This window comes from Burkholderia sp. Bp9015 (assembly GCF_003853505.1).
GTDB lineage: Bacteria > Pseudomonadota > Gammaproteobacteria > Burkholderiales > Burkholderiaceae > Burkholderia.
Genome location: NZ_QTPZ01000018.1, coordinates 1 through 115,343, shown reverse-complemented (window position 1 = coordinate 115,343; position 115,343 = coordinate 1). Strand labels below are relative to the sequence as shown.

The 115,343-nt window shown below is 64.3% G+C and carries 100 protein-coding genes, 5 pseudogenes and 1 riboswitch (1 of these 106 running past the window's edge); of the genes and pseudogenes, 62 read left to right on the top strand and 43 right to left on the bottom strand.

What is annotated here, in order from left to right:
- The 4 genes from DIE12_RS20375 to DIE12_RS20360 form a co-directional block, all read left to right on the top strand.
- On the top strand, window positions 1-80 hold the 3' portion of the coding sequence (locus tag DIE12_RS20375; protein WP_409364392.1) for an NAD-binding protein. The gene continues 1,339 nt to the left of window position 1, outside the view; 80 of the gene's 1,419 nt are visible here — the last part of the coding sequence; its start codon lies beyond the left edge, outside the window; the stop codon is at window positions 78-80.
- A gap of 110 nt (window positions 81-190) precedes the next feature.
- On the top strand, window positions 191-652 hold the full coding sequence (locus DIE12_RS20370; RefSeq protein WP_409364393.1) for a (2Fe-2S)-binding protein: 462 nt from the start codon (window positions 191-193) through the stop codon (window positions 650-652).
- Between the two features lie 2 nt (window positions 653-654).
- Window positions 655-2,910, top strand: coding sequence for a xanthine dehydrogenase family protein molybdopterin-binding subunit (locus tag DIE12_RS20365; RefSeq protein ID WP_185641029.1), 2,256 nt, complete (start codon window positions 655-657; stop codon window positions 2,908-2,910).
- Window positions 2,911-2,993: 83 nt separating this feature from the next.
- Window positions 2,994-4,181, top strand: coding sequence for an arabinose transporter (locus tag DIE12_RS20360; protein ID WP_124523571.1), 1,188 nt, complete (start codon window positions 2,994-2,996; stop codon window positions 4,179-4,181).
- A 141-nt stretch (window positions 4,182-4,322) separates the two neighbouring features.
- On the opposite strand, the gene tcuB is transcribed toward DIE12_RS20360, so the two are convergent.
- From tcuB to DIE12_RS20335, 5 genes are all read right to left on the bottom strand, one after another.
- Window positions 4,323-5,495, bottom strand: coding sequence for a tricarballylate utilization 4Fe-4S protein TcuB (tcuB, locus tag DIE12_RS20355; RefSeq protein ID WP_124523079.1), 1,173 nt, complete (start codon window positions 5,493-5,495; stop codon window positions 4,323-4,325).
- Window positions 5,482-6,894, bottom strand: coding sequence for an FAD-dependent tricarballylate dehydrogenase TcuA (gene tcuA, locus DIE12_RS20350; RefSeq protein ID WP_124523077.1), 1,413 nt, complete (start codon window positions 6,892-6,894; stop codon window positions 5,482-5,484). Before tcuA ends, tcuB begins: the two co-directional genes overlap by 14 nt.
- An 81-nt stretch (window positions 6,895-6,975) precedes the next feature.
- The gene (locus DIE12_RS20345) at window positions 6,976-7,926 is read right to left on the bottom strand and encodes a LysR substrate-binding domain-containing protein (protein WP_124523075.1); all 951 of its coding nucleotides are present in this window, start codon (window positions 7,924-7,926) and stop codon (window positions 6,976-6,978) included.
- A gap of 140 nt (window positions 7,927-8,066) precedes the next feature.
- Window positions 8,067-8,285, bottom strand: a complete 219-nt coding sequence (locus tag DIE12_RS20340; protein WP_124523574.1) for a hypothetical protein — start codon at window positions 8,283-8,285, stop codon at window positions 8,067-8,069.
- Window positions 8,286-8,487: 202 nt separating this feature from the next.
- Window positions 8,488-8,754 carry a DUF4148 domain-containing protein gene (locus DIE12_RS20335; protein WP_124523073.1) on the bottom strand — a complete coding sequence of 89 codons (267 nt, stop codon included), beginning with the start codon at window positions 8,752-8,754 and terminating at the stop codon, window positions 8,488-8,490.
- Window positions 8,755-9,115: 361 nt separating this feature from the next.
- Here DIE12_RS20335 and DIE12_RS20330 point away from each other — a divergent pair, with 361 nt between their 5' ends.
- From DIE12_RS20330 to DIE12_RS39075, 10 genes are all read left to right on the top strand, one after another.
- Entirely contained in the window at window positions 9,116-10,009 is an 894-nt protein-coding gene (locus tag DIE12_RS20330; protein ID WP_124523576.1) for a LysR family transcriptional regulator, read from the top strand.
- 430 nt (window positions 10,010-10,439) lie between these two features.
- Complete coding sequence (locus DIE12_RS20325) at window positions 10,440-11,465, top strand: alpha/beta hydrolase (protein WP_124523069.1); 1,026 nt, start codon at window positions 10,440-10,442, stop codon at window positions 11,463-11,465.
- Window positions 11,466-11,966: 501 nt separating this feature from the next.
- Window positions 11,967-13,151 (top strand): MFS transporter, encoded by a 1,185-nt coding sequence (locus tag DIE12_RS20320; RefSeq protein WP_124523067.1) that lies wholly within the window; start codon window positions 11,967-11,969, stop codon window positions 13,149-13,151.
- 134 nt (window positions 13,152-13,285) lie between these two features.
- A complete protein-coding gene (locus DIE12_RS20315) occupies window positions 13,286-14,449 on the top strand; it encodes an MBL fold metallo-hydrolase (RefSeq protein WP_124523579.1) in 1,164 nt (387 codons plus the stop codon).
- Between the two features lie 98 nt (window positions 14,450-14,547).
- Window positions 14,548-15,291, top strand: coding sequence for an SDR family oxidoreductase (locus DIE12_RS20310; RefSeq protein WP_124523581.1), 744 nt, complete (start codon window positions 14,548-14,550; stop codon window positions 15,289-15,291).
- Window positions 15,292-15,757: 466 nt separating this feature from the next.
- On the top strand, window positions 15,758-16,150 hold the full coding sequence (locus DIE12_RS20305; RefSeq protein ID WP_124523063.1) for a nuclear transport factor 2 family protein: 393 nt from the start codon (window positions 15,758-15,760) through the stop codon (window positions 16,148-16,150).
- A 90-nt stretch (window positions 16,151-16,240) separates the two neighbouring features.
- Entirely contained in the window at window positions 16,241-16,645 is a 405-nt protein-coding gene (locus DIE12_RS38400; protein ID WP_196484206.1) for an alcohol dehydrogenase catalytic domain-containing protein, read from the top strand.
- Window positions 16,633-17,040 carry a zinc-binding dehydrogenase gene (locus DIE12_RS38395; RefSeq protein WP_311766862.1) on the top strand — a complete coding sequence of 136 codons (408 nt, stop codon included), beginning with the start codon at window positions 16,633-16,635 and terminating at the stop codon, window positions 17,038-17,040. The genes DIE12_RS38400 and DIE12_RS38395 overlap by 13 nt, the downstream gene beginning before the upstream one ends.
- A 15-nt stretch (window positions 17,041-17,055) precedes the next feature.
- Window positions 17,056-17,160 carry a zinc-binding dehydrogenase gene (locus DIE12_RS39080; protein WP_196484209.1) on the top strand — a complete coding sequence of 35 codons (105 nt, stop codon included), beginning with the start codon at window positions 17,056-17,058 and terminating at the stop codon, window positions 17,158-17,160.
- A gap of 110 nt (window positions 17,161-17,270) precedes the next feature.
- A complete protein-coding gene (locus tag DIE12_RS39075; RefSeq protein ID WP_409364374.1) occupies window positions 17,271-17,558 on the top strand; it encodes a MoaF-related domain-containing protein in 288 nt (95 codons plus the stop codon).
- A gap of 368 nt (window positions 17,559-17,926) precedes the next feature.
- On the opposite strand, the pseudogene DIE12_RS20295 reads toward DIE12_RS39075, so the two are convergent.
- The 4 genes and pseudogenes from DIE12_RS20295 to DIE12_RS20280 all read right to left on the bottom strand — a co-directional run.
- Window positions 17,927-18,289, bottom strand: a pseudogene (locus DIE12_RS20295) (SDR family oxidoreductase); the annotation flags it as partial.
- A 25-nt stretch (window positions 18,290-18,314) separates the two neighbouring features.
- Entirely contained in the window at window positions 18,315-19,016 is a 702-nt protein-coding gene (locus DIE12_RS20290) for a carboxymuconolactone decarboxylase family protein (RefSeq protein ID WP_409364553.1), read from the bottom strand.
- A gap of 91 nt (window positions 19,017-19,107) precedes the next feature.
- The gene (locus tag DIE12_RS20285) at window positions 19,108-19,587 is read right to left on the bottom strand and encodes a cupin domain-containing protein (protein ID WP_185641030.1); all 480 of its coding nucleotides are present in this window, start codon (window positions 19,585-19,587) and stop codon (window positions 19,108-19,110) included.
- On the bottom strand, window positions 19,587-19,994 hold the full coding sequence (locus DIE12_RS20280; protein WP_059541789.1) for a cupin domain-containing protein: 408 nt from the start codon (window positions 19,992-19,994) through the stop codon (window positions 19,587-19,589). Before DIE12_RS20280 ends, DIE12_RS20285 begins: the two co-directional genes overlap by 1 nt.
- A gap of 130 nt (window positions 19,995-20,124) precedes the next feature.
- On the opposite strand from DIE12_RS20280, the gene DIE12_RS20275 reads away from it, so the two are divergent.
- Window positions 20,125-21,027: a LysR family transcriptional regulator gene (locus DIE12_RS20275; RefSeq protein WP_124523583.1), complete on the top strand. Its 903-nt coding sequence runs from the start codon at window positions 20,125-20,127 to the stop codon at window positions 21,025-21,027.
- A gap of 347 nt (window positions 21,028-21,374) precedes the next feature.
- Here the strand turns inward: DIE12_RS20275 and DIE12_RS20270 are convergent, their stop codons facing one another.
- From DIE12_RS20270 to DIE12_RS20255, 4 genes are all read right to left on the bottom strand, one after another.
- The gene (locus tag DIE12_RS20270; protein ID WP_059497474.1) at window positions 21,375-22,661 is read right to left on the bottom strand and encodes an MFS transporter; all 1,287 of its coding nucleotides are present in this window, start codon (window positions 22,659-22,661) and stop codon (window positions 21,375-21,377) included.
- 118 nt (window positions 22,662-22,779) lie between these two features.
- Window positions 22,780-23,925 carry a mandelate racemase/muconate lactonizing enzyme family protein gene (locus DIE12_RS20265; protein WP_059541863.1) on the bottom strand — a complete coding sequence of 382 codons (1,146 nt, stop codon included), beginning with the start codon at window positions 23,923-23,925 and terminating at the stop codon, window positions 22,780-22,782.
- Between the two features lie 319 nt (window positions 23,926-24,244).
- A complete protein-coding gene (locus DIE12_RS20260) occupies window positions 24,245-25,342 on the bottom strand; it encodes a beta-propeller fold lactonase family protein (RefSeq protein ID WP_059497476.1) in 1,098 nt (365 codons plus the stop codon).
- A 32-nt stretch (window positions 25,343-25,374) separates the two neighbouring features.
- Window positions 25,375-26,931 (bottom strand): methyl-accepting chemotaxis protein, encoded by a 1,557-nt coding sequence (locus DIE12_RS20255; RefSeq protein ID WP_124523153.1) that lies wholly within the window; start codon window positions 26,929-26,931, stop codon window positions 25,375-25,377.
- Window positions 26,932-27,458: 527 nt separating this feature from the next.
- Here DIE12_RS20255 and DIE12_RS20250 point away from each other — a divergent pair.
- Entirely contained in the window at window positions 27,459-29,357 is a 1,899-nt protein-coding gene (locus DIE12_RS20250) for a glycoside hydrolase family 28 protein (protein ID WP_230941574.1), read from the top strand.
- 26 nt (window positions 29,358-29,383) lie between these two features.
- On the opposite strand, the gene DIE12_RS20245 is transcribed toward DIE12_RS20250, so the two are convergent.
- A complete protein-coding gene (locus tag DIE12_RS20245; protein ID WP_104767689.1) occupies window positions 29,384-29,686 on the bottom strand; it encodes a hypothetical protein in 303 nt (100 codons plus the stop codon).
- Between the two features lie 128 nt (window positions 29,687-29,814).
- A complete protein-coding gene (gene garD / locus DIE12_RS20240; protein WP_124523900.1) occupies window positions 29,815-31,404 on the bottom strand; it encodes a galactarate dehydratase in 1,590 nt (529 codons plus the stop codon).
- Window positions 31,405-31,611: 207 nt separating this feature from the next.
- On the opposite strand from garD, the gene kdgD reads away from it, so the two are divergent.
- From kdgD to DIE12_RS38955, 4 genes and pseudogenes are all read left to right on the top strand, one after another.
- On the top strand, window positions 31,612-32,529 hold the full coding sequence (gene kdgD, locus DIE12_RS20235) for a 5-dehydro-4-deoxyglucarate dehydratase (protein ID WP_027791957.1): 918 nt from the start codon (window positions 31,612-31,614) through the stop codon (window positions 32,527-32,529).
- A 92-nt stretch (window positions 32,530-32,621) separates the two neighbouring features.
- Window positions 32,622-33,974 carry an MFS transporter gene (locus DIE12_RS20230; protein ID WP_059541780.1) on the top strand — a complete coding sequence of 451 codons (1,353 nt, stop codon included), beginning with the start codon at window positions 32,622-32,624 and terminating at the stop codon, window positions 33,972-33,974.
- A gap of 10 nt (window positions 33,975-33,984) precedes the next feature.
- Window positions 33,985-34,361: pseudogene (locus DIE12_RS20225) on the top strand (ATP-binding protein); the annotation flags it as partial.
- A gap of 317 nt (window positions 34,362-34,678) precedes the next feature.
- Window positions 34,679-34,783: pseudogene (locus DIE12_RS38955) on the top strand (gamma carboxymuconolactone decarboxylase); the annotation flags it as partial.
- 70 nt (window positions 34,784-34,853) lie between these two features.
- Here DIE12_RS38955 and DIE12_RS20215 read toward each other — a convergent pair.
- The gene (locus tag DIE12_RS20215; RefSeq protein WP_059541777.1) at window positions 34,854-35,816 is read right to left on the bottom strand and encodes a D-glycerate dehydrogenase; all 963 of its coding nucleotides are present in this window, start codon (window positions 35,814-35,816) and stop codon (window positions 34,854-34,856) included.
- Window positions 35,817-36,129: 313 nt separating this feature from the next.
- Here DIE12_RS20215 and DIE12_RS20210 point away from each other — a divergent pair, with 313 nt between their 5' ends.
- The 4 genes from DIE12_RS20210 (at window position 36,130) to DIE12_RS20195 (ending at window position 40,017) form a co-directional block, all read left to right on the top strand.
- Window positions 36,130-36,888: an SDR family oxidoreductase gene (locus DIE12_RS20210; protein ID WP_059542991.1), complete on the top strand. Its 759-nt coding sequence runs from the start codon at window positions 36,130-36,132 to the stop codon at window positions 36,886-36,888.
- A 94-nt stretch (window positions 36,889-36,982) separates the two neighbouring features.
- Entirely contained in the window at window positions 36,983-38,269 is a 1,287-nt protein-coding gene (locus DIE12_RS20205; protein ID WP_062911590.1) for an MFS transporter, read from the top strand.
- A gap of 47 nt (window positions 38,270-38,316) precedes the next feature.
- A complete protein-coding gene (locus tag DIE12_RS20200; RefSeq protein WP_124523898.1) occupies window positions 38,317-38,709 on the top strand; it encodes a VOC family protein in 393 nt (130 codons plus the stop codon).
- Between the two features lie 60 nt (window positions 38,710-38,769).
- Window positions 38,770-40,017, top strand: coding sequence for a citrate/2-methylcitrate synthase (locus DIE12_RS20195; RefSeq protein WP_124523897.1), 1,248 nt, complete (start codon window positions 38,770-38,772; stop codon window positions 40,015-40,017).
- 650 nt (window positions 40,018-40,667) lie between these two features.
- Here DIE12_RS20195 and DIE12_RS20185 read toward each other — a convergent pair.
- Window positions 40,668-40,904, bottom strand: a complete 237-nt coding sequence (locus DIE12_RS20185; protein ID WP_124523895.1) for a hypothetical protein — start codon at window positions 40,902-40,904, stop codon at window positions 40,668-40,670.
- A gap of 161 nt (window positions 40,905-41,065) precedes the next feature.
- Here DIE12_RS20185 and dapA point away from each other — a divergent pair, with 161 nt between their 5' ends.
- The 8 genes from dapA to DIE12_RS20145 all read left to right on the top strand — a co-directional run bounded on the left by dapA (window position 41,066) and on the right by DIE12_RS20145 (window position 49,829).
- On the top strand, window positions 41,066-41,962 hold the full coding sequence (gene dapA / locus DIE12_RS20180; RefSeq protein WP_124523893.1) for a 4-hydroxy-tetrahydrodipicolinate synthase: 897 nt from the start codon (window positions 41,066-41,068) through the stop codon (window positions 41,960-41,962).
- A 16-nt stretch (window positions 41,963-41,978) separates the two neighbouring features.
- Entirely contained in the window at window positions 41,979-43,145 is a 1,167-nt protein-coding gene (locus tag DIE12_RS20175; protein WP_124523891.1) for an iron-containing alcohol dehydrogenase, read from the top strand.
- Entirely contained in the window at window positions 43,142-44,425 is a 1,284-nt protein-coding gene (locus DIE12_RS20170) for a four-carbon acid sugar kinase family protein (protein WP_124523889.1), read from the top strand. The genes DIE12_RS20175 and DIE12_RS20170 overlap by 4 nt, the downstream gene beginning before the upstream one ends.
- Window positions 44,426-44,436: 11 nt before the next feature.
- Window positions 44,437-45,462 (top strand): 4-hydroxythreonine-4-phosphate dehydrogenase PdxA, encoded by a 1,026-nt coding sequence (gene pdxA, locus DIE12_RS20165; protein WP_124523887.1) that lies wholly within the window; start codon window positions 44,437-44,439, stop codon window positions 45,460-45,462.
- A 110-nt stretch (window positions 45,463-45,572) separates the two neighbouring features.
- Window positions 45,573-46,991: a sodium:solute symporter family protein gene (locus tag DIE12_RS20160; RefSeq protein WP_062885868.1), complete on the top strand. Its 1,419-nt coding sequence runs from the start codon at window positions 45,573-45,575 to the stop codon at window positions 46,989-46,991.
- A 23-nt stretch (window positions 46,992-47,014) separates the two neighbouring features.
- Entirely contained in the window at window positions 47,015-48,202 is a 1,188-nt protein-coding gene (locus DIE12_RS20155; protein WP_124523885.1) for an exo-alpha-sialidase, read from the top strand.
- A 104-nt stretch (window positions 48,203-48,306) separates the two neighbouring features.
- On the top strand, window positions 48,307-49,113 hold the full coding sequence (locus tag DIE12_RS20150; protein ID WP_062886107.1) for a DeoR/GlpR family DNA-binding transcription regulator: 807 nt from the start codon (window positions 48,307-48,309) through the stop codon (window positions 49,111-49,113).
- Window positions 49,114-49,124: 11 nt separating this feature from the next.
- Window positions 49,125-49,829 carry an SDR family NAD(P)-dependent oxidoreductase gene (locus DIE12_RS20145; protein ID WP_059853878.1) on the top strand — a complete coding sequence of 235 codons (705 nt, stop codon included), beginning with the start codon at window positions 49,125-49,127 and terminating at the stop codon, window positions 49,827-49,829.
- Between the two features lie 124 nt (window positions 49,830-49,953).
- On the opposite strand, the gene DIE12_RS20140 is transcribed toward DIE12_RS20145, so the two are convergent.
- Window positions 49,954-51,200 (bottom strand): IS3 family transposase gene (locus tag DIE12_RS20140; RefSeq protein WP_260429032.1). Its coding sequence is split into 2 segments (ribosomal slippage): window positions 49,954-50,900 and window positions 50,900-51,200, totalling 1,248 coding nucleotides; the frame shifts between segments, so codons are not numbered across the junction.
- Between the two features lie 681 nt (window positions 51,201-51,881).
- Between DIE12_RS20140 and DIE12_RS20130 the strand changes: the two genes are divergently transcribed.
- Window positions 51,882-52,208 carry a DUF4148 domain-containing protein gene (locus tag DIE12_RS20130; protein WP_185641036.1) on the top strand — a complete coding sequence of 109 codons (327 nt, stop codon included), beginning with the start codon at window positions 51,882-51,884 and terminating at the stop codon, window positions 52,206-52,208.
- Between the two features lie 139 nt (window positions 52,209-52,347).
- Here the strand turns inward: DIE12_RS20130 and DIE12_RS20125 are convergent, their stop codons facing one another.
- The 6 genes from DIE12_RS20125 to DIE12_RS20100 form a co-directional block, all read right to left on the bottom strand.
- Window positions 52,348-53,088, bottom strand: a complete 741-nt coding sequence (locus DIE12_RS20125; RefSeq protein WP_185641035.1) for an enoyl-CoA hydratase-related protein — start codon at window positions 53,086-53,088, stop codon at window positions 52,348-52,350.
- A 236-nt stretch (window positions 53,089-53,324) separates the two neighbouring features.
- Window positions 53,325-54,113, bottom strand: a complete 789-nt coding sequence (locus DIE12_RS20120; protein ID WP_124523657.1) for a flavin reductase family protein — start codon at window positions 54,111-54,113, stop codon at window positions 53,325-53,327.
- Between the two features lie 325 nt (window positions 54,114-54,438).
- Window positions 54,439-55,653, bottom strand: coding sequence for a CaiB/BaiF CoA-transferase family protein (locus DIE12_RS20115; protein WP_124523656.1), 1,215 nt, complete (start codon window positions 55,651-55,653; stop codon window positions 54,439-54,441).
- A 121-nt stretch (window positions 55,654-55,774) separates the two neighbouring features.
- Window positions 55,775-56,851, bottom strand: a complete 1,077-nt coding sequence (locus DIE12_RS20110) for an alcohol dehydrogenase (RefSeq protein WP_124523654.1) — start codon at window positions 56,849-56,851, stop codon at window positions 55,775-55,777.
- A gap of 67 nt (window positions 56,852-56,918) precedes the next feature.
- Window positions 56,919-58,109 (bottom strand): porin, encoded by a 1,191-nt coding sequence (locus tag DIE12_RS20105; RefSeq protein WP_124523652.1) that lies wholly within the window; start codon window positions 58,107-58,109, stop codon window positions 56,919-56,921.
- Window positions 58,110-58,396: 287 nt separating this feature from the next.
- Window positions 58,397-59,458, bottom strand: a complete 1,062-nt coding sequence (locus DIE12_RS20100) for an LLM class flavin-dependent oxidoreductase (RefSeq protein WP_124523650.1) — start codon at window positions 59,456-59,458, stop codon at window positions 58,397-58,399.
- A 431-nt stretch (window positions 59,459-59,889) separates the two neighbouring features.
- Here DIE12_RS20100 and DIE12_RS20095 point away from each other — a divergent pair, with 431 nt between their 5' ends.
- The 14 genes from DIE12_RS20095 (at window position 59,890) to DIE12_RS20035 (ending at window position 75,781) form a co-directional block, all read left to right on the top strand.
- Window positions 59,890-61,545: a long-chain fatty acid--CoA ligase gene (locus tag DIE12_RS20095; protein WP_124523648.1), complete on the top strand. Its 1,656-nt coding sequence runs from the start codon at window positions 59,890-59,892 to the stop codon at window positions 61,543-61,545.
- A gap of 4 nt (window positions 61,546-61,549) precedes the next feature.
- Window positions 61,550-62,761: an SDR family NAD(P)-dependent oxidoreductase gene (locus tag DIE12_RS20090; protein ID WP_124523646.1), complete on the top strand. Its 1,212-nt coding sequence runs from the start codon at window positions 61,550-61,552 to the stop codon at window positions 62,759-62,761.
- Between the two features lie 32 nt (window positions 62,762-62,793).
- A complete protein-coding gene (locus DIE12_RS38140; RefSeq protein WP_185641034.1) occupies window positions 62,794-62,952 on the top strand; it encodes a hypothetical protein in 159 nt (52 codons plus the stop codon).
- Window positions 62,945-63,757, top strand: coding sequence for an SDR family NAD(P)-dependent oxidoreductase (locus tag DIE12_RS20085; protein ID WP_124523644.1), 813 nt, complete (start codon window positions 62,945-62,947; stop codon window positions 63,755-63,757). The genes DIE12_RS38140 and DIE12_RS20085 overlap by 8 nt, the downstream gene beginning before the upstream one ends.
- 45 nt (window positions 63,758-63,802) lie before the next feature.
- Window positions 63,803-64,576, top strand: a complete 774-nt coding sequence (locus DIE12_RS20080; RefSeq protein WP_124523642.1) for an enoyl-CoA hydratase/isomerase family protein — start codon at window positions 63,803-63,805, stop codon at window positions 64,574-64,576.
- Window positions 64,577-64,654: 78 nt separating this feature from the next.
- Window positions 64,655-66,952: an acyl-CoA dehydrogenase family protein gene (locus DIE12_RS20075; protein ID WP_124523640.1), complete on the top strand. Its 2,298-nt coding sequence runs from the start codon at window positions 64,655-64,657 to the stop codon at window positions 66,950-66,952.
- A gap of 43 nt (window positions 66,953-66,995) precedes the next feature.
- Window positions 66,996-69,080: an acetate--CoA ligase family protein gene (locus DIE12_RS20070; RefSeq protein WP_124523638.1), complete on the top strand. Its 2,085-nt coding sequence runs from the start codon at window positions 66,996-66,998 to the stop codon at window positions 69,078-69,080.
- A gap of 49 nt (window positions 69,081-69,129) precedes the next feature.
- Window positions 69,130-69,717 (top strand): nuclear transport factor 2 family protein, encoded by a 588-nt coding sequence (locus DIE12_RS20065; protein ID WP_124523636.1) that lies wholly within the window; start codon window positions 69,130-69,132, stop codon window positions 69,715-69,717.
- Window positions 69,714-70,595, top strand: coding sequence for an SMP-30/gluconolactonase/LRE family protein (locus DIE12_RS20060; protein ID WP_124523634.1), 882 nt, complete (start codon window positions 69,714-69,716; stop codon window positions 70,593-70,595). The genes DIE12_RS20065 and DIE12_RS20060 overlap by 4 nt, the downstream gene beginning before the upstream one ends.
- Window positions 70,522-71,376, top strand: coding sequence for an SDR family NAD(P)-dependent oxidoreductase (locus tag DIE12_RS20055; protein WP_260429031.1), 855 nt, complete (start codon window positions 70,522-70,524; stop codon window positions 71,374-71,376). Before DIE12_RS20060 ends, DIE12_RS20055 begins: the two co-directional genes overlap by 74 nt.
- Window positions 71,377-71,509: 133 nt before the next feature.
- Window positions 71,510-72,871: an MFS transporter gene (locus DIE12_RS20050; RefSeq protein ID WP_124523632.1), complete on the top strand. Its 1,362-nt coding sequence runs from the start codon at window positions 71,510-71,512 to the stop codon at window positions 72,869-72,871.
- A 129-nt stretch (window positions 72,872-73,000) separates the two neighbouring features.
- Window positions 73,001-73,930 carry a LysR family transcriptional regulator gene (locus DIE12_RS20045; protein WP_124523630.1) on the top strand — a complete coding sequence of 310 codons (930 nt, stop codon included), beginning with the start codon at window positions 73,001-73,003 and terminating at the stop codon, window positions 73,928-73,930.
- A 170-nt stretch (window positions 73,931-74,100) separates the two neighbouring features.
- Window positions 74,101-74,892: an enoyl-CoA hydratase/isomerase family protein gene (locus tag DIE12_RS20040; protein ID WP_124523628.1), complete on the top strand. Its 792-nt coding sequence runs from the start codon at window positions 74,101-74,103 to the stop codon at window positions 74,890-74,892.
- 136 nt (window positions 74,893-75,028) lie between these two features.
- Window positions 75,029-75,781, top strand: a complete 753-nt coding sequence (locus DIE12_RS20035; RefSeq protein WP_185641033.1) for an SDR family NAD(P)-dependent oxidoreductase — start codon at window positions 75,029-75,031, stop codon at window positions 75,779-75,781.
- 138 nt (window positions 75,782-75,919) lie between these two features.
- On the opposite strand, the pseudogene DIE12_RS39070 reads toward DIE12_RS20035, so the two are convergent.
- Window positions 75,920-76,048: pseudogene (locus tag DIE12_RS39070) on the bottom strand (IS3 family transposase); the annotation flags it as partial.
- 86 nt (window positions 76,049-76,134) lie between these two features.
- Here DIE12_RS39070 and DIE12_RS20030 point away from each other — a divergent pair.
- A pseudogene (locus DIE12_RS20030) lies at window positions 76,135-77,270 on the top strand (IS3 family transposase).
- Window positions 77,271-77,444: 174 nt separating this feature from the next.
- Here DIE12_RS20030 and DIE12_RS20025 read toward each other — a convergent pair.
- The 5 genes from DIE12_RS20025 to DIE12_RS20005 form a co-directional block, all read right to left on the bottom strand.
- Window positions 77,445-78,026: a DUF1016 N-terminal domain-containing protein gene (locus DIE12_RS20025; RefSeq protein WP_260429030.1), complete on the bottom strand. Its 582-nt coding sequence runs from the start codon at window positions 78,024-78,026 to the stop codon at window positions 77,445-77,447.
- Window positions 78,023-78,301 (bottom strand): HU family DNA-binding protein, encoded by a 279-nt coding sequence (locus DIE12_RS20020; RefSeq protein WP_059448531.1) that lies wholly within the window; start codon window positions 78,299-78,301, stop codon window positions 78,023-78,025. Before DIE12_RS20020 ends, DIE12_RS20025 begins: the two co-directional genes overlap by 4 nt.
- 689 nt (window positions 78,302-78,990) lie before the next feature.
- Window positions 78,991-79,350, bottom strand: a complete 360-nt coding sequence (locus DIE12_RS20015) for a helix-turn-helix domain-containing protein (RefSeq protein ID WP_124523626.1) — start codon at window positions 79,348-79,350, stop codon at window positions 78,991-78,993.
- Window positions 79,351-79,478: 128 nt separating this feature from the next.
- Window positions 79,479-80,336, bottom strand: coding sequence for a hypothetical protein (locus DIE12_RS20010; RefSeq protein WP_062885880.1), 858 nt, complete (start codon window positions 80,334-80,336; stop codon window positions 79,479-79,481).
- 182 nt (window positions 80,337-80,518) lie between these two features.
- Window positions 80,519-81,886, bottom strand: coding sequence for a site-specific integrase (locus tag DIE12_RS20005; protein ID WP_059677999.1), 1,368 nt, complete (start codon window positions 81,884-81,886; stop codon window positions 80,519-80,521).
- Window positions 81,887-82,186: 300 nt separating this feature from the next.
- On the opposite strand from DIE12_RS20005, the gene msrB reads away from it, so the two are divergent.
- The 4 genes from msrB to DIE12_RS19985 all read left to right on the top strand — a co-directional run bounded on the left by msrB (window position 82,187) and on the right by DIE12_RS19985 (window position 86,805).
- Window positions 82,187-82,717 (top strand): peptide-methionine (R)-S-oxide reductase MsrB, encoded by a 531-nt coding sequence (gene msrB / locus DIE12_RS20000; protein WP_124523624.1) that lies wholly within the window; start codon window positions 82,187-82,189, stop codon window positions 82,715-82,717.
- Window positions 82,718-82,754: 37 nt separating this feature from the next.
- Entirely contained in the window at window positions 82,755-84,626 is a 1,872-nt protein-coding gene (locus DIE12_RS19995; RefSeq protein WP_124523622.1) for a cytochrome c biogenesis protein DipZ, read from the top strand.
- Window positions 84,627-84,718: 92 nt separating this feature from the next.
- Window positions 84,719-85,462, top strand: a complete 744-nt coding sequence (gene msrA, locus DIE12_RS19990) for a peptide-methionine (S)-S-oxide reductase MsrA (protein ID WP_124523620.1) — start codon at window positions 84,719-84,721, stop codon at window positions 85,460-85,462.
- 221 nt (window positions 85,463-85,683) lie between these two features.
- The gene (locus DIE12_RS19985) at window positions 85,684-86,805 is read left to right on the top strand and encodes an aromatic ring-hydroxylating dioxygenase subunit alpha (protein ID WP_124523618.1); all 1,122 of its coding nucleotides are present in this window, start codon (window positions 85,684-85,686) and stop codon (window positions 86,803-86,805) included.
- Window positions 86,806-86,870: 65 nt separating this feature from the next.
- Here the strand turns inward: DIE12_RS19985 and hydA are convergent, their stop codons facing one another.
- From hydA to DIE12_RS19960, 5 genes are all read right to left on the bottom strand, one after another.
- Entirely contained in the window at window positions 86,871-88,328 is a 1,458-nt protein-coding gene (gene hydA, locus DIE12_RS19980; protein ID WP_124488511.1) for a dihydropyrimidinase, read from the bottom strand.
- A 46-nt stretch (window positions 88,329-88,374) separates the two neighbouring features.
- Window positions 88,375-89,883 carry an NCS1 family nucleobase:cation symporter-1 gene (locus DIE12_RS19975; protein ID WP_124523616.1) on the bottom strand — a complete coding sequence of 503 codons (1,509 nt, stop codon included), beginning with the start codon at window positions 89,881-89,883 and terminating at the stop codon, window positions 88,375-88,377.
- Window positions 89,884-89,982: 99 nt separating this feature from the next.
- Window positions 89,983-91,299, bottom strand: coding sequence for an NAD-dependent dihydropyrimidine dehydrogenase subunit PreA (gene preA / locus DIE12_RS19970; RefSeq protein ID WP_124488510.1), 1,317 nt, complete (start codon window positions 91,297-91,299; stop codon window positions 89,983-89,985).
- A 73-nt stretch (window positions 91,300-91,372) separates the two neighbouring features.
- Window positions 91,373-92,710, bottom strand: coding sequence for an NAD(P)-dependent oxidoreductase (locus DIE12_RS19965; protein ID WP_124523614.1), 1,338 nt, complete (start codon window positions 92,708-92,710; stop codon window positions 91,373-91,375).
- A gap of 129 nt (window positions 92,711-92,839) precedes the next feature.
- On the bottom strand, window positions 92,840-94,120 hold the full coding sequence (locus DIE12_RS19960) for a Zn-dependent hydrolase (protein ID WP_044847208.1): 1,281 nt from the start codon (window positions 94,118-94,120) through the stop codon (window positions 92,840-92,842).
- Here DIE12_RS19960 and DIE12_RS38135 point away from each other — a divergent pair.
- Both DIE12_RS38135 and DIE12_RS19950 read left to right on the top strand, forming a co-directional pair.
- Window positions 94,113-94,352 (top strand): hypothetical protein, encoded by a 240-nt coding sequence (locus tag DIE12_RS38135; protein WP_185641032.1) that lies wholly within the window; start codon window positions 94,113-94,115, stop codon window positions 94,350-94,352. The two genes, DIE12_RS19960 and DIE12_RS38135, sit on opposite strands and share 8 nt — an antisense overlap.
- A 131-nt stretch (window positions 94,353-94,483) precedes the next feature.
- Window positions 94,484-95,182: a TetR/AcrR family transcriptional regulator gene (locus tag DIE12_RS19950; protein ID WP_124488508.1), complete on the top strand. Its 699-nt coding sequence runs from the start codon at window positions 94,484-94,486 to the stop codon at window positions 95,180-95,182.
- Between the two features lie 35 nt (window positions 95,183-95,217).
- Here DIE12_RS19950 and betA read toward each other — a convergent pair whose 3' ends face one another.
- The 5 genes from betA to DIE12_RS38680 form a co-directional block, all read right to left on the bottom strand.
- The gene (gene betA, locus DIE12_RS19945; RefSeq protein ID WP_124488507.1) at window positions 95,218-96,903 is read right to left on the bottom strand and encodes a choline dehydrogenase; all 1,686 of its coding nucleotides are present in this window, start codon (window positions 96,901-96,903) and stop codon (window positions 95,218-95,220) included.
- Window positions 96,904-96,943: 40 nt separating this feature from the next.
- Window positions 96,944-98,449 (bottom strand): cytosine permease, encoded by a 1,506-nt coding sequence (locus tag DIE12_RS19940; protein ID WP_221622576.1) that lies wholly within the window; start codon window positions 98,447-98,449, stop codon window positions 96,944-96,946.
- 160 nt (window positions 98,450-98,609) lie between these two features.
- Entirely contained in the window at window positions 98,610-100,118 is a 1,509-nt protein-coding gene (locus tag DIE12_RS19935) for an aldehyde dehydrogenase (RefSeq protein WP_124488505.1), read from the bottom strand.
- 113 nt (window positions 100,119-100,231) lie between these two features.
- Complete coding sequence (gene speB, locus DIE12_RS19930; RefSeq protein ID WP_124488504.1) at window positions 100,232-101,209, bottom strand: agmatinase; 978 nt, start codon at window positions 101,207-101,209, stop codon at window positions 100,232-100,234.
- A complete protein-coding gene (locus tag DIE12_RS38680; protein WP_260427325.1) occupies window positions 101,190-101,318 on the bottom strand; it encodes a hypothetical protein in 129 nt (42 codons plus the stop codon). Before DIE12_RS38680 ends, speB begins: the two co-directional genes overlap by 20 nt.
- A 50-nt stretch (window positions 101,319-101,368) precedes the next feature.
- On the opposite strand from DIE12_RS38680, the gene DIE12_RS19925 reads away from it, so the two are divergent.
- From DIE12_RS19925 to lipA, 6 genes are all read left to right on the top strand, one after another.
- On the top strand, window positions 101,369-102,292 hold the full coding sequence (locus DIE12_RS19925; RefSeq protein ID WP_059534474.1) for a LysR family transcriptional regulator: 924 nt from the start codon (window positions 101,369-101,371) through the stop codon (window positions 102,290-102,292).
- 192 nt (window positions 102,293-102,484) lie between these two features.
- Window positions 102,485-102,571: riboswitch (glycine riboswitch) on the top strand.
- Window positions 102,572-102,800: 229 nt separating this feature from the next.
- On the top strand, window positions 102,801-103,175 hold the full coding sequence (gene gcvH, locus DIE12_RS19920; RefSeq protein WP_124488503.1) for a glycine cleavage system protein GcvH: 375 nt from the start codon (window positions 102,801-102,803) through the stop codon (window positions 103,173-103,175).
- The gene (gcvP, locus tag DIE12_RS19915) at window positions 103,172-106,051 is read left to right on the top strand and encodes an aminomethyl-transferring glycine dehydrogenase (RefSeq protein WP_221623067.1); all 2,880 of its coding nucleotides are present in this window, start codon (window positions 103,172-103,174) and stop codon (window positions 106,049-106,051) included. Before gcvH ends, gcvP begins: the two co-directional genes overlap by 4 nt.
- Window positions 106,052-106,144: 93 nt before the next feature.
- Window positions 106,145-107,401: a serine hydroxymethyltransferase gene (glyA, locus tag DIE12_RS19910; protein WP_124488501.1), complete on the top strand. Its 1,257-nt coding sequence runs from the start codon at window positions 106,145-106,147 to the stop codon at window positions 107,399-107,401.
- Window positions 107,402-107,563: 162 nt separating this feature from the next.
- Window positions 107,564-108,682 carry a glycine cleavage system aminomethyltransferase GcvT gene (gcvT, locus tag DIE12_RS19905; protein ID WP_124523610.1) on the top strand — a complete coding sequence of 373 codons (1,119 nt, stop codon included), beginning with the start codon at window positions 107,564-107,566 and terminating at the stop codon, window positions 108,680-108,682.
- Window positions 108,683-108,685: 3 nt separating this feature from the next.
- Window positions 108,686-109,660 carry a lipoyl synthase gene (gene lipA / locus DIE12_RS19900; protein WP_124488499.1) on the top strand — a complete coding sequence of 325 codons (975 nt, stop codon included), beginning with the start codon at window positions 108,686-108,688 and terminating at the stop codon, window positions 109,658-109,660.
- An 88-nt stretch (window positions 109,661-109,748) separates the two neighbouring features.
- Here the strand turns inward: lipA and DIE12_RS19895 are convergent, their stop codons facing one another.
- Genes DIE12_RS19895 through DIE12_RS19885 form a run of 3 tightly spaced genes read right to left on the bottom strand, consistent with a single transcriptional unit; the run spans window position 109,749 to window position 113,426 of the window.
- The gene (locus tag DIE12_RS19895; protein WP_124523171.1) at window positions 109,749-110,939 is read right to left on the bottom strand and encodes an acetyl-CoA C-acetyltransferase; all 1,191 of its coding nucleotides are present in this window, start codon (window positions 110,937-110,939) and stop codon (window positions 109,749-109,751) included.
- Between the two features lie 18 nt (window positions 110,940-110,957).
- On the bottom strand, window positions 110,958-111,725 hold the full coding sequence (locus tag DIE12_RS19890) for a 3-hydroxyacyl-CoA dehydrogenase (RefSeq protein ID WP_124488497.1): 768 nt from the start codon (window positions 111,723-111,725) through the stop codon (window positions 110,958-110,960).
- A gap of 27 nt (window positions 111,726-111,752) precedes the next feature.
- Complete coding sequence (locus DIE12_RS19885) at window positions 111,753-113,426, bottom strand: acyl-CoA synthetase (RefSeq protein WP_124523608.1); 1,674 nt, start codon at window positions 113,424-113,426, stop codon at window positions 111,753-111,755.
- Between the two features lie 135 nt (window positions 113,427-113,561).
- Here DIE12_RS19885 and DIE12_RS19875 point away from each other — a divergent pair, with 135 nt between their 5' ends.
- Both DIE12_RS19875 and DIE12_RS19870 read left to right on the top strand, forming a co-directional pair.
- Window positions 113,562-114,566, top strand: a complete 1,005-nt coding sequence (locus tag DIE12_RS19875) for an AraC family transcriptional regulator (protein ID WP_124488495.1) — start codon at window positions 113,562-113,564, stop codon at window positions 114,564-114,566.
- 230 nt (window positions 114,567-114,796) lie between these two features.
- Window positions 114,797-115,168 carry a nuclear transport factor 2 family protein gene (locus tag DIE12_RS19870; protein WP_124488494.1) on the top strand — a complete coding sequence of 124 codons (372 nt, stop codon included), beginning with the start codon at window positions 114,797-114,799 and terminating at the stop codon, window positions 115,166-115,168.
- The last annotated feature ends 175 nt before the right edge of the window (window positions 115,169-115,343 follow it).

Here is a 115,343-nt window from a genome sequence, read left to right as displayed (position 1 = left end):
TGGCGAATGTTCGGCTGACGCCCTCGCATCAAACTGCGTCCGCCCCCGCGCGGCAATTTCGCCCGGCCATCCATTATTGACGCCGCAGCGATCCGGGTTTTTGCCGGGGCCCCAGGCAGGCTCGTGACATCGCGGCCGCCTCGGCCGAACCCGGATCACACGCATTCAGCTATCCGGAACATCCATGGCAATCGACCTTGTCGTCAATGGCGAATCGAAGACGCTGGATCTCGATCCCGACACACCGCTCCTCTGGGTACTGCGCGATCACCTGAGCATGACCGGAACAAAGTTCGGATGTGGCATCGCTCAATGCGGCGCCTGCACGGTTCATGTCGACCGGGCTCCCGTGCGTTCCTGCCAGTTCCCGCTGCAGGCCGCCGCCGGAAGGCATGTCACGACGATCGAGGGATTATCGAATGGCGGTACTCACCTGCTGCAGACAATCTGGATCGAGCGCAACGTCGCACAGTGCGGATACTGCCAATCAGGCATGCTCATGGCAGCTGCCGCCCTGCTCCAAACGAATGACAACCCGAGTGACGCAGACATCGATGCTCAGATAACGAACATCTGCCGATGCGGCACCTATCCCCGCGTACGCGCCGCGATACACGAAGCCGCACGACGCTTCAAGAAGGCAAAGGCTTGACGATGAATCTCCATCGCAGAGAATTCCTGATCAGGGCATCCGTCGTGGCGGGCAGCTTGGTGCTGGGCGTTGCCCGCTCCAGCAACGCCGACGCGTTCGCGTCTCCGCGCCCTTGGGACGACCCCGCGCCGCCGGCCGGTGCGGAGTTTACGCCGTGGATCGTGGTCAGGCGAGACAACGTCGTGACAGTCAGGGTCGCCACGCCCGATATCGGCAACGGTGTCATGACGCAGGCGCTGATGACCGTCACCGAAGAACTGCACTGCGACTGGAACCAGTTGATCGGCGAGTATGCGTCGCCGCATCGCAACTACGTCGAGAACAATGTCTATGCCCAGGGCATGGGTTACAACGGCTTCTTCGCCCGTTCGACGTTGCCTCACCGCATGGAACTGCTCCTGCAGGCCGGTGCCAGCGCGCGAGAAAGACTGAAGGAAGCCGCCGCTCGTACCTGGAACGTACCGCGAAGCGAAATCGACGCAAAAGACAGCATACTGATTCACGGGCGAACCGGCAGACGCCTGACTTACGGCGACGTCGCTGAACTGGCCGGTTCGATATCGCTCGACGCAGAACCTGCTCCCAAGCCGCAACATGATTGGTGGTTTCTGGGCAAGGCAAGCCCGTCGCGGGTCCAGCAACCGCTGATCGCGCACGGCACGGCCGTCTATGGCATAGACGTGAAGTTGCCCGGCATGGTTCACGCTGCGCTCATGCAGGCGCCGGTACACGGTGGAAAACTCGTACGCTACGACTTCGAAAAAGTTCGCACAATGCCAGGCGTGCTCGGTGTAGCGGTTGTCGACCCATCCGAACCACGCGACGCGATCGATCCCAACCGCGTCCCATTTCCGATTGCATTAAGCGCGCCGCAAAGCGGGATCGCTGTCATCGCCGAACACTACTGGCAGGCCAGAAAGGCATTGGAGGCGATGCCGGTCGAGTGGTCCGATGGCCCTGGCGCTCAGTGGAAGACGCATGAACAGATCACCGCCGCGTGTCGAGGCGCCGTCCAGCGCGCAGGCGACAGGATCCTGCTCAAACGCGGGAATGCCGCGGAAGTCCTTGCGTCATCCGGCACCATCGTCGAGGCGGAGTACCACGCGCCGTTTGCGGAACACGCGGCCATGGAGCCGCTCAACGGTACGGCACTGGTCACGGCCGAACGTGTAGATGTGTGGCATCCGTCGCAACAGGCGCAGCAGGCACACATCGTCGCCGCCCAGGAGGCTGGCCTGTCGCCGGACAAGGTCTACTTCCACCAAACCTATGTGGGCGGCGGGTTCGGCCGACGCGGCACCGGCAACGACGTGCGCATGGTGGTCGCCGTCGCAAAGCGGTATCCAGGGCGTCCGGTAAAAGTCATCTGGTCACGCGAGGAGACCATGCGGCAAGGGCGCTACAGGTCGATCGAATCCGTCCGGCTCCGCGCCGCGCTCGATGTGGACGGCATGCCTGTCGCATTCCATGCCCGCGCCGCCGGCGCGCCCGATTTCTTCACGAACTACCTGCACGACGGCCCGCTGAGCGCCGGTATCGTCGACCATGTACTGGTCGAATCGAGCACCGTGCCGCTTCACGTGCTGACAGGCTCTTACCGAGGACCGGGATACAACGCTCACGCAACGTTCATCGAAACGTTCGTCGACGAATGTGCGCATGCCGCAGGCATCGATCCTCTGGCATACCGGCTCAAGCTTTACTCGAGATGGCCCGACCCCGCATGGGTCCGGTGTCTGACCGAGGTGGCGGACAAGGCACACTGGGGCCGCGCTTTGCCAAAGGGGTGGGGCCAAGGCATCGCGATCGCAAACTACGGCATGAACGGCAAGCCCGAGGCCGGCACGACCGTCGCGGCAATCGTCACGGTCGAGGTGACCCGCGACGGCGACGTCCGGGTCGAATCCGTCGACATCGCATTCGATCCCGGGCATGTCGGCTATCCGGACGGGCTCGTGTCCCAGATGGAAGGCGGGTCCATCTTTGCGCTGAATTCGGCTCTCAACGAGCAGATCACGGTTGCGAACGGGAAAGTCGTCGAGAGCAACTTCCACAACTATCCGATGATGCGAATAGGCGATGCGCCGAAGCGCATCAGCGTCCATTTTGGTGGCGTCTCCGGTCACCCGCGCATGGCATGGGTCGGCGAATCGCCGATGGGCCCGGTGGCTGCGGCGCTCGGCAATGCACTATTCACCGCCACCGGCAAACGATTGAGATCGATGCCCTACCGACTCCATGACCTGAGCTGGACGTAATCCTCGCATCGCCCCCGTCGGCGTTCACCTCGCCGACTCCGTCCACCGCGATCGTATCCGCCCGATCAGACATTCCTTCTGCAATGACAACTCCATCCTCGACCATCTCGAACCAGCGCACGGTATCGGCACTCGCACCGCTGATGGCGGTCGTGCTCGTCGCATTCCTGATCATCGGCATTGCGCTGCCGGTGCTGCCGCTTCACGTGCACGACGACCTGAAACTCGGCACGTTCTTCGTCGGTCTGGTGACCGGTAGCCAGTTCGCCGCCTCGCTGTTCTCACGCGTCTGGGCCGGCCACTTCGCCGACAAATCGGGCGCGAAACTCGCCGTGATCGTCGGCATGGCGTCGGCTTCGGTGGCGGGCCTCATTTACTTGTCGTCGCTCGTCGTCGCGTCGATGCCGCTCGTATCGGTGACCATCCTGATCGTCGGCCGCGCAGTTCTGGGCGCCGCCGAGAGCTTCATCATCACCGGCGCATTGAGTTGGGGGTTGGCGCGTGTCCACGCCGGCGTCTCCGGCAAAGTCATAGCGTGGATCGGGATGGCGATGTATGCCGCTTTTGCCCTCGGCGCACCGCTCGGCACGGTGCTGTATGCGAAGTACGGATTTTCGGCCATTGCATTCGCGACCGTGCTGATGCCGCTCGCCACCTTGACGCTGGTGCTGCCGATGAATGCGATCGCCCCGCTGTCACGAAGTGGTCCGTCGATAACGAAAGTCATCCGCGCTGTCGCTGCACCGGGAGTCGGCCTCGCGATGAGCAGCATCGGCTTCGGCTCGATCATGGCCTTCGTTTCGCTGCTGTTCGTCGAGCGAGGCTGGCAGCCAGCATGGCTGTCTTTTACCGTTTTCGCGATCTCGTTCATCGCCGCGCGCGTCGTATTCGGCCATCTTCCCGACAAATTGGGGGGCGCCAAGGTCGCGCTCATCTTCGTGCTGATCGAAGCCGCCGGACAGGCACTCATCTGGGCGGCGACCAGCTCTGCACCGGCACTGCTCGGCGCGGCAATGACCGGCATAGGTTATTCGCTCGTGTATCCCGCGCTAGGCGTCGAAGCCGTTCACCGCGTTCCCCCGCAGAATCGCGGGCTCGCGATGGGCGCCTATACGGCATTCCTCGATCTCGCGTTGGGAATCGCGAGCCCCGTGCTCGGGCTGCTCGCACACTGGGCCGGCCTGCGCATGGTGTTTCTCGTCGCAGCAATGATCGCATGCGGATCCGCCGGCGTGTCTGTCGCGCTAATGAGGGCAGCCGGTCGTCGTTGACGTAGCTCCAGATCCCGGCATCGCGGTGCCGGGATCCGTTACGGCAATCACCGACAGACGCAGCGCTTTGCGTCCATCGTGACCGCCAATCGCAGACCCACACCGCGCAGCGCATCGACGGCCGCGCGTTCGCCGACCTGGTTACTCTTCGACGAGCAACGTCGACGGCCGGCGCTTCTCGATTGCCCATTTCAGGAGCGCCGCGGAACGATAGATCCCGTGCGCGAACTTGCCGTAAGGCAGTGTCGCGAACAGCGCCATCACGATCCCGAGGTGAACGGCCAGCAGCGTTGGCATCAGATTCGTGCTACGCAGTGCAAGAAGTGCAAGCCCGGAAGCGGCGGTCAGGATCAGGAGCAGGACAAATCCGCGGTCCATCGGCTTCTGGGCCGGGGCGCCATGAAGCGGGTGGCGCCTGATGTTAAGCCACAGGAGCCCACAGGTGCCGACAAGCAGGCTCACGCCACCGACCGTACCAAGCACAACCGGCAAGCTCGCATAATCGTACGGCGCCTCGAGATGGAACGCGTAGTGATACAGCGTGGCCACGCAGGTCGACGCGAAACACAGCAGGAACCCGTAGAACGTCAGGTGATGGAACCGTCGACGGAGAAGCGAGAAGGCGTCGTCGTCGTTATTGCAGCCGTCGCCGTGACCGCCTCCGAGATATCGAAGCGTCAACACGCTCTTCGTCGCCTCCAATGCGGCATCGATTGACGCGTCACCCGGATCCTCGTTGCGCCAGAACCGTAGCACGCCGATCCCAAGTGCCAGCGCCGAAAATAGGAAAACGGCACCGAACACGATCGCAAGGAAGTTGTGCGGAAAAATCGCGTAGAAATTGGATCCGGCAATATCGGCAGCCGACCGTGCGCCTCGCCCCGCCAGCATCAAAAAAGCCGTCAGCCCGGCAGCTAGCGCTACGGCGAGCGTCATTCCGTTTCGCTTGTAGAGAGACCCCAACGCCGGCGGCCATGCGTATTCCGTATAGGTGCTCACGCGTACCTCTGCCATGGCGCGCGGTACGTTGACCGCGAATTCATGCGGCGGCGCATACTGACACGAATGAAGGCAGGCGCCGCAGTTGTGACAGAGATTGGCGAGAAGATGAATGTCGGCACGCCCGAATTCGAGGCGGCGCGTCATCGCCGGGAAAACGGCACAGAATCCTTCGCAATAGCGACACGCATTGCAGATCTGCATGATTCGACTGACCTCGCGTTCGCCGTCCGACAGAAGGACGCCACGCACCGTGGTCGGGGGAGTCTCCGCGAGCGCGTTCGCCTCGCGAGCAAGCGCTTCAAGCGACTGCATGATCGGTTTCCTTTTCATTGATTCGTTGGGCGGCACGTGCCGCCTCGACACCGGCAATGCGGCCAAATGCCGTGCCGATCGCCATGCCGATACCGGCCGTATAGCCCTTTCCGAGGACGTTTCCTGCCATCATTTCTCCGGCGACGAACAGGTTCGGCGACGGCTTTCCACCGAAGTGCACGGCCGCATGTTCGTTGGTTTTCAGGCCGAGATACGTGAATGTGATGCCGGGACGCAGCGCATACGCATAAAACGGTGGTCTGTCGATCGGCTGGGCCCAGTGCGTTTTGGGCGGCCTGAGACCGTCGGTCCGGCAGTCGTCGAGCACGGCATGATTGAACGTGCCCGGGCGGCACGCAGCGTTGTACGCCTCGATCGTATTGACGAAACTCTGCTCGTTCAAACCCGTCGCGCGTGCCAGTTCGGCGAGTGACCCAGCGCGGATTCCCGGAAATACGGGTGGCATGAAGCGTCCGACGGCTTTCGAATCGATGATCGAGTAGGCGATCTGACCTGGCTGGAAAGCGACAAGGCGTCCCCAGATCGCGTATCGCTTTGGCCAGAAGTCCTCGCCCTCATCGTAGAACCGCTCTGCATTGCGGTTCAGCACGACACCGAGGGAAACACAGTCGACGCGCGTACATATTCCGCCATCGTAAAGCGGCGCGCGGGCATCGATCGCGACACAGTGCGATTGCGACGGATCGCCGATTGCGTCGGCACCGGCGTCGATCATGTACTTGAGCACGACGCCTTCGTTGAAGCGCGTTCCGCGGATGAGGAAATTGTCGGCGACCCACTCCCCGTTGACCTCGCCCCATGCTTCTCGCAACCACTCGCGATTCGACTCGAAGCCACCCGCCGCCAGCACGCACGCTCGGGCCTCGATGCGTTCTCCGCGCACCCGTGCCGCAACGAAACGCCCGTCCTTGATCTCGATCGCGTCGACCGGCGCGTCATAGCGCACGCTCACCCCAAGTGCCTTTGCGCTTCGATAGTATGCGTTGACCAGTGCCTTCCCGCCTCCCATGAAAAATGCATTGGTCCGGGCGACATGCAATGCGCCCGACAGCGGCGGCTGAAATCGGACTCCGTGCCTGCGCATCCAGTCCCGACAGTTCGATGACGCGCGTATCGCGATCCGTGCAAGCCGCTCGTCCGTCAATCCGCCCGTCACCTTCATCAGGTCGTCGAAGTATTCGCTTTCCGGATACGCATCAACGAGCACATCTTGCGGCGCGTCGTGCATGCAGCGCAGGTTGCGAGTGTGCGACGAATTTCCGCCGCGCCATTCGCGCGGCGCGGCTTCCAGCATCAGCACCGATGCACCGGCTTCACGTGCCATCAGCGCCGCGCATAGCGCCGCGTTACCGCCTCCTATTACCAGTACGTCCAGCATCAGCACCTCTTTCCCTTGATTGTCCCGGGCAGTGTAGGTGACACCTGGAATAGCGGACAGCAGCGCGCGGCGAAGACGTGTTCACGAAAATTGGAGACCGCCGGCTTCCGGATCGACGAGCGTTGCGCCCGTCCACTTTCCGCTTATCACGAGCTCACGTGCGACATCGAGGAGAACCACGCGCGCGGCGAGTCCAGGTGGGGACAGTTCATCGTCACACAGACTCGCAAGTTGGTTGAGCCGAGTCAGGTGGGCACTCTGAATCGGCACGACGCTGAAAGTCGTAGCGTCACATCGAGCCAATGCAGCGCCGGGCTGAATCGTCACGCCGAGACCGGCGCCCACGGCCTCCATCAGCGTTGCCAGACCATCGATCTCGGCGACGACGTTCATCTGGCGATTCGCTTTGGTGAAGGCCGCGTTGACGAGCATGCGCAGGCCGTGACTGTCGCTCGGGAGCACCAGCGGATAGGCGGCGAGTTCGCTAACGGATAGGCCCTTGATGTCGGACGGCAACGTCAGGGTGGTGGACGATATCGCAAATAGCCGCTCGTCCAGAAGCGGCACGGCACTGAATCGCTTGCCGGGATAACTGCCGAACAGGATCGCGAGGTCGATCTGCCGGGCGATGAGCATCGACTCAAGGTTTCCGGACAGATTCTCGACGACCCGCAAGTTGATGTCCGGATACCGTGCGCGCATCGCACGAATGAACGGTAGCGCGACAACCCCCGACGTGCTCGGCGCGAACCCGACGGTGACCTGGCCAGCAAGCCGCCCCGTCTTCGCCGCACTGGCCGCATCATCTGCGTGGCGCAGCACCAGTTGCGCCTGATGCCAGAACGCAAGGCCGGCATTTGTGGGCTGAATTCCGGTTTTCGTCCGCTTCAGAAGACGGACCGACAGTTCGCTTTCCAGCCGACTGATCTGCTGGCTCAGCGTGGACGTCACCACGTCCAACTCCAACGCAGCACGGCCCATGCTGCCGCATTCGACAACACGGACGAAATAGCGAAGCTGCCGAAGTTCCAAGAAATGCCTCTTTGACGGATAGCCTGGCGCGGGAAATCGCAATACTGCAGCGCAATACAATGCGTGCGATTCCCGCATGCGTCAATCCGAACTGCCCCTCGCGGCCCCGATAGGGAAGCAATCGGCGATGCCGGACGGGATCAGGCAGACAGTGAATCTGGCAAAGCATCGCGCAGATGCGTAGGTCCTATGCCGTCGTCGCGGACGCGTCGTGCAGCCCTGCGCTTCGCACGGCTTTGCAGCACGGGCACATCGCGGCGAATCGCGGTCATTTCCGCGACGATTGCCACGGTTACTTCCGGCGGCTTCTGCGCACCGATGTGCAGTCGCGCTATCTGATCAGCAACAGGTGCGAACAATCCTAGACGCTCCGTCGCCGGGTGCAGTTCATACGCGAACCGATTGCGCCAACGTAGCTGTGCGCCACCAATCCAGTGCTGCCGTCAATACTTCAACGTCAACGCTATCCATGTGCTCATCCGAGCGACGTTGCAAGTTCGACGGAATACGTCGCGACCTCGGCTTCCGGCTGTCCGCGCCATCCGGCGGCAGTCGGCTCGGTCAATTGCACTGCGACGACGAACCGTTCTCCGCGAGTTGCGGGTGCGCCGAATTGCGTGCGCTCGCAACCTTGGCCGACGCGGCCTGCGCATCGTTGACCCACGTGCCGGGGTTGGCGCGCGCAGGGTTGAAGCCAGCCGCCTTGTACTGGATCATTTCGTTGCGAACCTGCTCGCGCGTAAGGCCCTGGGTGGCGGATTGCGCAGATGCCAGCAACGGGCTGGAAATGGCAAGGGTGGCAATGAGAAGACGATGGCTGAATTTCATGTTGTTCACTCCAGAAAGACGAATAGAGACTTGCCGAATGCGCGCCGGCGAAACGACGTGATGCCGGTGCCGGCACCGTCGTTGCTTGATCGCTCATCGTGATTTCGCGTCAGTCAGCGAAACCCTTCGGCAAGTACGACGTCTCCACACGATGTGTGTCCTTCTGAGCCGCGTTTTAATTATGATCAAGGTCGAATGCGCGCGGCACGGTATCGACCTACAAGTATGAAGTGTACGGTTTGCCGTTGCTTCGATTAAGTGGCCAATCCCACTAGAACCTATTAATATGGCTCATGAATCAATGACGGCACTCCGTCGCTTCGGTGCTAGGATTCCAACCCTTCTATAGGGGTAATACCGGATGGCTCGAGAGAACTTCAATGACCTTCTCGTGTTTCTCGCCGTGGCGCGAGAACGAAGCTTCACGCGCGCGGCAGCGAAACTCGGCGTGTCCCAGTCCGCGCTTAGTCACACGATTCGTGACCTCGAGGCCCGCCTGGGTGTTCGTCTACTTACGCGCACGACGCGGAGCGTGTCGACAACCGACGCGGGAGAGGAACTCCTGAACACCGCCGCGCCTCGTATCGAGGAAATCGAGGCAAAACTGGCTTCCCTGTCCGATTTCCGCGACAAGCCCGCCGGCGTGGTCAGGATTACGGCCACAGATCATGCAATCGATTCCATCGTCTGGCCCAAACTGACGAACGTCCTGCGCGAGTATCCGGATATTCGACTGGAACTGACGGTCGACTACGGGCTCGCGAACATTGTCGAGGACCGCTACGACATCGGAATCCGGTTCGGAGATCAGGTTGCAAAAGACATGATCGCGGTACGCATCAGCCCTGATATCCCTATGGCCGTCGTCGGCGCGCCCTCGTATCTCGAGGGCAAGTCACTGCCCAAGTCACCCGAAGACCTGCTCAGCCACGACTGCGTGACATTGCGACTCACGACCACGAAAGGTGTATACGCGTGGGAACTGAAGAAGGGGAAGCGGGAGATCCAGGCGCGCGTGAACGGTCAATTGACGTTCAACACCCAGCAGCAGATGCTGCAAGCCGCGGTGGACGGCTTCGGTCTCGCCTTTCTGCCCGAAGACGCCGTGCGCCCCTATATCGATCGCGGTGAGTTGCAAAGCGTCCTCAAGGACTGGTGCCCGGCGTTTCCCGGCTATCACGCGTACTACCCAAGCCGCCGGCAAGCATCCCGGGCGTTCTCGGTCGTAATCGATGCATTGAAATATCGGCACTAATGCCAACCTTGCCGGTATGGCAGCGAAGCCGTCGTTCGAATGACACTCACCCCGATCCGTCGGCCGCGAGCCGGAGCGGTACGAGCGGGAGTACAGATCGTGGCAGCGCGCGTGAAGCGCCCGATTTCCGCGCCGCAGCCGAAGCCGAAGGCTTCACGGCAACTCCGGCGAGGCACCGCCGGCACTGCCCGTTGCCTCACATGTGCCAGCTCCCATCCCCGAATGGATTCATGAACGCTACTCATGGCTTCAATCACGCCTTCCGGTGCAATTAATTACATTCCTTTCATTATCATGTGAGTCGATATTGCGACGATGATCGCCCTTCCTTTGCGCGACCCGCTCGTTGCAGATTCGACGCCGACGATCGCCACCCGCGGCAGCCGGCTCATTCGTATCCCTGATCAACTGGCAATCGAAGGAATTCCCAATGAGAAAGATCCTCATTTTATTCGGATTTCTTATCACCTCATTTTCTGCGACGGCTGCCGACATGTCCGCTGGCGCCGACAACTTTTATCGTAGCGACCGCGTGATTGCGCAGAAGGTCAAATTCTCCAACCAGTACAGGATGAACGTCGTCGGCAATCTCTTCATCCCCAAGAACCTGGACCGAAATCAGAAGCATCCGGCAATCATCGTCGGTCATCCAATGGGCGCCGTGAAGGAGCAAAGTGCGAATCTGTATGCACAAAAGCTAGCCGATCAAGGCTTCGTCACGTTGTCGCTGGACCTATCATTCTGGGGTGAAAGCGACGGGCAACCTCGCAATGCCGTCTCGCCCGACATCTATGCGGAAGACTTCAGCGCAGCGGTTGATTTTCTGGGCACCCGACCATTCGTCGATAGAAGCCGGATCGGCGTGCTCGGCATCTGCGGCAGTGGAAGTTTCGTCATCAGCGCAGCCAAGATCGATCCGCGCATGAAGGCGATCGCGACGGTCAGCATGTACGACATGGGCGCCGCGAACCGTAACGGGCTGCGGCACGGGCAAACGCTCGAACAACGCAAGCAGATCATTGCCGCGGCGGCCGAGCGGCGCGATGTCGAGTTTTCGGGCGGTCAAATCCAGTACACGAGCGGAACCGTGCATCAACTGAAGGACGACACGCCTGCAATTCAGCGGGAATTCTTCGACTTCTATCGCACACCGCGCGGCGAGTACACGCCGAAGCGCTCGTCACCGGAACACACGACACACCCGACGCTGACCAGCAATGTCAAGTTCATGAACTTCTACCCGTTCAACGACATCGAGACGATCTCACCTCGCCCGATGCTCTTCATCACCGGCGAAAACGCTCACTCGCGGGAATTCAGCGAGGAGGCCTATCGTCTTGCCGGCCAGCCAAAGGAATTGGTTGTCGTGCCGGGCGCGGGGCACGTGGATCTTTACGATCGCGTCAACCTGATCCCGTTCGACAAGCTGACTGCATTCTTCCGCGGTAATCTGTAATATCGCGCCGCTGCGTCTTGTAACATCGCTCGAGGTCCGACGCCACCGCCAATGTCGACGCTGCCGCACGCTGGCAAAACAGCGTGTGGCGCGTTTCCAGCCAGTAATGCTGCCGGGCGGTGCGGTCGAACGTACTCAGTGCACCGCGACCAAACGCTCCACGACCACAATTGATGAGGCACGCTCATCAGTCCAATCACTCCAGCGGCCTTTATCGATCCCGCGCATCACGGTCTAATGGAGGCATGAAGGCTTATCGCCTCGTTCATGCTCGGTCGTCGTTCGGTACATCCTCTTTGTGACGGCTCGCGCATTCCGGCGAGATGCTGCGCGGCTCCGTGCTGCTTATGTCCAGCACTGGACAACGACCACCCCCTACCCTCGATGGCCCTTCCGACGGGCCTCCTACTGCACTGAAAGGCGCAGCGGCGAACCATTGCCGTGCGCTTTCAACAGTTCGCGCGTTCCCGTTGCGGTTCGCGCGAACCCATGAGGAACGCTATGTCGACATTGACAGCACCGCCGCAAACTACGCGGCGAAACATATGGAGCGCGGTCGGCTCGATGGCGATGTGCGCCGCGATGCTGATCGCTTCCGAATTCATGCCCGTGAGTTTGCTCACGCCGATCGCAAGCGACCTTCATGCAACGGTCGGCATGGCAGGACAGGCGATCTCGATCTCGGGGCTGTTTGCCGTGGTGACCAGCCTGCTGATTCCATCGGTCACCGGCCGCTTCGACAGGCGGCACGTGCTGACCGCACTGGCAGCACTAATGCTGGTCTCGCTGGTACTGATCGCCGAAGCGCGGGATTTCACCATGCTGATGATCGCACGCGCATTGCTCGGCGTCGTGATCGGCGGCTTCTGGTCGCTCGCAACAGCGACCATCATGCGCCTCGTCCCGGAACAAGCCATCCCGAAGGCGCTAGGCGTACTGTTCACGGGTAATGCCGTAGCTACGGCCTTTGCCGCTCCCATCGGCAGCTACGTCGGCGGGATGATCGGCTGGCGCGGCGTGTTCTGGGCGCTCGCACCCATCGTTATCGTCAACACGATCTGGCTATGGTCGAGCATCCCCTCGATGCCGGCCCAAGGCAGTCATCCCGTCGGCAAGGTCATCGGCCTGCTCAAGCGACCCAACGTGGCATTCGGGATGCTGGCGGTCATGTTGACCTTCGGCGGCGCGTTCGCGATTTTCACGTACCTTCGCCCCTTTCTCGAGTCGTACACGCACGTTGACGTACCCCAACTGTCGATGCTGTTGCTGGGCCTCGGGCTTGCGGGCTTTGTGGGAACATACGGTGCGAGCGCATTGATTGCCAAACGCCTGTATTTCCTGCTCATGATCCTGCCGCTCGCACTGGGTGCCGTGACAGTCGGCATGCTGTCGGTCGGCCACCTGCTGTGGGCGGTCGCCCTCGCGATGATCGCGTGGGGCACAGTGAACTCAGCCATTCCGGTTGCATGGTCGACGTGGCTGACGCAAGGCGTCAAGGACGAACCTGAAAGCGGCGGCGGCCTGATGGTAGCGGCAATCCAACTGTCGATCATGGTCGGCGCGGAATTCGGCGGGATCCTGCTCGATCATGTGTCGATCGCGGCGACGCTCGTCGGGGGGACCGCACTGCTCGTGCTTTCCGCGGTGATCGTCGGTAACGGTACACGACTGCAGCCGAGGAAATAGCCCGTTTCCGGCCATCGGGAGACTCGGATCCAGTATGCCAGCACGCGCTCGCGCCAACCAATTTCGCGTGAATTGCCGCGCGGTATCTGCGTGATGCGTGCTTTCGCGACCCATACACGAAACCAGCGGTCTTGATGAAAAGACTCTACCTACGCGTGCTCAAGGTCTGTGCCGGCATCGTCCTGCTCGGTGCAATCGGTGCAGTTGCCTGCCTGCAGCATCCGTTGTTCGGTGCACTCCCGCAGGGCGAGCGCCTCGCGCGCATCCTGCGCTCGCCCAACTATGCCGGCGGCGCTTTTCGCAACCAGATCGACTCGCCGATGCTGACGACGAATCAGCCCGAATGGGAGATGTGGATGGAGACCGTCTTTGGACGAGGGAAAGGTCAGCCCCGGCCGCCCGGCACCATCCCCGCGATCAGGACGAATCTCATGGCGCTCGACCCGGCGCAGGATCTGGTGGTCTGGCTCGGTCACTCGTCCTATTTCGTGCAGTTGGGCGGAAAGCGCATTCTGATCGACCCGGTCTTCAGCACCAACGCAGCCCCTGTGCCTCGCACGAACACGGCGTTCGACGGCACCAGCATCTATGCGGCGGAAGACATGCCGGGGATCGATGCGCTATTGATCACCCACGACCACTACGATCACCTGGACTATCGGACCATTCAAGCGCTCAGACCCAAAGTGAAGCGTGTTGTCACGGGCCTGGGCGTAGGGGCGCATTTCGAAGCCTGGGGTTATGACATGTCCATCGTGCGCGAGGTGGATTGGAACGACGTCGTCGAACTGACGCCGGCACTGCACGTCCACGTCACCCCAGCGCGGCATTTCTCTGGGCGTGGCCTGACGCGGAACCAGTCGCTGTGGGCCGGTTTCGCGATCATTTCCCCGAACCGTCGGATTTTCTTCAGCGGCGATTCGGGCTACGCCCCCCATTTCAGAGAGATCGGCCGGCCGCTTGGTCCATTCGACTGGGTGGCCCTCGATACCGGACAGTACGACCCCCGCTGGGCGAACGTCCACATGAATCCCGAGCAGGCCGCGCGGGCGGCCGAGGACCTGCGTGCCCGCGTGCTCACGCCGGCGCACGTGGGTCGCTTCTCCATTGCACCGCACGACTGGGACGACCCGTTCAGGCGCATCACCGTAGCCAGCGAAAAGCGCGATTATGCGCTGTGGACCCCGAAAATCGGCCATCCCATGTACCTGGACGACCGGATGCAAAAATTTTCGCCCTGGTGGGAGGAGGTCGAGCCCGATCGTCCACGGAAAGGTGTCGATGACCATGCGTCCTAGCTCACCGCCCGCAGCCAACCGGATTACTGCAGTCGCATTCCGACCCGACAACAATGTCGCAAGCAAGCAGCCCCCTTCAACAACAGCAGGGAACGATCATGATCAAAGACAAAGTTGTAATCATCACCGGAGCGTCTTCCGGCATCGGCGAGGCAACCGCAAAGTTGCTGGCAAGCAAGGGCGCCAAAGTCGTACTCGGTGCCCGACGCGAGGAACAGCTGAAGCGAATCGCAAACGAGATCAAGCAAAGCGGTGGCCATGCCGTCTACCAAGAACTGGACGTGACCAGACAACCGGACAACGACGGGATCGTCAAACTGGCTAAAGCCGAATTCGGCCGCGTCGACGTCATGTTCCTGAATGCCGGCCTCATGCCGAATTCGCCGCTTTCCGCGCTCAAGATCGACGACTGGCATCAAATGGTCGATGTCAACGTCAAGGGTGTTCTGAATGGCGTCGCGGCAGTACTGCCGACATTCATCGAACAGAAAGCCGGCCACGTCATTGCAACCTCTTCGGTAGCGGGCCTCAAAGCCTACCCGGGGGGTGCCGTCTACGGCGGGACAAAGTGGTTCGTACGTGACTTCATGGAAGTCTTGCGCATGGAGTCCGCCATGGAAGGGACCAATATCCGGACGGCGACGATCTATCCGGCCGCCATCAATACGGAACTGCTGGCGACGATCAGCGAGAAGGAGACGCTCGGCCAGATGCAGGGCATCTACGACAAGTACGGGATCTCTCCGGACCGAATTGCCAGCGTAGTTGCCTTCGCTATCGATCAGCCCGACGATACAACGATCAACGAGTTCACGGTCGGCCCGGCCAATCAGCCCTGGTAAGCCGACAGCAAGCTCCGGGGCGAGCATCGGCATGATCGCTCGGGATCGAAATGGGGCGCCCCGCAAGTGGCGCCGCTGCGAACGATGCGATCGCTCGATCCAGTAGCAAATGCCCGGCGCTGCCGGCAGGCGTCGGGCAAGCCGCATCGGCGATACACGACACACTCCAACTTCAGGTTGACAGTCAATCAACCTTCGATCCTCTTCTGATTCCCGGGAATGACGAGCACCATGCCGACGGCGCTCCGTCATTCGCGGTATCACGGCAATCGACGAATTGCTCCGATTTTTCCCTCACGCGGGGCGCCAGGACCAACGACGATGCGAGCGCGATCCGGCAGACCACTGAAGCCGGCGCGCATGGTCACGAGAGCGACGTCGAGTATCGGTTCGCGGTCGGCATGCTGTGACGCGATGCATCTCGCTCCAGTCAACTCAACATCGTCCAACACAAATGGATAACGCAATGTCCAAGAATGAAAACATCGACCTCGTCCGAAGAATCTACGGCTCAGGTGCGGCGCCGGAAGTCACTCGCGAGCTCATGGCCCCCGATCTCGTCTGGGATATCACCCCGGGCTTCCCGCTCGGCGGCGTGTATCACGGCTACGAAAAAACGGTGACGGATTTCTTCGGCCGGCTCATTCCACTGTTTGCGTCCTGGAGCACGGACGCGCAAACGTACTACGGGGACGACGACAACCACGTCTTTGTGGTCGGCGAGTATCACGGCGTCACCAAGACGGGCCATAGCGCCGACGTTCGTTTCATTCATGTGTGGACTGTGCGTGACGGTAAGCTCGCCGCGTTGAAGCAAGTCGCCGACAGCCATGTCGTCCAGCGCGCACTGGGCAACTAAAGGGTCAGTGCCAATTCTCGACCCGACCGCGCCCCCCTTCCGCAAACATTCGAACCCACATAATCTGGAGTCTTCACGAGAGCTGTCGGATTGACCGAGTTCGGCGGACCGGAGATACTGCGCCCCTTGAGTCTGTCGACACCGGTGACCCATGCCGGCGAGATTCGGATCCGCGTCACGGCTGCCACCGTCAACCCGGTCGACACGATGGTCCGCCGGGGGCTGGCGTTTGTCTCCGATGCAGCGCCACCTTACGTTCCAGGGATGGAAGCAGCAGGTGTGGTCGAGCAGATCGGGAAAGGAACCGAGACGAATCTGCGCGTCGGCGACCGTGTCGTCGCGATCGTTGTCGTGTCGGGAACGCGCGGCGCGTATGCCGAACAGCTCGTCGTTCCAGCAGAGTCCGTGGTCCGTGCTCCCGTCGGGACGACCGACGCAGAAGCCGCTACGCTTCCGATGAACGGACTGACAGCACGGATGGCCTGGACATCCTGAAGCTGCCGGCGGGCGGCACCATCGCAGTCATCGGTGCAGCAGGTGCGGTCGGTGGTTACACCGTACAGTTGGCAAAGGCCGAAGGATTCCGTGTCATTGCCGACGCCTCGCCCAAAGACATTCAGCTTGTCGAAGCGCTCGGAGCCGATGTCGTCCTGCGGCGGGGAAGCGATTTCCCGGATCTGGTACGCAACGAAGTGCCAGACGGCGTAGACGGATTGATCGACACCGCAGGCGTCGGGTTGCCGGCCGCCCGTGCAGTGCGCAACGGCGGTCGGATAACGACATCGGCTCCTGGCACGCCGCTATTGACCGAGCGAGATATCGTCCCCGAGCGCACCTTCGTTCCGAAGTATGCGCTGAATCATTCCGCCCTTAAACAACCCCGTCAGTGAGTCAAGCAGGACCGCATCACCCTTCGAGTCGCCCGCACCTTGCCCGTCGAACACGCCGCCGACGCTCATCGCCTTCTGGAGGCCGGCGGTCTGCGAGGACGGGTGGTCCTCACTTTATGAACGGACCGCGACCACCAATGATCCAACGTTCCAACGACGTCGGGAATACGACTATGCCTATCGACACCCATGCCACGCTTCCCTCGGTGGGCCAGACCTAGCTTGCCGATCTGGGTCCGAACACACCACTGGGTCACTTCGCGGTGGAAATGACGTTTGAATCGCCCACTCGCGTCAGCTTCCTCGTAACACGCGGAGCCATCAAGGGCAGATCCCAGAACATGGTCTACACATCGGCCAAGCTTCGCGATGGCCTTTATGTGGTGCGCTGGACCGAACCCGATTCGCACGACTTCGTCACGCACATAGAGGACTACACGGCACGCGTCTGTATGGCCAGTTCAGTCGTCGGTGGCAAGTTCATCCAACTCGCGGGGACGTGGACCCGCGTACGCTGAACGGCTTCCGTATCGCTCAATTTAGGGAGCCGAAGCACGCCGCCATTATGATATGCGCTCGCGCCGGGAGCGGGCGCGTTGCGAGGCATCGCCTGCGTCGGCCAAAACAAAGTCGTCACTGCGCGGGGCGCGGCGAAGGTCGGTGTCAACTGCTCATACCCCTGTCGCGGCGATCGCATCCGTGGTCACGTGTTGTTCAACTCTTTAGTTTGATCGCAGGACCGTGCTGTAGTGTAAAGGAGGCTTATCTCCTTGTTATGCTGATCGGCCTTGCCGCGCGCAACACTGAGCGGCCGTTGTGGAGCCGCCCGAACGGTTCTTTGGACCGTCAGCCGCCGGGTTGAATCTGCAAGGCAGAGCTGACGGCTGCCGTACAGCACGCCCTTGGTGTTGACGTCGATCATCCGGTCCCACTCGTCCACGTGCAGGCGTTCGAGCATCGGGCTCGGCATCAGCCCCGCGTTGTTCAGCATCACGTCGATGCGGCTGTGCATGTCGACCGCGCGATCGACCAGGCGCTCGACTGCGTCGCGGTCGGTAACGTCCGTTTCGAGAACTGCTTGCCGCCCGGCGCCGATTTCGTCGGCGAGCCGCTCCACCCGGTCCACGCGGCGTGCGCCGAGCACCAGCTGCGCACCGCGTTTCGCGAGATGCCGCGCAGTTTCTTCGCCGAGGCCGCTGCTCGCGCTGGTAATGACGACGACTTTGCCATCGATGTTTTCGGTAACGATGCTCCTCTCTTCAGTTGCGCGCGCGTCAAGCCGCGCGCCGTGAAAATACGTCCTTGAACGCAGGCATCGCCGAAAAGACGTTCGGCCATCCCGCGTAGAACGCCAGTTGCGTCAACGTCTCGGACGCTTCGGCCTGCGTGAGCCCGTTGTCCATCGCGCGGTTCAGGTGATACGGGATCTGCGCCACCTGGCCGTTGGCGACGAGCGCACTCACCGTCACCAGGCTGCGGTCGCGCGGCGCGAGCCCCGGGCGAAGCCACAAGTCGCGAAACAGCGCATCGGTCGTGTACGCGACCACGCCCGGCGCGACGGCGCCGAAGTTTTCCGCGACCGTCCGTGCGCGCTGCGCCTCGGCCGCCTCGTTCAGCGGCAGCGGCGCAACGTCCGCCGGCGCGAGTTGATTGGGCCCGATGCCGCGTTCGTCATAGACGTGCTTGACGACAATCGATGCGGCGCTCGCGTTGGCCCATCCCGCGTAAAAGGCCAGGTGCGCGATCATTTCCGATATTTCCGCGGGCTTCACGCCGTGATCCAGCGCGAGGCGGACATGCAGCGGCATCTCGCCGGTCGGGCCGCGAGCGATCAGCACCGACAGCGTCACGATGCTGCGATCACGCGGCGATAGTTGCGGCCGCTTCCACAGGCCGTCGAACACGATGTGCGTCGTGTATCGCTCGAAGGCCGGGGCAACGGCTTTCAAATCGGTGGAAGACAAGGTTTCCTGCATGATGTCGGTCCTTTGCATGTGGGTGCACGCGGCGGTAAGCAGGGCCAGGCCCGTCGCGGCGACGAGCCGCAACGGGCAGCGCGTACGCTCGTCACCGCGCGCCGTATTGCGCATCGGTGACGTGTTCGAGCCAGTTGACGTTGCTGCCATCGAGCGCCTCCTGAAGCGCGATATGCGTGACGCCCGTCGTGGCGGACGCCCCGTGCCAGTGCTTGACGCCGGCAGGAATCGACACAACGTCGCCCGCGACGATCGGCTGTCGTTCCCGGCCCCATTCCTGAACCCAGCCGCGTCCCGACGTCACGACCAGCGTCTGGCCGAGCGGATGCGTGTGCCACGCGGTGTGAGCGCGGGGCGCGAACGTGACCAGACCGCCCGACAGGCGCAAAGGCGGGTTCGCCTGAAAGAGCGGATCGATGCGCACTTGGCCCGTGAAGCGCTGCGGCGCGCCCGGCTCGGAAGATCGCGTGCCGCTGTGCGCAACCGCGATGCCCGTGCTTACGGCCTCGTCGGCCGATGCGGCGAATGAGGCGCAGGCGAGCATCAAGACCAAGGCAGCGGGCGCGTTCATTACGGTTCGTCGCTGCCGAAGTATTGCTCGTCCGTCACCTTGTCCAGCCAGTGGACGTTCTTGCCATCGAGCGCCTCCTGAATCGCGATATGCGTCATCGCGGTGGTCGACGTCGCACCGTGCCAGTGCTTGTGACCCGGCGGGCACCAGATCACGTCGCCCGCACGGATCTCGACGCGCGGCTCGCCGTCGCATTGCGTCCAGCCACAGCCGGCAGTCACGAGCAGGGTCTGGCCGAGCGGATGCGTATGCCATGCGGTGCGTGCGCCCGGCTCGAACGTCACGCTGGCGCACGACACGCGCGCCGGCGGCGGCGGTGCGTTCAGCGGGTCGATCCGGACCGTGCCGGTGAACCATTCTGCGGGGCCTTTGATCGAGGCCTGCGAGCCCGCGCGCTTCAGTTCCATGATGTCGTCCTCTTCCGAAAAGGGTGCCGCATGGATCGTTCCAGCGGTCAGCCATCGCACTTTAACGACTCGCGATTCACGCGACTAGATGGCAAAATCGGCATAGGCCTATGCTGTGGTGCATAAATCAATGGAAGACTTCAACGATCTGGTCGCATTCATGACCGTCGCGCGCGAGCGCAATTTCACGCGGGCTGCCGCGCAGCTCGGCGTGTCTCAATCGGCGTTGAGCCGAACGGTGCGCGCGCTCGAGGGGCGAATGGGCATTCCGTTGCTGACGCGCACGACCCGCAGCGTGTCGCCGACCGAGGCCGGCGAACGGTTGCTGGAATCGATCGCTCCCCGCTTTCAGGAAATCGAGGCGGAACTGGAATCGCTACGCGCAATGACGGACATGCCGACCGGCAACGTCCGGATCACCGCGACCGACTATGCGGCGAACGAGTACGTGTGGCAGCGGCTGCAACCGCTGCTGCGTCAGTATCCCGCGCTCAGGGTCGAGTTGGTGAACGACTATGGTCTGACCGACCTGGTCGCCGGCCGCTACGACATCGGCGTACGGCTCGGCGACCAGGTCGCCAAGGACATGATCGCGCAGCGTATCGCGCCGGACATGACGATGTCGATCGTCGGTTCTCCCGGTTATCTGTCGTCCCGACCGGTGCCAACGACGCCGCACGAACTGACCCAGCACAACTGCATCAACCTTAGATTACCGACGAGAAACGCGCTGCTATCGTGGGAGTTGAGCAAGGGGCGACGCGAGTTGCAGGTCCGCGTCGAAGGACAGTTGACATTCAACAACGTCTATCAGATGGTCGACGCGGCCCTCGCTGGTTTCGGGCTCGCCTATGTGCCGAAAGATCTGGTCACGCATCATGTTGAAGAAGGACGGCTCAGCTGGGTGCTGGAGGATTGGTTTCCGACGTTCGTCGGGCACCACGTCTATTACCCGAGCCGGCGCAAGTCGTCGCGATCGGTGGAGCTGGTGGTCGACGCGCTTAGGGCTGGGTATGTGGGCAATGCACGTTAAGCATGGGACACGTTTCGTCATCAAGCGCCGAGCTCGCTTTCGCCCCGAGTGTAGAGAGCGGCACAACCTCGTCAGTGTCAGGTCTACCTAATGCACCTGGAATACAGTCTTTGCAATGTCGATTCCAACTGGTGTCAGATTCATCGCTAGCCTCCGCTTCGCCGTGAAGATCCAAGTGGTCTTGCGCTATGCGTTCGCTCATATCAAAAGCCCGCGCCTCGCGAGGCTGGAGGGAGGCCTCCATACCATTTCCCAAGAGTTGGAGCCTCCACAAAACTCGGAGCGGCTCATGATGATTGAACAACGTCACACTCACTCCAGCGTTGCCAATTCAACGGATTACTTCGTCAGGCGGACCGGCGCATCTGCGAAACGGCCCGCACGCGCACCGCGAACGTCAGGATAACCGCACCGGCGAGCGCCGACGCGCCCGCAAGCACGAATGCACTTGCATACCCACCGCCATACTGGACGAGCCAGCCGGTCAAGCTTGGCGACAGGATGCCTGCGAGATTCGCGAGCAGATGAACGAACCCGCCGGCCGAGCCGACACGTTCCCGCGGCACGATTTCCTGCAGAAGCGACCAGCAAGCCTGGGGTGCCATGAACGCGAAAAGGCTTGCGATTGCGATCAGCGTGACGGCCGCGCCGAGCGAGCTCACCCGTGACGCCAGCAGCACGCAAGCCGCCGCGACCGCGAGCCCGACGACGATCACGATCTTGCGCGCGAACAGCACGTCGCCGGTGCGGCGGTAGATGCGATCCGACACGGTGCCGCCGGCCACGAACCCGACGGTCGCGCCGAGCCAGGGCAGAATCCCGACGACACTCATCTGCTTGATGTTTAGATGCTGGTAGTCGGTCAGGTAGCTCGGCAGCCATGACAGGAAAAAATACAGCACGTAGTTGAAGCTGAAGAACGCGAGCGCGACGCCGAGCACCGGCCGCGACAACAGATCGCGCAGCAACGGACGCGCGGCGCGATCGTCCGCATGCGCATCCAGTGAGACGCCGACCGTCCGGTCGGATGCGATCTCACGCACTTCTTCCGGAGACACGCGCGGGTGGCTCGCCGGATCGTCGCGGAACAACGCCCACCACGCGGCCAGCCACACGAAGCCGAGCGTGGCGATCACAACGAACGAAACGCGCCAGCCAAACTGCAGCGCAACCAGGCCGACGATCGGCGCCGCGATGGCCGCACCGAGCGGCTGCCCCGCGTTGGTCCAGCCGACCGCACGTCCCGCTTCGCGGCGCGGGAACCAGTTCGAGATCGCCTTGTTGGTGGTCGTCCCCATCGGCCCTTCGCCGATCCCGAACGCGACGCGTACGATCAGTAGGTGCGCGAACGACCCGGCGAGCGCGGTCGCGCCGCAGAACAGAGACCACACGCCGGCCGCGCACGCGAACACTCGACGCGGCCCGAATCGGTCCGCGGCCCAGCCGCCGACGAAGCAGAATACGCAGTAGCCGATGAAGAAGCTGCTGAACAGGATACCCATCTGCGCGTCGTCGATGCCGAGTTCGCGCTTGATGATCGGCGCGACGACGGACAGCGCCGCGCGATCGAGATAATTCAGCATACCGGCGCCGAACAGCAGCGCGCCGATCCACCAGCGGTAACGCGTTTTCATGTTGTCTCCTGTCGAGCCGGGCACGTGCCTGCGCATCCACCCGGCTTCCTGATTTCCGATTGCGCCGCCAAACCGGCAACGGCTTCGCGTGCGTGCGCCGAGCGCACCGTTCCTGCGTTCAACCGATCGTCGCGTGCGCGATCGTGTTGCGTGCCAGCACTGCTTCGTCCGGCAAGAAGCCAAGCCCGGGCACATCGGGCAAGCGCAGCCGCGCCCCGGGCCGCTGCGCGTCATGCAGCCGCTCGGGCCAGTCGAGATAGGGAATTTCGAGCGCGACGTCGTCCGGTAGCGTCGCGACCACGTGCGCGGTCGCCAGCAGCCCCGCTCCGTAATAGAAACAGTGCGGCATGACCCGCACGCCGTGCTCCGCCGCGAGCGCGATCACTTCCGCGATGCCGGTCGGTCCACCGATCTTCGCAATGCTAGGCTGCGCGACGTCGAGCGCGCCGTGTTCGAACAGGTCGCGAAAGCCCGCGACGCCCGACGAGTTCTCACCCGCCGCGATCGGCACGCCGACGCCGCGCACACGCGCGATGCCGTCCGCGTCGTCGCAAGGCCAAACCGGTTCCTCGATCCAGCCGAGCCGCAGGTCGGCCAGCTCGCTCACATGCCGCAGCGCGTCGCTCGCCGTCCACGGGCAGTTCACGTCGACCATCAGCTCGCTGCCGGCCGGCAGTGCCGCACGCGCGGCCGCGATGGCCGCACGTTGCGTCTCGTGCAGCTTGATGCGCCCGAACCCTTCGTCCGACGCCCGCCGCACGTGGCGCGCGACTTCGTCGGGGTCGTTGTCGTAGCTGACCAGGCTCGCATACACGTCTATCTCGTCGCGGTGGCCGCCGAGCCACCGATACAACGGCACGCCGGCCGCCTGCGCGGCGAGGTCGTGCAGCGCCGTGTCGATCGCGGACAATGCGTACAGCACCGGTCCGGTGCGGCCGAACGCATGCAGCGCGCGATCGGCCGCGTCACGCAATGTGGCGATCCCGTGCCGCGTCGGCTCGAATTCGGCGCCCTTGAACCAACGGCCAACCGGGCCTTCGAGCGCGGCGAACGTGACGGGATTGATCAGATGACCGAATGCTTCGCCCCAGCCAACGCGCCCTGCGTCATCGGTGAGCCTGACTAGCAGCGACTCCATGCGACGCAGCGAGCGGTCTGCGGCGTTATACGTATCGGCGACGGTCGGTTCAACAGCGGCGACGGGACGGCGGCCCGCATCGAATGCGAGCGAGATGCGAATGACTTCGATGGTGACGATTTTCACGAACAGATTCCCGGTGCGGCGGGTCGGTGGCATGGAAGCGGCCGACGGCAGAAAGTGCAATGCAATGGCAGCTTTGCGAGGTCGTTCGATTGCGTCACGTCGGCTCCCATAGCAGTCTGTCATCGTACAACTTACGTGATCCGACGGCAATATATCCAGACCTCTTCCCCTTATAGGTGGGATGATTTATACATGGGTTTGTCATGCGACATCTTATGACTGTTACAGGCGGAAGAAATGGAACCGCGGGCGCCGGGCCGATGGTGAACGGGACCCGGGTCGGCATCGCCTGCCTCGATGGCCAGCCAGCCTGGATCGGTCAGCGATTCGATCCGTCGAAGTTCACCAGTTCGACCCAGTTCGCGCCCTTGCCGACCGGATATTGGCCGAGCGTGGCAAGCCCGCCCGTTTTCGCGTCGATGCGATAGAGGCTCAACGTCGGCGACAGCTGCCCCACCGCGAGCAGATACCGTCCCGACGGATCGATGTTGAAGCCGCGAGGCTGCTTTTCGGTCGCGTACGTGCCGATCCGCACCAGCTTGCCCGTGGCCGTATTCACGCTATAGGCGCCCAGCGTGCTTGAGGTTCGTTCGGAGATGAACAGGAAGCGGCTGTCCGGTGTGAGATGCAGATCGGCTCCCCACGGCTTGTCACCCTTGAAGTCGGGCGGCAAGATCGAAATCGTCTGGACCGGCCTAATGGTGTCGTTGGCCCGATTGAAGGCAAGCACGTGCAGCTTGCCGTCGAGCTCGTCGATCAGGTAGACGAAGCGATTATCAGCGGAAAACACGAAATGGCGCGGGCCCGAATCCTTCGGCAGAGAATACGCGGGCTGCGCGTCCTCGGTGAGCGTGCCGGTGCTGGCGTCGAACTTGAGACGCAACCACGCGTCGGCGCCCAGCACTGATGCGAACGCATAGCGGTTGTCCGCCGACACGCGGATAGCATGCGCCATTGGCCCGGTCTTGACGGTCTGCTGCACGTTAGCTGCCACCCCATCCGAGTCGATGCGGTTCACCGCCAGGAGGTTGCCGCCGTACGATGCCGACATCAGATAGCGGCCGGTCATGTCGGTCGACAGGTATGCCATGCTTTCCGCGAGCGGCGCACGACCCAGTTCAACAAGGTGGCCGTCGAGCGGATCGATGGCGAAACTCACGACACTGTAGGGCTTGGAGCGCAGCCCCGCATACAGACGACGATGGTCGGGCGAGAGTGCCATCGGCATAACGGTACCGTTCACGGGCACGGTTTCGACCGCGGCGAGCGTGCCGGCCCGTGCGTCGAGGCGGAACACCGAGATGTCCTGGCTGTCGGCGTTCGAAACGTAGGCGTATGTCGCCGCGTGCACGGCGAAAGATGCGGCCAGGCCCGAGAACGCCAGCGCCACGCGGCGCAACTTCATCGTCGTTTTCATTTCGTCCTTTTTTCTATTGTTGGTGAAAGCCGTCAAGCTTCGCCGAGACGGAATACCGCCACGGCGTCCTTCATCGATTGCGCCTGATGCTCCAGCGCATCCGCGGCGGCGGCGGCCTGCTCGACGAGCGCCGCATTCTGCTGCGTGACTTGATCCATCTGGCTCACGGCGACGCCCACCTGCTGTATGCCGGCGCTCTGCTCGCTCGTCGCCGACGACATTTCCACCAAGATGGTCGCCACGTTGCGCACGGCGCCCACGATCTCCTCCATCGCCGCGCCCGCTTCGGCCGCGAACGCGTTGCCGTTTCGCACCTCGTTCATCGAGGCGCCGATCAGTTCCTTGATCTCGCGCGCCGCGCTGGTGCTGCGCTGCGCGAGCGTTCGCACCTCGCCCGCGACGACCGCGAAGCCACGCCCCTGTTCGCCCGCGCGCGCCGATTCGACGGCCGCATTCAGCGCGAGAATGTTGGTCTGGAACGCGATGCTGTCGATCATGTTCGTTATCTCGGCGATCTTGAGCGCGCTTGCACTGATATCCTGCATTGTCCGGACCACGCGGCCGACCACGTCACCGCCCCGGCGCGCGAGGTCCGCCGTGCCGCTCGCGAGCGTGCTCGCCTCGGTGGCGTTCGCCGCGTTCTGCCTGACCGTCGAGGTCAGTTCCTCCATGCTCGCGGCGGTTTCCTCGAGCGACGCCGATTGCTGCTCCGTGCGGCTCGACAGGTCGAGATTGCCGGCGGCGATCTCGCGTGCAGCCGTGTGGATCGCGTCGCAGCTGTCTCGCACGCCGCTCACGGTGCGCGAGAGTCCGTCGCGCATCCGCCGCATGGCCGCAAAAAGCAGGCCGAATTCGTTGCGGCCCGCCTCGGGCACGCGCACGGTCAGATCGTTCGACGCGACGCGGTCGAGCACCGCCACCGCTTCGCCGAGCGGGCGCGTCACGATGCGCGTGAGCGCGACGTGCGTGACGACCATCAGCGCAAGCGCCAGCCCGACGCCCACCACCACGAAGCCCAGGATCCACCGGTAGCGCGCGTTGCCGTCGTTGAGCGCCTGTTCGGTCAGGGTGTTCGCGAGTGTCTGCAGCTTCTCGACGTTTTCCGAGTACACCATGCCCGCGCGGGTGACATCGCGGTCGTTGATGGTCACGTAGCCGGCAGTGTCGTTATTGCGCAGCGCGTCGGCCGCGCGCGCGAGCAGGGCCGCAAGCCGGTCCGACGACGCCACGAGTTGTCGTTTGAGCTCCGAATCCATGCCGTCGAATGCACTTGCGTCGCGATATGCGCTGGTTTCGCTCGCGGAGCGTTCGAAGGTGCGATTCGCGCTCTGCAAGGCCGAATCGCGCGCCGCCGTGTCGTTGCGCTCTTTCAGCGCGCTATAGGCGCGCACCAGCGCCGAACGCGTGCGGGTGCTGTCCTTGTATGCGTCGTTGACGAGGATGGTTTGGCGCGAAATCTCATGCAGGCGCTGCGCGTTCGCATCGGCCATTCGCAGCGACACGATGCCGGCGATGCCGCCAATCACGATCACCACCCCAAACATCGTCAGTGCCGCGAGCAGGCTGGCTCGCACCGTCATGTTGCGCATCTTGGTTCCTGTCTCTGCTTGGTCATCAGCCGCGGTGACGGCACGTGGGACGTCCCGGGCATCAGCCACGCACGTTCTGGCATTGTTGGGTGGATTGCGGGGTGCGTTACGTGGTGACCCGCGTATGGGTCGCGAATTTTGATATGTGACATCGTACTTCTTATACACGATTTTCGAGCTGTGCCACAGGAAACCTCTCCCCCTTTTGAGGTTGACCGAAATCCGCCTAAACCCCAGTGAACCTCATATGCCGCATGGGGGGGGGGGGCAATAATAACGCGCAATCTGACGGCTTGTTCTTAGGGTAGACACGGACGGGAGCGTTGGTGCATTCATCGATAATATCATCGTGTCATCGTATGACAATGGCCCTGGCGACGGTATCGCCTCATCGACAAGATCACAAGAAAAAGACGGAGACAGCAGTGACCGACAACGACTTCGATCCACAACCCGACGGCACCGTTCGGCATCCCTCCATACCCAGGATCACTCGACGCCATTTCCTCGGCTACAGCGGTGCCCTGATGGGCAGCGCCCTGCTCGGCGCTTGCGGTGGTACCGACAACACCCCGCCCCCCGCCAGCGTGCCTGCGGAGGATCCGATCTGGGGGCCGAGTGGCCTGGCGACCAACATCATCGCCTCGCTGAATGGCATCGCGCAGTCGTCGTTCCCTGCCCTAGATTTCCAGGTTGAGGCCTACGGCGCCCAGCCGTGTTCGGTCGTTGCGCAAACCAGCCCGTATACAGACGCCGCCAAATCGCCGCTCAGCCCCGGCGCCGGCGCCACCCCAGGCGCTGGAGCGGTGGATTCGCGTCCAGCCTTCCTGGCTGCGATCGCAGCCTGCTCGGCAGCGGGCGGCGGACGCGTGGTAGTGCCGGCCGGCGCTTGGTACTGCGCGGGGCCGATCGTGCTGCAGAGCAACGTCAACTTTCACCTGAGCGCGAACTGCACGATCTTCTTCAGCCCAAACCCGGCCGACTACGCCAAGGACGGCCCCGTCGACTGCGGCGCAAACGGCAAGCTGTTCTACAGCCGCTGGCAGGCCAACGACTGCTTGAACTTCGGCGCGCCAGTGTACGCACGCAACGCCAGCCATATCGCGCTTACCGGCGAAGGCACCACCTCGATCCTAAACGGGCAGGCGATGACGCCGTTCGCCGGCTCGGGCAACACTGCCACCTGCTGGTGGACCTACAAAGGCAACACGGGTGTCTACGGTTGCGCTGGCTCCTCCACGCCGTCGCAGGCCTATACGAACCCGAACAACGTCGACCTGAAAACGGCCGCGCCCGGTATTCCGGACGCTTTGTATACGCTGCTGACCAATCCGGCCACGCCGTGGCAGCAGGATCAGAACTACCTGCCCGCGCTGTCCGAGGCCGGTGTGCCGGTAGCGCAGCGCATCTTCGGGCTGGGCCATTACCTGCGGCCCTGCATGGTGGAATTCATCGGGTGCACCGACGTCCTAATGGAGAACTATCACACCCAAAACACGCCATTCTGGCAGCACCATCCGACCGACTGCACAAACGTGGTGATTCGCGGCGTGATGGCCGACAGCATCGGCCCGAACAACGACGGCTTCGATCCCGATGCCTGCACTAACGTGCTGTGCGACGGTATGATCTTCAACACTGGTGACGATTGCATCGCGATCAAGTCGGGCAAGGATCTCGATACGCAATACGGCGCGGCACGGAACCACGTGGTGCAGAACTGCACCATGAATAGCGGCCACGGCGGCATCACACTCGGCAGCGAGATGGGCGGCGGCATCGAGAACGTTTACGCGCGCAACCTGACGATGCTGAACCAGCACTGGGCGACCAATTCGCTGAACATTGCTATCCGCATCAAGACCAACATGAATCGCGGCGGTTTCGTGCGCAACTTCTATGTGAACGGCGTGACACTGCCGAACGGCGTGAGCCTGACGGGCGGCGGCTACGGCAGCAAGATGCTGGCCGGCAGCCCGATCAACAGCACCGTGCCGCTCGGCGTGGCAACCTTGGCGTCGGGCAATCCGTCGGCATCGCAGGGCGGCCTGATCACATTCGATTGCGATTACCAACCCGCCGGCGATGCGATCCGGACGCGCCCGGCGCTCGTGCAGAACGTCAACATCACTAACGTGAATGCCACCAACGTCACGCTCGGCAGCGCGACCGGCTCGTGTTTCCAGGCGATCGTCGCGCAAGGCCCGGTGGCGTTCGACTACAACGGTCCGGCGCCGACCCCGACGATTCCCGCCATCACCGGTGTAACCATCTCGAACTGCGACTTCGGCTCGCCCACCGCAACGGGGCCGGCCAGCACCACCACGCCGGGTCCGATCTATGCGTGGAACGTGAACGGCATTAGCCTGCAGAACGTGTTGATCGCGGGGCAACTCTACAACACCACGATCACCGACCTACGCTGATCCTCACGGAACCGCGCACGTGGATCTCACGCGGAAGTACCCGGGGGCCGGGCCGGCCCCCGGACGACGTTCAGCAGGCAGCCTTCCAACGATTCTCCGGTCGCCTGTTGCCGCGCGCCACCAGTCAATCGGCCATGCCTGCAATGACTGAACGCGACCAAAAGTTGGACGACGAGCCCTGAGGCCAGACGCTGACGCAACCCTACGCGCTGCTGCATGACATGCTGTACGTGGCAACGAGGCAGGGGCAGGGTGACTTGCTCGACTGCTTCGATCTTGAACTCATCCGTGTACCGCTTGCCGCTCATATCGACCTCCTCGGTTGCCATAAATTATGGCTCGAAGATGTCTACGAAAGGCTAGCCGGTCCAGGCGCGAGTCGCCTGTCCATATCTCATTGGTTTTTATCGGCCGGTACGTTGCCGGCGATGTCCAACAACAGCGCAGCGAGCGGCGATCAGGTCACCGGCGCAGGATTGAAGAGAACCAGAGCGTTATGGAGCTTCAGTTTTTCAGCGCACGTCTGTTTGCGTCCGCTCGCGACGTCGAGCAGCAGCTTGAACAACTCCCAGCCCACATCTTCGATCGTTGCAGTACCGGTCGCGATCGTGCCTGCGTTCACGTCCATCAGGTCGTGCCAGCGACGTGCCAGGTCCGAACGGGTTGCGACCTTGACGACGGGAACCTCGGCGAGGCTATACGGCGTACCCCGGCCTGTTGTGAAAACGTGCAGATTGATCCCGGCTGCCACCTGCAACGTGCCGCAAATAAAATCGCTCGCGGGTGTCGCAGCGTAGATCAGCCCTTTTTGCCTGACCTTTTCGCCCGGCGCGAGTACGCCAGATATCTGCGAATTGCCGGACTTGATGATCGAGCCCATCGCCTTTTCGACAATGTTCGACAGCCCGCCCTTCTTGTTCCCCGGCGTCGTGTTGGCGCTACGATCCGCTCCGCCGCGCTTCAGATAGTTGTCGTACCAGTCCATCTCCCGAATGATCGCAGCGGCAACTTCGGGATTAGCGGCGCGCCCTGTGAGCTGACCGACACCATCGCGCACCTCGGTCACCTCCGAGAACATGACCGTGGCACCCGCGCGCACGAGAAGATCGGTGGCGAAACCAACTGCCGGGTTTGCGGTCAGGCCAGAAAAGGCATCGCTGCCACCGCACTGAACGCCCAATACCAGGTCTGAAGCCGGACAGGTTTCCCGGCGCCGGCTATTCAGCCGGATCAGGTGACCTTCAGCCATCCGAATGATCGATTCGATCATTGAGTCAAAACCGACATGGGCGTCGTCCTGCAGCACCACGACGTCACCATTCACGTCCGAAGGCAGGTCACCGACGTCCGCGACGTCATCCGCTTCCGTAACAGTCGCAATAGGAATCGTCCCGGGAGGCATCAGACGCTCGGGCTGCAGTTTCTCGCAACCAAGGCTCACCATCATGACTTCTCCGCCGAAGTTCGGATTGAGCGCGATGTTGCGTACTGTACGGATCGGCACCATTGCATCGGGAGCGTCAATCGCAACCCCGCATCCATATGTGTGCCCGAGGCTGACCACGTCATCGACGTTCGGATATTTCGGCAACAGCTCGCTCTTGATCCGGGTCACGGCATGCTGAACGACGTCTGCAACACACTGAACAGTCGTAGTAATCGCAAGAATGTTGCGTGTACCGACCGAACCGTCGCTATTGCGGTAGCCCTCGAACGTGTAACCCTCCAGAGGCGGCATAACCGGCGCCTTGATGGTCGCGATCGGAAGATCGTCGAGGCCGGGAGGGGTTGGAATCCGAATGACGTGCTCGTTCACCCAGCTTCCCTTGGGCAGCGCCTGGCTCGCATACCCGATTACAACGTTGTACCGGACGACCTCATCGCCCTCAGCGAAATCCTTCAGCGCGACCTTGTGGCCTTGCGGCACCCGTTCGCGAAGTGCCAGACCATCTGGGAAAGTCGCTCCCTCCCCCAGTCCCCCGTCATTGACAACGATCGCGACGTTGTCATTGGGGTGCACGCGAATATAAAGCGGTGTCTGTTCCATTTGCATCTTCCTCTGAGCGGCGAGGTTCGCCCAATGACCCTGCTTAGTTTTACGTCATCATACAACGTACAACCTCTTTTTGGATACCTATTTACCCTGGGAAATCTCTGAAAACCGCCATCTCCCGTTGCTCAGCCGAAAGCCTAGTTGTACGATAACATATAAGAAGTAACCGAAACCGAACCGAATTTCTTGGAACGCCCCATCATGACCACTCCGCAAGAACTCAAGCAAATCGTCTCCGACGGCCTCCTCTCCTTCCCGGTCACGGACTTTGACCAACAGGGCAATTTCCGCGCCGATACGTACGCAAGCCGCCTCGACTGGCTCGCGCCTTACGGCGCAACGGCACTGTTCGTAGCGGGCGGCACGGGCGAATTCTTCTCACTTACGCGCGATGACTACACAGCCGTCGTCCGTACGGCGACCGAAGTCTGCAAGGGCAAGGTGCCAATCCTCGCAGGGGCGGGTGGTCCGACGCGCGTTGCCATCGAGTACGCGAAAGAAGCGGAGCGCAATGGCGCGCAGGGCATCCTCCTGATGCCGCATTACCTGACGGAGGCCTCGCTCGACGGGATCGCAGCGCATGCTGAGGAAGTGTGCAAGGCAGTGCCCAATCTGGGCGTGATCATCTATAACCGGGCCAATTCGAAGCTGAACGCTGACATGCTCGAGCGCCTCGCCGATCGCTGTCCGAATCTGATCGGGTTTAAGGACGGTGTCGGCGACATCGAAAACATGGTGACGATCCGTCGCCGCCTGGGTGAGCGGTTTTCCTATCTCGGCGGCCTGCCGACGGCTGAAGTTTATGCAGCCGCGTATAAGGCCCTCGGCGTTCCGGTCTACTCGTCCGCCGTCTTCAACTTTATTCCGAAGACCGCCATGGACTTCTATCGTGCAATCGCATCGGACGATCACGCAACGATTGGAAAGCTGATTGACGACTTCTTCCTTCCTTACCTCGCAATCCGTAATCGCCGTGCGGGTTACGCAGTCAGCATCGTCAAGGCGGGCGCAAAGCTCGTTGGCCACGATGCCGGCCCGGTTCGCGCTCCGCTCACGGACCTCAACGACGAAGAACTGAGCCAGCTCGACGCTTTGATCAAAAAGCTCGGCGCGCAGTAAGCACGCCACGAGGAGACAGGCGGGGCTAGCCGCGCAGTTATGCCCAACAGCGACACAGGCACCCCGCTCGCTTTAAACAGAGGAAGATCGTCATGGAAATGAGCCGCACGGCAAATCCCGCGGACGCACTCAAGCGTACGAAGGTCCGCTACGTCATTCTGGCCCTTATTTTTGTCATCACGACATTGAACTACGCAGATCGCGCGACCTTGTCGGTCACCGGATCTGCAATGCGGGGAGAGTTCGGCTTCGATGCGGTCAAGATGGGATACATCTTTTCCGCATTTAGCTGGGCCTATGTTCTCTGTCAGATTCCAGCCGGCTGGCTGCTCGATCGCTTCGGAGCACGCCGAGTGTATGCCGCGAGCATCTTCCTCTGGTCTCTCTTTACATTGCTTCAAAGCTCGATCGGCCTGGCAGGGAGCGCCGCAGCAGCGGTAACCACGCTATTCATGTTGCGCTTTGTCATGGGGGCCGCTGAGGCGCCGGCGTTCCCTGCAAATGCCAAGGTCGTAGCGAGCTGGTTTCCTACAAAGGAACGCGGTACTGCCTCCGCTATCTTCAATTCGGCGCAATATTTCGCAGCTGTCGTGTTTACTCCGCTGATGGCGTGGATTACCCACGCCTTCGGCTGGCATTACGTCTACGTCGTCATGGGCTTTGCCGGACTGCTGCTGGCAATAACGTGGCTCAAGGTCATGAAAAACCCGGTGAACCATCCGGGCGTCAATAAACCGGAGCTCGAGTATATTGACCAGGGCGGTGGCCTCATTCACGGCCGAAAACTAGCCGACGCCGGTTCGCGCAGTCATCGCGGTGGCTGGGGCGTTGTGCGGCAACTGCTGGGCAATCGCATGCTGCTCGGCGTGTATCTCGCACAATTCTGCATTAACGTGCTTACCTATTTCTTCCTGACGTGGTTTCCGATCTACCTCGTTCAGGCCCGGCACATGACTATCCTCCAGGCAGGGCTCATCGCTTCCCTGCCGGCCATCTGCGGGTTCGGTGGCGGCGTTCTCGGTGGCGTGTTGTCGGACACACTTATACGACATGGTCGCTCGCTCACCGTCGCACGAAAGACGCCGATCGTTGGCGGCATGCTGCTGTCGTGCTGCATCGTCGGATGCAACTACGTCAATACCGATTGGGTCGTCGTTGCCCTTATGTCGCTTGCCTTCTTCGGGAAGGGTCTGGGTGCACTTGGATGGGCTGTGGTCGCAGACACCTCACCCAAGGAAGCGATTGGCCTGTCTGGATCGATCTTCAACATGTTTGGCAACGTTGCCGGTATCGTCACCCCCATTGTGATCGGGTATCTCGTCGCACAGTCTGGTGGCTCGTTTAACGGCGCCCTGGCTTTTGTAGGTGCCAATGCGCTGATTACAGTGTTCTGTTATCTCGTCATCGTTAAAGAGATCAAGCGCGTAGAGCTTAGTCACGACTAGTCCAAAGTTACTGGAGCAGGAGAAGTCCATCGGCAAACAAGGCGAGATCGCCCATAAGCTAATGTACGTCGACCTGGTGATCCTCGACGAACTGGGCTACCTGCCGTTCAGCCAAACCGGTGGCGCATTGCTGTTCCACTTGCTCTCGAAGCTGTATGAACACACGAGTGTCGCGATCACCACCAACCTCAGCTTCGGTGAGTGGGTGACCGTGTTCGGGGACGCAAAGATGACGACGGCGCTGCGGGACCGCGTCACCCATCACTGCCACATCGTCGAAACAGGCAATGAATCCTGGCGCTTCAAGTCCAGTCCTGCCAAGGCGAAGGCAACCAGAAAGAGAGCAGCAAAGCAGCAGGCAGTGAGGAGTTATCCACACCGGAATAGATGTACTACGCTGTCTCGGGGTGGGTCAAAGTTCAGTGGAAATCAACACGCCAGCGTCGCGGCGTTGATGGCTTCGGCCGTCATCGGACCGTTGCCGAACTGCTCGAGCAACTCGGCCGGAATCGCCGGCAGAGCCGCCGGCTGGGCTTTCAGTTTGCGAGGCATAAACTCTCCTTGGGAGCATGTTATGCCTTAAACACAAAATTCCTGACAGGCCCGAGCGGCGGCATGGTTTGGCGCATCAGCGCGAGACCAAGGCGGAAGCCCTATCGCAACTCGACGTTAGGGCGTCCGTCGTCACCCCCCTGGACGTAACAAAAACGACCCTGCTGCATGCGACCGCCTATTCGGGTATTCCGCATCGTCTCAGCGCGTTCAAGGCCGCGCATGAGGTGCTGGTGGCGGAGGGGGTGTTGAAGTAACGACGCGGTTGAAGCCGGGGGTTCCGTCATCGGACACCCCGGCATGGGCGAGCGCTCGCGCCCGCCGGCATCACAGCGCGTTCGGCGCCCCCTTCCCGTCAAGCACCGCCGCGACGTTGTCGAGCGCGGTAAACCCCATCTGGTCGCGCGTCTCGACGGTCGCGCTCGCCATGTGCGGCGACAGAAACACATTGTCGAGCGCGGCAAAGCGCGGATCGATGTTGGGTTCGTTCCGGTAAACGTCGAGCCCCGCGGCGAACAGCCGATGCGAGGTCAACGCGTCGTACAGCGCATCCTCGTCGACGAGACTGCCGCGTGCCGCATTCACGAACACGGCACCGTCGCGCAGTAAGCCGAATTCGCGGCGGGTCATCAACGGCGTGCCGCCGCCGGGCACGTGCAGCGTGAGGATGTCGCACTGCGGGAGCAGCGTGTCGAGATCCGCGCAATAGCGCGCGCCGGCCTCGATCTCGGGCGGTGCGGGACGTCGGTCGGTATAGACGATCTTCATCCCGAAGCCGCGCGCGCGCTGCGCGACCGCACGGCCGATCCGCCCGAAACCGACGATTCCGAGCGTCTTGCCGTTCACGCGCGTGCCGAGCATGTCGGTCATGCCGAACGACTTTCCCCACCCCGCGCGCACGATACGCTCGTACTCCGATGCACGCCGGCACGCGGCCAGCACCAGCAGCATCGTGAAATCGGCCGTGCAGTCGGTCAGCGCATCGGGGGCGTTGCTGACCGCGATTCCGCGTGCGCGTGCGGCGGCGACGTCCATGTGGTCGTACCCGGCGCTCGCGTTCGCGATGATCTTCACGCTCGGTGGCAATGCTGCGATGTGCTCGGCCTGCAGCCCGGATTTCTTGCCGATCAGCACCGCCGGCGTCTCGTAGCGATTGCAGAACTCGACGACGGACGACGCGTCCATGTCGGCGTCCGTTACATACGCGTTGAATTCGGATTCTGCGCGTGCGGCGACTGCGGCGGGAACGCGTCGCGCAACCAACAGGCGGGTGCGATTGTTGTCAGGCATGGTCTCGTCCTTGGGTCGGAAAACGGAACACAGCCTACGAAGCGCAGTCGGCGCAGGTCAATATTGATTGGTTCGATCAACATGTCCGCGCGGCATTGAGCGACCGGATAATCGACCGATTCCGATCATGTCCTCTGCTATACGCGATGCCGTGCCGGCGCGCGAACGGCGCAGTCGCGAGCTCAGGAAAACCCTGACGCCAGCCCGTCGGGACGGGGCGGTTGATGTTGATTGAAAGAATCAAGATTGCTGCGAAATCGTCGCCGCGCAATGCTTTTTGCATGTTCAACGGACTGAAGACGAGGGCGTGAAAATGCAGGCAGAGAAAAGAATCGCGGCAGTGACGGGCGCCGGCACCGGAATCGGACAGGCAGCGGCGGTAGCGCTCGCGCAAGCCGGTTTCAGCGTCGCGCTGCTCGGCCGGCGCATTGATCCACTACTCGCGACGCAGGAGATCGTCGAGCGGGCAGGCGGCGTGGCCGCGGTCATTCCGACCGACGTTTCCGACGAGGCATCGGTCGATGCGAGCTTCACGCGGATTGCGCATGACTTCGGCCGCCTCGACGTGCTGTTCAACAACGCGGGCCGCAACGCGGGCGCCGTGCCGCTCGACGATTATTCGCTTGAGTTCTGGAACGACGTGGTCGCCACCAACCTGACCGGCGTGTTCCTGTGCGCCCGCGCCGCGTGGCGCCAGATGAAGCGCCAGACGCCGCAAGGCGGCCGCATCATCAACAACGGTTCGATCTCCGCGCACACGCCGCGCCCGAACACGATCGCGTACACGGCCACGAAGCACGCGGTCCTCGGCATCACGCGTTCGCTTGCCCTCGACGGTCGACCGTTCAACATCGCCTGCGGCCAGATCGATATCGGCAACGCCGCGACCTCGCTCACGGAGCGCATGGACAGCGGCGTGCTGCAGGCTGACGGCCGCATCGCGCCCGAGCCGCGCGTCGACGTCGTGCATGTCGCGAGCGCGATCGTGCAGATGGCGAGCCTGCCGCTCGAAGCGAACATTCTGAACATGACGATCATGGCAAGCGCAATGCCCTTCGTCGGACGCGGCTGACCGGACGCGCGCCGGCGCACACGACAGGTTCACCAGCACAACCATCACAAAACAGGAGACGACATTGAAAACCGCTGAAGAACAGGTTTCGGTCATGCGCGAGTTCGACGCGCACGCAGGCGCCGCCAGGCGATCGCGGGTGCGCTACGGCGTGCTGTCGATGCTGCTGGTGGCCACCGTCCTCAACTACGTCGATCGCTCGGCGCTCGGTATCGTCGCGCCGGCGTTGTCGAAGGATCTCGCGCTTACCCGCGTGCAGATGGGCGAGCTGTTCGCCGTGTTCGGCCTCGCCTACTCGATCGCGCTGCTGCCGGCTGGCGCTCTCGCCGACCTGCTCGGCTCGCGCGTCGCGTATGCGCTATCGCTCGTCGGTTGGTCGCTGGCCACGCTGACGCAAGGGCTCGCGCATGGCTACCACATGCTGCTCGGCTCTCGGCTAGCGATGGGCGCGCTCGAAGCGCCCGCGTTTCCGTCGAACGCGCGCGCGGTGACGATGTGGTTCCCGGTCCAGGAGCGCGGCTTCGCGACGAGCGTGTACGTGATGGGTCAGTACATCGGCACGCCGCTCTTCACCGGGCTATTGCTGTGGATCTCGTCGGCATTCGGCTGGCGCGCCGTGTTCTTCGCGACCGGCGCGTTCGGCATTCTGTTCAGCGTCGTCTGGTACCGGCTCTATCGCGATCCGTCGCGCCATCCACGCGTCAACGCGGCCGAGCTGCAGTACATCACCGAAGGGCAGCCGGTAGTGACGGCGCGCGACCGGTTCGACTGGCGCATGGCGCTGCGACTGCTGGGCTATCGGCAGATCCTCGCGATCTGTCTCGGCAAGTTCTGCAACAACACGCTGCTGGTGTTCTTCACGACCTGGTTCATGACCTACCTTGTCGAGGAACGGCACATGTCGATGATCAAGGTCGGTTTCTTCCAGGCGATGCCGTTCATCGGCGCGACGCTCGGGATCCTTATCGCGGGCTATTTGTCCGATCTCTGCATCCGGCGCGGCGTATCAATGTCGTCGTCGCGCAAGGCGCCCCTCGTGATCGGCACCTTCCTCGGCGCATCGATCGTGCTCGTCAATTTCGTGCAGTCGAACACGCTGGTGATCGCGATCCTGACCGTCGCGTTCTTCGCACAGGGAATCGGCTCGATGTCGTGGGCGGCGGTGTCCGAGATCGCGCCGAAACGCTATGTCGGGCTCACCAGCAGCATCACGAGCCTCGCAGCAAATATCGCAGCTGTCACCACGCCGCTGATGATCGGCTACGTGGCGCAGCACACCGGCAACTTTTTCTGGGCGCTGAACCTGATGGGTGCGATCTGCCTCCTCGGCACGCTGTCGTACTCGGTGCTGCTCGGCAAGCTGTCGCGTATCGAGCTCTGACCCGGTTCGCCCCCTTTTACGCTCCACTGCACGTACCGCACACGACCATGATCGAATTCAAATGGGATCACCTGCAACTCTGCTCGGCTGATGCCGAGGCCACCGCCGCGTGGTTCGCGCGCTGCCTGAACGCCGAAATCGTGCGGCGCCCCGGCCGCGTCGACCTGCGGATCGGGGCAATCAACCTCTTCATCACGGCGCTGCCGGACGCGCGTCCGGCGATCGTGCCGGACGGCACGCGCATGCAAGGGATCGACCACTTGGGCGTGCTGGTCGAGGATCTGGATGCGGCTTACGCGCATCTGGTCGAAAACGGCGCGGAGATCGTCCAGCCCGTCACGCGGATCCGCCCCGGCGTGCGCGGCTGTTTCGTGCGCGCGCCCGGCGACATCCTCGTCGAGGTGCTCGAACGGCGCCCGGCCGAGATGACATTCAACTGAACCCGGTCTATAGTCGGCGCAAGCGGCCGCGAACCGGCCGCATCCTCATCACGACTCCCCATGCAGAACTGGATCACCCTGACGGAAGCGGCGCGGCGGCTCGGCGTGCGGGCGCAGACCGTCTACGCGTACGCCAGCCGCGGCAGCATTGCCGTGATGCAGGATCCCGACGATCCGCGCAAGAGCCTGTATCGGGCCGAGGATGTGGTCGCGCTGTGCCGCAAGAAGCAGGTCGGCCGCAAGCGAGCGGCGCTCGCGGCCAGCACGATCTTTGGCGCCGAGCCGTGCATTTACAGCGGCATCACCACGTTCTCTAAGGGTCGCGCATGGTATCGCGGCCGCGACAGCATTGAACTCGCAGATACCGCGACGCTCGAGGAAACGGCTTCGCTGCTCTGGCAGGCCACCGCGCCGGTGTCGTTCGACGCGCCGGTGATCGTGCTGCCGCCCGGCGAGCGTGACCGGCAATGTGCGTTCACGATGCTCGCGACGCTGGCCGCGTTTGGCCATTCGACGCTCGGCCGGCTCGACAGCGCGCTGCACATCGAGGCCGGGCAGCTCGTTGCGATCGTGTCGCGCGCGTTCGGCGCGCACGACGACGCCGGCGCAAGCCCGCTTCACACCCATCAGCGGCTCGCGGCCGGCTGGGGCCTCGACAGCCATGGCGCAGACCTGCTGCGCCGCGCGATGGTGCTGGTCGCCGATCATGAGATCACGAGTTCGGCATTCGCCGCGCGCATCACCGCATCGACCGGCGCGTCGCTCGCGGGCTGCCTGCTGACGGGGCTCGCGACGTTGTCGGGACCGCTGCACGGCGACGCGTCGGGACGCGTGCGCGCAGTGTTCGACGATGTGCAACGATTGGGTGCCGAGCGCGTCGTCGATCATCACCTGAAGTCCGCAATCCCGATTCCCGGTTTCGGCCATCATCTTTACCCCGACGGCGATCCGCGCGCGGCCGCGCTGCTTGCGCGGCTCGATCCGCCGACGGAACTCGCGCACTTCGTCGACAAGGTCACGACGCTCACCGGCCAGCGGCCGACCATCGATGTCGCGCTGGCGATGCTGTCGGTGCAGCTTCAGTTGCCGCGCGATGCGGCGTTCGGGCTGTTCTCGATCGCGCGCAGCGTCGGACTGCTCGCACACTGCATCGAACAGCTGCGCGTCGGCAAGGTGATCCGGCCGCGCAGCCGCTATACGGGGCCGACGCTCGACGATCGGCATCTGCGGCCCGCCGCTGACGACGACGGCAAACAGGCGAAAGCCGGCTTAATCGCGAAGAACCGCGTGTTCAAAGTGGTCGAGTAACATGCGTGACGACAGCGATACTTGTCTTCACGCCAAACGAAGCGGCGGGAGTACGCGCGCCAACCTCGCGCCAGACACGTCAAAAGCGCCGGTTGTCACAGCATGCCCGCAGCTTTCCCGTCATTCTGTGCTGCTCGGCGCGCGTCAGAACTCGTCCCCTGCACCAATCACCGCACCGAAGTCCGACTACGTATTGCCACTCACCGACGCCTTGATGGCGTAGCGCTTGCTCACCTCCATCACATCCGAATGCCAGGCGGTGAACCGTTGCTGGCAGTGACTTTCCTTCGCGCGACAAGTAAAGATCGAATCAAGAACCTTAGCTCAGCATCCGTCGACGGTGGCAGCAGGCGAGAGTCGGGGTTACACGCGAGCGTCTTCCGCGTGTCGGCCGGCGCTCCTTCGAGCAACCCACGATGCGGAGCGTGATGGTAGCGTCTCCCAATCTCAACCGCGAGCCGTCGCTCGAATTCTCGAGGCGTCAACAACACGCCGTCTTTTCGGACTGCCCCCTTTTGCGGCCCTCTGTGGGATGACCAGTCGCTCCCGGCAGGCCCCGGACGCGCTCCATCAAGTTGCGGTTCAAGCGCTCAATGTGCCCGCCAAAATGCGGCAGCCCGACTGAACGATACATGGGGTCGATGCCGTATTCACGACACCCGCTGCGAAGTGCCCTGCTTTTCCAAGCACGTCAACATCCGCCGCTGGCCGCCCTGCTGGCCCACCATCGAGCCACTGCCCAGCACGGGTGGACCAGCGCTGAACCGGCAGCGCGTCTCAATGACAGAAATGACTGATTTGGTCACATCAGGGTTTTCATTGATCGCGCCGATCACAAAACAGGCTACAATGCACACATCGATCAATATATTGATTGAAACGAGCAAGTCAATTCACCGATATCGGCCGGGATTTCTATGCGTCCGGATAGCGTCGGAGGACATATCCAGCGGCGCAATCCTGACCGCCGGTGCACAGCGTCCGCTGATGTCGACACACCCCATGGAGATGGCGATTCCGCCGCCGTCCCAGTTGCGATGGAGCAAGCATGTCAATTTCGCTCAAGGGAATCGTTCCCGCGCTGATTACGCCGATGACAGCGGACGAGAACGTCGATGAAGACGGCCTGCGCGAGCTGATCGAGCGGCTAATCGAGGCCGGCGTGCATGGGCTGTTCGTGCTCGGTACCAATGGCGAATTCATCGCGATGAATGAAGAAGAGAAGCTGCGCATCGCGCGGATCGCGGTCAGGCAGGCACGTTCGCGCGTGCCCGTCATCGCGGGCACCGGCGCGTATGCAACGCGTGACGTGATCGACCTGAACCGGAAGATGGCCGATGCCGGCGTCGACGCGGTGTCCGTGATCACGCCGTATTTCAACGGCGCGACGCAGCCGGAGCTCTACGCGCACTACAAGAAGATCGCCGACGCGACGGCGCTGCCCGTGATGCTGTACACGATTCCGGCGAAAGCGGGCATCACGCTGACCGTCGATACGGTGCGCCGTCTTGCGGAGATTCCGAACATCCGCGGCATCAAGGACAGCGGCGGCGACTTCGACCGTTTGCTGCAACTGATTAACCTGCGGCGCGACGACTTCGCGGTGTTCACGGGCACCGATTCGATGATCCTGTGGACGCTGATCGCCGGCGGCGACGGCGCGGTCGCCGCGACGACGAACGCCGTCCCGGATGTCGTGATGTCGATCTGGAACAAGTTCCACGCGGGCGATATCGCCGGCGCACGCGCCGCGCAGGAATCGCTGCGCGCGCTGCGCGATGCGTTCGCACTGGGCACGATGCCCGTCGTGCTGAAAACCGCCGCGCAGATGCTCGGAATGCCGGCCGGCCCCGCGCGCTCGCCTGCGCAGCCGCTCGACGAGCACGCCCGCGAGCGCCTCGCGCAAGCGCTTTCCCTCTACCGCGACGCCGCGCGCGGCCGCTGAAACAACAGTTCCCAACATGACGACTCACCACTTTCAGACAGTCAAGCACATCGTCCACGGCGCCGGCAGCCTCGCCACGCTGCCCGACAAGCTCGCTCTGCTCGATACGCCGGTCGAGCGGATCGCGCTGATCACGCAACCGTCGATGGAAGCGCTCGGCATCGTCGATCGCGTGATCGAATCGCTCAACGCGAAGGACGTCGACGTGCGTATCATTCGCGGCGTCGAGCCGGAACCGACGATCGGCAACGTCGAGACGGTGTTCAACGAGCAGATCGCGCCGTTCGCGCCGCAGGCGATCCTGTCGATCGGCGGCGGCAGCGTGCTCGATGCGGCGAAACTGTTCGCAGTCCGTCTGACCAACGACGAGCCGCTGCGGAACTGGCTCGGCATCGACCTGATTAAGCGCCCCGGCGTGCCGATGATCCTGGTGCCGACGACGGCCGGTACCGGCTCTGAGGTCACGCCGAACGCGATCGTGACGCTGCCCGACGAATCGTTGAAGGTCGGCATCGTCAGCCGTCACCTGCTGCCGCAAATCGTCATTCTCGATGCAGAGCTGACGCTCGGCCTGCCGAAACCGATCACGGCCGCGACCGGCATGGACGCATTCGTGCACGCGCTCGAATCGTACATTTCGACGAAGGCGAACCCGATCAGCGACATGTATGCGATGGAGTCGATGCGGCTGATCGGCGCCAACATCGTCGAAGCCTATGAAAACGGCCAGTCGCTGAAAGCGCGCGAAGGGATGATGCTCGGCTCGATGTATGGCGGCCTCGCGCTCACCGCGGCCGGCACCGCAGCCGTGCACGCGCTCGCATACCCGCTCGGCGGGATGTTCAACGTCACGCACGGCGTCGCGAACGCGATGCTGCTGCCGCATGTGATGGCGTTCAATCTCGATGCGATCGAAGGCCGGCTGTCGAACGTAGCGCGCGCCCTCGATCTCGTGGCGAAAGCCGATACGAATGCCGACGCGGCACGCAAGCTGATCGACAAGATGGAGGAATGGACCGCGGCCGTCGACATTCCGCAGGACCTGCGCAAGTTCGGCGTGTCGGAAGAACATCTCGACGCGCTCGCGGTCGCCGCATCGAAGGTCAAGCGCCTGCTCGGCAACAACCCGAAGGCGCTGACGCTCGACGACATGAAGTCCATCTACCGGCGCCTGCTGCCGTGAACGCGCCCGCACAGCCCGCGGCACGGCTCCTGATCGTCGCCGACGACCTGTCCGGTGCGGCCGACTGCGCGGTCGCCGGGTTGCGTCACGGCCTGACGGCAATGGTCGTGCTCGACACCGCCCACGCGGCGACGCCGCCGCACGGCGTCGACATCCTGTCGATCGACGTGGACTCGCGCCGCGCGCCGAAGTACGTGGCCGCCCGGCGCACCGTCGATGCCGTGGCGTCGCTGTCAGGCGCCGGCACGCGCATCTACAAGAAAGTGGACTCGACGCTGCGCGGCAATTTCACGGCGGAAGTCGCCGCGCTGGCATCAGGCATCGGCATGGCGATCGTGTGCCCGGCCTACCCGGATTCCGGACGCACGACCGTGGACGGGCGCCAATGGGTGCGTGGCGTGCCGGTGGAAGCGAGTGAATACTGGCGCAACGACAACATCCCGGGCAAGGCAGACCTCGTTGCATTGCTGTCCGCCGAGCATCTGCGTGTCGCATACGCGGCGATCGGAACGGTGCGCGGCGATGCGGACGCGCTCGCCGCACGTCTGCACGAGCTGCAGTCCGAAGGAGTGCAAGCGGTCGTGTGCGACGCGGAATCCGACGACGATCTGCAACGCATCGCGCGCGCATCGGCAACGCTCGACCACGTGTTCTGGGTCGGCTCGGCCGGCCTGGCGCCCGCCGTCATCGACGCACTGGACCTGCCGCGCAGCGTGAGCAGCCCGGCGGCCGGCGATCCGCATTCGTATCCGCAACGGCCCGTGCTGACGGTGGTGGGCAGCATGTCGAGCATCTCGCATGCGCAGCTGGACTGTCTCAACGCGCACGCCGGCACGCATCTCGTTGCGTTCGAAGTCGCGGTCTCCGCGCTGGACGACCCGCAAAGCGACGTCACGGCCGTGGTCGGCGACGCGCTGCGTCGCGGCAGGCATGTCGTCGTGTCGCTGAGCCAGGCACAGCGCGGCGACGTGAACGACGGGCTGCTGTTCTGCACGCGTCTCGCCGCGTTGCTCGCGCCGGTCGTGCGCCACGCCGGCGGCATCATCGCGACCGGCGGCGAAACGGCGCGCGCGCTGCTCACCGCGGCCGGCGCGAGCGCGCTGCACGTCGTCGATGAAATCGAGGACGGCATGCCGCTTCTCGAATGCCGATTGCACGGCGACACACTGCCCGTCGTGACTAAGGCCGGCGGTTTCGGCCGCCCCGATTCGATCTATCACGCCTGGCGCCGGCTTGCGAACGCAGGCAAACCGGCCGATACGGCTCAAACCAATCTGTGAAGGGAATTGCCATGGACAACCGTCCCATCATCGGCATCACCATGGGCGACGCGGCCGGCGTCGGACCGGAAATCATCATGAAGAGCCTCGCCCATGCGTCCGTGTACGAGCAGTGCCGCCCCGTGGTCGTCGGCGACGCCGCGCGCCTGCGCGATGCCGGCCGCCGGGCCGGTGTCGATCTCGAGGTGCGCGCGATCGGCCGGCCGTCCGAAGGCGCGTTCCGCGTAGGCGTCGTCGATTGCATCGACCTCGCACTGATTCCGGCCGACCTGCCTTATGGAAAGCTGTCGCCGATCGCCGGAGACGCCGCGTATCAATACATCGCGCGCACCGTCGAATTGACGTCGAACGGCGAGCTCGACGCGATCTGCACCGCGCCGCTGAACAAGGAAGCGCTGCATGCCGGCGGCCATATCTTCCCCGGCCACACCGAAATGCTCGCGCATCTGACCGGCATCGACGAGGTGTCGATGATGCTCGTCGCGCCCAATCTTCGCGTGATCCACGTGACGACGCACATGGGTCTGCTCGATGCGATCCGCAAGATCGAGCCGGGCCTCGTGCGACGCACGATCGAACGCGCACACGACACGCTGGTGCGCGCCGGCATCGCGAATCCGCGCATCGGCGTCTGCGGGATCAATCCGCATGCCGGCGAGAACGGCCTGTTCGGCTACGGCGAGGAGGAAGAGAAGATCGTGCCTGCGGTCGAAGTCCTGCAGGCGCGCGGCTGGGACGTCGAAGGCCCGCTGCCGGCCGACACGCTGTTCTTCCGCGCGGGCCGTGGCGATTTCGACGTGGTCGTCGCGATGTATCACGACCAGGGACACGGGCCGGTGAAGGTGATGGGCCTCGAAGCCGGCGTGAACGTGACGGTCGGCCTGCCCGTGATCCGCACGTCCGTCGATCACGGCACCGCGTTCGACATCGCCGGCAAGGGCATTGCCGACGAACGCAGCCTGCTGGAAGCGTTCCGCCAGGCCGTGGATCTCGCGACGCGACGCAACGAGCCGTCGCCGGTCGCCAGCGCCGCGTAAGCGACCCGTACGCAACGACACGCATCACCGTCGGGCGATACCGGCAGGCACATGCCGGATCGCCCGACGCATCGAACGCATATCAACCGAAGGTAACGTGGAGACAAGCGATGGCCACCTTCAGTTATTGGGACACAGCCACCATCATCGGGATGGTTGTCGTCTACATCGTGATAACCAGCTTGATCAGCATTCGCCTGCGCAGCCGCAATTCCGAGCAGTTCATGGTGGCCGGGCGTTCGATGCCCGCGCTGGTGGTTGCGATCCTGCTGATGTCGGAATTCATCGGCGCGAAATCGACCGTCGGTACGTCGCAGGAGGCATTTTCGGCCGGCATCGCCGCGTCGTGGTCGGTGCTCGCGGCCGCCATCGGCTTCCTGCTCTTCGGCCTGTTCATGGCCAAGCGCCTGTATGCATCCGGTGAGTTCACCATTTCCGGATTCATCGCGCAGCGATACGGACACGGCGCGAAACTCGCGGTCTCCGCGATCATGATCTACGCGCTGTTCGTCGTGAACGTCGGCAACTACGTGAGCGGTGCGGCGGCGATCTCGACGGTCATGCGCATCAACCTCCCGACGGCCGCCGTCATCACCGCGATCGTCAGCACCATCTATTTCGTGTGGGGCGGCCTCAAGAGCGTCGCGTACCTGACGGTCGTGCACAGCGCCGTGAAGCTGCTCGGCATCGCCATCCTGGTCGGCGTTGCGTGGAAGCTGTCGGGTGGCATCGCGCCGATGGCGCAGAGCATGCCCGCACACTACTTCACGTGGACCGGCGCGTTGTCGGGCGGCACGATCGGCGCATGGATCATCGGCACGGCCGGCGCGATTTTCTCGACGCAGTTCATCATCCAGGCGATCTCGGCCACCCGCAGCCCCGAGGGTGCGCGCGCGTCGTCGCTTATCGCCGCGTTCCTGTGCGTACCGATCGCACTCGCGCTCGGCTTCATCGGCGTCGCGGCCAAGTACCTGTATCCCGGCGTCAAGAGCCTGTACGCACTGCCGGTGTTCCTGCAGCACATGAACCCTATCCTGGCCGGCATCGTCACGACGTCGCTTGTTGCATCGATCTTCGTCAGCGTGTGTACCGTCGCGCTCGCGATCGCGTCGCTGATCGTGAAGGACTTCTATGTACCGCGTTTCAATCCGACGCCCGACGTCGAACTGAGAATGACGCGCTGGATCTCGCTGATCGTCGGCTTCCTGCCGCTGATCTTCGTGCTGTTCGTCCCGCAGATCCTCGCGCTTTCGTTCTTCAGCCGCGCGTTGCGGCTGTCCGTGTCGGTCGTCGCGCTGATCGGCATCTATCTGCCGTTCTTCAGCGGCAAGCGCGGCGCCGTGTCGGCCCTGATCGTGGCAACGCTCGCGACGACGTTGTGGTACCTGCTCGGCAACCCGTTCGGCATCGACAACATGTACGTCGCGCTCGTGACGCCGGCCATCGTACTGGTGATCGGCAAGCTGCTGTTTCATGGCGATGGCGCGAACCTTCACGACAAGCCGCTCACCCATCGCGAATCGCACTGACGTCGCCCACCCAGAGAGATTTCATGAGCACCCACCTCGTTGAAGCGGCGAGTGCCGCGCCGGATCATTGCGTTCACACGGCCTATGCCGACGCGGAACGGCAAGAAGCGTTTCTGCCCACCGCCTGCGTGCAGAACCACGCGGCCAATCTGCACTGCCTCGACAACGGCGACCTTCTGTGCGTGTGGTTCGGCGGGACGCAGGAAGGCATTCCTGACGTGTCGATCTACCTGTCGCGGCTTGCGGCCGGGACGAACGAATGGTCGGCGCCGCGCAAGCTGTCGGACGACCCGACCCGCTCCGAACAGAACCCGGTGCTGTTCACCGCGCCCGATGGCCGCCTGTGGCTGATCTATACCGCGCAGTTGTCCGGCCATCAGAACACCGCGATCGTGCGCCGCCGCGTGTCGGCGGACGGCGGCCTCACGTGGGGCCCCGTCGACACGCTGTTCGACCGGCCGGGGACGTTCGTGCGCCAGCCGATCGTCGCGCTCGACAGCGGCACGTGGATTTGCCCGATCTTCCTGTGCCGCACGGAGCCCGGCGAGCGCTGGGTCGGCAACGACGACGTCAGCGCGGTCATGGTGTCCGACGACCAGGGCGACACGTGGACGCTGCACGAGGTGCCGGACAGCGTCGGGTGCGTGCACATGAACGTTCACGTGCTGCACGATGGATCGCTGCTCGCCCTCTACCGCAGCCGCTGGGCCGACTTCGTCTACGCGAGCCGCTCGACGGACGGCCGCACGTGGAGCGCGCCCGAACGCACCGACGTGCCGAACAACAACTCGTCGATCCAGTTCACGGTACTGCAGAACGGCCATCTCGCGCTCGTGTTCAACGAAAGCGACGCGTCGCACAGCACGGAGCGCCGTGCGTCGCTGTACGACGACATCGAGGATTCGGAGAACAGCGGCGAGCTGCGCGACCAGAAGGCGTCCGCACGCGGCACCGCGTTCTGGGGCGCGCCGCGTGCGCCGATGTCGCTGGCCATCTCGGAGGACGGCGGCAGGACGTGGCGGCGCCGCCGCAACCTCGAGATCGGTGACGGGTACTGCATGACGAACAACTCGGCGGACCAGCGCAACCGCGAATACTCGTATCCGTCGATCGTGCAGTCGCAGGACGGCGCATTGCACATCGCGTTCACGTGGTTCCGTCAGAAGATCAAGTACGTGCGCGTCGACGAAGCGTGGGTTCGCGGCCGATGACGCTCGCCGCGGCAACTGGCCGGCCGGTGCGGCAATTCGATAAACTTGTCGATCGAGATGCGCGCGATCGCGCGCCGATGCGATCAGACCAGGAAATCACGCACATGAAAGTAACCAGGCGCCGGGAGGCGATGCTGCAGGCCGTGCTCGGCGGCATGACGGATGTTGCGACGTTGTGCGAGCACTTCGGGATGTCCGAGGCGACCGTGCGCCGCGACCTGCGTGCGCTGGCGAGCGACCGCCGCATCCTGCGCACGTACGGCGGTGCGGCCGCGGTCGGCGGCCACGAGCCGGAACCGTCGCTCGAGGAGCGGCGCGTCAGTTCGCAGGAGCAGAAGGAAGCAATCGCGCGCGCGGCGAGTTCGTTCGTCGAGGACGGCGACACCGTGTTCCTCGACGGCGGCACCACGACGGCGGCACTCGCGCGGCGTCTCGCCGGCCGGACGACCGTTCACGTGGTCACCAACAACCTGCTCGTCGTGAGCCCGCTCGTGTCGTCGGGCGTGCGCGTGACGGTGATCGGCGGCGACGTGCGCTCGTCCAGCATGAGCACGCTCGGACCGCTCGCGCAGATCGCGCTGAGCCGGCTCAGCGTCGACAAGGCATTCCTCGGCGCCGACGGCGTGGTCGCCGAGCTCGGACTGTGCGAGGCAAGCAGCGAGCAGTCGTATCTGAAGGAATGCGTGATCCGGCAGGCCGCCGAGGTGTTCGTGCTCGTGACCGCCGACAAGCTCGGGCGCGCGAGCCAGCAGCACTGGACGCCGCTCGAGCGCGACTGGACGCTCGTGACGGATGACGGCGCGCAGCACGAGCAGCTCGAACCGTTTCATGAGCAGGCTCGGATCACGGTTCATGCAGTCAGCACGAACGCGACGACGGCATCCGTCGGTTCACCGCAGGTTCAAACGTAACAGGAGAAATCGTGGCGCAACGGGAGCAGCCGGGTTCGGATTCACGTCATGCCGTCGTCACCGGCGCGTCGTCGGGGATCGGCCGCGCGATCGTCGAGCGTCTGCTCGCCGACGGCTGGCGCGTCACCGGACTGTGCCGGTCGCACGTCGAAACGACGCACGATTCGCTGACGATCGTGCCGGTCGACGTCACCGACCTCGCGGCGCTCACGCCCGTGTGCGACGCGCTGGGCGCCGTCCACGCGCTCGTGCATGCGGCCGGCTTCATGCGCACCGCGCCGCTCGGCCGGCTGTCGCACGACGACGGCGCGGCGATGTGGCGCCTGCACGTCGAAGCCGCGACGTTTCTTGCCGATCGCCTGGTGCCGCGAATGCCGGCCGGCGGACGCATCGTGCTGCTGGGCAGCCGCACCGCGAGCGGCGCGGCCACGCGCAGCCAGTATGCGGCGACCAAATCCGCGCTGGTCGGCCTCGCGCGATCGTGGGCTGCGGAACTCGCGCCGAGCGGGATCACCGTGAACGTCGTCGCGCCCGGCGCGACCGACACGCCGTTCCTGCGCGATCCGGCGCGCGCGGCCACACCGCCGAAGCTGCCGCCAATCGGGCGCTTCATCACGCCCGACGAAGTCGCCGCGCTGACCGCCTTCCTGCTAAGCGCGGACGCGAGCGCGATCACCGGGCAGCAGATCGTCATGTGCGGCGGCGCATCGCTTTAACGTGGCGCGGCGCCGCCGAAAACCCACGCAACATCGCTGAAGATGTGACATCCAGGCCGTCGATGTCCGGTCGCATCGGCTCTCCCAAGCAAACCGCTGACTTGCCCGGGAGCATTCGGCCGGATCAGGAAAGCAGCCGCAATTGACCCTGCCTCGTTTTCACGTACAGCATCTTATGCGGCGTCAAGCCAGCCTCGTAGTCGACGGGGGTAAGGAAGTCGATCGAGGTATGCAGACGTTGCCGATTGTAATAGCCCTCGATCCAATCGACGCTATCCAAGCGGGCGTGGGCACGCGTCTCGTAGTGAGCCTGGTAGATTCTTTCGACCTTCAGCGTCTTGAAGAAGCTCCCCATCGGGGCGTTATCCCAGGCGTTGGCGCGGCGGCTCATTGACACGTTTATCTTGAACGCGGCGGTCAATTTCCGGTATGCGCGACTGGCGTATTGGGCTCCGCGATCGGAGTGCAGCAACAATCCCGGTGGCGGTTTGCGTTGCCAGCACGCGCTGCGCAACGCCTGGCAGACTAGATCCGCGTTGATCCGCTCGGACATCGACCAGCCGACGATGCGTCGGCTCGCCAGATCCAGGATCGCCGCCAGATACAACCAGCCCTCGCCGGTCCTCACGAACGTGATGTCGCTTACCCAGGCTTGATTGGGCCGCCAGCCGTCGAAACGCCGATCCAACAGATTCGGCGCCACCGGCAAGCGATGCGTCGAATCCGTCGTCACCCGATACGGGCGCTTGTAGACCGGACGTAGTCCCTGGCGTTGCAGGCTGCGACGCACGCGTTCGGCGCTCACCGGACGGCCCTGGGCACGCAACTGCCGCACGATTCGAGGACGGCCATAGCTGCCGCGGCTGGCACGATGAATTGCGGCGACCTCAGCGTCCAACTTGGCATTGGCCAGTGTCCGCCGACTTGGCTCCCTGCCGCGCCACTGGCAATAGCCGCTGCGCGACACACCCAGAACCCGGCAAAGCCGACTTACGCTGTACTGGTCGCGATGTGCGTCAATCCAGGCGTACCTCACCGCGACCCCTTCGCGAAGTACGCCGTCGCCTTTCGAAGAATTTCAATATCCAGCTTTGCGCTGGCCAGTTCCTTACGCAGACGGCTGTTCTCGGCCTCCAGGTCGCTGACCGGACGACGACTTGAGCTCGGTGCACTCGACGCCGGCCCCGCTGCGGCCTGCGCACTGCCATCGCGCTGATCACGGCACCAGTTCCCCAGCGTCGCCACCGGCACGCCCAGCCCGCGAGCGGCTTCATGCTGACCGACGCTCTCAGCGAGCCGCACCGCCTCAACCTTGAATTCCTTCGTGTACTGCCGTCTCGGTACCACGTTCTCTGCCATGTTCTTCTCCATACAGGCCAAAAGTTATCAAACTTCTTGCTGTATGTGGAATCGAGGCAGGGTCATTACATCTCTGGCTGCCGATTCCGCGCGAGTGCCTACGGACCGCACCGGACCTGGCGCAGCATCTGCGGAGTCGAAGCGTCGCCGCCGTGGCAAGCGCGGCATTTTCGACGGACGGCGACCCGCCAGCGGCGATTCGCATCTGCCTCGGCGGGCCGCAGGATCGGGAACAGTGCTAGGACGGCCTGGAACTCGTCGCGGAGGCACTGACCGACGCGCATCATCTTTATGGCGCGGCGATGTAGCGGCTGGGTAGCCGCGGAACCAAAATAGACTTGACACCGCTATCAGGATCGGCACGAAGCTGCCCTCACGTCCACGAGCGATTTCGACACGAACCCGATCGCGAGCCGTGAGGGCGCGTCTCGTTATAGTACGTGCGTCAGTCGTCGATTTTGCGTCTTGCGTCTTGCGTCCCGCCGTCCGCTCCGAGTCCACACAACCAATGCCCGAGACGCTCTTCGGCTTTCAGGCGAAGGGGAGACAGCAACCCGTTGAATCCGCCCACTTTGCCCATCGGGAATAGGGATCTATACTCAGTTAACAGACCTAATCCGTGATTTCGCAACGCTTCATAGACAGCCTTCGGCAGTCCCGTTGTCAAACATGACCCACGTCGACGGAGGGGATATGAATCTGCAACGCGGCATCAAGCTCGCTGGCGTCGGCATGCTGCTCGCCAGCGCCGTAACGTGTGCGCAATCGTCACCCAACCATGCGGACGCCTCTCCACCGCTGACGCGCACCGAAGTCCGACAGCAGGTGATCGATCTGAATGCGGTCGGCTATCGTCCCGAGATCACCGGCAACGCGCTCTACCCGAACGATTTTATCGAAGCGCAACGACGTCTGGCCTGCAAGCAAAAACTGCAGGCCCAAGGCGGAAACGACGCTGAATGGGCACGGCGTTGCAACATTGCAAGCACGATCACGACGGCCAATCCGTCAGCTTATTGAGCGTCGATGCGCTCCATAAGCCGGCATTCACCGACACACCGCTACGCGAATTGCCGGCACGATGGCGTGTCGTCCGGCGCGTCGTTCATCGCCGGGTTCCGTCTCGACGGTAGCACCGGATGACGGCTGACAAGCTTCGTTAATGCTTCGTGCCGAAGCCGGCAACGATCGCCTTCGATTCAGCCGAATCGAGCAGCGTTTCGAATTCGTAGAGTTCGGATCTGAACAACGCGTTCATGCCCGCAAACGCGTGGTTCTTGAGCAGCGCCTTGGTCTTGACAACCGCCGCGCCGGGCATCGTCGCCAGTTTCTCTGCGCGTTCGCGGGCATACGCGAACAGCTTTTCAGGCGCGAGCACGCGATTGACGAGGCCGGTGCGCAGCGCATGGTCGGCGTCGAATGCTTCGGCAAACAGCATCGCTTCCGCGGCCAGCCGGTAGCCGGCTGTCATCGGTGCCAGTCGGCTCGACCCGAATTCAGGACTCACGCCGATTTTGGTAAACGGCATGCCGAATATCGCATTGGAGGCCGCGTACACGACGTCGCAGTGATACAGCAGCGTCGTCCCGATCCCCATTGCCGGTCCCGCGACAGCAGCGATCAGCGGTTTAGTCAGCGCATTTACCGTATCCATGAAGGTCAAGACCGGGCGATACCCTTCATGGGCGACGGATTCCGACTTCAGATCTTTCCCGGCCGTAAACATATCGGTCTGGCCGCGAATGAGAAGAACGCGGATGTCAGGGTCGTTTTCGGCATCGGAAAATGCCTCGCGAAGCATCGTATAGGCGTTGTCGTCGAGCGCATTCCTGCGCTCGCGTCGGTTGATTTCGATTTCAGCCACACCCTTGGACACAACGTAGAGAATGGGGAGATCCACTGCCGGCATCCTGGTAACTTGAGACAAAAAACGCTTCATGAATCGCGGCTGCGTTGCACCTGGAAAATCACCGGTTCCGTTACGTCGTCCCCGCAATAGCCGGCCAGATCGACTCCGTAATCTCGCGGACTCCCTGATGCAGGTACGGCCGCCGCCCGAGAACCTGCGGAGATCGGGTTCGTCCATTGCCGCGCCGCGTTGACTGTCAGTTCGTATGCCGGCATCCTGACCTCCGCTTACTGCGCCAGCGCACGAATTCCCGCGTTGAAGTTCACCATCGGCGAGCCTGCGTCGCCGGTGGTCGTCTTGCTGATCTTGCCGACGAACATCTCATGCGTGCCGAGGGTCGTGGTATGGATGACGTCGCACTCGACGTTGGCCAGTGCGTCCACCAGGATCGGCAGGCCGTCCAGTCCCGCGTTCCACTGCCCCCCGGCAAAGCGCGGGCAGCCCTGCGGCTCCTTCATGAATTTCGTCACGACGTCCTGGTGAGAGTGGCCCAGGATATTGGCGACGAATTTGCCGTGGGTTCTCAACGGCTCGAGCATCGAGGAGTCGCGGTGCACGAAGAAGCCTACCAGCGGCGGCTCGGCCGAAATCGCCGTCAGGCTGGAGACCACCATCCCGCTCGGATTGGCGACGTCTCCGGTCGTGATCGCGGACACGCCGGCCGCGAGCATGCGCATCGCGGCCTTGAAGTCCTCGACCGAACTGCCGCCCGAGCACTCGTTGCGCACAATGTGTGCGCGAATCAGACCGGCCTCGTTGACCCAGTTGTATTTCCGAGCGAAGCCCACCATCGCGCCGAAACCGGCTTCCCAGTCCGCATCCCCCGCCTTGCCGGACAGGAATCGAATGACTTGGGGATTGACCCAGACGTGTTCTTCATCGGCACGCTGGCCGACTCGCGCGATCGCGCGATCCAGCAGCGCGCTCGGCTGCTCGTCCACCAGGATCTCGAACTGCTGGAAGTGCGAAGGCGCAATCAGCGTAATCGCACCACTGTTGGTCATATGCAGACGCATTGCAAGTCTCCGTATTGCTTGCTTATCGATTAACCGAACCGCCACTCGCATTTCGATCCACGTTATGGAGACCGACGACGCGAGTGCGATTGTTGTTGAATCGATTCTAAGCGGTCCGGAAGATCCGGCTCAATTCAAAAAACTCGCGTTCTGTATTAGGAAATCGACATCAATACGCTTCGATTCTGCTCTTCCCGCCCGTACCCGAATCAATCGGGCGTCGATAACGCGATAGCCCGATGGCCGGCGTCGATGCGGCCTTGTACCGCCGATGCGTCGTCACCGCACGTCGACGGCGCGTCGCCCCTCGACGCGCGGCTCGCGCTCACACCACGCCCCGCTCGGCCAGCTCGGCAATACGCTCGGCGCTGTAGCCGAGCACGTGTTGCAGCACGTCGCGCGTACCCTCGCCCAGTTGCGGCGGCGCACGTCGCACCGGCATGCGCTCGCCATCGAAGCGCCACGGCGGCGCAAGCACGGGCGTCGTGCCGGATTCCGTATGAGGGTGAGGTTGCATGGTCAGGAGCCCCGCTTGCGTCGCGCGCTCCGACAGCAGCGCTTCGCGCAGCCCCGCCACCTCGCCGCATGGAATGCCCGCGCCGGCGAGCTTGGCGAGCAGCGCAGCGCGCTTCTCGCCCGCAATGGCGCGGCGGACTTCGGGCAGCAACACAGCGCGATTCTGCGAGCGCAGGATATTGGTCTTGAAGCGCGCGTCGTCGGCAAGTTCCGGGCGCCGCAGCACTTCACGGCAAAAGCGTTCGTACTGACCGTTATTGCCCACCGCGACCACTAGCGGGCCGTCTTCGGCGTCGAATACGCCATACGGCACGATCGACGGATGCTCGTTGCCGAAACGCGGCGGATCCTCGCCGGCCACAAGCGCCTCGAGTCCGTAGTAGGCCGTGATCATGAGCCCGCAGTCGAACAGCGCCATTTCGATGTGACGCCCGCAGTCGGTGCGTTCACGTTCGTAGAGCGCGGCGAGAATCGCCTGCGCCGAATACATGCCGGTAAACAGGTCGACGGCCGCAACGCCGAACTTGAGCGGCGGCCGTTCGGCTTCGCCATTCAACGCCATCAATCCGGCCTCGCCCTGCACGAGCAAATCGTAGCCGGGGCGAGTGGCCTCCGGGCCGGCGCGATCGTAACCGGAAATCGAGCAGTAAACTAGCCTGGCGTTTTCGCGCGTCAATTGCTCGTAGCCAAGCCCAAGCTTTTCCGCGCCGCCGAACTTGAAATTCTGAATGACGACATCGAAAGTTTTCGCAATGTCGCGAGCGATCTGCTGTCCTTCCGGGGTCTGCAGGTCGAGCGTGAGCGAGCGCTTGTTGCGATTCACGCTATTGAAATAGGCCGTTTCGGTGCGGCCGATGCGCAGGCCCCAGTCGCGTGTGTCGTCGCCGCGACCGGGATGCTCGACCTTGATGACCTCCGCGCCCAGGTCGCCGAGCACCATCGCGCACCACGGCCCGGCCAGCACGCGCGAAAGATCGAGCACGCGTACGCCGGCAAGCGGCAGTGCGCCGTTTTCTGAAACCATTGGGTCGTTCCTCGTTGCATCTCGCCAGACAAAGCGGACTCCGGCATGCGGACGGCGTTTTGTCTAGTCAGCAGGTGGGTTTGCGACCGCCCGCGACTGCCCGAACACCATCCGCATCCATTTACGCCGCAGTTTCTTCACTATCGGAAAATTCGAGCACCGTGCGTCCCACGACGCGGCCGCCGCTCAAATCTTCGAATGCGTCGTTGATTTCATTCGCGCTGCGCGTGCGCAGCGGCGGCGGAAGCAGCCGGCCGCTTTTCGCGAGCTGAACCGTCTCCTTCAGGTCCGCGAGCGTGCCGACGAACGAGCCGACGATGGCCAGCGATCGCTGGGCGATCGGCGGCATCGGCATGGATAGTTCGCCACCATGCAATCCGACGATCACGTACATGCCGCCCTTGCACAGGGCGAGGTTCGCCAGCGCGAAGGTCCCGGGCACGCCGACGAAATCGATCGCGCCGGCCAGTCGCCCTTCGGTCGACGCGAGCAGCTCCGCGCCCGCCTGGTCGTGATTCGAACGCAGCGTCTTCGTGGCACCGAGTTGCCGCGCAGCGGCAAGCTTGTCTTCGTCGACATCGCAGGCGATCACGTTCTCGACACCACGTGCGCGCAGGATCGAGATCGCGGACATCCCCACGCCGCCGCAGCCAATCACCGCCACCCAGTCGCCGGCATGGGTCTGCGGCAGCTTGGCCACTGCCGCGTACGACGTCAGCCCCGAGCACGCCAGCGTTGCCGCAAACGCATCGTCCAGCCCGTCGACATCGACGAGATACTTTTCGTCGGGAACCAGCAGATGCGACGCGAACGCGCCCGGCGTCGCGATGCCGATGTTGCGCGGCTTCGCGCAGAGGTTTGCGCGACCGATGTCACATGGGCGGCACGCCCCGCATCCGATCCACGGAAACACCAGCTTCTTCTGACCGACGGTGGCCTCGATCACGTCCTCGCCGCACGCGACGATCGTACCGAGCGGTTCGTGGCCGAGCGTCAGCGGCGGCCGCAAGCCGCGTTCGCTCAGCATCGCCTTCTTGCCGCCCCCCATATCGAAGTAGCCTTCCCACAGGTGAATGTCCGAGTGGCACAATCCGGCATGGGTGACCTTGATCAGCACTTCCCGGCCCTTCGGCACTGGGGTCTCGCGCAGTTTCACCTGCAACGGCTTGCCATGTTCGATGACGTCGTAGCTCAACATTGCACTGCTCCTCAATTAGCCTTTGCGCTGCGACGTCTTGTGCCATCACGCGACAGGCATACCTGACTCAGAAACTTTGACGGAGGCCGATTCGCGCGACAACCTGTTTGCCGGTCGCGCTGTCCACGATATTGTCGATGTCGGCAACGGCGCTGCCGCCCTGCGAATTGACGCCCCGTGCGTCCTGATAGCCCACCGCGGCATACAGCGCCGTACGCTTCGACAGGCTGTACCACGCGAGCCCGTAGAACTGGTTCGAGTGCTGGTTGCCGACCTTCGTGCCGTCCGGCCGCGTCACGCCGGCCGACGTCTGGTAGTTCCAGCCGATCGACGTCGAGAACATGGGCGTCCACATGTAATGGGCGCCCAGATCGAACGTATTGAACCTGACCGCCGCGCCGTTGAAGCTCGTCATGTTGCCGAATTCGGCGTTCGACCACGAACCCGCGAACGTCCACGCGCCCTTCGTGTATTGCGCAGCCACCATCGCGATCTGGTATGACCGCGCGCTCACGTAGCCGGCGTCCAGTTGATGGCTCAGCAGCGTGCCCGAGCCGTTCGACGTGAACCAGCCGGTGCCGCTCGTACTGCCGGTGGGATTCTTGAAGAACTCGTACGCTGCGCCGACCTTCAGGCCCACGCCCGTTTCGTATTGCGCACCGAAGTTGTATTGCAGGCCGTTGGTGACGTCTCCGGCGACACCGCCGAGAGCAAGCCCGCCACCGAAGGTCAGGCCCTTGATGCTCGGGCTCAGATAGCGGATCGAATTGTTTTGACGCAGATTGATTGCGGCGTTGTCGAGGTCGCCGGCGTGCATCGAAGCGCCGTTCGAATTCAGCGAGCCTGCATCGAGCGCCATCGTGAAGTTGTAAACGGAATCGTACTGGCGACCCAGCGTCACCTGGCCGTATTGCGTGCTCCGCAGGCCGACGAAAATCTGGCGGCCCCACATCAGGCCGCCCTGACCGAAGCCACCGGTCGGAATATTGATACCCGATTCCAGCGTAAAGATCGTGTGAAGACCGCCTCCGAGGTCTTCGTCACCCCGGATACCCCAGCGCGAACCGGCCGTGCCCGACAGCGAATCCATCGCGAATTTCGAGCCTGCCGGCGTCACGGTGCCGTTCGCATTGGTCGTGCCGGTGTTATTCGTGTACGTCATGGCCTGGTCGAGAATGCCATATATCATGACCGAGCTTTGTGCGTGTGCCGCAACTGTGAACATCGCCAATGCAGCGCCCGCGAGAGTCTTTTTCATTGCAGTGTCTCCAATCTTTTTCTATTAATTGCGTGATCGGACACCTGTCGTATCCGTCCGCGAAGTGAAAAGAAATCGAAAAACAACGTTATTTCAATCTCCGTACGACAGCACAACAACGCCAAACAAAACGTATCCGCATCTGATTCCGGTGACGACGACTTGTGCGGCTTATCCGGTTGCGGCGGCACCGCACGAATGGCCGTAAGTGCGACCGCGCAATTGGCGTAATCGCACCACTGACGGTCAATGGCGAACGCAATGCCGTCGTCATTTCATCCGGTCGTTCAAGCCGCGAGCATGCTGTTGCGAGCCAGCTCCTTCCGCACGGCCGGGATGATCCTGTCGCCCCACAGCTCGATCTGCCGGAGCATCGTCTGCTGGTCGCAGTCGCCGAGCTGCGTTTGAAGCGCGATATGGTTCGGCTTCAGGATTTCGATTTCAGCGAGGAGCTTGTCGATCACCTCGTTGACGGACCCGACCGGCAAGTTCTGGCGCAACTGATCGAGCGTCATGTCGGCGGCGCAAGGCGTCTCCTTCATCAGGTAGCCGTCGTCCACGTCCATCCGACGATCCTTCAGCGCCTCCGAGATACGGCGCGCCCAGCGTGCCGAATCGAGATACGCATCGATTTCTGCCTTGCTGTCCGATGCAAAGCCACACCGCAGAAACCCGATCCTGGTCTGGCCGATATCCTTGCCCATCTCCGCGGCCAGCCCCTCCAGCCGGCTGCGCAAGCCGCGCAGCGCGTCCTTGCCGCCGTGCAGGACGGTCGTGAACAGGTTGACGTTTTCGTTGAATGCACGACCCAGCGTGCCCGGGTTCATCGACGTGATCCAGAGCGGCACCTTGTCCTGAACCGTCCGGACCGCGACCGAGGTGGGCAGCATGTCGAAGTGCTTGCCCTTGTACTCGAAGACCTTCTCGTTGAGTCCCTTGTTGAGGATGTCCCAGACCTCATGGAAGATCTCGCCGCTGTTGGCGAGGTTGCAGCCGAATCGCTCGAATTCGAATTGCTGGTAGCCCGAGCCGATCCCCAGCTCGAGACGCCCTTCCGACAGCGTATCGGCGAGGCCGATCTCGGTCAGCAGGCGTGCCGGATGATAGAGCGGAAGAATGCACACCGCCGAGCCAAGGCGAATTTTCGTCGTCCTGGCCGCCGCATGCGCAATCGTCATCAACGGCGACGGCGACAGCGAGTAGTTGTTGAAATGGTGCTCGGCGTACCACGCAGTATCGAAGCCGGCCTGCTCGGCCACGACCGTTTGCTCGATGGTGTTGTGGATCACGCTCTGGGATGTCTGAGCGTAGCTGCGCTGCTGCGCAAGTAGAAATACGCCGAATTCCATGGTGGCATCTCCGTTGTAGTGATGAATGGCTGACTGGCTGGAGCTCAAGCTGAAGCGGATTATGAGTAGCCCGTCATCCATCACACAACCCACACAATTTCTCGTTCTGTATTGCGAATTCGACATAAATACGCGCCCGTTTTCGCTCATTCCGTGTAGTACATTAGCCTCAGCCATTTGAGGATATTTCAGCCCCCGGATTGGCATTAACTCTGTGATTCATCCCGATGCGCTCGTCGCGCGCTGCAGGTTCGCAGGCGTGATCCGATACGGCTCGCGGGACGGAATACGGTTGGAGACCGTCAGCATTACGAATAGATGAGGTGGGGTTCGGATGACATGCGTCGCGCGGCCTGCCTCGGGGCTCCGTTCGCCCGAGTCGGCAAACGGGTTCATGGAGTGAGACTTTAGATCGATAAAACAGGACGACGATGAACGGACTGATGCAACAACGGCAACTGCTGATCTCCGATCTGATCGAGCATGCGGCCAACTACCATGGCGATCGGGAAATCGTGTCCCACCTGGGCAACGGCAATATTCATCGCTACAGTTGGTCCGCCGCGCTCGGCCGCTCGAAGCAGGTTGCCAACCTGATCCGGTCCCTGGGTGTACGCGCCGGTCAGCGTGTCGCAACCCTGGCGTGGAATACACACCGTCACCTTGAACTCTATTACGGAGTGTCCGGCACCGGTGCGGTCCTGACTACGGTCAATCCGCGCCTGTTTGCCGAGCAAATCGTCTACATCCTCAATCACTCCGAGAGCACGCACGTGTTCTTCGACGTGAACCTGGCCGCGCTCGTCGAAGAGATTGCGCCGCAATGTCCGGGCGTCAGGGGCTTTATCGCACTGTGCGAAGCCGACCAGATGCCCGACCTGACCGTCCCAGGCCTCGCCTGCTATGAATCCCTGATTACAGCGTGCAGTGACGCATATGCATGGCCGCGACTCGACGAAGACACCGCCTCGTCCATGTGCTTTACGTCGGGCACGACCGGCAATCCAAAGGGCGTCCTGTACAGCCACCGTTCAACGGTACTGCATGCGATGTCCACCTGCATGGCCGACAGCTTCGCGATCAGCGCGCGCGACAGCATCCTCCTGATCGTCCCGATGTTTCATGTGAACGGCTGGGGCATCCCGCATTCGTCCGCAATGGCCGGCGCCAAGCTTGTTCTGCCGGGCTCGCAACTGTCCGGGGAAAACGTGTACGCGATGCTCCGCGACGAGAAATGCTCGGTGTCTTGCGGCGTACCGACCGTCTGGATGTCGCTGCTCGACTATGCGCAGAACCTGGATCCGGAACGGCGCCGCCGCGACATCGTCATGACGCGCGCACTCTCGGGCGGATCGGCCGCCCCGCGCCGCGTGATCGAGCGGCTCCAGCAGTATTTCGGCGCCTGTTTGCATCAGGCATGGGGAATGACCGAAACAAGTCCGGTCGTGACCGTAAACGTGCCGCTTGCCAAGCACGCACATTTGACGCGTGACGAGCGCCTCGAGCTCCAGATGCTGGCCGGTCGCCCGCTGCCCGGTACCGAAATCGCGATCTTCGACGACGCGGGCAATCCGCTGGCGCGCGATGGGCAAACCACCGGCCAGCTGAAGGTGCGCGGCACGTGGATTTCCCGCGCCTATTACAAGCACGAGCACGACGGTTGGGACGCGAACGGCTGGTTCGCGACCGGCGATATGGCGACGTTGAACGCGGACGGCTTTCTCAAGATCACCGATCGCGCGAAGGATGTGATCAAGTCCGGCGGCGAATGGATTTCGTCGCTGGACCTGGAAAGCGCGGCCCTCAGCCATCCCGCGATTGCCGAGGCGGCGGTCATCGGGCTGCCTCACTCGCACTGGCAGGAGCGCCCGCTGCTCGTCGCGGTAAGGCACCCCGGGATGGAGGCGACAACGCAGGAAATCCTGGATCACATGCGCCGTCACGTGGCCAAGTGGTGGCTTCCCGACGACGTGGTGTTCGTCGATTCCCTCCCTCATACCGCGACCGGAAAGCTGTACAAGGTTGCGCTGCGCAAACAGCTCGAGGGCTTCCGGTTCTCGACCGATATCGACCACGCCCGAGGATAAACCTATGCAATCCGAAAAAACGGTGCTTATCACCGGGTCCGCATCAGGAATCGGTCGTGCGAGCGCGATGCGTTTCGCCATGGCTGGCTGGCGCTGCGTGCTGGTGGATCACCAGGCCGAAGCGCTGCAGAGCTTGCTCGAGACAATGCCGCAGGCCGGCGAGCCGCACCTGATTCGCGTCGTCAACCTCATGGAACCGGCGGAAATTGCGGCACTGGCCGCCGATATGCCGCATCTCGATGCGTTGATCAACAACGCAGGCATGTCGGACAGCACGCAATTGCCACTCACGGCCATGACGCAAGAACAATTCGCGCCGCTCGTCCGTCTGAATCTCGACGCACCGCGCCTGATGTTCCGGACACTGGCAACAAGGCTCAAACCGCATGCTCGCGTCGTCAATGTCGCGTCAGGCGCCGGACTCCAATCGATTCCATTGCGCGGCGTGTACTCGCCCACCAAAGCCGGCGTGATCGCGTTCACGAAGGCGCTGGCCGTCGCGCGCCCGGATCTTGGCGTGACCGCGCTGTGCCCCGGTTTCGTACGCACGGAAATCGTCCGTCGCCTGATCGAATCGGGCCGGCTCGATCCGGTTCGCGCAGCGGGAAAGACGCCGCTCGGCCGTATTGCGGAGCCAGCCGAACTTGCGGAAGCACTGTTCTTCCTTGCTAGCGAAGGCGCTCGCCCTTTATCGGGGTCCGCCCTGTCGGTGGACGGCGCGGCTTCGGCTTACGGCGGATCTGCCCCGTGCGCGCCGGCCGAATACGACGTGCTGCCCCTGGATACCGATACGGCCATCGAGGTCACGGGTACTACCCGGGACGCCACGCAGGACTGGATCGCGCTGCAGACGAGCAACCGGAACGCCGGATACAGCGCGGTAATCGACGCGTCGGTGCTGAACGCACCCGACGGCCAGCGTCTGAACGCGGCGCATGAAGCGGCAACGCGCTTCGCTCGTTGGCATACGCACAGCGCCAGCCTCACGCTTCTGTTGCCCACCCAGCCCACCGACTGGCGCACCTGCGGCGACGACGCGGCAACGCGCATGTTCGTCGCGACACAGGCGTGCGAATGGGGCTCGAAGGGACTGCGCATCAACTCACTCGAAGTCCACGCGCATACGCCGGTCGACGACGTGCGGCCCATTACCCGCTACATGGCCGGCGCGGCATCGCAATTCTTGACCGGCCAGTCGTGGACGCTCGCCCGCTGAACGACGCATACCGATAACCGATGGAGACAAGGATGGCGCAGTTAATCGAGCAACGGCGGATCAAGGAAAAGTTCATCGCCCCACGCAGCTACCGGCGTCCGTGGACCGGTGCCGTTCCCGGTCTTCATCCCGCCTTTCACGAGCGGCATGCGGATTACGCCGGCCAGCCTGTGAGGAACGGCCATGAGTGAGATTGAAAACGCCCTGTCGTGGCTGGGCCTTTCCGGGCGCACTTGCGTCGTGACCGGCGGTGCCGGCGGTATCGGATCGGAAACGGCCCGGCAAATGGCGGCGGCGGGCGCGAAAGTCGCCGTCGTCGATCGAACCGAAGCGCTCGGCGCCGAGCTCGTCAACGAAGTTCGGCTGGCGGGCGGTACCGCCATCGCGATCGGTTGTGACGTATCCGACGCCACCTCCGTGGCGCGCGCCGCCAAGACGGTGTTCCGTGAACTCGGCGCCGCGCAGGTGCTGGTCAACAACGCGGGTATCGGCGGGGGCGGCCGCACCGCCCTGCTCGATGCATCGGTCGATGAATGGAATCGTCTGCTGTCGATCAACCTGACCGGCGCATTCCTGTGCGCACAGGCGTTCGGCGCCCAGATGCGCGACGCAGGACAGGGCGGAACTATTGTACATGTCGCGTCGATCGGCGGTGACATCGCGATACCGAACGGTATTGCCTATAGCGTGAGCAAGGCCGGCGTGCTGATGCTCTCCAGGCAACTTTGCCTGGAACTCGCGCCATTCGGCATTCGCAGCAATTGCGTCAGCCCCGGACTGGTTCGCACCCCGATGAGCGAAGCCTATTACCAGGACGAAGGCTGTCTCCAGGCGCGCAACCGGGCTGTACCCAGCGGCCGGATTGCCACCCCGCGGGACATGGCGGAAGCGATTCTTTTCCTGTCCAGCGACCGATCCGGCTACATCAATGGCGAAGATCTCCTGGTCGACGGCGGTTTGAGCCGGATCGTCATGGCGAATATTCCGCGCATCTGATTGGCTGTTCAAGCACCACTCGAAATCAATAGAGGAAGTCACAAAATGGAATTCAATACCCTGCTGGTCGAGATCAACAACAAGATCGCTGTCGTTACGCTCAATCGCCCGGAAAAGCGCAACGCCCAGAACGCGGAAATGCGCCATGAAATCATCGACTGTTTCGACGTGCTCGGTGCGCGTGACGACGTGTCGGTCATCATCGTGACGGGTGCGGGTTCCGCGTTTTCGGCCGGCGCCGACCTCAACGACCGCAAGGATCTGTCGCAGCCGGGTGCGTTTCCGAAGCATCACCGCATCGTCCGCGAGTCGGCGTACGCGATCCGCGAATGCCCGAAGCCCATCATTGCCGCGATCAACGGCGCGGCCATGGGCGCCGGCTTCGGCATCGTCATGAACTCGGACATCTGGGTGGCCTCGGAAGAGGCTTACGTGTCGATGCCCGAGATCAACGTCGGCCTCGCCGGCGGCGTGTCGTTCCTGAATCGCATTTTCGGTCAGTCGCGGGCCCGCCGCATGTTCTACACGGGCATGAAAGTCACCGGTCGCGAGCTGTACCGGCTCGGTCTTGTGGAAGCATGCACGACGAAGGAAGAACTGATGCCGTTCGCGATGGAAATCGCGACGGAAATTGCGTCGAAGTCGCCCATCGCGTTGCGCCTTGCGAAGGAAGCGGCTCGCCTGACCGAGAACATGCCGCTGCGTGAAGCCTATCGCTACGAACAGGGCAACACCGAATTCCTGTCGAAAACGGAAGACTCGAAGGAAGCGCAGCGCGCCTTCATCGAGAAGCGCACGCCCGTGTATGTGGGCCGCTGATCCGGCGGACACTCTGAAAATTCTGCGGAGGCACCCTCGTCCGGTATCGCCGCCCTATTGGATTACATCGAGTCAATCATGAGCGAAGTCGATCAGGTAAGAGACGAAGCGTTTTATGCAGCGTTTCGCAAAAAAATCGCCGACTATATCGAAGCCAACGTGCCCGCTGAAGTGCGTGCTGCAACGCGCGCAAACAAGAAGCTCGGCCGCGAGCTGCTGAGCCGATACACGGCGGCCATGGCCAGGGGCGGGCTTGGCTATTCGGCACCCGGCTGGAGCACGGAGTTCGGCGGACCCGGCTGGAACGTGATGCAGCGCCTGATCTTCGAAGAAGTGACGGCGGCGATGGACTGTCCGCAGCTGTATCACCACGGTATCGGCCACATCGGTCCCGTCATCCAGGCATTCGGCACGGACGAGCAAAAAGCGCGCTTTCTGCCGCCGATCATCGATGGTTCGGAATGGTGGTGCCAAGGCTATTCGGAACCCGGTGCCGGCTCTGATCTTGCGTCCCTCAAGACTTCCGCGGTTCTGGACGAAGCCGGCGAGCATTACATCGTCAACGGCCAGAAGATCTGGACCTCGCACGCCCAGGAAGCCGACATCATGTATACGCTCGTGCGAACGAGCAACGAAGGCAAGCGCCAGGAAGGCATCACGCTGCTGCTGATCCCGATGAATACGCCGGGCATCGAGGTCCGCCCGATCCATACGATCGACCAGTGGCATCACGTCAACGAAGTATTCTTGAAGGACGTCAAGGTGCCGGTGTTCAATCGCATCGGTGCCGAAGGCCAGGGCTGGTCATACGGCAAGTTCCTGCTCGATCGCGAGCGCCTGAGCCCGGCGCTGACGCCGCGCCTGCTTCGTCACGTGCAGCAGGTAACCGAGCTGGTTCGGGACAAGATCAGGGAGAAAGGCGCGACCCCGTCGTTGCTGAAGGCGCTCGACCGCTTGTTCGAAGTCGAAGCCGGCGCATACGGGACACGCGAGATCCTGCTCTCGGCGATCCGGGAAGACATGGCAGGGACGCTGCAGTCGGCCAAGTCCTCGGCGCTGAAAATGGCATGCTCGAAACAGAGCCAGGAAGTAACGTCGATTGCCATGGACGTGCTCGGTCCCGAATACGCTGCGCGCCTGCTGCCGCTGACATCGCCGGAAGACGAGCTGAATCTCGAACGCAACTTCGTCCACACGTACCTGTTCTACCGTTCCCGTACGCTCGCGGGCGGCTCGACGGAAGTCCAGAAGAACATCATCGCCAAATCGATCATGGACGCGGGCTACGCGGTCAGTATCATGTTCCATGGCGACATGTTCGACTCGGCGGCCCGTCTGGCCGCTGCCGCCGAAACACACAAGGGCAACGCCGTCGAAGGAAAGGCGTCGGGCAAGTGGCAGCAAGCCCTCCAACTGGGCTGGCAGTCGGTGCTGGTCTCGGAAGACAACGGCGGCATCGGCGCGACACTCGCCGATCTCGCCGGCATCGTCGAAGCGGCCGCGCGTTATCCGAACGTCGCGCCACTGGTCGAGCGTTGCGCGGTGGCGCCGGTTCTCCTCGAAGCGGCGGCGGCGGCGGCCGCGGCAGCGACCGTCTCGCCGGTGCTCGAACAACTGCTCGGCGGCAAGGCTTCCGTGTCGCCCATCCTGCAATCGCACCTGGGCGCCCCGTTGCAGGCCGCTACGGTCAGCCTGGAGGGCAACGTGCTGCGCGGTGCCGTACGCGGCTCGAACGAAAGCGAGCCGGCAACGCACCTGATCTTCAACGCGTCGACACCGCAGGGCCAGGCGCTGGTGCTGATCGAGCGAGCGCGCGTGGCCGAGCGCGCGCGGTTCTTCGGCGGGATCGACGGTACGGTGACCGCGGATTACGTCGTCGACGGTCTCCAGGTCCACGAAGACGACATTGTACTGACCGGCGCCGCAGCCAACGTCGCGGTCAACCAGGCGCTGCAGATCGGCGCACTGCTGACATGCGTGCAGATCGTGGGAGCGGTCGGCGCCCAGGTCGAACAGACGATCCAGTACCTGAACGACCGCGTGCAGTTCGGCAAGCCGCTGGCCGTCCATCAGGCGCTCAGGCACAACGTCGTCGATTGCTATGTGGCCTACGAGGGGATCAAGGGGCAAGTCGCTCGTCTGATCGAAGGTTTCGAAGGCAGCGACGACTGCGCGATCGATCGGCTGGTGATCCTGACCAAGATGTTCTGCGCAGGCGTTGCCAGGGAAGTCGGCCATGCCGTGATCCAGATGCATGGCGGCATGGGCATGACGGTGGAAATGCCGGCAACCCAGCTCTGCATGCAGTCGCGCACGGCGGCGGAGCGGTTCGGCAACCGCAGCCAATGTCTCGACTGGCTCGTCGCACAGGCCTGAATCCGCTGCCCGTCCCGGCAATCATCGACTTCATTCGCATACCATGACCTCGTCTACGCTCAGCGCACTGTTCGACGCCAACTCGGTAGCCGTTATCGGCGCCTCGTCGGACCCGGACCGCATCGGCGGTCGCGTGCTGCGATTCCTTCGCGAATCCGGCTATCAAGGCACATTGTTTCCGATCAACCGCAGCGGCTCGGAAATCCAGGGGATACCGGCCTATCCGTCGATCCTCGACGTCCCCGAGGTGCCCGATCAGGCGATCATCGTCGTTCCGACCGGCAGCGTGGAATCCGCATTGCGCGACGCGATCCGCAAGGGTGTCAAGTCCGTCGTGGTCCTGACCGCAGGCTTTGCCGAGATCGACGCGCAGGGCCGCGCCGTTCAGGACCGGATGGCCGCCATGTGCCAAGCCGCCGGCGTGCGCATGATCGGCCCGAATTCGCTTGGCCTGCTGAACGTCGAATCGCGCCTGTTCTCGACCTTCTCGGTCGTGCTCTACGGCGTGTGCCCGAAAACCGGCAACATCGCGCTGGCGACGCAGTCGGGCGCGTTCGGCTCCGCGCTCTACGGCGCCGCCACGCTGCGCGGCATGGGCTTCAGCAAGATCGTGGCGACCGGCAACGAAGCCGACGTGGACGTCGCGGAAGCGATCGACTACCTGGCCGGAGACCCGGGCACGCGGGTCATCCTGGCCGCACTTGAATCGGCAAGGGATGGTCAAAAACTGCGGCGCGCGCTGCTGAAAGCGGCCAACGCGCAAAAGCCGGTCATCATCATGAAGGTCGGCCGCTCCGAGCTCGGGGCTGCCGCTGCGGCAACCCACACGGGTTCGCTGGCCGGCAACGACGCGGCCTACGACGCCGTGTTCGCGGAGTGCGGCGCGTATCGCGCCCGCTCGCAGGAGGAGATGCTGGACGTCGCGTACCTGATCTCGACCACGGGCCACCTGCCCGTCAACAACGAACTCGGTGTTCTCACGTCGTCGGGCGGCATCGGCGTGATGGTCGCAGACGCATGCGGCGATTCCGGCCTCACGATGCCTGCGCTTCCCGAAGCCGCCAAGACGGCCATGCTCGAACTGCTTCCGTTCGCGGTCGCAGCCAACCCGCTCGACGTCACGGCTCAAATCACGTCGGTCAGGAACGGCACGGTCCGGGCGCTGGACCTCATGCTGTCGAACAGCAGCTACGGCACGACGCTCGCGTACCTGGCCTCGGCGGGCCTGGCCCCCGCGTCGTTCAAGAGCAATTACGCGCAGCCGCTTGCCGAGCTCAAGGCAAGACATCCTAAACGCGACGTCGTCATCGTCACGCTGTCCGTGCCGGAGGTGGACCGCGAGCTCGAAAAGATCGGCATTCCGGTATTCAACGACGCGACGCGCGCCACGCTCGCGCTGGGCGCCGCGGCAACGATCCGCGCACGTTGGGCGAACCTCTATGAGCCTGCTGAAGCGACGCAACAGGCGCGGGCGCTCGGCGATGTGAACACGGAGGCACTGGCCAAGGAAGCGTTGGCCGACGCCGGCCTGCCGGTGCCGCGAGACGTGCTGGTCGTCGACGCCGATGCAGCTGTGGCCGCCGCCGACGCAATGGGCTACCCGGTGGTGCTCAAGATCGTGAGCCCGCAAATCGTGCACAAGACCGAAGTCGGCGGCGTAGCCCTCAACGTCAGGAACGCCGACGGCGTGCGTGCGGCATACCGGCAGATCCTGGACAGCGTCCGTGCCCATGCACCCGGTGCGCGGATCGACGGCATCCTCGTGTGCCCGATGATCGTCGGTGGCACCGAAATGATCCTCGGCGTGAACAACGATGCCACCTTCGGCCCGATGATTCTCGTCGGTGCCGGCGGCGTCAACACCGAGTTGTACAAGGACGTGTCGCTGGTCTCTGCCCCGCTCACGCCAGCGCGCGCACGCCAGGCGCTCGACAGGGTGAAGGCGACTGCCCTCCTGAAAGGCTGGCGTGGTGCAGCGCCCAAGGACATGGATGCGCTGGTCACCGCCATGGTCAAACTGTCCGATTTCGCGATGAACCACCCGGAAATCCAGAGCGTCGACGTCAATCCGCTGGTCGTGCGCGAGACCGGCGCCGCCGTGCTCGACGCCGTCATCATCAAGCAATAGCCGCAAGCAGAAATGCACCGGCATTTCCCTTCTTCAGCCCGGCCAACATATGGACCACAACAAAGTATCGAATCGGGCCGTGCAGGATCTGCTCGACCGCGAAGCCATTCGAGAATGTCTGTACCGCTATTGCCGAGGCGTGGATCGGCGTGACGAGGCGGCGTTGCGCGCCACCTACTGGCCGGACGCAACGGACCGCCACGGGCCTTACCAGGGCTCGGCAACCGGATTCTGCGATTGGGTGCTGGACGTGCTGAGAACGCCACGCCGCGGCGTCCACCTGATCGGCAACATCATGATCGAGTTGCACGGCGACCACGCGTTGGCCGAAAGCTATTTCCACGCGGTCCAGGAAGATCGCCAGGTCGTGCCCGGCACGGTCACCGAAGTTTCGCTGTATGGGCGCTATCTCGACCGCTTCGAAAAACGAAAGGGCGAATGGAAGGTCGCGGCTCGCACCGTGGTCTACGACTGGTCGCGCAGAACGCCGGTCGCGGATCCCACCGAAGTCGGCATGTTCGGCACCGCGCGTCGTCCGCTCGGCGCCCATTGCCCTCACGATGCGCTCTACGAAGCCCGCGCCGACATGCTGGCGCGTCACGCAGCGCAACCAGGCGAGTCACGCAAGGCATCATGACCAATCACACCATCAGCATCTGCGGGGACTCGCGTGACGCACTGGGCGAGTGTCCGCTGTGGGACGACCGCAAGCAGATCCTGTACTGGATCGATTCCCGCGCGTGTCTCGTGAAGGCGCGTGAGCTGGAAACGAATACGGTTCGCGAATGGACATTGCCGTCGCAGATCGGCGCGATCGCATTGTGCGAAAGCGGCCGCCTGCTGGTCGCGCTCGTGGACGGCTTCCATTTCCTCGATACCGAGAGCGGCGACCTCGCGCACTTCGTCGATGTGGCGCACCCGGCCCCGAACATGCGCCTCAACGACGGCCGGGTCGATCGCGAAGGCCGTCTCGTTCTCGGGTCGATGGCGCTCGGCCGCCGCGAGCCCGTGGGCGAGCTGTACCAACTCGATGGCCGGGGCAATCTGAAGGTGCTGGAGACCGGTATCTGCATCACGAACTCGACATGCTTCTCGCCGGACGGCCGGTATCTGTATTTTTCGGATAGCTTGAGTCACCAGTTGCGTCGCTATCGCTACCACTCCGTGACCGGTACGCTGAGCGAACGAACGCTGTTCGTGGATACGACATCGCTCAAATCGGGCCCCGACGGCGCCGCCATCGACGCCGAAGGCAACCTCTGGACGGCCCTGGTCATCGCGGGACAACTGGCGCGCTTCACGCCCGATGGCCGGCTCGACCGGATTATCGACCTGCCGACCGTCTATCCGACCTGCCCGTCCATCGGGGGGCCGGCGCTCGACACGATCTTCGTGACCAGCATCAGCAACAGCGGGAATGCGCTCAACAGCCCCAACCCGAATGCCGGCGCGGTGGTCGCCGTCACCGGTACGGGTGTGCGCGGCCTGCCGGAATGCCGCTTCAAGGATCAGTGAATCAATCAGACGACGTTCAGGAGTGGAAATGGCGAAGCAACTGGAAGGCAAGGTCGCGCTTGTGACGGGCGGCGCTCAAGGGATCGGTCGAGGTATCGTCAACAAATTCGTTCGCGAGGGGGCCGTCGTCGGCATCCTTGATCGCGACCTCGGCGCCGCGCAGGCTGCAGCCGGCGAAATCAACGCACAGGGCGGTGTCGCCCATGGGTTCGGCGGCAACGTTGCCGAACGCGACACGATTTTCAAGGCCGCCGCCGGCCTCGCCGAGGTGGCCGGTCGTTTCGACATCATCGTGAGCAACGCAATGTGGGTGCGCTATGCGCCGGTTCTGGAAATCACCGAGAAAGACGTGTCGATGATGACGGGTACGGGTTTCAATTCGGTCGTGTGGGGCATTCAGGCTGCGGCGCAATACATGAAGGACGGCGGCTCGGTCGTCAATATCGCTTCGTCGTCGGGTTTCATCGGCCTGCCCAAGGCGCTCGTCTACTGCGGCGTGAAGGCGGGCGTGCTCGGCCTGATGCGCGCGGCCGCGGCGGAGCTCGGGCCGCGCGGCATCCGCGTGAACTCGGTCGCCCCCGGCTACACGGAGACCGAAGGCGTGGTCAAGAACGTGTCCGAAGAGACGCGCAAGATCCGCCAGGCGAAGACACCGATGCCGCGCCTCGGCCAGCCGGACGACATCGCCAATGCCGTGTGCTTCCTGGCTTCGAACGAGAGCGCGTTCGTGAACGGTGAATGCGTTCGCGTGGATGGCGGTTCCGCCATTGCCTATCTCTGACGCATGTCGGGAGCCCGGTGTGACGTAGAGCGTGATGTAAAAAACCGGACAGGACGGCAGGGCGGCGTGGACCACGGCGAATGGCCAGCCCGCCCTTCCTGAAGTCCGTTCAAAACATAAAAGGAGACAAAGCATGCAGACCATTGACGTCAAGTCGTTCATCGATCAACGACCGCTCAAGCCTTTCCACGCAATTCTCTTTGCGCTGATGTTCGTGACCATCGTTCTCGATGGCCTCGACACCTCGGCGATGGGCCTGATCGCACCCGCCCTGATCAAGCAATGGGGTGTGACCAAAGCCGATCTGGCGCCGGTGCTCAGCGCCGCGCTGGTCGGTATCGGCATCGGCGCGATTTTCGGCGCGCCGCTTGCCGATCGCATCGGCCGTCGCGTCGTGCTCGTGACGTCGGTCGCCTTTTTCGGCGTGTTCTCGATCGCGGCGGGTTGCTCGACCAACGTGACCGAACTTATGTGGTCGCGTCTGCTGACCGGCGTCGGCCTCGGCGCCGCCATCCCGCTGTGTGCGACGCTCATGAACGAGTTTCTGCCGTCGCGCATGCGCTCGCGTGCCGTGAACTTCATGCTCTTCGGCTTCGCCGTGGGCGGCGGCATTACCGGGCCGCTGGCCAAATCGGTCATCCCGGTACATGGCTGGGAAGGCTATCTGATCATCGGCGGCATCGCCCCTGTCGTGGTTGCCGTGCTGCTCGCCTTCTTTCTGCCGGAATCGGTTCGATATCTGGCGGCGGCGGGCAAGGGCCAGGACAAGATCGCGAAAGCATTGAAGCGCATCGACCCGACGGCCGATTTCACCGACACGGTGTTCGTCGCCGATGTGGCGGCTGCAGTCGAAAAGCGCAAGTTTCCGGTCGCGGAACTGTTCTCCGACAAGCTGCGCGGCCCGACGCTGCTGCTTTGGGTTGCTTACATCTGCTCGACTATCACGCTGTACGTGCTGAGCATGTGGCTGCCGACCATTCTCCAGGGAGATGGCCGCACGCTCGCCCAGACCGCCGACACGATGATGTGGTTCAACTGGTGCTCGGGTATCGCCATCCTGCTGGGCGGCATATTGATGGACAAGTTCGGCCCGGTCCGCGTGATCTCGGCGTATTTCGCCATCTCGATGTTGATGGCGCTTCTGGTGTCGATCAGCGGTGCGCGCGGCGATACGTTGCTGACGCTGCTGATCATGGCGGCCATGACCAACAACGGCGCGTGCTCGTCGATGTCCACGCTCGCGACGCAAATGTATCCGACCAGCAGCCGCGCCACCGGCGCAGCGTGGGTGCTCGGCATGGGCCGCTTTGGGGGCATTGCCGGCACGTTCCTGGGCCCTGTTATGATCGGCCTGGGCTGGCCGTTGACGACCATCGTTGCATGGATCGCACTCCCCGCGGTGATCGCGTCGGTGTCGATCTTCTGCATCGGTTTCCGCATTCCTTCACTGCGGCATGGCTATGCAGGCTTGCCCGCAGGTGAAGCCGCCCACTAACGAGCCAGCGACTCCGAATACGACTCGGCAAAGCCGCTGCCAATGTGTAGCGGCTTTGTGTTTTTTGACTGGGGTAATCCCGTACCTACAATATCCCCGTTCATTGTCAACGGGGAATATGGAGACTTCGTGGACAGACTTCGTGCAATGGAATTTTTTCTTTCCATTTCCAGGAACAAGAGTTTTTCGGAAACTGCCCGCCAATTCGGCATCGCGCCGGCCTCCGTTTCGAGAATGGTTCTGGATCTCGAGAACGACTTGAAGGTCAAGCTGTTCACCCGCACGACCCGCTGCGTCACGCTGACCGAAGCGGGCATCGAGTACGCAAAACACGTCGAAGGCATTCTGCGGAGCATCGACGAAGCGCACCGAAGCATCTCGTCCATCACCTCGGCCCCGTCGGGCACGCTACGCGTGCATTCACGCGTCATGTTCGGCCTCGGCGTATTGCCGACCGTGATTACCGAATTCTCCAAGCTGTACCCGAGCATTCGGATTGAATTGACGCTGAGCGAAGCGCCGTCGGACCTGAACAAGGATCAAATCGATATCGACTTTCGGATTGCCCCGCCGATCGAATCCGGGATCAAGCGCCGGATTCTGTTCCGAAGCGAGCGCCATCTGGTGGTCTCCCCCGGTTACTTCATTGGCCGAAGCTCGGTCACGGCACCGGAAGAACTGAAGAACCATCAATGCATCGCTTACTCCATGCCGGGATCCGGTTATTCCTGGCGCTTCCGGAAAGACGGCGCCGAAATCGAAGTTCATTTTCAGCCCCGGCATGTCACCAATAACGGTATCGCACTGCTCGAATTCGCGCGCATGGGCGAAGGCATCGTTCTGCTCGACGACTACACCGTTCACAAGGATTTGATAAGCGGAAAACTGGTTCGCCTGCTTCCCGAGTATCAGGTCACCAACTCCAGCTTTGAAGACGGGATGTACGCGACGATTATCGACTCACCCGCGATCCCGACCAAGATCCGCCTGTTCCTGGACTTCGTGGCCTCCCGCGTGTCCGGTCCGGAACTCCGGTTCTCCGCGTACGAGTCGCCGTGAAGCAAATCGGTGTCGCCCGGCGCGACGCATGATAACGCTCCGATATCGCGCAGACTACCTGCTATTTCACGCAAATCAGAACGCGTTTTTGATTGAAAATCGTCCGACCGTGGGACAGTACAATCCCTGACAGCCCGATTAGAAAAATCCCTTCAGGAGACGACACGACCATGAGCGAAGCATGCAGCATAGACACCGACTCGGTCACCCTGGAAGTCGCCGACGGCGTGGCCCTCGTCACGCTGAATCGCCCCGAGGTCAAGAACGCGCTGTCGCGAGCCATGCGTCGCCGCCTCATTGCGGTATTTGACGAAATCAGCGCTCGCGACGACATTCGCTGCGCGGTGCTTACCGGTGCCGGCAATACCTTTTGTTCGGGTGCGGACCTCCGTGACCGCCCCGATCCCGATGTCCCCGGCGACTTCCTCGACCACAACCGCTGGACCCGCGAAACCGGCAACGCCGTCAAGGAATGCGCGAAGCCCGTGATCGCGGCTGTCAACGGTGCGGCCCTGGGCGCCGGCCTGGGTTTGATGGCTGCGTGCGACATCATGTACGCGAGCACAAACGCCGTATTCGCGATGCCTGAAATCAACGTCGGCTTGGCCGGCGGTGCGTCGATGCTGCGCACGCTGTTCGGTCGTTCGACCGTCCGTCGCATGTTCTTTACCGGCGACAAACTGACGGCTCAGGACCTTCTCCGTCGCAACGTGCTGGAAGACGTGCTGCCCGCCGATGCGCTTATGCCTCACGTGATGGAACTTGCCCGCCGCATCGCCGGCAAGTCGCCCATCGCGCTCATTCAGGCGAAGAAGGCCGCGAATTTCACCGATCAAATGCCACAGCGCGAAGCTTACCGTCACGAGCAGGACATCACGATGATGCTGTCCAGGACGGAAGACGCCAAGGAAGCGCGTATGGCATTCCTGGAAAAGCGTGAGCCGGTATTTAAGGGCCGCTAGGAAACGCTGTCGGAAATACCGTTTCCAGGCGCTTGCGTTTCCCGCAAGCCGGCGATGGCTTCGGTCCATGGGTCGTCGAGCGTGCTCGACCGCCGCGATGGAGCCGTTCTCAATACCTTTTTCGACGGAGATTGATATGCAACAGGATTTGGCCGGACGCTATGCGCTCGTGACCGGCGCTGGCGCGGGGATCGGCAAGGCGACGGCGCTTCGGCTCGCGGCTCGTGGTGCGGTCGTCGGCATCAACGATCTGAAGGCGGAACTCGTCGACGATACGGTCGCCGCCGTGATCGATGCCGGCGGCCGGGCGCTTCCGGTCGTGAAGAACGTGAGCACCCGCGAGGGCATGACTGAAGCAGTGAACGAAGTCCACGCCAAAGGCGGTCGCTTCGACATTCTGGTCAACAATGCGGCGTGGGTGCGCTACCAGTCGGTTGCGGACATCGCCCCCGAAACCATGGATCGAATGCTCGATATCGGCTTCAAGGCCGTGGTCTGGGGTATCCAGGCCGCTGCGGCAGTGATGAGCGAAGGCGGCGCCATCGTCAGCGTGGCATCGACCGCAGCGCTGCGTTCGGCCACCCACTCGATCGTGTATTCGGGCATCAAGTCAGGAATCCTCGGCATCACGCGCGCAGCAGCAGCCGAACTCGGAGCCCGCAAGATCCGCGTCAACGCGGTTTGCCCGTCCGCGGTGCCGACCGAAGGCACGCTACGCAACCGCAACGAAGAGCGCGACGCCAGGCGCGTGTCCACGACGCCGCTGGGCCGTCTGGGCGACGTCGATGACATCGCCAAGGCGATCGTGTATCTGGCATCGGACGATGCGGACTTCATTACCGCGCAATGGCTGGCTGTCGACGGCGGAATTACCTTCACGAATATTTGAGCTTCCCGAACTCGCTTCCCGAACCGTCGCTCTCGTCCCTGCGCAGTACGCTGGGACAGCCTGACAAGCTTTGACCTGCTCCCCGCGTTTAGTACGGTGACGGTGTAGAGTCCGTTCGAGAGTGACCCTGAACCAGAATTAGTCCCGGTCGGAAGTGGAGATTTCCGGCTTGGTTGAGTTGTCAGGCGAGGCGGATTCCCTTGCCTGACGGGCGAATTCTGCGGGTGTCATCCACTGCAATGCGGAGTGGGGACGAACCTCGTTATAGAGGTGGTCGCGCAAATTCGGACAGACGGGTAAGTGGAATGCCCGGGGCCTGAGTCAGCGATAATGCAGGCAAAGGAACCGGAAAGATGACGAAGAGAACCCGACGGACGCACTCAGCGGCGTTCAAAGCGAAAGTGGCCCTGGCGGCGGTCAAGGGCGAGCGCACGCTGGCCGAACTGGCGCAGCAGTTCGATGTGCACCCGAACCAGATCACGGAGTGGAAGCGGCAACTGCAGGAGCGTGCGGCGGATGTGTTCGGCGCGGCCGCTCCACCGTCGAGCGAGCCGCCGGTGGACGTGAAAACGCTGCACGCGAAAATCGGACAGTTGACGCTGGAGAACGATTTTTTGTCAGGAGCGCTCGGCAAAGCCGGACTGCTGAGCGCAAAGCGATGATTGACCGTACGCATGCGCTGCCGGTTTCGCGACAGACGCGACTGGTTGGCATCGCGAGATCGAGCGCGTATTACCGGGCGCAGCCAGTGAGCGAGGCGGACCAGTTGCTGATGCGGCGGATCGACGAACTGCACATGGAGTTTCCGTTTGCCGGAGCGCGGATGCTGGCGCGTCTGTTGCGCCGGGAAGGCTATGAGGTCGGCCGCCGCCGCGTGCGCACGCTGATGAAACGCATGGGCGTGGACGCGCTGTAATGCAAGCCGAACACGAGCCGACGCAATGCGCAGCACAAGATCTGGCCGTACCTGCTGCGCGGCATGAAAATCGCCCGGGCCAATCAGGCGTGGGCACTGGACACGACATACATTCCGATGGCGCGAGGCTTCGTGTACCCGACGGCAGTAGTGGATTGGTCAAGTCGCAAGGTGCTCTCGCACCGGGTGGCGATCACGCTGGAAGCAGTGCACGCCGTCGAGGCGCTCGAGGAAGCGTTCGCGCGCTACGGGCAGCCCGACATTGTGAACACCGATCAGGGCAGCCAATTCACGGCGAACGCGTTCACGGAAGCCGTATTGGTCCGAGGCATCCGGCTGTCGATGGACGGCAAGGGAAGCTGGCGCGACAACGTGTTCGTCGAACGGGTGTGGCGAAGCATCAAGTACGAAGAGGTCTACCTGAAAGCGTACGAGTCGGTCAGCCATGCCCGGCGCTCCATCGGCGAGTACATCAACTTGTACAACCGGAAACGGCCCCATTCGAGCCTGGCGGATCGGACGCCGGATGAGGCATACTTCGCGACGCTGCCTGCGATCAAATCGGCAGCATGATTGCCTCGGACGTTCCACTTAAAAATCTCAGAAAACTGTCCGAACGAGTGAGGCCACCTCTCTTTGACGATACAACTACACACGCCGTGACTCGCTTCCTTGAGTTTCTACGTAGAAACTGTCGACTACGAGGCCCACACACGGATCACGCATTGGCTGCGCCAGCTCGCAGATTTATCCGTGCACATCAACCGCCGGCGTATTCGCCGCGACAGGCAGAAAACGTTCAGCATCAGTCCGATTCGATCGGCAAGTTAAAGGAAGGCATGCCAACATGCTGCACCTGCTCCAGCGCTTCAAGATAGCGATGGACCAGGGCAACGGAAAAGCCTGAGCGATAGCATTCAGCTCAAACGCCACGCCCGGCGACGCCTTCACCGCCGCCTTGGTTGATTTTGCAGACGCTGTCGGGACAATCCGGGCGGGCGTGGATTGTGCAGACAGTGTCTGCAGAATCCGATCCGCAGGCCACATCAAGTAAAAAGCGCGCATCTGTGCGAGATTGCGCCATCCGAAGCCGCGACCGAATCGCTCTGACAGATCGACGCCCAAACGGCAGATCACCGCCTCGCCATAAGCGGCCCGTCCCTCCCCGCCCTGCTCGAACTCAACGATTCGTCGCCCGATCTCCCAATAGGTCGCCGTCATCAGGGCGTTCACCGTGCGAGCCGTCGCTTCGCGCGCCGACGCAACTACATCAGCAATTTCACGGTGCAGTCCCGCATAAGCGGCCTGCCCGACATCACGCTGCGTCACAGTGCATTCACCACGTCCTTGAACGCCTTGCCGGCGGTGAACTTCACAGTATTCGCGGCCGGGATGGCAATCTCCGCGCCCGTCGTCGGATTACGTCCCGTGCGGGCAGTGCGCTGCCCCTGCGAAAACGCGCCGAAACCGATCAGCTGTACCGATTCCCCGCGACTCACCGCGTCCGTGATCGCGTCCAGGACCGCCTGGACGGTTTTGCTCGCGTCGGTTTTGCTGACGCCCGCGCCCGCTGCGACCGCGTCAATGAGTTCCTGCTTGTTCATGAACAGCCTCGGCAACAAAGTCAAAGCTGCACCCTACCTCATCCCGCTGCACACACGCAAATCGCTGGCCTCCGCCCCACCACTGCCTGCGGCGGGCAGCCCACCAATGAACTCCGGCTTACACCTGTCGCAGCCACGCTCGCCCAGAGCAATCGCGAACGTTTTCCGCCCGGCCCGCGCTCACACAACCAGCGGGCCGGTGCGGGTGTCATCACTCGCGCTGACTACGTGGTCCGGCTTCCGGTGTCGCACAACCTGACTGTTGCTCCAGCCGAATCTGCCCGGCCGACCTGCGCAGACTACGGCGTCGGTTCGTGCCGCGTCTCCTGCCTCCCCTCTGCCCGCCACCGGCACCCGGGCCTCGACGCAACTTCAGTCGTGTGAGCACGACGAGCCTGGGCGTTCGCTCGATGTCCCGAAATGAAGGGTAACATAGCCCTTACTATGTTCCCCTTCCCCGCCGGCCCTCGGAATTGCTCGCTTCAGTAGCCCGACAGTTTCACTCGGACAACCACGCACAACCTCCCTCGATTCCTAAAGTTTCTATGTAGAAACTGCCGATGCCCGCCAGCGACATGCTTTAAGTAGGCGCGCTACCCGCGCCACGGTACGGTTCGCCCGCGCTGGCAGTGCAAGTGCAATCTCGTTTGAGTCACTCGCCAACGGACAAGGTGTCGGGCCCCAATAAACTATCCGGGATAGATCATGGGAAGATCCATCTGCACCCATTCACCATCATTGCGAAGCGCCGCCGCACGCGGTGCGGTGGAGAGCAGCACGTAGTCACCGACCGCGTGCGTCACGCCACTTTCACTCGCACGGGCGACCGTTACGGTTGCGATTTGATACCCGCGTTTACGCAGCTCGCACACACGTGCACGAGGATCGAGGATGTCGAGGAAGCGCATTGCCTCCACGGTAGTAACACGACCGAAAGCAGAGAAAGCCTGAAGCAAGCGTTCGCGCTGCCGGCTCGCACTATTGCCAGGTTGTCGAGCCAAAATCACCCTCAGTGCCGTCGCCATCGTAGTTGCATCAACTCGTGCCATGCTTTTCCTTCTAGTTGTGAGCATGGACACAATGTTCGCCTAGCATCCCGCAAACCCTGCTACGTCAATCTCTCCGCTCGGGAGGGGGAAAGCGTCCGGAAGAAATTGATGTCAAAAGCCTAGGTAATTCATCCGGCCGGCTGTTCAAGCTGTACGGGCGCGATGCCAAACTCGTCTGCGAGCTCCATCAATGTCGCCACCGTGACGGTTGCGGCAGTCGGATCGGTGAGCGACCGGAGCAACCGCAACGCCTCTGCGATTTTCTCGCCATCTGACCTACTGTCGCCCCCAATCAACGGAGTCGATACTGGATTCACGCTGACCCGGCTGATCAGATGGTGAGTCGCATTTTCGCTGGCGATACCCGCCACTCTTTCGGAAGCGGCCTGAGCGGCAATCGTCGACCTCACAGCGGGTGTGAGAATCGAGCGAATCGTGCGATCGCTCGTCTCCTCCCAAGCAAGAACCGTAGCCACCATCAGAAATTTCGTCGGGAAACTTGAGCTAAGCACGTACAACGAACGGGCAAGGTGGAGAACAAATGCCCGTCGATCTCCCAGCGGCAACCGGCCCGCCGATCGCGGCGGCACGCGAGAAGGTGCGGCACAAATACGGCTAAGTGGTTCGCGAAAAGCCGGATCCGTCCGATCGCCGATGACCCATGACCCGGCCGAATCAAGGTCCGCCTCAAAGGCAGAAGCCGAAGCCTGCAGCTTTCTGACCTGGGCAACAGTCGGAGCCAGTTCAGCCTCTTGCCCCTCGACGCACGCCAAATACGCTCTCGCGACCGCCTCGGCCACCTTCACTCCGAATACCGTCGACTGCGTCATGGGCGTCGCGTCGAAAAAGGTGCGGCTATCGCGATCGTCGCGCAAGTAGCGACACCAATTGTCGGCTGCCCTTTTTTGCGGCTGCGTGGCCAAGAACGCTTGTGCACGCTCGATTGTATCTGCGAGCGTTTGATTATCGATGGCGAGGACGGTCACGGGTTGCTCCCGATTCTTATTACGGTTCGATCAAGGCTGAATGCCGTCGATTGTAGCCTGCGGAGTCGCCGCCCCCCAGCAACCGCGGACGTCGGAGTGCCGACGACGGACTTATAACCGTGATAAGTCGTATTATCAGGGTTACATCTTCCTCCTTCCCTCTGCGGAGATGCCCTCTCCGATTAGGGCGAGAACAGAAAACGTACGTTTTCCGTACCCGTGCCAACTAGTACCGACAGGCGGTCACCCCATCGCCGCCAAGCGTCGCGCATCTGCGCGTCATAATCGAACTGCAGATAGATCCGATCAAGCGGATCGTTTCGTGCGTGGTTCAGACATCGATGCACGATGCTTTCCGGAATGCCCAGCGATTGCATCATCGTTGCGCACGTCCGACGCAAGTCGTGACATTTCCATTGCCCCCCCGGGACAGTGAGCGCATCGGTTGCCCTCGTGCGACCCTCGGTCGGCGCATCCTTTGGGCGTTGCCGATTACGGATAGCCCCGCAGGTCGTATGGATGCTGACGTGCGGCAGCTTACCCTTTTCCGACGGGAACACATAATCGCGCCGTGCGTCGCCCTCCGGCACGCCGGCGCGCACGACCTGCTGCGCCGCAAACTGCGCGAGGACGAAATCGGAAAGGTGAATTGTGATCGCCGTGTTCGACTTCGTGTGTTCCTTTGGGATGGTCCACGTCCGTGCCTTGAAGTCAAGATCGGTCCATCGCGTCAGGACTGTTTCGCCGACGCGCGTTCCGCAAGCGAGCATCACCCATACCGCTGACGCAATGGAGCATGGAAGCCGAGCGGCCGGAATCAGTTCACCGAGCATGCAGATTTCGTCGTCCGTAAGCGTCCGATCGCGTTCGTTGCCACGCACCGGATCGTAATCGCCTGAAACAACATCCTCTTTTGCAAGCGCAAGCACATCGCAATCGATCAACAAGCGCTTCCACGGCTGATTACGCTCGCCCCATCGAATCATTTGTTGGATGGTTATCAGCATCTCGACCGCTTGGCGGTTGTATCCCACATCGGAAATCGCGGTAAGCAGCGGCAGAACGTTCGACGCAAACACGCCTGCGATCCGGTGAGCACGAAGAGTCGGCAGCACATGCTTTTCCATCGCAGCTCGAAGCGACTTACCGCCATCCTTTCGGCCTTTCTTGCCGCGCTTCTTGTTGACCGTCGCGAACCACGCATCGAATAAGTCGCCGAATGTGAGGTCCGCCGTCACCGCTTGTTCAACCTTGGCCTGGCGTTCACGCTTCTTCGCTTCGAGGTAGTCCACGCCGTCGCGCGCGTGTGAACGAATCGTCGCAGCCGCTGCGCGCGCATCCTCTAGCGATAACTGCGCATCGGTCGTCGAGCGCGCCCACGTCTTGCCGAGCGGCTTATCGCATTGCTTGCCATTGATACTGACGCGAACAAACCAAGATTTCCCGCCGGCCGGCCCCACGCGCAGGAACAGTCCACGCCCATCCGACAGGAAATACCGCTTTCCGGTCGCCTTCGCAGCTTCGATTTGCCTGACCGTCAATGCCCCCATGATCGCCCTCCATCGATATCGTGATCCGATCGGCCCGCGCATCCTCAGCAGAGCCTACCCCACGCCACGAACACTAAAAAGACACTAAAAAGTTGCGGCTCGTGCGGGATTTCCGCGGAATTGGGCGGACCACCGATTCCCCGCAAACCCTTATCCGACGCGGCTCAGACGGATTTCGTCGGACTTGGCCGGATCACCCGGAAAATAATCACAATTCATTTAACTTTCCGTGAGGACTTCGACACCGCCCGCCACCTACTCTGTGCGCATGTTTTCAGGACCTGCTTCCAGGAGCCCATCATGCCCACCCGCAGACATCTGCTGTTCGCCGGCGCGACCGGCCTTGCGGCACTCGCGGCGCTGTCGTCGACGGGCCGCCGTGCGCTGGTCGGCCGCGCGTTCGCCGCGCCGCCCGCCGCCGGACCGACGGCCGCCCCGTTCGAGATCACCCGCAGCGACGCCGAATGGCACCGCCGCCTCACGCCCGCCCAATACACGGTGCTGCGCGACGCCGGCACCGAGCCGCCGTACAGCAGCCCGCTGAACGGCGAGCACCGCCACGGCACGTTCGCGTGCGCCGGCTGCGACCTCGCGCTGTTCTCGTCGGACACCAAGTTCGACAGCCACACCGGCTGGCCGAGCTTCTGGAAGCCGCTCGACCACGCGGTCGCGACCGCGCTCGATCCGTCGTACGGGATGTCGCGCACCGAAGTGCACTGCCGCCGCTGCGGCGGCCATCTCGGCCACGTGTTCGACGACGGCCCGCCGCCCACCGGCCTGCGCTACTGCATGAACGGGCTCGCGCTCGCCTTCCACCCGGCCGCCGCCTGACGGGCCGCCGCCTTCCTGAACGACCGGAGACCGCTCCATGCTGCTCATCGTCCTTGCCTATCTCGGCGGCGTGCTCACGATCCTGAGCCCGTGCATCCTGCCCGTGCTGCCGTTCGTGTTCGCGCGCGCCGACCAGCCGTTCGTGCGTTCCGGCCTGCCGCTGCTGATCGGCATGGCGCTCACGTTCGCCGTCGTCGCGACGCTCGCCGCCGTCGGCGGCGGCTGGGTCGCGCAGGCCAACCAGGCCGGCCGCTGGCTCGCCATCGTGCTGCTCGCGGTGTTCGGCCTGACGCTGCTGCTGCCGCGCTTCGCCGAGCACCTGACGCGCCCGCTCGTCGCGGCCGGCAACCGCCTCACCGGGTTCGCGCAGCGCGACGGCCGCCCGGCCGGCCCCGCGTCTTCGCTGCTGCTCGGCGTCGCGACCGGCCTGCTGTGGGCCCCGTGCGCGGGTCCGATCCTCGGGCTCGTGCTGACCGGCGCCGCGCTGCGCGGCGCGAGCGTCGGCACGACGTTGCTGCTGGTTGCGTATGCGGCCGGCGCGGCGACGTCGCTCGGCGTCGCGCTCGTGATCGGCGGCAAGGTGTTCGCCGCGATGAAGCGCTCGCTCGGCGCCGGCGAATGGATCAAGCGCGGGATCGGCGCGGCGCTGCTGGCCGGCGTCGGCGCGATCGCGCTCGGCCTCGACACGGGGGCGCTCGCGCAGTTGTCGACCGTCACGACGGGCGGCCTCGAGACGAAGCTCGTCGACCGGCTCGGCGGCCGCTCGCATGGCGCGCCGGCGGCGACGTCCGCGACCAGCGATACCGCCGGCGGCAACGGTGCCGCGCCCGACAGCGCAATGATGGCCGCGACGTCCGGTGATGCACCGGCGGCCGGCGCCGCGATGATGCGCACCGCCGGCACGACCCCGGCGCCGCAGGCACCGGCCGCGCTGCCCGTCGAAGGCACGCTGCCGTCGCTCGACGGCGCCGCGCAGTGGCTGAATTCGCCGCCGCTGAGCGCGGCCGGCCTGCGCGGCAAGGTCGTGCTCGTCGATTTCTGGACGTATTCGTGCATCAACTGCCTGCGCACGCTGCCGTACACGACCGCCTGGGCGCGCAAGTACGCGCCGTACGGCCTCGTCGTGATCGGCGTGCACGCACCGGAGTTCGCGTTCGAGCGCGACATCGGCAACGTGAAGAAGGCCGTGCACGACCTGGGCATCGACTACCCGGTCGCGATCGACAACGGTTATGCGATCTGGCGCGCGTTCGGCAACGAATACTGGCCCGCGCACTACTTCGTCGACGCGCAAGGGCGGATCCGCCACCACCACTTCGGCGAAGGCGAATACGCGCAGTCGGAACGCGCGATCCAGTCGCTGCTCGCCGAAGCCGGCCACCCGGAAGCGCTGAACGTGCCGCTCGGGCTCGCCGGCGCACCCGCGAAGGGCGCGCTCGCGGCGGCCGACAGCGCGGACGTCCGCTCGCCCGAAACCTACGTCGGCTATGCGCGCGCGGACGACTTCACGTCGCCGGGCGGTGTCGTGCGCGACGCGGCACACCGTTACGACGCGCCCGCGCATCCCGACCTGAACGACTGGGGCCTCGCCGGCACATGGCAAGTCGGCGCCGAGCGCGCGACGCTCGCCGCGCCGGTCGGCCGGATCGTCTACCGCTTCCATGCGCGCGACCTGCACCTCGTGCTCGGCCCGGGCGCGAACGGCAGGCCGGTGCGCTTTCGCGTGACGCTCGACGGCGCGGCGCCCGGCGCGGCACACGGCACGGACGTCGACGCGCAGGGCTACGGCACCGTCACCGGCCAGCGCCTGTACCAGCTCGTCCGGCAACCGGGCGCGATCGCCGACCGCACGTTCTCGATCGAGTTTCTCGATGCCGGCGTCGATGCCTATGCGTTTACGTTCGGCTGAACGCGCACGCAGTGGCGGACGCCGTCACGCGCGCCGCCTGCCGTCCACCTCGCGTCCACCTTATTCCGTCCCGCATTTCGAAGGAGCAACTCATGATTCCGACATCCACTCGCGATTCCGCACCGCGGCGGCGGGCGGCCATGCTGCGCCGCATCGGCGCGATCGCCATCGCGGCCGCCGCCGTGTTTGGCTACCAGCGCGTCGTCAGTTCCGCGGAACCGATGCGCTCCGTGCCCGCGCCGACGCTCGACGAAACCCCGGGCGCCTCCCACGAGGAAACGGCCGTGCTCGCCGGCGGCTGCTTCTGGGGCGTGCAGGGCGTGTTCGAGCACGTGAAGGGCGTGAAGCAGGTCACGGCCGGCTACGCGGGCGGCGCCTCCGAAACCGCGCACTACGCGCTGGTCGGCAGCGGGCTGACGGGCCATGCGGAATCGGTGCGCATCGTCTACGACCCGACGCAGGTCACCTACGGCCGGTTGCTGCAGGTGTTCTTCTCGGTCGCGCACGACCCGACCGAACTCAACCGTCAGGGGCCCGACGAAGGGCCGCAATACCGCTCCGCGATCTTCCCGACCACCGCGCAGCAGCGCGCGGTCGCGACCGCCTACATCGCGCAGCTGGGCACCGCGCACACGTTCCCGGCGCCCGTCGTCACGCGCGTCGAGCCGTACAAGGGCTTCTATCCGGCGGAGGCGTATCACCAGAACTACCTCGAGCTGCATCCCGACGCGCCGTACATCGCGTTCAACGACCTGCCGAAGGTCGCCGGGCTGAAGCAGCGCTTTCCGGCGCTGTACCGCGCCGACGCGGTGCTGTGGCGCGACGCCGGCCTGTGAGGGACCGCCGGCGCCGCGGCGGCCGGTGTGCGCGCTGACCCGGCCGGCCCGCGCCGCCGGCCGCGTTTGCGCTGCGTCAACGAAACGCATGCTGTCCGGGCCGGGCAAACCCGCATCGGGTCAGCTTCGCGGGCAAACTTCGCGTAGACTTCTCCAGATCAGTCCCCCGCCGCGCACCGCGCGGCGCTCGGAACTCTCCAGCCAGCCAGGAGGCGTCACGCATGCGCGCAGTGCCTTTGTCTGACAGCAGTGCTCTCGAAGAACCGTCCAGTGGCTCGGTCGTGCGCGACCTGCGCCGCGTGCCCATCCATCCCGATCACTGGTATCCGCTCGCGTGGTCGCGCGAACTCAAGCGCGGCAAGACGCTCGGCGTGCGCTTCGCCGGCGATCCGATCGTGCTCGTGCGCACCGAATCCGGCGCCGTCTACGCGCTCGAAGATCGTTGCGCGCACCGCCAGGTGCCGCTGCATGCGGGCGTCGTGAGCGGCGAAACGCTGCGCTGCTGCTACCACGGCTGGACCTACGCGTGCGACAGCGGCCGCTGTGTCGACGTGCCGTACCTCGGCCGCGAGCGCCTGCCCAACGGCGTGCGCGCGTATCCGTGCCGCGAGGCGCACGGGCTGATCTTCGTGTTCCCCGGCGACGCGACGCTCGCGGACGAACGCCCGTTCCCCGCGCTGGAATCGGCGGACGATCCCGCGTACAAGACGCGCCGCTTCGGTCGCGAGGTCAAGTGCCACTACTCGTTCATGCACGAGAACCTGATGGACATGAACCATCAGTTCCTGCATCGCAAGCAGATGGGACAGATGCGCGCACGCAGCGTCGGCCGCCGGCGCGGCGACGACTGGGTCGAGGTCGACTACACGTTCGCACGCATGGAAGGCAAGCAGCCGGTCGGCGAGGCGCTCGTGTTCGGCGCCAGCAAGAAACCGACCGACCAGGCCGACAAGAGCGTGATGACGGTGCGCACGGGCTACCCGTACCAGACGCTGCAGATCCGCTCGAGCGAAGGCACGCTCGTGATGGACCTGTGGATCGTCTACGTGCCGCTCGACGCGCAACAGCGCACCAACCGCACGTTCGGACTGCTGTCGATCCACAAGCCGGGCATTCCGTTCGCGCTCGATCTCGCGTGGCCGCTGCTCGTCTGGTTCACCGAGCGGATCTTCCGCGAGGATCGCTGGATCGTCGAGCGCGAGCAGGAAGCGCACGACCGGCAAGGCGCCGACTGGAACCACGAGGTGTTTCCGGTCATCAACGAACTGCGCGACCTGCTGCGCCAGTGCGGCGCGCGCACCGTGATTCCGATCCACGAGGCAAACACGGGCGACGCGCGCTGATTGCGCAGCGCGCGTGCCCGTTTCGAACCCGTTGCGAACCGGCCTCGAGCCGGTTTCGTGCGCGTTCAGCCGGCGCGCTCGACCGGATGCGGCTCGCGCAGCCGGTTCGCGATGCGCGCGGCCTCGTAGTAGCCGGCCGCGGGCGGCCGCTTCAGGTAACGGCCCGCACCGCGCACCGCACGCAGCTCGCCGTCGGCCCACGCGAGCGCGCCGCGCGTGAGCGTGTGGGTCGCGACGCCCTGCACCGTCATTCCTTCGAACACGTTGAAGTCGACCTGCTGGTGATGGGTCTTCACCGAGATCGTCTTCGTCGCGGCCGGGTCCCATACGACCAGGTCGGCATCGGCGCCGACCTGCACCGCCCCCTTGCGCGGATACAGGTTGAAGATCTGCGCGGCGTTCGTCGACGTGATCCGCACGAACTCGTTCGGCGTGATGCGGCCTTGATTCACGCCGTGATGCCACAGCACCGACATGCGGTCCTCGACGCCGCCGCAGCCGTTCGGGATCTTCGTGAAGTCCTCGCGGCCCATCGCCTTCTGCGACGCGCAGAACACGCAGTGATCGGTCGCCGTCGTCTGCAGCTGGCCGGCCTGCAGCCCGCGCCACAGCGCCTCGCGATGCGCGGCCGAGCGGAACGGCGGGCTCATCACGTGCGCGGCCGCACGCGTCCAGTCCGGGTCGCGATACACGGCCTCGTCGATCACCAGATGGCCCGGCAGCACTTCGCCGAACACGCGCAGCCCCTCGCTGCGCGCGCGCGTGATCGCATCGACCGCGTCCTTCGACGACACGTGCACGATATACACCGGCACGCCGAGCACCTGCGCGATGCGGATCGCACGGTTCGCGGCCTCGCCTTCGACCTCCGGCGGGCGCGACAGCGGATGCGCCTCCGGCCCCGTCATCCCGCGCGCGAGCAGCGCCTTCTGCAACTGGAACACGAGCTCGCCGTTCTCCGCGTGCACGGTCGGCAGCGCGCCGAGTTCGAGCGAACGCGAGAAGCTGTTCACGAGCACCTCGTCGTCGGCCATGATCGCGTTCTTGTACGCCATGAAGTGCTTGAAGCTCGACACGCCGTGCTCGCGTACGAGCGTGCCCATGTCGCGGTGCACCGATTCGTCCCACCACGTGACGGCCACGTGGAAGCCGTAGTCGGCGGCCGCCTTCTCGGCCCAGCCGCGCCATTCGTGAAACGCGTCCATCAGCGGCTGCTTCGGGCTCGGGATCACGAAGTCGATGATGCTCGTCGTGCCGCCCGAGAGCCCCGCGGCCGTACCCGAATAGAAATCGTCGCTGGCCGTCGTGCCCATGAACGGCAGTTCCATGTGCGTATGCGGATCGATGCCGCCCGGCATCACGTACTGGTCGTGCGCATCGACCACCGTCGCGCCGGCCGGCGCGTCGATCGTCTCGGCGATCTGCAGGATCGTGCCGCCGTCCTGCGGGTCGGCACACAGTACGTCCGCGCGATAGGTGCGGTCCGCATCGACCACGGTGCCGCCGCGAATCAGGATTGCCATGTCGTTGCCTCCTCGTTGACTGTCGGGTGCCGCATGCGTTCGCGCATCACGCGTTCGCGATCTGCGCGCGCTGCGCCGCACGCCACTTCATCCAGGTGCCGTACACGCCGGACGCCAGCACGAGGCCGACGAACCACGCATACGTGTAAAGCGTGTTGAAGAACGCCGGCACGTTCGGAAACGACGCCGGGAACGCGGTGTGCAGGAAGCCGGGCAGGTTCGGCAGCACGCCGACGGCGAGCGCCGCCAGTGCGGCCGGGTTCCAGCCGCGCGCATAGCTGAAGTCGCCGCGCTCGTCGAACAGCGCGCGCGTGTCGAGCCGCGTGCCGCGAATCAGGAAGTAGTCGACCATCAGGATGCCCGCGACCGGCCCGAGCAGCGCCGAATAGCCGACGAGCCAGGTGAAGATATAGCCGTCCGTCGTTGCGAGGATCTTCCACGGCATCATCACGATCGCGATCGTCGCGGTGATCATCCCGCCGGCGCGATACGAGATCGCCTTCGGCCACAGGCTCGAGAAATCGTATGCGGGGCCGACGAGGTTCGCCGCGAGGTTGCAGCACATCGTGTCGAGCGTGAGGATCACGAGCGCGATGCCCACGCCGATGCCGGTCATCCGGCTCGTCAGGTCGATCGGATCCCAGATCGCGTTGCCGTAGATCACGACGGTGGCCGACGTCACGACGACCGACACCACCGACAGCAGCGCCATCGGCAGCGGCAACCCGATCGACTGCCCGATCATCTGGTCGCGCTGCGAATGCGCGAAGCGCGTGAAGTCGGGAATGTTCAACGCGAGCGTCGCCCAGAAGCCGACCATCGCGGTCAGGCCCGGCCAGAACGTCGCCCAGAACAGCCCGGCCTTCTTGCCGCCCGCGACGAACTGCGACGGCGCCGACAGCATCGAGCCGACGCCGCCCGCCTGCGACGTCGCCCACCACACGAGCGCGACGCACATCACGACCTTGATCGGCGCGGACCAGCTTTCGAGCCAGCGGATCGAATCGGTGCCGTGCAGGATGAAGTACAGCTGCAGCGCCCAGAACACGATGAAGCACGCGAGCTGCCCGAGCGAGATGCCGACGAGCGGCAGCGCGGCGCCGTGCAGCGCGTTGCCGGTTAGGATGTTCAGCAGCGTGTAGATCGCGCTGCCGCCGAGCCACGTCTGGATGCCGTACCAGCCGCACGCGACGATCGCGCGCAACAGCGCGGGCAGCTTCGCGCCCTGCGTGCCGAACGACGCCCGCACGAGCACCGCGTACGGAATCCCGTGCTTCGCACCCGCATGACCGATCAACAGCATCGGCACGAGCACGATCAGGTTGCCGAGCAGCACCGTCAGCACCGCCTGCCACGGCGACATGCCTTCCTGGATCAGCCCGGCCGCGAGCATGTACGACGCGATGTTCATCACCATCCCGACCCACAGCGCCGCGAAGTGATACCAGCGCCACGTGCGCTGCGCCGCCGTCGTCGGCGCGAGGTCGTCGTTGTACAGGCTGCCGGCCGGCGCCGCGGCGCTGTCGGGTTCGGCGGGAATCGCTGCTGGTTTCATCGAATGCGCTCCACGTAAACGTCGACGCCGGCATCGTGCGATGCCGGCAGAACAGGACACAAGCGGCAGCGCGGGCGATACCGCGCCGCCGGACGTCGGTCAGGCCGCCTTCGCGTGCTTCTCGTGTTTCGCGGGTTCCGCCGGGCTCGCACCCGCATCAGCCCGCGCCGGGTTGTTCGGATGCGTGGTCCAGTTCGCGTAGTCGCCCGCATCGACCCGCTCCATCGTGATGCATTGCTCGACCGGACACACATGCATGCAAAGATTGCACCCGACGCACGCCGCGTCCACCACTTCGAAATGCCGCACGCCGTCCTTCAATGCGGTGATCGCCTGGTGCGACGTGTCCTCGCATGCGATATGGCACAGCCCGCACTGGATGCAGCGGTCCTGGTCGATGCGCGCCTTGATGTCGTACTTCAGGTTCAGGTATTTCCAGTCGGTGACGTTCGGTACCGCGCGGCCGCGTATGTCGTCGAGCGTCGCGTAGCCCTTCTCGTCCATCCAGTTCGACAGCCCGTCGACGAGATCCGACACGATCCGGAATCCGTAATGCATCGCGGCGGTGCACACCTGCACGCTGCCGGCGCCGAGCACCATGAACTCGGCCGCGTCGCGCCACGACGAAATCCCGCCGATGCCGGAGATCGGCAGGTTGGGCGTCTCCGGGTCGCGCGCGATCTCGGCGACCATGTTCAGCGCGATCGGCTTGACCGCCGGGCCGCAATAGCCGCCATGCGTGCCCTTGCCGTCGACGGTCGGCATCGGCGCCATCTGGTCGAGGTCCACCGCGACGATCGAGTTGATCGTGTTGATCAGCGACACGCCGTCCGCGCCGCCCTTGTACGCGGCGCGCGAGCCCATCCGGATGTCGCTGATGTTCGGCGTGAGCTTCACGAGACACGGCAGCTTCGTGCCTTCCTTGACCCAGCGCGTGACCATCTCGACGTATTCCGGCACCTGGCCGACCGCCGCACCCATCCCGCGCTCGCTCATCCCGTGCGGGCAGCCGAAGTTCAGCTCGACCGCATCGGCGCCCGTATCCTCGACGAGCGGCAGGATCCATTTCCAGTCGCGCTCGTTGCACGGCACCATCAGCGACACGATCAGCGCGCGGTCGGGCCAGTCGCGCTTCACCTGCGCGATCTCCTTCAGGTTCACGTCGAGCGGCCGGTCGGTGATCAGCTCGATGTTGTTCAGCCCGGCGATCCGCTGGCCGTTCCACTGCACCGCGCCGTAGCGCGAGCTGACGTTGACGACGTGCGGATCGAGCCCGAGCGTCTTCCACACGACGCCGCCCCAGCCCGCCTCGAATGCGCGGTTGACGTTGTATGCCTTGTCGGTCGGCGGCGCGGAGGCCAGCCAGAACGGATTCGGCGAAGTGATGCCTGCGATGGTGCAGCGAAGATCGGCCATGTTCGGCTCCGTGTCGGTGAGAGCGTTTATCGTGGTGCGCGCGGGGTCCGCGGTGCAGGTGCGTATCGCGCGCTCACGCGGCCCGGGCGTCGCGCTGCGCGAGCGCCGCGTCGATCGCGGCCGCCGCGCGCTTGCCGTCCTGCACGGCCTGCACCGTCAGGTCGATGCCGCCCGTCGCCGCGCAATCGCCGCCGGCCCACACGTCGGGCAAGGCCGTGCGCCCGTCCGCGTCGACCGCGATGCGCGACCCGTCCTCGGTCAGCAGCGTGGCCGCGACACCGTCCGGCACCAGCGTCTGGCCGATCGCCTTCAGCACCATGTCCGCGTCGACGGTGAAGCGCTCACCCGACGCGGCCTCGAATTCGACGCCCGTCACGTGCCCGTTCGCGCCCGCGATGCGCACCGGTTTTGCGTGCGTGACGAGCGTGACGCCGCACTTCTGCGCGAATTCGCGTTCGGCCCAGGTCGCGCTCATCGCGTCCGCGCCGCGCCGGTACACCATCGTCACGCGCTGCGCGCCGAGCTTGCGGCTCTGCACGGACGCGTCGATCGCCGTATTGCCGCCGCCGATCACGACCACGCGCCGCCCGACCGGCACGTTCTCCAGCGCGTCGGCCTGGCGCACCTGCTCGATGAAGTCGACCGCGTTCATCACGCCGGTCAATTGCTCGCCGTCGATCGCGAGCGTGCGCACGCCGCCGAGGCCCATCGCGAGAAACACCGCGTCGTGCCGCTCGCGCAGCGCGTCGAGCGTCACGTCGCGGCCGAGCGCGACGCCCGTCTCCAGCGCGATGCCGCCGACCGACAGCAACCACTCGACTTCGCGCTGCGCGAAATCGTCGACGGTCTTGTACGCGGCGATCCCGTATTCGTTCAGGCCGCCCGCCTTCGGTCGCGCATCGAACAGCGTGACGCGATGCCCGGCGAGCGCGAGCCGGTGCGCGCACGCGAGCCCGGCCGGCCCCGCGCCGACCACCGCGACGTGCCGCCCCGTATCGGGCGCACGCGTGAAGCGCACCGCGCCGCTCGCCATCGCCCAGTCGGTCGCATGCCGCTGCAGCGCGCCGATCGCGACCGGCTGCGCATCCTGGTGATTGCGCACGCACGCGCCTTCGCACAGGATCTCGGTCGGGCACACGCGTGCGCACATCCCGCCGAGCGGATTCGCGGACAGGATGTCGGTCGCGGCGCCCTTCAGGTTGCCGTTGCCGATCTTGCGGATGAAGCCCGGGATGTCGATCTGCGTCGGGCAGGCCTGCACGCACGGCGCGTCGTAGCAGTAGTGGCAGCGGCTCGCGGCGGCCGCGGCGGCAGTCGGATCGAGCAGCGGCGCGATATCGGCGAATTCGCACGAGAGTTGCGTGGACGACAGGCGATGCGCGGCGATATCGCCGGTTGGCTGGGTGGTCATACGCGTTCCTTCGACTGGGTGGAGACAAAGCCGTCCCCGCCGGCTGCGAATGCACAGTCGGGGCGGTCATGCTTTGGAATGCCAATGTCACGCAGTGCGCAGCCTGCCGGCCGCGCTATATCCCGTCCGTCATGAAGCCGGCTCGCAGGCACGCGACAGCATCGCGTGCAGCAGCACGTTCGCGCCGGCCTCGATCCACGCAGGCGTCGCGTCCTCGATCTCGTTGTGGCTGATGCCGTCGACGCAGGGTACGAACACCATCGACGTCGGCGCCACCTGCGCCAGGTAGCACGCGTCGTGCCCCGCACCCGACACGATGTCGCGATGCGAGTAGCCGAAGCGCTCGGCCGCGTCGCGCACGGCCGCCACGCAGGCCGGATCGAACGCGACGGGCTCGTAGTAGAAAATCTGCTCGAGCTCGGTTTCGAGCCCGATCTCGCCCGCGATGCGCGCGACGCCGTCGCGCAGCGCGGCGTCCATCTTCGCGAGCACGGCGTCGTCCGGATGACGGAAATCGACGGTGAAGAACACGCGGCCCGGGATCACGTTGCGCGAGTTCGGGTGAACCTGCATCATCCCGACCGTCGCGCAGCCGAACGGCGCGTGATCGAGGCCGATCCGGTTGACGAGGTCCACCACGCGCGACGCCCCGAGCAGCGCGTCGCGGCGGCGTGGCATCGGCGTCGGCCCCGCGTGCGCTTCCTGGCCGGTGAACGTGATCTCGTACCAGCGCTGCCCCTGCGCGTCCGTCACGACGCCGATCGTCTTGCACTCGGCCTCGAGAATCGGCCCCTGCTCGATATGCAGCTCGAACGCCGCGTGCAGCTTGCGGCCGCCGCACGGCACGTCGCCCGCGTAGCCGATGCGCGCGAGTTCCTCGCCGATCGTCTTGCCGTCGACGTCCTTGCGCGACAGCCCGTACTCGAGCGTAAACACGCCGGCGAACACGCCCGACGCCACCATCGCCGGCGCGAAGCGCGAGCCTTCCTCGTTGGTCCAGATCACGACCTCGACCGGGTGTTCGGTCTCGATGCCGCGATCGTTCAGAGTGCGAATCACTTCGAGACCGCCGAGCACGCCGTAGATGCCGTCGAAGCGGCCGCCCGTCGGCTGCGAGTCCGCGTGCGACCCGGTGACGACCGGCGCCGCGTCGGCCACGCGGCCCGCGCGGCGCATGAACACGTTGCCCATCGTATCGACCGTCACCGCGCAGCCGGCGGCTTTCGCCCAGCCGACGATCAGGTCGCGGCCGGCCTTGTCGAGATCGGTCAGCGCGAGGCGGCAGACGCCGCCTTTCGGCGTGGCGCCGATCTTCGCGACCTCCATCAGGCTGTCCCACAACCGCCTGCCGTCGACCTTGATCGACGTGTCGAATCCTGCCCGCTTCACTGTTTCCGATACCGTGTCCATTCGTATCGCTCCTGTGGGGTCGGTCATGCCGTCATCCCGGCCGATGCCGGTGCGCGCATTGCAGCCGTCGGGGCAAACCCGCACCTGCGAGGTGCAGATGCGCATCGTTCGCGCGATTCGTCCGATCAAACGGCGTCAGGGTTGGCACTACGTTCCGCCGCTCGTCGAATCCTGTCCGATTGGACAGGTTTTAGACGATCAAAATGCGCAGCGCAATGTCTTTCTTGCGTAAATCGATCGAGCGAGAAACGTGCCACCGCATCGCAGCACCGCGCGTGCCGATGTGGGCCAGCGCGTGCGTTCGATGCGAACCAGCGGCTAGAATGAAGCCCAACGCGGCATGCATGCCGCGCGAGGGCAACGATGAGACATGACCAGGCGGCCGCCGACACCATCGGCGACGACGAAACGGGCACGCCTTTGCGGCGACGCAAGGCACACATCCGCGAGTCCAACGAAGCGCATCTGCTGGCCTGCGCGGAAGCCGTGTTCGCGGAGCGCGGGCTCGACGGCGCGAGCACCGCGATGATCGCGGAGCGCGCGGGCCTGCCGAAGGCGAACCTGCATTACTACTTCCCGACGAAGCTTGCGCTGTACCGCCGTGTGCTCGACGACCTGTTCGAAGACTGGCACCGCGCGGCCGGATCGTTCGAGACCGGCGACGATCCGGTCGAAGCGATCGCCAGCTACGTGCGCGCGAAGATGGATCTGTCGCGACGGCGCCCGCTCGGCTCGAAGGTCTGGGCGAACGAGATCATCCACGGCGCCGCGCACATGCAGGACATCCTGTCGGAGCGCGTGAAGCCGTGGTTCGACACGCGCGTGAAGGTGATCGAAGGCTGGATCGCGCGCGGCCTGCTCGCGCCGATCGATCCGCACGCATTGATGTACCTGATCTGGGCGACCACCCAGCACTATGCGGATTTCGATGCGCAGATCCGCGCGCTGAGCGGCAAGCGCGCGCTCACGCAGAAGGCTTTCGCCGAGACGACCGAAGAGGTCGTGCAGCTCGTGATCCGCGCGTGCGGCGCGGTGTCGCCGGAGGCGGCGCGCGATCGGTGACGTGACCGCCGAACGCGCGCCGCCGTGCGCCGCGCTTAAGCGGCCACCTTGCGCTTGGGAACGCCCGTGCGCTGCTGCGCTTCCCAGTTCTCGACGAAGCCGACCGACGCATCGGACGGCGCGAGCGTCTTCCGCCCGCGCACCAGATCGGCCGCCCGCTCAGCCAGCATGATGGTCGGCGCGTTCAGGTTCCCGTTCGGCTCGGTCGGAAACACCGACGAATCGATGACGCGCAGGCCCTGAACGCCGCGCACGCGCAATTCCGAATCCACCACGGCCATCGCGTCCTCGCCCATCCGGCACGAGCCGCACGGATGCATCGTGCTTTCCATGTTGGCACGCACGAACGCATCGATCTCGTCGTCCGTCGTCACGTCCGGGCCGGGTGCCAGCTCCACGCCGCGGAAGCGATCCATGGCCGGCTGCCCGACGATCTCGCGCGTGAGGCGCACGCAGCGACGGAACCCCTCGCGATCTTCCTCGCGGTCGAGATAGTTGAACCGGATCTCCGGATGCTCGTACGGATCGGCGGAGCGAACCCGAACGTGCCCGCGGCTCTTGGGCTTGTTCGGCCCCGTGAGCACCATGAAGCCGTGCCCCTTGTACGGCTTGTCGCCGTCGTAACGCATCGCCGCCGGCAGGAAGTGGAACTGGATGTCGGGCCAGCGCAGCCCTGCTTCGGAACGGATGAACCCGCCTGCCTCGAAATGGTTGCTGGCACCCAACCCGTCCTTGAACAGCAGCCAGCGCAGGCCGATCATCGCCTTGCCGAGCAGCCCCATCTTGCCGTTGAGCGACACCGGCTCCTTGCACTCGTATTGAATGTAGATTTCCGAGTGATCCTGAAGATTCTCGCCGACGCCCGGCAGGTCGTGCACGACCTCGATCCCTGCCTTGTTCAACACGTCGGCCGGCCCGATCCCCGAGCGCTGCAGCAGATGCGGCGAGCCGATCGGCCCCGACGACACCAGCACTTCGCGCGTGCAGCGTACCGTGTGCTGGACGCCGCCCTGCTCGTAGACCACGCCGACCGCGCGCTTGCCTTCCATCACGATCCGGCGCGTCATCGCATGGGTGAGAACGGTCAGGTTGGGTCGCCGCATCGCCGGGCGCAGGTACGCGTTCGCGGTCGACCACCGAACGCCGTTCTTGACCGTCATGTGCATCGCGCCGAACCCTTCCTGCATGTAGCCGTTGCAATCGTCGGTCTTGATGTAGCCGGCCTCGGCCCCCGCTTCCACCCATGCGCCGTACAGCGGGTTCTGCATGTTGTTGCCGTTGTTGGTGCTCAGCGGGCCGTCCGCGCCGCGATATTCGTCGCCGCCGAACTTGTAGCTCTCGGCCTTGCGGAAATACGGCAGGCAGTTGCGGTATCCCCAGTCGCGCGCGCCGAGCGATTCCCATTCGTCGAAATCGCACGCATGCCCGCGAATGTAGACCAGGCCGTTGATCGACGACGAGCCGCCGAGCACCTTGCCGCGCGGGCAATGCAGGCGGCGTCCGTCCAGGTTCCGTTCCGGCGCCGTCTCGTAGTGCCAGTTGAACCGCTTCGTGTTCATCGGCATCGAGAACGCGCTCGGCATCTGGATGATCACGCTGCGATCGCTTCCGCCGTACTCCAGAACCAGCACGCTGACGTTCGAATCCTCGGTCAGGCGGTTCGCCAGCACGCATCCCGCCGACCCGGCGCCCACAATGATGTAGTCGTAGTATTTAGTCATCTTGATTATCCTGCTCGATGAATGATCCTGGCGTGCCGGGTCAGCCGCGCTTTTTCTCGCCGGTGGTGAACTCCGGCATGTGCGCTTCGATGTGCGCGATTTCCGCTTCCTCGCGCCGCAGGTCGAGCGACCGGCACAGCACGTAGTACGCGAGCGCCGAGACGATCAGCCCCACGAGCCAGGCCAGGTCGACACTGCCCATCGCCTTCGCGAGCGGGCCGACATAGACCTCGCGGTCGCCGTCGAAGATGCAGAAGAACGGCACCATCGACACGAACCCGATCAGGTACGAAAGCAGGCCGCGTCCGCCCCAGTTCCCGTACAGGCTGTCGCGCGGGCGAAAGAAATGCGGCACCGCGTAACGCCCCTTGCGCACGAAGAAATAGTCGGTCAGGTTGACTGCCGTCCACGGCACCAGGAAATACAGCATCACCACCAGATAGATGTTGAGCACCGACAGGCCGGAACCGGACGCGTAGATGCGCATCGCGACGCCGAACTGCAGCAGCACGACGAAGACGATCGCCGCGATCCGTGCCTTCGCGGTCGGCTCCACCTTCCGGAACGAGTCCACGCTGGTGATGGCCGTCAGCTTCGCGCTGTAGATGTTCATCGCGATCACCGGCAGGAACGCGACGATCGTGATGGCCACGACCGCCGTGCCCAGCTGCGGCGCGATTCCGGCACCCACGCCGTGGAGCGCGACGAGCACATCGGTCGCATGCAGGTGCGCACCGAGCCATCCGCCCACCGCGATCATCCACGCGCCGGACAGCGATGCCCCGACGAACACCGCGGCGATCAGCCTGCCGCTCGGCGTGTTCTTCGGCAGGTAGCGCGAATAGTCCGACACGTACGGCGCATACGCGATGTTGTAGCTGGCCGCCGCCGCGAACTGCGCGATGAAGCCGGTCCAGTTGAAGCCCAGCTTCGCGACCGGCGCACCGGCCGCCGCCGGCGCGTCATGGATCCAGCCGGCCAGCACCGCCAGCGTCACGAGGCCGTAAAGCGGCAGCGAAAGATACAACGACCATTTGAACGTCCGGTGCATCCAGTCGTGTCCGAGGATCGCGAGGATCGTGGCCGGCACCGTCACGACCAGCGCGACCTGCAGCGGATCCCAATGGAACAGCGTCCTGAGGCCCTGCATCATCAATACCAGGTTGACGATGTTGAAGCCCGCGAAGACGAACAACGTCGCCAGCAGCACGAGCACGACGCCGCGATAACCGAACTGCGCGCGCGACTGGATCATCTGCGGCAAGCCGAGATGCGGTCCCTGCGAGCCGTGGAACGCCATGAACAGCGTGCCGAACATGATGCCGAGCGTGCCCGAGACGGTGGTCCAGAACGAATCGAGACCGACGCTCGGCCCGACGAAGCCGATCGTCATCGTGAAGAACGTGAAGTTCCCGACGAACCAGAACGGCCCCTGGCTGGCCAGCCGGTCGGTACGCTCGCTTTCCGGGACGAAGTCGATCGAGTGCGCCTCGATGGCACCGTGGTCGCCGCGCGGCGCCTTCAATACGTTTGTTTCTGCCTGCATGTCGTACCCCATGATCGCAAAGGGCTAAGCAGAGCGAATTCCCCGGACCGGTCCGGACGAACGGGTCGAGAAGATTTCGCATCGGAATCAGGCCGCCTTCGGCCGGCTGCAGGCTTTTGCCGTGCATGCCGGCCGAAGGCGGCACATCACGTGCAACCGGTCAGGGAAGCGTGATGCAGACTGACTTGGTCTCCATCAGATAGTCGAGCTGTTCCGGCCCGAGGTCCTTGCCGAACCCGGACGTCTTGAACCCGCCGAACGGCAGCGCCGGATCGATGGTGCTGTGCGCATTCACATAGACCGTGCCCGCCTGCAACCGCGGAATCAGGCCGTGCACGCGGCCCAGGTCGTTCGAGTAGATCGCGGCGGCGAGGCCGAACGACGAATCGTTCGCGAGCGCCACGGCCTCGTCGAGCGTGTCGAACGGCGCGGTCACGAGCACCGGGCCGAAGATTTCCTCGCGGACGATCCGCATGTCGGGACGGCAATGCGCGAAGATCGTCGGTTCGACGAAGTGCCCCGGGCCCGCATGGGCGCGGCCGCCGTAGTAGCATTCGGCGCCTTCCCGGATGCCGGATTCGATGTACGACAGGACCGTGTCCTTTTGCCTGGCCGACACGAGCGGGCTGATGAAGCAATCGCGATCCAGCCCGGGGGCGATCTTCAACGTCGCCGTGTAGTCGGCGAGCGCCGCGAGGAAACGGTCATGGATGTCGCGGTGGATGTAGGCCCGCGTGCCCGCGTCGCACACCTGGCCGGAGTTGAAGAACACGCCGTTGGCCACGGCCTGCGCGGCGGCATCGATATCGGCGTCGTCCAGCACGATGACCGGGGATTTCCCGCCGAGTTCGAGCGTCACGCGCTTGATGTGCCGCACCGCGTTCTGCCCGACGTCGCGCCCGACCGGCGTCGAACCCGTGAAGGTCAGCTTGTCGATGCCCGGGTGGCTCGCCATCGCGGCGCCGATCACACTGCCGCGACCGGTCACGATGTTGACCACCCCGTCCGGAATGCCGGCTTCCTGCACCAGTTCGGCAAAGCGCAGCGTCGACAGCGACGTGAGTTCGGCCGGCTTCACGACCGTCGTGCAGCCGACCGCCAGCGCGGCCGCCAGCTTCCAGGCCATGGTCTGCAGCGGATAGTTCCACGGCACGATCGCGCCCACGACACCGATCGGCTCCTTGCGCGTATAAGCCAGATAGTTGCCCGGCAGCGACGGCTCGACCGTGCGGCCGTGCAGCTTGGATGCCCAGCCGGCGAAATAGCGGAACGTATCGACCGTGCCCTGGATATCGATCGCGCGGGCCTGCGCGACGGACTTGCCCATGTCGATCGACTCGATCTCCGCGAGTTCGTCCGCGTGCACCTCGATCAGGTCGGCCAGCCGGTGCAGCAGCCGCTCGCGCTCCAGCGGCTTGAGGCGGCGCCATTCGCCGTGATCGAACTGGTGGCGGGCGGCGGCGACGGCACGGTCGAGATCGGCCGGCGTCGCGAACGGAATCTGCGTGATGACGCCCTCGGTCGACGGCTCGGTGACGGCGCTGAACTGGCCGTCGCTGCCGTCCACCCACGCGCCGCCGATGAACATCTTCATCGGCCTGGCGAGAAAGTTGCGGGTCGCCTGGGAAACATCGTGACGATCGAGATATTGCGCGACTACGGCATCCATGTTGATCTTCCTTGATAGCCTGCCCGGCGCCTCTCGGCGAGGTCCCCCGGGCCGTACGGTAGTGACTTCGGGCGTCCCGCGAGACGTCGCGCCCGATTCCTGATATGAATGTCTCAGCGGGCGCGGGCCAGGCTGCGCGCGTGGAAAATGAAACCGATGCTGTTCATCAGCAGTTGCGCGGCCAGGATCGACGTCGTGCCGGTCGGATCGTAAGCCGGCGCCACTTCCACCAGGTCCATGCCGACGATGCTTCCGTGGCTGCGCTTCGCGAGCGCCTGGATGATCTCGAGCACTTCGTAGTACTGGAAACCGCCGTGGCTCGGCGTGCCGGTTCCCGGCGCGATCGACGGATCGAAGCCGTCGATGTCGATCGTGATGTAGTAGGCGCCGCGCTGCGGAATCTGCTCGAGCACGCCGTCGGTGCCGAGGCGCCGGACATCGCGCACGGACAGGATGTTGGAACCCGCGGCGCGGGCCGCGTCATAGTCGCTGCGGTTGGATGACGAGACGTTGCGGATGCCGAGCTGCGTCATGCCGGCGATATGGTCCATCTCGGAGGCCCGGCGCAACGGGTTGCCGTGTCCGTATCGCACGCCGTGGCGTTCGTCGACGAAGTCGAGGTGCGCATCGAAATGCACGATGTGAATCGGCCCGCGGCCTTCGAACGCCTTGATCACCGGCGCATGCACCGAATGATCGCCGCCGAGCACTACCGGCATCGCCCCGCCGGCGAGAATCTTGCGCACGGCGAGTTCGATGTTCGCGTTGCTCGTGGCCATGTCGGTGTGCACGATGTCCGCATCGCCGACGTCCACCATGCGAACCTGGTCCTCGGTCAGGTAGAGCACGTCGTCTTCGTGATCGTAGGCGCCCGCGTGCCCGAACGAAAACAGCGTCGACGCCTCGCGAATGCCGCGCGGGCCGAAGCGCGCGCCCGAGCGCCACTGGGTGCCCATGTCGTTGGGCGCACCCAGGATCGCGACGTCCGCGTCGATGTTCTCCCAGTCGAGACACACCGGCGCCTTCGCAAAGGTGCAGTGACCGACGAACGGCAGGTTGAGCCTGCCCTTTTCATAGCTGTTGTTCTGCATTGTCTCCGTCTCCATCTGTATGCGGATTCGTCTTCGGCGCACGGCCGTCCATGCGCTTGCCTTTGCGGTCACTATGGGCAAAAATTTTTTCCGGAAAAATAGCAGGCATCAGATGTCCATATCGGATATTCCGATGTGACGGACGGAGGAGAACGGAACGTGAAACAGCTGCAGGACATCGACCTGAAACTGCTCAGGATTTTCATGACCATCGTGAAATGCGGCGGTTTCTCCGCCGCGCAGGCCGCGCTGAACGTAAGCCAGTCGACCATCAGCGAGCAGATGACCAGCCTCGAAACGCGCCTCGGCGTCAAATTGTGCGAACGCGGCCGCAGCGGCTTTCGTCTGACGGAACACGGCGTCGCGACCTACGAATCCGCGCAGCGCCTCGCGCTCGCGGTGGAAGCGTTCTGCATGGACACACACGCGCTCAAGCAGCGCATCTCGGGCCGGCTTCATCTCGGCATCATCGACAACACGGTCACCGACACCGACAGCATCCTGCCGCTCGCGCTGCGCCGGTTCGTCTCGCGCGGTCACGACGTCCAGCTCGACATCTACATCGGCACGCCGGCCGAGCTCGAGGAGCGCGTGCTCGACGGGCGGCTGCACCTCGCGATCGGCCACTTCCCGCTCACCGTCGCCGGCCTGTCCTACACGCAGCTGTACGAGGAGCCCGACGGCCTCTACTGCAGCCGCTACCATCCGCTGTTCTCGACCGACGCCACCGGCGACGCGCTGATCGAGCGCGTCCGGCAAAGCCAGGTGGTCGCGCGCGCGTTCCTGCAGCAGCGCGACCTGCAATTGCTCGAGAGCGGCAGCGCGGCCGCGACCGTCGACAATGTCGAGGCACAGGCGATCCTGATCCTGACGGGCGCTTACATCGGCTTTCTGCCGCGGCACTACGCGAGACAGTGGGTCGACGCCGGCCAGATGCGCCAGCTCGCCGCGGAACAGCTCACGTCCGCGTGGCCGTTCTCGTCGATCACGCGCCGCGGCGCCGCGCAGCCGACCGTGCTTCGCGCGTTCCTCGACGACCTGATGGCCCAGTCGGGCAACCGCCCCCCGCCGGCGGACAGATAGTCGATATCGGATATTCATTTCGGTCTCCACCGAAGTATCGACCGGCCGCGATCGCCGCGCGGCCTTGCTCCGCCATGCCGCGCGCCGTTTTCGGCGCGCCTGCGCCGTGCCGCGGCATCTGCCTCGCCGCATGGGCGGTCGAATGGGGTGTTGACACCGCCGCGGGCGTGCGACTAGATTGTCGCCAGCTATCGGGATGTGTCAGGAGAGACCGCCGTCCGGCGGCGCCGAAGGGGAATCGCCCCAGAAACTCTCAGGCAAAAGGACTGACGCATCGATTAGCGCTCTGGAGAGTAGGCCTCTGGTCGTCGACCAAGCCTCGCCGAAGGAGAAGCGCCCCGCCGGGGCGCGCAATCTCTCAGGCAAACGGACAGAGGGGGCATCAGGCACGCAGCCTGGAATGCCCCGGTCTCGTCCGGATGCCGACTCGTCGGTCATCCTCCCGCCCGTGCACTTCCGGCTTGCGTGTGCCGCATCACTCAACGCAACCCTGTCAGGAAGAGAGCATATGAGCGAGGTCCGATACACCGAATCCCATGAATGGCTGCGCGTCGAAGACGACGGCAGCGCCACCGTCGGCATTACCGACCACGCGCAATCGCAGCTGGGCGATCTGGTTTATGTCGCACTGCCAAACGAAGGCGACGCCTTTGCCCAGTACGACGAGGCCGCCACCGTCGAATCGGTCAAGGCCGCCGGCGAGGTCAAGATGCCGGTATCCGGCACCGTGCTGGAAGCGAACGCCGCCCTGGGCGACACGCCGAGCCTCGTCAACGATTCGGCGGAATGCGATGGCTGGTTCTTCAGGATGCGCATCGACAGCCCGGAGCAGCTGACCGGGTTGATGGATGCCGCCGCGTATCGCGCCTATATCGGCGAATGACGGAGACGGCCATGAACGCATTCGATTCCGTCGCGCAGCGCGCGTCGTTCGTCCGCCGCCACATCGGCCCCGATGCCGACGAACAGGCCGCGATGCTGGCCGTGCTCGGCGTGGACTCCGTCGACGAGCTGGTGAAACAGGTCGTCCCCGCGGCGATCCGCAGCGATGCCCCGCTCGCCCTGCCTCCCGGCTGCACCGAAGCCGACGCGCTGGACCGGCTGGCTGCACTGGCAGGCCGCAACCAGGTGTTCCGCTCGTTCATCGGCATGGGATACCACGACACCCACACGCCACCGGTCATTCAGCGCAACGTGCTGGAAAATCCGGCCTGGTACACGGCCTACACGCCGTACCAGCCGGAAATCTCGCAAGGCCGCCTGGAGGCGCTGCTCAACTTCCAGACCATGATCGCCGACCTGACCGGCCTCGAGATCGCCAACGCGTCGATGCTCGACGAAGGCACCGCGGCCGCAGAGGCGATGACGTTCTGCCGGCGCCTCGCCCGGTCGGACAGCCGGATCTTCTTCGTCGCACATGATTGCCATCCGCAGACGATCGAGATCGTTCGCACGCGCGCGGAGCCGCTCGGCATCGAGATCGTCGTCGGAGATCCGCGCCGCGATCTGTCCGCCACCGGCTGTTTCGCCGCGCTGCTGCAATATCCGGGCACCTTCGGCGACATCCATGATTACCGCGACGTGGTCGGCACCCTGCATGCGAACGGCGCGCTGGCCGTGGTCGCCGCCGACCTGCTCGCGCTGACCCTGCTCGCGCCGCCGGGCGAATTCGGCGCCGACGTGGCGGTCGGCACCACGCAGCGCTTCGGCGTGCCGCTGGGTTACGGCGGCCCGCACGCCGGTTATTTCGCGACGCGCGACACGTTCAGGCGCACGATGCCGGGACGACTGGTCGGCATGTCGATCGACGCGCACGGCCGCCCGGCGCTGCGCCTCGCGATGCAGACGCGCGAACAGCACATCCGGCGCGAAAAGGCCACCAGCAATATCTGCACCGCGCAAGTACTGCTCGCCAATATCGCCGGCTTCTACGCGGCCTATCACGGCCCGCACGGACTGACCGCGATCGCGCGCCGCATCCACCGCCTCACCGCGATCCTGGCCGCTGGCCTGCGCCGGCTCGGCCATGCCGTGCCAACCGAATACTGCTTCGACACCATCGCCGTCGACAGCGGCATTCGCACCGATGCCGTGCACGCGGCGGCACGGGCCCGCCGGGTCAACCTGCGCGCCATCGACGCGCGCCGGATCGGCATCTCGCTCGACGAGACGACCACGTCCGACGATATCGTCATGCTCTGGTCGATCTTCTCCGAAGGGCGCGCCGTTCCCGACTTCGCGGCCGTCGACGCCGCCACCGCCGATGCGTTGCCTGCCCCCCTGCTGCGCCGGAGCGCCTTCCTCACGCACCCGGCGTTCAACAGCCACCATTCGGAAACGCAAATGCTGCGCTACCTGCGCCGGCTCGCCGACCAGGATCTCGCGCTCGACCGCACGATGATTCCACTCGGCAGCTGCACGATGAAGCTGAACGCCACCGTGGAAATGATGCCGATCACGTGGCCGGCGTTCGCCCGGCTGCATCCGTTCGCACCGGCCGAACAGGCCGACGGCTATCGCGTGCTGGCGCGGGAACTCGAGGCAATGCTGTGCACGATCACCGGATACGATGCGGTGTCGCTGCAGCCGAATGCGGGCTCGCAAGGCGAATACGCGGGCCTGCTCGCGATCCGCGCGTATCACGCGAGCCGCGGCGAGGCACGGCGCGACATCTGCCTGATTCCGTCGTCGGCGCACGGCACGAACCCGGCATCCGCACAGATGGCCGGCATGCAGGTCGTCGTCGTCGACTGCGACGACGACGGCAACGTCGACATCGAGGACCTCGCCGCCAAGGCCGCCCGGTACGACAGCCGGCTGGCCGCGATCATGATCACCTATCCGTCGACCCACGGCGTGTTCGAGGCCCGCGTACGCGACGCCTGCGACATCGTCCATGCGCACGGCGGCCAGGTCTACATCGACGGCGCCAACATGAACGCGCTGGTCGGCCTCGCCCGGCCGGGCGCGTTTGGCGGCGACGTGTCCCACCTGAACCTGCACAAGACCTTCTGCATCCCGCACGGCGGCGGCGGCCCCGGCGTCGGCCCGATCGGCGTCAAGGCGCATCTCGCGCCGTTCCTGCCCGGGCATCGGGAGGGCAGCGTGCCGGGGATCGGTGCGGTGTCCGCGGCGCCGCTCGGCAGCGCGAGCATCCTGCCGATCACTTGGACCTACATCACGTTGATGGGGTCGCGCGGGTTGCAGCGTGCAACCGAGGTGGCGATCCTCAACGCCAACTACATCGCCGCGCGCCTCTCGCCACACTACCCGATTCTCTATACGGGGCCGAACGGCCGCGTCGCGCACGAATGCATCATCGACCTGCGGCCGTTGAAGGACAGCAGCGGCATCAGCGTCGACGACGTCGCCAAGCGCCTGATCGATTTCGGCTTCCACGCGCCGACCATGAGCTTCCCGGTCGCCGGCACGCTGATGATCGAGCCGACCGAATCGGAATCGAAGGCCGAACTCGACCGGTTCATCGACGCGATGATCGCGATCCGCGCCGAAATCGCAGCCGTGGAAGCGGGCACGCTGGATGCCGAAGACAATCCGCTCAAGCACGCGCCGCACACGGCGGCCGAACTCGTGGGCGACTGGCCTCACGCGTATTCGCGCGAACAGGCCGTCTATCCGCTCGGCGTCGCGGCGACGGCAGGCGGCAAGTACTGGCCGCCGGTTTCGCGGGTCGACAACGTCTACGGCGACCGCAACCTCGTGTGCTCGTGTCCGCCGATGGAAGCGTATCGATCGTGACGCGCCGGCCGACCCACTCGTAACGACACTCAACCCTGCTTGAGCGGCCGCGCACCCGACGTGCGCGCCGCACCGATACCAGGAGAAGGAAAAATGTTCAGCAAAGACATGCGGATCGAAGGCTTCGATGACGAACTGTGGACGGCGATGGAACGCGAGCGCATTCGCCAGGAAGACCATATCGAGCTCATCGCTTCGGAAAACTACACGAGCCCGCGCGTGCTGCAGGCGCAAGGCTCGGTGCTGACCAACAAGTATGCCGAGGGCTATCCGGGCAAGCGCTACTACGGCGGCTGTGAATTCGTCGACGTTGTCGAGCAGCTGGCGATCGATCGCGCAAAGGCGCTGTTCGGTGCCGACTACGCGAACGTGCAGCCTCATTCCGGCAGCCAGGCCAACGCCGCCGTCTACATGGCACTGCTCGAGCCGCACGACACGATACTCGGCATGAGCCTCGCGCACGGCGGTCACCTGACGCATGGCGCGCATGTGAATTTCTCGGGCAAGCTCTATCGTGCGGTGCAGTACGGCCTGAACGCGAAAACCGGCGAGATCGATTACGACCAGGTCGAGGCGCTGGCGACCGCGCACCGGCCGAAACTGATCACGGCCGGCTTCTCCGCCTATTCCCGCGTGGTGGACTGGGCACGCTTCCGGCAGATCGCCGACGCCATCGGCGCATACCTGTTCGTCGACATGGCCCACGTCGCGGGCCTGGTGGCGGCCGGCGCGTACCCGAATCCGCTGCCGCACGCGGACGTCGTCACCACGACGACCCACAAGACGTTGCGCGGCCCGCGCGGGGGCCTGATTCTCGCCCGGACGAACCCGGAGATCGAGAAGAAGCTCAATTCCGTCGTGTTCCCCGGCATCCAGGGCGGCCCGCTGATGCATGTCATCGCCGCCAAGGCCGTTGCGTTCAAGGAAGCGCTGTCGCCCGGGTTCCGGATCCATCAGCAGCAGGTGGTCGCCAACGCCCGGGCCATGGCCGATACGTTCGTCAAACGCGGCTTCGACATCGTCTCCGGCGGAACGGACAATCACCTGTTCCTCGTCAGCCTGATCCGCCAGGGGCTGACCGGCAAGGCGGCCGATGCGGCGCTGGGCCGCGCGCACATCACCGTGAACAAGAACGCGGTGCCCGACGACCCGCAGAGCCCGTTCGTCACCAGCGGCATTCGCATCGGCACGCCTGCCGTGACGAGCCGCGGTTTCAGGGAAGCGGAAGCGCGCGCGGTGGCCGGCTGGATCTGCGACATCCTGGCCGATATCGAGAACCCGTCGGTCATCGACCGCGTTCGGCGACACGTCGCCGAACTGTGCGGCGCATTCCCGGTATACGGCAAGTAACGGCCGCTCGGGCCATTGCCCGACCGTTCTTCGGGAGCGACTTCGACGTCGCTCCGGAGAACGGGACACGCCTCCGGATACGGGATCGTTCCAGTCGTTCATTCCGTACTCCGAAGCTGTGCCGCGCGCGATCTCCTAAAATCCTGTTGATCCGGAACAACGATGACGATCCCACTTTCTCGTACTCCACTTCACGACCTTCACGTCGAGCTCGGCGCGAAGATGGTTCCGTTCGCCGGGTACGAAATGCCCGTCCAGTACCCGCTCGGCATACTCAAAGAGCATCTTCATACGCGCGAGCAGGCCGGGCTGTTCGATGTCTCGCACATGGGACAGGTGCTGCTGTCGGGCCCGGATGCCGCCGCCGCGCTCGAAACGCTGGTGCCGGTCGACGTGATCGACCTCCCGCCGGGCATGCAGCGCTACGCGTTGTTCACGAACGAGCAAGGCGGCATTCTCGACGACCTGATGATCACCCGCCTCGGCGACGCCGAGCTGATCGCGGTCGTCAACGCCGCGTGCAAGGACCGCGACCTCCGCCATCTGAGGGAACGGATCGGCCACCGCTGTAACGTCGTCGAGCTGGCCGACCGCGCGCTGCTCGCCCTGCAAGGGCCGGCCGCCGCGTCGATTCTGGCGCGCCTGGCGCCCCGCCTGGCCGAACTGGTCTTCATGCAAAGCACGCGTGTCGAGCTGGCCGGCGCGGCGTGCATGGTCAGCCGCTCCGGCTACACCGGCGAGGACGGCTACGAGATCTCCGTGCCGGCCGATCGGGCGGAAGCGCTAGCACGCCTGCTGCTGGCCGACCCTGCCGTCGAGCCGATTGGTCTCGGCGCGCGCGATTCGCTGCGTCTCGAAGCCGGCCTGTGCCTGTACGGCCACGACATCGACACCGGCACCACGCCGATCGAAGGCGGGCTGCTGTGGGCCCTCTCGAAAGTGCGACGCCCTGGCGGTGCACGCGCCGGCGGCTATCCCGGCGCGGATGTCGTCGCGCGGCAGATCGCCGAGGGCGTGAAAAGAAGACGCGTCGGCTTCGTCGTGAAAGACCGGGTGCCGGTGCGCGAGGGCGCCGACATCGTCGACGCCGACGGGCGCTCGATCGGCACGGTGACGAGCGGCGGCTTCGGTCCGACGTACGGCGGCCCGGTGGCCATCGGCCATGTCGCGGCCGAATTCGCGACACCGGGCACGGCACTGCATGCGATCGTCCGCGGCAAACCGGTTCCGATGGAAGTCGCGAGAACCCCGTTCGTCGCGCAACGCTACTACCGCGGGTAAGCCATGGCGAACACGAATATCCGCAACACGCCGATGGCCGCCGGAACCCGGCTCTCCGCCGCCGAAAAAATGGCTCGCATCCCCGTGAGGATCGTCGCGACCGAACCGGCCGACATGCCGCGCAAGCCTGAATGGATTCGTGCCGCCTTTCCCGGCTCGCGCGAGGTGATGGCGCTCAAGAAGGTCCTGCGCGAGCAGAAGCTGCATACGGTATGCGAGGAAGCCGGTTGCCCGAATCTCGGCGAGTGCTTCGCTCACGGCACGGCGACCTTCATGATCATGGGCGCCATCTGTACACGGCGTTGTCCGTTCTGCGATGTCGGGCACGGCCGCCCGCTTCCGCTCGATCCGGACGAGCCGGCACGACTCGCCGAAACGATCGCAGCGATGAGGCTCAAGTACGTGGTGATCACGTCGGTCGATCGCGACGACCTGCGCGACGGCGGCGCCGCACACTTTGCGGCCTGCATCGGCGCCGCACGCGGGATCGACCCGGCACTCCGGATCGAGGCGCTGACGCCGGATTTTCGCGGCAGGCACGAGGTCGCGCTGAACCTGCTCGCGGCATCCCCGCCGGACGTGTTCAACCATAATCTGGAAACCGTGCCGCGCTTGTATCGCGAGGCGCGGCCGGGCGCCGACTACCGGCACTCGCTGGGCCTGCTGCAGGCATTCAGGTCCGCGGCGCCGAACGTGCCGACCAAGTCGGGCCTGATGCTGGGCCTCGGCGAAGAGATCGACGAGGTCGAACAGGTGATGCGCGACTTGCGCGCGCATGGTGTCGACATGCTGACCCTCGGCCAGTATCTGCAGCCGACCCGCCACCACCTGCCCGTGAAGCGCTTCGTTCCACCCGCGGAATTCGCGCAGTTGCGGCAGCGCGCGCTTGCGCTCGGGTTCAGCCAGGTCGCATCGGGGCCGATGGTGCGCTCGTCCTATCACGCCGACCTGCAGGCGAAAGGCGAAACGGTCGAATGACGGCGGGTTCGGCGAAGCGCGCGTGACGCGCTTCGCCGATGCGGCGGTATGGCCCCGGGCCAGACCGCCTGCGTCCTCCCGGCGCGCCTTACGCGACGCGCTCGATCGCGATCGCCGTCGCCTCGCCGCCGCCGATGCACAGCGATGCGACGCCGCGCTTGAGCCCATACGCTTCGAGCGCGGCCAGCAGCGTCACCATCACGCGTGCGCCCGATGCGCCGATCGGATGGCCGAGCGCGCACGCGCCGCCGTGCACGTTCACCTTGTCGTGCGACAGGTCGAGATCGCGCATCGCGGCCATCGCAACCACCGCGAACGCTTCGTTGATCTCGAACAGGTCGACGTCGCGCAGGTTCCAGCCGGTTTTCTCCGACAGCTTGCGGATCGCGCCGATCGGCGCCGTCGCGAACAGCCCCGGCTTGTTCGCGTAGGTCGAATGCCCGACGATCACCGCCTTCGGCGCGAGGCCGAGCCGGTCCGCTTCCGAGCGGCGCATCATCACGAGCGCGGCCGCACCGTCGGAAATCGACGACGAATTGGCGGCCGTCACCGTGCCGCCTTCGCGGAACGCCGGCTTGAGCGTCGGAATCTTGTCGAGCTTCGCTTTGCCCGGCTGCTCGTCGATCGACACGACGGCTTCCGTCTTGCCGGCCTTCACCGTCACCGGCGCGATCTCCGACACGAAGCGCCCTTCCGCGATCGCGCGTTGCGCGCGCGTCAGCGACGCGATCGCGAACGCGTCCTGCTCCTCGCGCGTGAACTGGTAGGCCTGCGCGCAATCCTCCGCGAACGTGCCCATCAGCCGGCCCTTGTCGTACGCATCCTCGAGACCGTCGAGGAACATGTGGTCGAGCACCTGGCCGTGCCCCATGCGCATTCCCGCGCGCGCCTTCGGCAGCAGGTACGGCGCATTCGTCATGCTCTCCATCCCGCCCGCGACCGCCACGTCCGCCGATCCGGCCAGCAGCAGGTCGTGCGCGAACATCGCGGCCTTCATCCCGGAGCCGCACATCTTGTTGACCGTGGTCGCGCCGGTACCCAGCGGCAAGCCGGCCTTCAGCGCGGCCTGCCGCGCCGGCGCCTGACCCTGGCCGGCCGGCAGCACGCAGCCGAACACGATTTCATCGATGCGCTCCGCGGGCACGTTCGCGCGCTCGAGCGCCGCGCGGATCGCCACCGCGCCGAGCTCGCTCGCGCTGGCCGCGGCCAGGTCGCCCTGAAAACCACCCATCGGCGTGCGTGCCGCGCCGACGATTACGATCGGATCCTGTGTCGTCATGATTGCATTCCTCCAGTGTCAGCGCGGTGCCATGCGCAGTGCGCCATCGAGACGGATGACTTCGCCGTTCAGCATCGTATTCTCGGCGACGTGGCGCACCAGCGCCGCGAATTCGTCGGGGCGGCCGAGCCGCGGCGGGAAGGGCACGCTCTTGCCGAGCGCGTCCTGCACGTCCTGCGGCATGCCGGCCATCATCGGCGTCGCGAAGATGCCCGGCGCGATCGTCACCACGCGAATGCCGAACCGCGCGAGCTCGCGCGCGATCGGCAGCGTCATGCCCACCACGCCGCTCTTCGATGCCGCATACGCGGCCTGCCCGATCTGTCCGTCGAACGCCGCGACCGACGCGGTGTTGACGATCACGCCACGCTCGCCTTCCGCGTCGGCGTCCTGTTTCGACATCGCATCCGCCGCCAGCCGGATCATGTTGAACGTGCCGACCAGGTTGATCGATACCGCACGCGCGAAGCGCTCGAGCGAATGCGGGCCTTCGCGGCCGACCACCTTCTCGCCCGGTGCGACGCCCGCGCAATTCACGAGCGCATCGATGCGGCCGAACGCGGCGCGCGCGGCGGCAACGGCGGCCTGCCCGTCGGCTTCGCTCGTCACGTCGGTCTTCACGAAGCGTGCGGATGTGCCGAGTTCGTGCGCGAGGCTCGCGCCGGCGTCTTCATTGACGTCCAGCAGCACGGCGTTGCCGCCTTCGGCGACCACCATGCGCGCCACCGCGGCACCGAGGCCCGAACCGGCGCCCGTAATCAGAAAAACGCGATCCTTGATGTTCATTCGCAGTCCGTAGTCAGTATTCGATAGTCAGGATCGAGCGACCTTCTCGGCTTCCATCTTGCGCAGCACGAAGCGCTGGATCTTGCCGCTCGGGGTTTTCGGCAGCGCGTCGACGAACTCGATCGCGCGCGGATAGGCGTGGGCCGACAGCCGTCGCTTCACGTGCTGGCTGAGTTCGTCGGCCAGCGCCGGCGTGCCGTCGAAGCCCTTCGACAGCACGACGAACGCCTTGACGATCTCCGTGCGCTCCGGGTCCGGCACGCCGATCACCGCGGCCTCGCTGACGGCCGGATGCTCGATCAACGCGCTTTCCACGTCGAACGGGCCGATCCGGTAGCCGGACGACGTGATCACGTCGTCCGCGCGGCCGATGAAGCTCACGGTGCCGTCCGGCTCGAGCTCGACGTTGTCGCCGGTCCGGTAGTAGCCGCCCGCGATGGCCGGCGTGTCCTGCTGCCAGTAGCCGGAGAACCACAGCAGCGGCGAGCGCGCGATGTCGATCGCGAGGTTGCCGGGCTCGCCGGGGCCGAGTTCGCGACCGGTGTCGTCGAGCACCGCGACGCGATAGCCGGGCATCGCGAGGCCGGCCGAACCGGCATGGACGACGTGCGCGAGCCCGTGATGATTGTTCACGACCATGCCGAGCTCGGTCTGGCCGTAGTGATCGTAGATCGGCGCACCGAGCGCCGCGTGGAACCACCGGACGACTTCCGGATTCAGCGGTTCGCCCGCGCTGCTGACGACCCGCAGCTGCCCTTTCAGGCGCGATGCCGCTTCCGTGCCGGCCGCCATCAGCATCCGGTACGCGGTCGGCGAACCGGCGAGGCTCGTGATGCCGAGCCGTTCGATCACGTCGTAGGTGCTGTCGACCGTGAAGCCGCCCTCGTACAGCGTCGTGGCGTGGCCGAGCAGCAGCGGGCCCGTGATCGCGTAGTAGAGGCCGTATGCCCAGCCCGGATCGGCGATGTTCCAGAAACGATCGCCGGCGCGCAGGTCCACCGCGTCGCGCATGTATGCGCCGAACGCGAGCAGCGCGCGCAGCGGCACCGGCACGCCCTTCGGCAGGCCCGTCGTGCCCGACGTCGACATCATCATGAACAGGTCGGTGCCCTTGCGCGGCACCGGTTCGAATAGCGCGGACTGTGCGTCGAGCGCCGCACGGAAATCGATGTCGCGCGCCGGCAGCGCGTCGCCCGCCTCGCGCACCGTCGCGACCCGCGGGCAATCCACGATCTCGTCGAGCTTCGCGCGATTCGCGATGTTGGTGACGACCAGACGCGCATCGCTCATGCGCAGCCGGTGCTCGATCGCCTTCGGTCCGAACGCGGTGAAGAGCGGCTGATAGACGGCGCCTGCGCGCCACGTGCCGAGGATCGTCGCGACGAGTTCGGGCGTGCGCGGCAACAGGCCGGCGACCACGTCGCCCGGCTTCACGCCCTCCTCGACCAGCAGGTTCGCGACCCGCGCCGACAGCGCCTGCATCTGCGCGAACGTGAAGCTGCGGTGCCGGCCGCCGACGTCGATCCAGTCGAGCGCGATCGCATCCGGATCCGCCGCCGCATGCCGGTCGCAGCATTCCACGCAGGCGTTCAGGCCCTGCTCCAGGTCGCCGTGCAGCTGTGCGGCGGCAGTCTCGATACGGAAGCCGGCCACGGCGTCGGCGTAGGCCGGCACCACCCGGGCGGTTGCTCCATCACGCATGCGTGTCTCCTGTTCGTTATGACCGCCGGCGAACCGGGGGTATATCGATGATGGTAGACAGCCGTCACATTGCAATCAATGACAAACAGAATCTAGAATCGTGATCGCTTTTGCCATGTCTGGAGGGCATGAAAAATGGGGCCGCAGATGATCTCGCCGGGTTTCGTCGAGGATGCGCTCGAGAGCCTGCGCCGGCGGCGGATGTCGACCGAGGCCGTGCTGCGTGCCGCCGGCCTGCCGGCCGCCGTGCGCGAGCCCGTCACGCCGCAGCAGTACGGCCGGTTGTGGCTGGCGATCGCCAGCGCGATCGATGACGAATTCTTCGGGCTCGCGGCCCGCCCGATGCGGCGCGGCAGCTTCACGCTGCTGTGCCATGCCGTGCTGCACGCGGGCACGCTCGAGAAGGCGCTGCGGCGTGCGCTGCAGTTCCTGCGTGTCGTGCTCGACGAACCGCACGGCGAGCTCGTGGTCGCCGACGGCCAGGCGCAGATCGTCCTCACGCAGGCAGGCGCACCGTATTCGGCGTTCGCTTACCGGACGTTCTGGCTGATCCTGCTCGGCGTCGCCTGCTGGCTGATCGGCCGGCGCATTCCGCTGCAGCGCATCGATTTCGCGTGCCCGAGCCCCGACCAGCGCGCTGACTACCACCAGTTCTTCGGTGTGCCCGTGCATTTCGACCGTCCCGACAGCCGGCTCGCGTTCAACGCCACGTACCTCGCGCTGCCGACGATCCGCTCCGCGCAGGCGCTGAAGACCTTCCTGCGCGGCGCGCCCGGCAACCTGCTCGTGCGCTATCGACACGACACCGGCTGGGTGGCGAAGACGCGCGCACGCCTGAAGGCGCTGCCGGCCAGCGAGTGGCCGGACTTCGACACGCTGGCCGCGCGCCTCGGCACGACGCCCGCGACGCTGCGGCGACGCCTGCGCAGCGAGGGGCAGAGCTTCGCGTCGATCAAGGACGAACTGCGCGGCGCGCTGGCCCAGTCGCTGCTGCGCGGACACACGCTCAGCGTCGCGGAAATCGCGGCGGAACTCGGTTTTACCGAGCCCAGCGCGTTTCATCGTGCGTTCCGGAAATGGACGGGGACGAGCCCGGGGGCGTTTCGGCGGGAAGTCAACGGGGCGCAGGCGGAGCATTGAATTGGGGCGCGGGCGCCACGCTCGGTGCGAGCGCGCTGACGGGTGCGGCCGTCATGCAAGGTATGGAAGAACCGTGTTCCTCTGCTTGAGGCGGCGATTGTTGCTCGTTCGACGGCCATGCAGTCGATTCGGCTGCGAACCCGCAACCACCGTACCGTTTGTCGGCACCGCGGCACGCCCGCCGACCATCCGTGGAATCCTGATCCTTCGAGCTGATGCGAGGCCCCGATATGGATACCGTTCGTGCAGTCATCGAACCCTATGAAACCGCACTTCGAGCGGCAATGCTCGCCAACGACGTCGACGAACTGGACACGTTGCTGGATGACGAACTGGTCTTCACCGTTCCGAGCGGACAGGTCATCTCGAAGCACGACGATCTGTCCGCTCATCGCGCGAAACTGCTGCGTCTCGACGCACTCGATATTCGGGAAACGCAGGCAAAAGCGATCGGCGAGATGATCCTCACCACGACGAAGGCCATGCTTGCCGGTTGTTTCGACGGCACCGCATTCAACGGCACGTTCGCCTACACGCGCCTGTGGCGCCGATCGGGCAGCGGCTGGCGTGTCGTCGCAGGACATGGATCGCAGATCGGTTGAACTGCGACATGCCTGCAAATCGGCAAACTGCAGGACTCCGGGATCCGATCTGATCGATCGGCCGTCCTGACATTCGCTGAGATCGCGCATTTCTGCGCTGCAAATGCAAAAACCCCCGCCTTTTCGGGCGGGGGTTTCTGGCTTAGGGAGCCTGACGATTACCTACTTTCACACG

Excerpts from the sequence above, each read along its gene's own strand:
- DIE12_RS20365 (WP_185641029.1), top strand. The coding sequence starts at position 655 with ATGAATCTCCATCGCAGAGAATTCCTGATCAGGGCATCCGTCGTGGCG.
- DIE12_RS20360 (WP_124523571.1), top strand. The coding sequence starts at position 2,994 with ATGACAACTCCATCCTCGACCATCTCGAACCAGCGCACGGTATCGGCA.
- tcuB (WP_124523079.1), bottom strand. The coding sequence starts at position 5,495 with ATGCAGTCGCTTGAAGCGCTTGCTCGCGAGGCGAACGCGCTCGCGGAG.
- tcuA (WP_124523077.1), bottom strand. The coding sequence starts at position 6,894 with ATGCTGGACGTACTGGTAATAGGAGGCGGTAACGCGGCGCTATGCGCG.
- DIE12_RS20335 (WP_124523073.1), bottom strand. The coding sequence starts at position 8,754 with ATGAAATTCAGCCATCGTCTTCTCATTGCCACCCTTGCCATTTCCAGC.
- DIE12_RS20330 (WP_124523576.1), top strand. The coding sequence starts at position 9,116 with ATGGCTCGAGAGAACTTCAATGACCTTCTCGTGTTTCTCGCCGTGGCG.
- DIE12_RS20325 (WP_124523069.1), top strand. The coding sequence starts at position 10,440 with ATGAGAAAGATCCTCATTTTATTCGGATTTCTTATCACCTCATTTTCT.
- DIE12_RS20320 (WP_124523067.1), top strand. The coding sequence starts at position 11,967 with ATGTCGACATTGACAGCACCGCCGCAAACTACGCGGCGAAACATATGG.
- DIE12_RS20315 (WP_124523579.1), top strand. The coding sequence starts at position 13,286 with ATGAAAAGACTCTACCTACGCGTGCTCAAGGTCTGTGCCGGCATCGTC.
- DIE12_RS20310 (WP_124523581.1), top strand. The coding sequence starts at position 14,548 with ATGATCAAAGACAAAGTTGTAATCATCACCGGAGCGTCTTCCGGCATC.
- DIE12_RS20305 (WP_124523063.1), top strand. The coding sequence starts at position 15,758 with ATGTCCAAGAATGAAAACATCGACCTCGTCCGAAGAATCTACGGCTCA.
- DIE12_RS20290 (WP_409364553.1), bottom strand. The coding sequence starts at position 19,016 with ATGCAGGAAACCTTGTCTTCCACCGATTTGAAAGCCGTTGCCCCGGCC.
- DIE12_RS20285 (WP_185641030.1), bottom strand. The coding sequence starts at position 19,587 with ATGAACGCGCCCGCTGCCTTGGTCTTGATGCTCGCCTGCGCCTCATTC.
- DIE12_RS20280 (WP_059541789.1), bottom strand. The coding sequence starts at position 19,994 with ATGGAACTGAAGCGCGCGGGCTCGCAGGCCTCGATCAAAGGCCCCGCA.
- DIE12_RS20275 (WP_124523583.1), top strand. The coding sequence starts at position 20,125 with ATGGAAGACTTCAACGATCTGGTCGCATTCATGACCGTCGCGCGCGAG.
- DIE12_RS20270 (WP_059497474.1), bottom strand. The coding sequence starts at position 22,661 with ATGAAAACGCGTTACCGCTGGTGGATCGGCGCGCTGCTGTTCGGCGCC.
- DIE12_RS20260 (WP_059497476.1), bottom strand. The coding sequence starts at position 25,342 with ATGAAAACGACGATGAAGTTGCGCCGCGTGGCGCTGGCGTTCTCGGGC.
- DIE12_RS20255 (WP_124523153.1), bottom strand. The coding sequence starts at position 26,931 with ATGCGCAACATGACGGTGCGAGCCAGCCTGCTCGCGGCACTGACGATG.
- DIE12_RS20250 (WP_230941574.1), top strand. The coding sequence starts at position 27,459 with ATGGGCAGCGCCCTGCTCGGCGCTTGCGGTGGTACCGACAACACCCCG.
- DIE12_RS20245 (WP_104767689.1), bottom strand. The coding sequence starts at position 29,686 with ATGGCAACCGAGGAGGTCGATATGAGCGGCAAGCGGTACACGGATGAG.
- garD (WP_124523900.1), bottom strand. The coding sequence starts at position 31,404 with ATGGAACAGACACCGCTTTATATTCGCGTGCACCCCAATGACAACGTC.
- kdgD (WP_027791957.1), top strand. The coding sequence starts at position 31,612 with ATGACCACTCCGCAAGAACTCAAGCAAATCGTCTCCGACGGCCTCCTC.
- DIE12_RS20230 (WP_059541780.1), top strand. The coding sequence starts at position 32,622 with ATGGAAATGAGCCGCACGGCAAATCCCGCGGACGCACTCAAGCGTACG.
- DIE12_RS20215 (WP_059541777.1), bottom strand. The coding sequence starts at position 35,816 with ATGCCTGACAACAATCGCACCCGCCTGTTGGTTGCGCGACGCGTTCCC.
- DIE12_RS20210 (WP_059542991.1), top strand. The coding sequence starts at position 36,130 with ATGCAGGCAGAGAAAAGAATCGCGGCAGTGACGGGCGCCGGCACCGGA.
- DIE12_RS20205 (WP_062911590.1), top strand. The coding sequence starts at position 36,983 with ATGCGCGAGTTCGACGCGCACGCAGGCGCCGCCAGGCGATCGCGGGTG.
- DIE12_RS20200 (WP_124523898.1), top strand. The coding sequence starts at position 38,317 with ATGATCGAATTCAAATGGGATCACCTGCAACTCTGCTCGGCTGATGCC.
- DIE12_RS20195 (WP_124523897.1), top strand. The coding sequence starts at position 38,770 with ATGCAGAACTGGATCACCCTGACGGAAGCGGCGCGGCGGCTCGGCGTG.
- dapA (WP_124523893.1), top strand. The coding sequence starts at position 41,066 with ATGTCAATTTCGCTCAAGGGAATCGTTCCCGCGCTGATTACGCCGATG.
- DIE12_RS20175 (WP_124523891.1), top strand. The coding sequence starts at position 41,979 with ATGACGACTCACCACTTTCAGACAGTCAAGCACATCGTCCACGGCGCC.
- pdxA (WP_124523887.1), top strand. The coding sequence starts at position 44,437 with ATGGACAACCGTCCCATCATCGGCATCACCATGGGCGACGCGGCCGGC.
- DIE12_RS20160 (WP_062885868.1), top strand. The coding sequence starts at position 45,573 with ATGGCCACCTTCAGTTATTGGGACACAGCCACCATCATCGGGATGGTT.
- DIE12_RS20155 (WP_124523885.1), top strand. The coding sequence starts at position 47,015 with ATGAGCACCCACCTCGTTGAAGCGGCGAGTGCCGCGCCGGATCATTGC.
- DIE12_RS20150 (WP_062886107.1), top strand. The coding sequence starts at position 48,307 with ATGAAAGTAACCAGGCGCCGGGAGGCGATGCTGCAGGCCGTGCTCGGC.
- DIE12_RS20130 (WP_185641036.1), top strand. The coding sequence starts at position 51,882 with ATGAATCTGCAACGCGGCATCAAGCTCGCTGGCGTCGGCATGCTGCTC.
- DIE12_RS20120 (WP_124523657.1), bottom strand. The coding sequence starts at position 54,113 with ATGCGTCTGCATATGACCAACAGTGGTGCGATTACGCTGATTGCGCCT.
- DIE12_RS20115 (WP_124523656.1), bottom strand. The coding sequence starts at position 55,653 with ATGGTTTCAGAAAACGGCGCACTGCCGCTTGCCGGCGTACGCGTGCTC.
- DIE12_RS20110 (WP_124523654.1), bottom strand. The coding sequence starts at position 56,851 with ATGTTGAGCTACGACGTCATCGAACATGGCAAGCCGTTGCAGGTGAAA.
- DIE12_RS20105 (WP_124523652.1), bottom strand. The coding sequence starts at position 58,109 with ATGAAAAAGACTCTCGCGGGCGCTGCATTGGCGATGTTCACAGTTGCG.
- DIE12_RS20100 (WP_124523650.1), bottom strand. The coding sequence starts at position 59,458 with ATGGAATTCGGCGTATTTCTACTTGCGCAGCAGCGCAGCTACGCTCAG.
- DIE12_RS20095 (WP_124523648.1), top strand. The coding sequence starts at position 59,890 with ATGAACGGACTGATGCAACAACGGCAACTGCTGATCTCCGATCTGATC.
- DIE12_RS20090 (WP_124523646.1), top strand. The coding sequence starts at position 61,550 with ATGCAATCCGAAAAAACGGTGCTTATCACCGGGTCCGCATCAGGAATC.
- DIE12_RS38140 (WP_185641034.1), top strand. The coding sequence starts at position 62,794 with ATGGCGCAGTTAATCGAGCAACGGCGGATCAAGGAAAAGTTCATCGCC.
- DIE12_RS20085 (WP_124523644.1), top strand. The coding sequence starts at position 62,945 with ATGAGTGAGATTGAAAACGCCCTGTCGTGGCTGGGCCTTTCCGGGCGC.
- DIE12_RS20080 (WP_124523642.1), top strand. The coding sequence starts at position 63,803 with ATGGAATTCAATACCCTGCTGGTCGAGATCAACAACAAGATCGCTGTC.
- DIE12_RS20075 (WP_124523640.1), top strand. The coding sequence starts at position 64,655 with ATGAGCGAAGTCGATCAGGTAAGAGACGAAGCGTTTTATGCAGCGTTT.
- DIE12_RS20070 (WP_124523638.1), top strand. The coding sequence starts at position 66,996 with ATGACCTCGTCTACGCTCAGCGCACTGTTCGACGCCAACTCGGTAGCC.
- DIE12_RS20065 (WP_124523636.1), top strand. The coding sequence starts at position 69,130 with ATGGACCACAACAAAGTATCGAATCGGGCCGTGCAGGATCTGCTCGAC.
- DIE12_RS20060 (WP_124523634.1), top strand. The coding sequence starts at position 69,714 with ATGACCAATCACACCATCAGCATCTGCGGGGACTCGCGTGACGCACTG.
- DIE12_RS20055 (WP_260429031.1), top strand. The coding sequence starts at position 70,522 with ATGCCGGCGCGGTGGTCGCCGTCACCGGTACGGGTGTGCGCGGCCTGC.
- DIE12_RS20050 (WP_124523632.1), top strand. The coding sequence starts at position 71,510 with ATGCAGACCATTGACGTCAAGTCGTTCATCGATCAACGACCGCTCAAG.
- DIE12_RS20040 (WP_124523628.1), top strand. The coding sequence starts at position 74,101 with ATGAGCGAAGCATGCAGCATAGACACCGACTCGGTCACCCTGGAAGTC.
- DIE12_RS20035 (WP_185641033.1), top strand. The coding sequence starts at position 75,029 with ATGCAACAGGATTTGGCCGGACGCTATGCGCTCGTGACCGGCGCTGGC.
- DIE12_RS20020 (WP_059448531.1), bottom strand. The coding sequence starts at position 78,301 with ATGAACAAGCAGGAACTCATTGACGCGGTCGCAGCGGGCGCGGGCGTC.
- DIE12_RS20015 (WP_124523626.1), bottom strand. The coding sequence starts at position 79,350 with ATGGCACGAGTTGATGCAACTACGATGGCGACGGCACTGAGGGTGATT.
- DIE12_RS20005 (WP_059677999.1), bottom strand. The coding sequence starts at position 81,886 with ATGGGGGCATTGACGGTCAGGCAAATCGAAGCTGCGAAGGCGACCGGA.
- msrB (WP_124523624.1), top strand. The coding sequence starts at position 82,187 with ATGCCCACCCGCAGACATCTGCTGTTCGCCGGCGCGACCGGCCTTGCG.
- DIE12_RS19995 (WP_124523622.1), top strand. The coding sequence starts at position 82,755 with ATGCTGCTCATCGTCCTTGCCTATCTCGGCGGCGTGCTCACGATCCTG.
- msrA (WP_124523620.1), top strand. The coding sequence starts at position 84,719 with ATGATTCCGACATCCACTCGCGATTCCGCACCGCGGCGGCGGGCGGCC.
- DIE12_RS19985 (WP_124523618.1), top strand. The coding sequence starts at position 85,684 with ATGCGCGCAGTGCCTTTGTCTGACAGCAGTGCTCTCGAAGAACCGTCC.
- hydA (WP_124488511.1), bottom strand. The coding sequence starts at position 88,328 with ATGGCAATCCTGATTCGCGGCGGCACCGTGGTCGATGCGGACCGCACC.
- DIE12_RS19975 (WP_124523616.1), bottom strand. The coding sequence starts at position 89,883 with ATGAAACCAGCAGCGATTCCCGCCGAACCCGACAGCGCCGCGGCGCCG.
- preA (WP_124488510.1), bottom strand. The coding sequence starts at position 91,299 with ATGGCCGATCTTCGCTGCACCATCGCAGGCATCACTTCGCCGAATCCG.
- DIE12_RS19965 (WP_124523614.1), bottom strand. The coding sequence starts at position 92,710 with ATGACCACCCAGCCAACCGGCGATATCGCCGCGCATCGCCTGTCGTCC.
- DIE12_RS19960 (WP_044847208.1), bottom strand. The coding sequence starts at position 94,120 with ATGGACACGGTATCGGAAACAGTGAAGCGGGCAGGATTCGACACGTCG.
- DIE12_RS19950 (WP_124488508.1), top strand. The coding sequence starts at position 94,484 with ATGAGACATGACCAGGCGGCCGCCGACACCATCGGCGACGACGAAACG.
- betA (WP_124488507.1), bottom strand. The coding sequence starts at position 96,903 with ATGACTAAATACTACGACTACATCATTGTGGGCGCCGGGTCGGCGGGA.
- DIE12_RS19940 (WP_221622576.1), bottom strand. The coding sequence starts at position 98,449 with ATGCAGGCAGAAACAAACGTATTGAAGGCGCCGCGCGGCGACCACGGT.
- DIE12_RS19935 (WP_124488505.1), bottom strand. The coding sequence starts at position 100,118 with ATGGATGCCGTAGTCGCGCAATATCTCGATCGTCACGATGTTTCCCAG.
- speB (WP_124488504.1), bottom strand. The coding sequence starts at position 101,209 with ATGCAGAACAACAGCTATGAAAAGGGCAGGCTCAACCTGCCGTTCGTC.
- DIE12_RS38680 (WP_260427325.1), bottom strand. The coding sequence starts at position 101,318 with ATGCCTGCTATTTTTCCGGAAAAAATTTTTGCCCATAGTGACCGCAAA.
- gcvH (WP_124488503.1), top strand. The coding sequence starts at position 102,801 with ATGAGCGAGGTCCGATACACCGAATCCCATGAATGGCTGCGCGTCGAA.
- gcvP (WP_221623067.1), top strand. The coding sequence starts at position 103,172 with ATGACGGAGACGGCCATGAACGCATTCGATTCCGTCGCGCAGCGCGCG.
- glyA (WP_124488501.1), top strand. The coding sequence starts at position 106,145 with ATGTTCAGCAAAGACATGCGGATCGAAGGCTTCGATGACGAACTGTGG.
- gcvT (WP_124523610.1), top strand. The coding sequence starts at position 107,564 with ATGACGATCCCACTTTCTCGTACTCCACTTCACGACCTTCACGTCGAG.
- lipA (WP_124488499.1), top strand. The coding sequence starts at position 108,686 with ATGGCGAACACGAATATCCGCAACACGCCGATGGCCGCCGGAACCCGG.
- DIE12_RS19895 (WP_124523171.1), bottom strand. The coding sequence starts at position 110,939 with ATGACGACACAGGATCCGATCGTAATCGTCGGCGCGGCACGCACGCCG.
- DIE12_RS19890 (WP_124488497.1), bottom strand. The coding sequence starts at position 111,725 with ATGAACATCAAGGATCGCGTTTTTCTGATTACGGGCGCCGGTTCGGGC.
- DIE12_RS19885 (WP_124523608.1), bottom strand. The coding sequence starts at position 113,426 with ATGCGTGATGGAGCAACCGCCCGGGTGGTGCCGGCCTACGCCGACGCC.
- DIE12_RS19875 (WP_124488495.1), top strand. The coding sequence starts at position 113,562 with ATGGGGCCGCAGATGATCTCGCCGGGTTTCGTCGAGGATGCGCTCGAG.
- DIE12_RS19870 (WP_124488494.1), top strand. The coding sequence starts at position 114,797 with ATGGATACCGTTCGTGCAGTCATCGAACCCTATGAAACCGCACTTCGA.